This is a genomic window from Erwinia sp. S43 (assembly GCF_016624745.1).
Classification (GTDB): Bacteria; Pseudomonadota; Gammaproteobacteria; order Enterobacterales; family Enterobacteriaceae; genus Erwinia; species Erwinia coffeiphila.
Genome location: NZ_JACVTX010000001.1, coordinates 57,363 through 171,552 on the forward strand (window position 1 = coordinate 57,363; position 114,190 = coordinate 171,552).

Consider the following 114,190-nt stretch of genomic DNA (forward strand, 5'->3'; position numbering starts at 1 on the left):
CCGATGGACATCGAATGGGCGAAAGACGGTCACACCGGCAAGCTGTTTATCGTGCAGGCGCGCCCGGAAACCGTGCGTTCTAACGGCCAGGTGATGGAGCGCTACAACCTGCAGGGCAAAGGCAAAGTTCTGGTTGAGGGCCGCGCAATCGGCCATCGTATCGGTGCCGGTGAAGTGAAGGTGATTCACGATATCAGCGAGATGGGCCGCATTGAGAAAGGCGACGTGCTGGTAACGGATATGACCGACCCGGACTGGGAACCGATCATGAAGAAAGCGTCGGCGATTGTGACCAATCGCGGCGGTCGTACCTGCCATGCGGCAATTATTGCCCGTGAGCTGGGTATTCCGGCGGTAGTGGGCTGCGGTGATGCGACCGACCATCTGAAAGACGGCCAGAAAGTGACCGTGTCCTGTGCGGAAGGTGATACCGGCTATGTGTATAACGATCTGCTCGACTTCGAGGTGAAAAGCTCACAGGTTGACGAAATGCCGTCGCTGCCGCTGAAGGTGATGATGAACGTCGGCAACCCGGATCGTGCGTTCGACTTTGCCTGCCTGCCGAATGAAGGCGTAGGTCTGGCGCGTCTGGAATTTATTATCAACCGTATGATTGGCGTTCACCCAAGAGCGCTGCTGGAGTTCGATCAGCAGACGCCGGAACTGCAGCAGCAGATCCGCGGGATGATGAAAGGGTTTGATGACCCGGTGGAGTTCTACATCGCCCGTCTGACCGAAGGGATTGCAACGCTGGGTGCGGCGTTCTCGCCTAAACGCGTGATCGTTCGTCTGTCTGACTTTAAGACTAACGAATATGCCAACCTGGTTGGCGGCGAGCGCTACGAACCTGAGGAAGAGAACCCGATGCTGGGCTTCCGCGGTGCCGGTCGCTATGTTGCCGACAACTTCCGCGACTGCTTCGCGTTAGAGTGCGCGGCCGTTAAGCGCGTTCGCAACGAGATGGGACTGACTAACGTGGAGATCATGGTGCCGTTCGTGCGTACCGTGGCTCAGGCGAAGGCGGTGGTTGAAGAGCTGGAACGTCAGGGACTGAAGCGCGGCGAAAACGGGCTGAAGATCATCATGATGTGTGAGATCCCGTCCAACGCGCTGCTGGCTGAGCAGTTCCTGGAATACTTTGACGGCTTCTCTATAGGTTCCAACGATATGACCCAGCTGGCGCTTGGCCTTGACCGCGATTCGGGCGTGGTGTCCGAGCTGTTTGACGAGCGTAATGACGCGGTGAAGGCGCTGCTTTCTATGGCGATTCGCGCGGCGAAGAAGAAGGGTAAATACGTTGGTATCTGCGGTCAGGGTCCGTCGGACCATGAGGATTTTGCGGCCTGGCTGATGGAAGAGGGGATCGACAGTCTGTCCCTGAACCCGGATACTGTGGTGCAGACCTGGCTGTCGCTGGCTGAACTTAAGAAGTAATGTCTTTAATAAAGGGGGTGTGATGCTCCCTTTTTTGGATACGCCGTGGTGTGTTTTCAGCCTTCGGTGATTATCTGAGGCACTTATAAAAACCGCTCTCGTTTTCGATGGCGGTTTTTTTGTTTTGCTGCCTGGTGCCAGGTGCCAGGGCCGGTCCGTCTGCACCGATCCGGCAGGCTGACGAGCGAAGTGAAGGAACCACGCTTTGCGTGGCGCGAGGACCCGGGCAATCAAAGGCACGGCCAGGCAGCGTAGAACCCGATGCCGCAGTAGTCCCCACAACATCCCCCACAATCACAACCAGCGGCCACATAATTGCAGCCAGGACCTCCGCAGGGCGGATTTGAAAACATCAATCGCTAAATAGCGAGACTCACTCCGTCAACACGCAGCCAAAAAAAAGCCCATCGCAGAGGATGGGCAAAGACTACACACAGCAATTTTGTACTTCACTCAGGGGAAAGGGCGTTTAAAAATCAGTAGCTTGATTTCAAACATGGATTCAATACTAAGCAACGCGCATTCTGGCGTCATTAAGAATCATCTTATTAGTTTAAAATCAATAATGCATCCACGAGCGGATAGCCGATTATTGTCATTTATTCAGAAGAAAAGGTTAACAAAAGTGCTGGGTTGGGCTGTTTACATGCTGTTTCCAGGTAATACAGTCAAGATTTGCTAATGAAATGGAGGTGGGGGCATGAGGATACTTTTTTATTGCTAATGATTGCGACCAGCGATACTGGCCGCGTTTATCATTCTGAGAGCTGAGAGCTGAGGTATACGATTAGAGATGCCGCGGATTATCGTTTTCGAACTCGACCAGTTCTTCGACTACCATTGTTGGATCGTCACTGGGAACCGGAACCTCGTGGACCCAAACGGAGAGAAGCCGATAGGAAACCGCTAACACCACCGGGCCAATAAATAGCCCAATCATGCCGAAAGCCACCAGGCCTCCGATCACGCCTGAGAGGATCAGCAGCAGCGGCAGGTCGGCACCCATGCGGATTAACATCGGGCGCAGCACGTTATCCAGTGTGCCGACCACGCAGCTCCAAATCACCAGTACGGTTGCCCATGACGTGTCGCCGCTCCAGTACAGCCAGATAATCGCCGGGATAAGCACCGTCAACGGTCCCAGCTGTACCAGACAGGAGAAGATCATGAGTACGGTCAGCAGTGTGGCGTAGGGAATGCCGGAAATCGCCAGTCCAATACCACCAAGCACGCCCTGCACCAGTGCGGTCACCACCACACCCAGCGCAACGGCGCGTATTGCCTGACCGGCAAGCAGTACGGCAGCATCGCCACGGCGGGCGGCAAGGCGGAAGGCAAAATGACGTATCCCGCGGCCAACCTGCTCGCCGCGCCAGTACAGCAGCATACTGAACAACAGCATCAGGCCAAGATGCAGCATAAAGCGGCCAAAATATCCCGCCTGAGCCACAAAGAAGCCGGTTGTCCGGCCGATATAGGGTTGGATTTTTGCCATCAGGGCGGTACCGCCACCGGCAATCAGGGTGTGATAACCAGAATAGAGATTGTCCCCGATCATCGGCACATCGTTCAGCCACTCAAGCTTTGGCATTTCCAGGCGTCCGGAACTGATCATGGCGATAACCGGTGCGCTGGAATCCAGCAGGCTGTTGACCAGCAGTGAAATCGGAATAATAAACACCAGCAGCAGCAGCAACGTCATCGCGATAACCGCCAGGGAGCGGCGTCCCCAAAGCAGCCGTTGGATCTTAATCATCAGTGGCCAGGTGGCGATGACCACCATGCTGGCCCAGGCAAAGCTCAGGATAAAAGGCTGAATTACCCAGAAGCAGGCGATGATCGCAATGCTGATAAACAGCAGCGTAAACACAATCTGCGGCAAGTCCCAACCTTTATAAACATTCTTCATGTGTGAACCATAACCTCGGGTCAGTAAATTCTCTATTCGCGGCGACCGAGTGGGGAGCGCGAATAATTTGTCATTCTGTCTTCAATCATTTTATTTCTGAAAATCCGCGCCAGCGCGACAGTTACGCTAAGGCAGCTGGTTTAATCATGATGTATGAAACGATTTTGTGACATACACAACAGGTTATTCTTTTGTTTCGTTTTTTGAAATAACGGCAGGTCATAAAAAAATGTGATAAAACGGATAGCTGCGTCATTTACGACACGCAGAATGATCCATACAACATTTTGGTCACCCGATAATGATCCCACAGATTTCCCAGGCACCGGGCCTTGTTCAACTGGTGCTGACGTTTTTGGATACACTGAAGCAGGAAGGTTTTACCGGTGATACGGCTACCAGCTATGCCGATCGCCTGATAATGTCGACCGATAACAGTATTTACCAGCTGCTACCCGACGCAGTTGTCTTTCCCCGCTCTACCGCTGATGTTGCGTTGATCGCCCGCCTTGCCGGTGAAGAACGCTTTGAGTCGCTGGTTTTTGCACCGCGTGGCGGCGGCACCGGCACCAACGGTCAGTCTCTGAACCGCGGGATTGTGGTAGATATGTCGCGCCATATGAAGCGCATCCTCGAAATTAATACCGAAGAAGGCTGGGTAAAAGTTGAAGCGGGCGTGATTAAAGATCAGCTCAACGCCTACCTCAAGCCCTACGGCTATTTCTTCTCTCCTGAATTGTCCACCAGTAACCGCGCCACTCTTGGCGGGATGATTAATACGGATGCCTCCGGGCAGGGGTCGCTGGTCTATGGTAAAACCTCCGATCACGTCCTTGGCCTGCGTGCGGTTCTGCTCGGCGGTGATATTCTGGATACCCGAGAAATGCCTGTCGAACTGGCGGAGCAGCTGGCGCAGCAGCAGGGTGCTGAGGGGAATATCTATCGTGTTGTGCTGGACCGCTGCCGTCAGCAGCGCCAGCTGATTCTGGATAAGTTTCCCAAACTTAACCGCTTTCTTACCGGCTACGATCTTCGCCATGTGCTGAGCGACGATCTCCAGCAATTTGACCTGACTCGCCTGCTGTGTGGTGCCGAAGGTACACTGGCGTTTATCACCGAGGCGCGGTTGGATATCACGCCGATCCCTAAAGTGCGGCGGCTGGTCAATATCAAATATGACTCGTTTGATTCCGCGTTGCGTAATGCGCCGTTTATGGTGGAAGCCAAAGCGCTGTCGGTCGAAACCGTTGACTCTAAAGTGCTTAATCTGGCGAAGGAAGATATTGTCTGGCACTCGGTCAGTGAACTGATTTCCGACGTGCCGGATAAAGAGATGCTCGGCCTGAATATGGTCGAGTTTGCCGGGAATGATAAAGCGCTGATTGACGGCCAGGTCGATTCACTCTTTGAACGGCTGGAAACGCTGATGGCGGAAGGCCAGGGCGGCGTGATTGGTTATCAGCTCTGTAACGACGTCGGCGGCATTGAGCGTATCTACGGCATGCGTAAAAAAGCGGTGGGCCTGCTGGGTAATGCTAAAGGCCGGGCCAAACCGCTGCCTTTTGTTGAGGATACGGCAGTACCGCCGGAAAACCTGGCGGACTATATCGTTGAGTTTCGGGCGCTGCTCGACAGCCATAATCTGAGCTACGGGATGTTCGGCCACGTTGACGCCGGGGTTCTGCACGTGCGTCCCGCGCTGGATATGTGCGATCCGCAACAGGAGATCCTGATGAAAAAGGTCTCCGATGAGGTAGTCACACTGACCGCCCGGTATGGCGGCCTGCTGTGGGGAGAGCACGGTAAGGGCTTCCGTGCGGAATACAGTCCGGCGTTCTTTGGCGAAGAGCTGTATAGCGAGCTGCGGCGAATCAAGGCAGCCTTTGACCCGGCTAACCGGTTAAATCCCGGAAAAATCTGCGCGCCGATCGGTGTTGACGATCCTATGTTGAAAGTTGATGCGGTTAAGCGCGGTACCTGGGACAGACAAATCCCCATTTCTGTGCGCAGCGACTGGCGCGGTGCGATGGAGTGTAACGGTAACGGGCTGTGCTTTAACTTTGATGTGAACAGCCCGATGTGCCCATCGATGAAAATCACCAGCAACCGCATGCATTCACCGAAAGGGCGCGCCACGCTGACCCGTGAATGGCTGCGTCTGCTGGCCGAACAGGGTGTCGATCCTCTGGTGCTGGAGAAGCAGCTGCCGTCGAAAGGCATCAGCCTGCGCGGGATGATCCAGCGGACCCGCAATAGCTGGCATGCGCGGCGAGGCGAATATGATTTTTCACATGAGGTGAAGGAGGCGATGTCTGGATGTCTGGCCTGTAAAGCCTGTTCCACCCAGTGCCCGATTAAAATCGATGTGCCGGGCTTCCGTTCGCGCTTCCTGCAGCTTTACCACACCCGTTACCTGCGCCCGGTCAGTGACTACCTGGTGGCTACGGTTGAAAGCTACGCGCCGCTGATGGCCATCGCGCCGAAAACCTTTAACTTCTTCCTTCGCCAGCGCTGGGTTGGCGCGCTAAGTAAACGCCAGTTAGGTATGGTGGATCTGCCGCTGCTCTCCTCGCCGACACTGAAACAGCAGCTATCGAAGCACCGCAGCGCGACGACGACCCTGGAACAGCTTGAGCAGATGAGCGCCGAACAGCGTGCGCAGCACGTGCTGGTGGTGCAGGACCCGTTCACCAGCTATTACGAAGCGCAGCTGATTGGTGATTTTGTGCAGTTGATTGACCGGCTTGGTTTTACGCCGGTGGTGCTGCCGTTCTCACCCAATGGTAAAGCGCAGCACGTGAAAGGCTTCCTGCAGCAGTTTGCCCGTACGGCGCAGAAAACATCCGATTTCCTTAATCGCGTGGCCCAATTGGACCTGCCGATGGTCGGTGTCGACCCGGCGCTGGTACTCTGCTACCGCGATGAATACCGCCAGGTACTGGGGGATAAACGCGGTGACTTCAACGTGCAGCTGGTGCATGAGTGGTTGCAGAATGCACTGGTGGATCGGGATATTCAGCCGGTCAGCGGGGAAGCCTGGTATCTGTTCGGCCACTGTACCGAAGTGACCGCGCTGCCGGGTTCGATCAAGCAGTGGGAAACGATCTTCTCGCGCTTCGGTGCAAAACTGGAAAGTATCAGCGTGGGCTGCTGCGGCATGGCGGGCACCTACGGCCATGAAACTAAAAACCTGGAAAACTCACTGGGTATCTTTGAACTGTCCTGGCAGAAGGCGCTACAAAAGCTGCCCCGTCAGCGCTGTCTGGCTAGCGGTTATTCCTGCCGCAGCCAGGTGAAACGCGTTGAAGGAAGCGGTATGCGCCATCCGCTGCAGGCTTTACTGGAGATTGTCTGATGGCTATCTGGAAACGTGAGGTAACGCTTGAACAGCTGAACCTGCACAGCAAAGGCACCATGGTAGAGCACCTCGGCATCCGTTTCACTGCACTGAATGACGACAGTGTTGAAGCGATAATGCCGGTCGATAATCGTACCCGGCAGCCGTTCGGGCTGCTGCACGGCGGCGCCTCAGTGACACTGGCCGAAACGCTGGGGTCGATGGCAGGGTATCTCTGCACTCAGGGAGATCAGCAGGTGGTCGGTCTGGAAATTAATGCCAATCACGTGCGGTCCGCGCGGGAAGGGGAGGTGCGCGGCGTTTGTCGCGCCACCCATATAGGGCGCACGCATCAGGTATGGCAGATCGAGATTTACGGGCCGGACAGTCGATTATGCTGCAGCTCGCGCTTAACAACGGCGGTGATAAGCTAATAACCCCAAATTATCCGGGGTTTTTAGCTGCTCTGCCACGCGGTATACTGGTAACGGGACTACATAATCCACGAAGCGTGTTTCACAAAATCGCTTTGCAGTACCGTTGCTTTATCCCATTCACCGTTGAGTGCCAGCTGATGACACAGGCGACTGAGGGAATGGCGCGCCAGCTGCCAGGCCTGCATGCGGAACAGTCGTTCGCGGGATGTATTGCTCAGCTCAACAACCAGTCGTTGATGAAGTTTGCCCATTGCGTGCAGATAGCTCTGATCGTCACCGTTCAGCTGGCAAAGCTCAGCCATATCGAGACAGGTATCATTGAACTTGCGTAACTGTTCAATGGTGCATTCCGGGCGGTTCAGCTTTGCCTGTGCCATATAGAAATCGACGGTGATATCACGTACGGAAAACTTATATTCATCAATCTTGTGTTGCAGCCACGCACTCATCGACAGATTCATTGCTGGTCCCAGTCGCGCTAATGATAATCATTATCATATTATAACTGCGTTAATATTCAATCACCCGGTGGGATTTTTTATCGATAAATGCCGCCTTTCAAAAAAATTGGTATTACCGATAAGCGCGATGAGGGATTTAGGTGAATGATTATTATTAAGAAGTGGCTTGAGGTTACAACTTAGAAACATTTTGTTTTCAACAATTTATCTTTTGCGGTTTTGACCTGAAGAGCACGTCACAATCTGTTTCGCAGGGGCTAAACTTACTCAATAAGATTAGAAAAACACCCAAAGGGTAATATCCCTGCAAAACAAGAGGTTGAAGTGATACAGGTTATCACTAACATAGAGGCACTAGCCCGAAGGGCTAACGTATCGCGAGGTAATTTATGCAATCAGCAAATCCAGCATCTTTTTCTCCAGATGACTTTATCTGGAAAGGATTGACGCTCACCGACAGCGCCGCCAAACAAATCAGCAGCCTTGCCGCTGGCGATCCTGAAATCAAAGGTTTGAAGCTGGGCGTGAAGACGTCAGGCTGCGCCGGTTTTGGTTACACCATGGACCTGGTGAAGGAGACGGCGAAGGATGATTTGGAGTTTAGCCATAACGGTGCATCGCTGTTCGTGCCCCTTCAGGCAATGCCCTACATTGACGGTACGGAAGTTGATTTCGTCCGTGAAGGTCTGAACCAGATTTTTAAATTTAATAACCCTAAAGCTCAACACGCCTGTGGCTGTGGTGAAAGCTTTGGCGTTGAGTAAACTCTATGTCTCGTAATACTGACGCATCTGATGATGTACAGGTTTGGGAAGGCAGCCATCAGAAATATAAAGAAGGCTTCTTTACCCAACTGGAAACCGAAGAATTCGCCCACGGCATCAACGAAGATGTGGTGCGTGCGATCTCGGCCAAGCGTAATGAACCTGAGTGGATGCTGGATTTCCGCCTGAAAGCGTTCGCGGCCTGGCTGGAAATGGAAGAGCCGCACTGGCTGAAGGCCAACTATAAAAAACTGGATTACCAGGATTACAGCTATTACTCCGCGCCGTCCTGCGGCAGCTGTGACGATGCCTGTGCCTCAGAGCCGGGTGCTACCCAGACCTCCGGTAGTGAAGCGCCGAACTACCTGACGCAGGAAGTGGAAGAGGCTTTCAAACAGCTGGGTGTTCCGGTACGTGAAGGCCAGGAAGTGGCGGTTGATGCCATCTTTGACTCCGTTTCGGTTTCCACCACCTACCGCGACAAGCTGGCGAAAGAAGGCATCATCTTCTGTTCATTCGGTGAAGCGATTCACGATCACCCAGAGCTGGTTAAACAGTATCTTGGTACTGTGGTGCCGGCCAACGACAACTTCTTTGCCGCGCTGAACTCCGCCGTTGCCTCTGACGGCACCTTTGTGTACATCCCGAAAGGCGTACGCTGCCCGATGGAACTGTCGACCTATTTCCGCATCAACGCGGCGAAAACCGGGCAGTTCGAGCGCACGATCCTGATCGCCGATGAAGGCAGCTACGTGAGCTACATTGAGGGCTGTTCTGCCCCGGTACGCGACACCTATCAGCTGCATGCGGCGGTGGTCGAAGTGATCATCCACAAAGACGCAGAAGTGAAGTACTCCACCGTGCAGAACTGGTTCTCCGGCGGCGACAGCGAAGGTGGCATTTTGAACTTCGTGACCAAGCGTGCACTGTGCGAAGGCGAAAACAGCAAAATGTCCTGGACCCAGTCTGAAACGGGCTCAGCCATTACCTGGAAGTACCCGAGCGTGATCCTGCGCGGCGACAACTCCATCGGTGAATTCTTCTCTGTTGCGCTGACCAGCGGACGTCAGCAGGCCGACACCGGCACCAAGATGATCCACATCGGTAAAAATACCAAGTCGACGATTATCTCGAAGGGTATTTCAGCCGGTAAGAGTGAAAACACCTATCGCGGCCTGGTGAAGATTATGCCGACGGCGACCAATGCGCGTAACTTCACTCAGTGTGACTCGATGCTGATTGGTGCTGACTGCGGCGCGCATACTTTCCCGTATGTGGAAGTGCGCAACAATACTGCCCAGCTGGAGCACGAAGCGACAACGTCACGTATTGGTGAAGATCAGCTGTTCTACTGCCTGCAGCGTGGCATTAGCGAAGACGATGCGATTTCCATGATCGTTAACGGCTTCTGCAAAGACGTCTTCTCTGAGCTGCCGCTGGAGTTTGCGGTAGAAGCGCAAAAACTGCTGGCAATCAGCCTGGAACACAGCGTGGGCTAAGCCCGCGCCAAGAACTTTACCCAAGGGTATTTACAGTGCCGGAAAGCACTGCAAAGGAAACCATATGTTAAGCATTAAAGATTTACAGGTCAGCGTTGAAGATAAAGCTATCCTGCGTGGGTTGAATCTTGAGATTAAACCCGGTGAAGTTCACGCCATTATGGGACCGAATGGCTCAGGGAAAAGTACGCTGTCTGCAACGCTGGCAGGGCGCGAAGATTACGAAGTGACCGGTGGCTCCGTCGAGTTTAAAGGTAAAGATCTGCTGGAACTGGACCCGGAAGAACGCGCTGGTGAAGGCATCTTCATGGCCTTCCAGTACCCGGTTGAGATCCCGGGCGTGAGCAACCAGTTCTTCCTGCAAACTTCCGTGAATGCGGTGCGTAAATACCGCGAACAGGAAGAGCTGGACCGCTTTGATTTCCAGGACTTTATCGAAGATAAAATCCATCTGCTTAAGATGCCTGAAGATCTGCTGACTCGTTCAGTTAACGTGGGTTTCTCCGGCGGTGAGAAAAAACGCAATGACATCCTGCAGATGGCCGCGCTGGAGCCGGATCTGTGCATCCTGGATGAAACTGACTCCGGTCTGGACATTGATGCATTGAAGATTGTGGCGAACGGCGTGAATACACTGCGCGACGGCAAACGTTCTTTCATCATCGTAACTCACTATCAGCGTATCCTTGACTACATCAAGCCTGATTTCGTTCACGTGCTCTATCAGGGCAAAATCGTTAAATCAGGAGATTTCTCGCTGGTGAAACAGCTGGAGGAGCAAGGCTATGGCTGGCTTACCGACGAAGAGTGATAACGCGCTGCAACAGTGGCACCACCTGTTCGAAACCCGCGCCGGGCATCGCTCAATGCAGGCCCAGCAGCACTGGCAGCAGCTGCTGCGCGAAGGTCTGCCTACGCGTAAGCAGGAAAACTGGAAGTATACGCCGCTGGATGCGTTGTTCGATCATCAGTTCGTTCTGCCGCAGCAGGCTGAACTGACAGCAGAAAACATTGATACACTGGCGCTGGCTATTGACGCCGTGCGTCTGGTCTTTGTTGATGGCCGCTTTTCCGCCGCGTTGAGCGATGCTGAACACGACCTGTTCAGCATCCAGGTCACCGGTTCCGGCGAACGCCGCGAGCTGAATGCACCGATACAGCCGGAGGTGTTCCTGCATCTGACCGAAAGCCTGGCCGAAGAGTCTACGCTGATCCATCTGGCTCGGGGTAAGGCTGCGGGGCGTCCGCTGTATCTGTTGCACATCAGTAGCGGCAGCGCGGCAGGCGAGATGAACACTTCGCACTATCGCCATCATCTGCAGCTGGATGAAGCGGCTGAAGCGACGATCATTGAGCACTATGTCACCCTGAATAATGCCACGCACTTTACCGGCGCGCGTTTTACCGCCGACGTGGGTAACGGTGCGGCGCTGACCCACTACAACTTCGCCTTCGAAGATCAGAGCAGTTTCCACTTCTCTCACAACGATTTGGTGCTGGGCCGCGATGTGCACGTTCAGAGCCACAGCTTCCTGCTGGGGGCGGGCCTGACCCGTCATAATACCAGCGGACAGTTGAACGGCGAGGGTAGCGATCTGGTTATCAATACGCTGATGCTGCCGATTGATAAAGATGTGTGCGACAGCCGTACCTATCTGGAACACAACAAAGGCTACTGCCAGAGTCGCCAGCTGCATAAAACCATCGTGCGCGATCGCGCTCGTGCCGTATTCAACGGCATGATCAAAGTGGCGAAGCACGCCCTGAAGACCGACGGTCAGATGTCCAACAATAACCTGCTGCTGGGTCGCCTCGCTGAGGTGGATACTAAGCCGCAGTTGGAAATCTACGCCGACGACGTTAAGTGCGGACACGGCGCGACCATTGGCCGTATCGATGAAGAGCAGATGTTCTATCTGCGTGCCCGTGGTATTTCGCAGGATGCTGCTCAGCGCATGATTATTTATGCGTTTGCTGCCGAGCTGACCGAGGCGATTGGCGATGACACGCTGAGAGAAGCGGTGATGCAGCGTATTGCTCAACGCTTTCCCGGAGGTTTGCAATGAGTTTTGATCTGGCTCGGGTACGGGCGGATTTCCCGCTGCTGACGCGTGAGGTTAACGGGCAACCGCTGGCCTACCTCGACAGCGCTGCCAGCGCACAAAAGCCGCAGGTGGTGATTGATGCAGAGAGCCAGTTCTATGAGCACGGTTACGCTGCCGTTCACCGTGGCATCCATACGCTGAGTGCGGAAGCCACCACTGAGATGGAAAATGTGCGTGTTCAGGCTGCGCGTTTCCTCAATGCGCCGTCGACGGAAGAGATTGTGTTTGTCAAAGGTACCACCGAGGCAATTAACCTCGTGGCCAACAGCTGGGGCAGCAGTCAACTGCAGCCCGGCGACAACATCATCATTACCGAGATGGAACACCACGCCAATATCGTTCCGTGGCAGATGGTGGCCCAGCGTACCGGAGCGGAAGTGCGCTTTATCCCGCTCAACGCTGACGGCGAGCTGGATCTGGCTAAACTCCCTGAGCTGATTGATTCACGTTCCCGACTGCTGGCGGTAACCCAGGTTTCCAACGTGCTGGGCACCGTTAACCCGGTGAAAGCGCTGGTGGCGCAGGCGAAAGCGGCGGGGCTGGTGACGCTGATCGACGGTGCGCAGGCGATCATGCACGGGCAGGTAGACGTGCAGGATATCGGCTGTGATTTTTATGTCTTCTCCGGGCATAAGATCTACGGACCGACCGGCATTGGTATTCTGTATGGCCGCAAGGCGCTGCTGGACCAGATGCCGCCGTGGGAAGGGGGCGGTTCGATGATCGCCACCGTCAGCCTGACCGAAGGCACCACCTATGCTGCCGTACCGGGCCGGTTTGAGGCGGGAACGCCGAATACCGGTGCGATTATCGGCCTGGGGGCGGCACTCAAGTACGTGACCGAACTCGGGCTGGATGCAATCCAGCAGCGTGAACAACAGCTGATGCACTACGCGATGGATAAACTGGCCTCTGTACCGGACCTGGTTATCTACGGTCCTCAGGAGCGCAGCGGGGTGATTGCCTTTAATCTGGGCAAACATCATGCCTATGACGTGGGCAGTTTCCTCGATCAGTACGGTATTGCCATTCGCACCGGCCATCACTGTGCGATGCCGTTAATGCAGCACTACGGCGTTCCGGCGATGTGTCGCGCCTCGTTTGTTCTGTATAATAGCGAAGAAGAAGTCGATCGCCTGGCGGCGGGATTAATTCGTATTCACCGTCTGCTGGGGGGCTGATCGCTCTCTGAGCAGGAGCGATTTGAGCCTTAAAAGGGCGAGGCATGCCTCGCCCTTTCTACGTGTTTACCCGATAGAGTCATGTCGTTAAGAAGCCGATTTAAGTGAGGAAGCAATGGCAACTCTGCCAGATAAAGAAAAACTGGTGCGCAACTTCAACCGTTGCGCAAATCAGGAAGAGAAGTATCTGTATATCATTGAACTGGGATCGCGCCTTGAGGCCGCATCCGAAAATCTTCACCAGCAGGAAAATATCGTTCCGGGCTGTCAGAGCCAGGTTTGGGTGATTGTTGATCTTGATGAGAATGGTCAGGTCCGCCTGCAGGGCGACAGCGATGCCGCACTGGTTAAAGGGCTGATTGCTATTGTCTTTGCCGTTTACCAGAAGATGTCGCCGCAGGAAATTATCGATTTCGATGTTCGCCCTGTGTTTGCCGAACTGTCTCTGACCCAGCAGCTTACTCCATCCCGTTCTCAGGGACTGGAAGCCATGATTCGTGCAATACGTCAGAAAGCGCTGATTCTCACCGGCGCGTGAGTTGCTAAACTACTCGGTCTGCGCCCCGCTGATATACAGTGGGGTTGTTCTCCCTTCATAACCGAGAAAAACGCATGAAACCTTTGTTCCGTTTTGCATTTATGGTCACGCTGCTGACCGGGGCGTACAACGCCAGTGCTACAGAATATCCCCTCCCGCCCGACGACAGCCGTTTGATTGGGGAAAACAGCACGTACATCGTGCCCAATGACGGAAGGCCGCTGGAAGCGGTAGCGAAGGAGTATATGATTGGCCTGCTGGGTATGCTGGAGGCCAATCCGGGAACCGACCCCTGGCTGCCGAAAGCCGGTACGCAGTTAACGATCCCCACCCAGATGCTGCTACCGGACACGAAACGTGAAGGTATCGTGATCAACGTAGCGGAGCTGCGGCTCTACTACTACCCGAAAGATGAAAACAAAGTGATTGTCTACCCGATTGGCATCGGTCAACTGGGTGCCAATACCCCGGCGATGGTCACCAGCATCAGCCAGAAAATCCCCAACCCAACGTGGACCCCCACCCCTAACATCCGCAAGCGCTACGCAGCCAAAGGCGAGATCCTGCCAGTCACCGTGCCTGCCGGGCCTGATAACCCAATGGGGCTGTATGCGATGCGTCTGGCCTACGGTAAGGGCCACTACCTGATCCACGGCACGAATGCTGATTTTGGTATCGGCATGCGCGTCAGCTCCGGCTGCATTCGCCTGCGGCCTGACGATATTGAAGCTCTGTTCAACAGCGTGCCGAAGGGAATGCGCGTTCAGGTGATTAACCAGCCGGTGAAGTATGCCGTAGAGCCGGATGGCAAGCGTTGGATCGAAGTCCACCAGCCGCTGTCGCATAACGAGAATGACGATCCGCAAACCATGCCGATTGCGCTGAGCCCGGCCGCGAAGAAATTCATTAACAGCGCCAGCAGTGATGATGCGGTGATTAAGGCGGCATTAACGCGCCGTTCGGGTATGCCCGTTCTGGTTAGTGAAGGGGAAGCTGTGAAAGATGATTCGACAGTACCCGAATTTCTTCACCAGAAGGGAGCAGAAGGATTTAAATCACAACCGGCGGGGATAACTCAGGTTGGGGGAGAAAGCGCTCAGAATTGATTACAGTGCGTTTGGCGGCGGGGTCACATCCGCCGTCGGCGAAGCTGATATGCAGGCAAAAAAAATGGCGCACAATGTGCGCCATTTTCAGTACCAGAACTCTTACTTACGGTAAGAGTGAGCCTGGTTGTCCAGACGCTGGTTAGCACGAGCTGCGTCATCTTTAGCAGCCTGAACGTCAGAACGAACTGCGTTCACGTCGTTGCTCAGCTGGTCAACTTTAGCGTTCAGAGTCTGAACGTCAGAAGACAGCTGGTCGATTTTAGCGTTGCTTGAGCAACCAGCCAGCAGAGTTGAACCCAGGATTACCGCGCCCAGTACCAGTTTAGTACGATTCATTATTTATACCCTCTAGATTAAGTTAATCTCCATGTAGCGTTACAAGTATTACACAAAGTATTTTCTAATGAGAATAATTTTTTGATGAGAACGTGCTTAAATTTGATCGTTCGCTCAAAGAAGCATCTTCTTTGGGTGTTAAGGCAAAAAATTAAGCGAAAACAGACGATTTTAATCGGACAGGTCTTAGTTTTTAGTGCAGTTGAATAGTTAATTTCGATTGGAAATTTTGTGAAATGAGGTTACGCAAATTGAAAAAAAAGCACCCCTGAGGGTGCCTTATTAGTCGATAGTGTAATCTTAAATTACAGAACGTGGACCGAAGAGGTATTGGTCGTACCGCTTGGCACCAGCGCACCGGAAACCATCACCACAACATCGCCTTTCTGCGCGTAGCCGCTGGCCAGCGCCGCTTCTTTGCCCAGACGGTAGAAATCGTCGGTAGAGGCGATTTCCTGTACCATGCTGGTAATCACGCCTTTGGTCAGCAGCAGCTGACGGCTGGTCAGCTCATTGGTGGTTAGCGCCAGAATGGTGGCGTGAGGGAAGTATTTGCGGATGGATTTCGCTGATTTACCGCCTTCGGTCGCTACGACGATAACCGGGGCTTCCAGATTCTCAGCCGTTTCAACTGCACCACGGCAAACCGCTTCAGTAATGCGCATTTTGCGATCGTCGTTGCGAGGATCGATGCGGCTCTTCATCACGCGGTCAGTACGTTCGCAGATCGTGGCCATAATGGTCACGGACTCCAGCGGATATTTACCTTTGGCGCTCTCGCCAGACAGCATGACCGCATCAGTCCCGTCGAGGATGGCGTTAGCCACGTCGCCGGCTTCTGCACGGGTAGGGCGCGGGTTCTTGATCATTGAATCCAGCATCTGGGTGGCGGTGATCACCACTTTACGCGCGCGATTACACTTCTTGATCATCATCTTCTGAGCGAAGATCACTTCTTCAACCGGGATCTCTACGCCGAGATCGCCGCGAGCAACCATGATGCCGTCAGACGCATCCAGGATCTCGTCGAAGTTGTTCAGGCCTTCCTGGTTCTCGATTTTCGAAATGATCTGGATATTTTCGCCGCCGTGGGCTTTCAGATGCTCACGAATTTCCAGCACGTCTGAACGCTTACGAATAAAGGATGCAGCGATGAAGTCAACGCCCTGCTCGCAGCCGAAGATCAAATCGAGCTTATCTTTTTCCGCCAGTGCAGGCAGTTGGATTGAAACGCCCGGCAGGTTAACGCCTTTGTTTTCGCCCAGTTCGCCGTTGTTACGCACTTTACAGACCACGGTGGTTTCGGTGACTTCGGTGACTTCCATACCGATCAGGCCATCATCAACCAGAATGGTGTTACCCACTTTCAGGTCGGCCGCGAAGCCGGTGTAGGTGACCGCTACGCGCTCATTGTTGCCGATAACGCTCTGGTCAGTAGTAAAGGTGAATGTCTGGCCAGCGGTCAGCGCAACGTCGTTGCCGCCTTCCAGTTTCATGGTGCGGATTTCAGGGCCTTTAGTATCCAGCAGGATAGCTGCCTGATGGCCGGTGTTTTTCACCACGCTACGCAGGTTTGCAATGCGCTTGCCGTGCTCTTCGTAGTTACCGTGTGAGAAGTTCAGACGCATAACGTTCATTCCCGCTTCGAGCAGGTTGGTCAGCATCTCTTCAGATTCAGTTTTTGGACCGATGGTGCAAACAATTTTAGTCTTTTTCATGACGGATTATCTGTAAGTTGTGATGGATGATAAGAATGGGTTCCGCTGACGTGGCCAGCGGAGGAGAAATTAGGTGCCTGAGGCAGATTGCGATACTGGGTAAGGATAGGTGACAGATTAAAGGTATGCAGAAGAAGTTGAGACATGGTTTCGGCGTGAGCGCAGCACGTTGTTGCGCAACAGGTACGGCTTATAAATTGTGTATTTACCATGCGCTGAAACCATTCAAGTGAAACAACGGCTGCATTATAAAGGCTAAGTGCTAGAAAACCAATTAAAAAGCGTTAAGACGTTTAAGTAAGTGCGTCAGAGCGGCGTGTTGCGCAACAAGATTAATTGCTGAAGCGGAATCTGAAAAAAAGGGGAGAACTAAGAGTGGTGCGTTCTAGAGGACTCGAACCTCCGACCCCCACCATGTCAAGGTGGTGCTCTAACCAACTGAGCTAAGAACGCTTTCCTGAAAATCTCTGGTGCGTCCGAGTGGACTCGAACCACCGACCCCCACCATGTCAAGGTGGTGCTCTAACCAACTGAGCTACGGACGCACTGTTGCTATCTGGGTGACAGCGGGGACGAATATTAACGGCAGCCTGTACGCCTGGCAAGGAGAAAAAAGCTTTTTTCTACCTGATTGCTGCGCATCTGTGCGAAGCGCAGCAATTTTAATCATATTTCAGTGAAATCTACCGAAAAATTAGTGTGCTGCGCGCGCCAGAATACGTTCCGATGGCTGCCGCTGCAGGCGGATAATTCGCCAAATCATCATTATCGCCGAACTGGTTAGCCCAATAATAAAACCGCTCCAGAAGCCCGCCGGGCCCATCGGTGCCACAACCCAGTCGGTCATCGCCAGCACGTAGCCGCTGGGCAGGCCGAGCACCCAGTAGGCAATAAAGGTGATAAAGAAGATGGCGCGGGTATCTTTATAGCCGCGCAAAATACCGCTGCCAATCACCTGGATAGAATCCGAGAACTGATACACTGCCGCCAGCAGCATCAACTGTGCTGCCAGAGTCACAACCTCGGGATTGTCGTTATACAACAGGGCTATTTCGTGGCGGAAAGTGACCGTGAACAGCGCGGTCAGGCAGGCCATGCAAACGCCCACACCCTGCGCGGTCCAGGCCGCCACGCGTGCCTGCTCGGTTGAACCCTGGCCGAGGCGGAAACCGACGCGAATGGTCGTGGCTACGCCCAGCGACAGCGGGATAACAAACATCAGCGAACTGAAGTTAAGCGCAATCTGATGACCGGCGACCTTGACGATCCCCATCGGTGAAACCAGCAGGGCTACCACGGCGAACAGGGTGACTTCAAAGAACAGCGCCAGCGCAACCGGCAGTCCAAGGCCAACAAGGCGGCGCAGCACTTTCCAGTCAGGCGGGGAAAATGAACTTTCCAGACGAATATCGTGCATAAAGGCGGCACGGTTCACCCAGAACTTCATGGCAATAAACATCACCCAGTAGACCGAGGCCGTCGCCACGCCGCAGCCAACGCCGCCGAGGGCCGGCATGCCGAAATGTCCGTAAATAAAAATGTAGTTAACCGGAATATTAACCAGCAGACCGATAAAACCCATCACCATGCCGGGTTTGGTTTTCGACAGCCCTTCACACTGATTACGTGCGACCTGGAAGAACAGATATCCCGGTGCACCCCACAGCAAAGCGTGCAGATAGCCGAGTGCCTTGGCTGACAGCTCCGGATCGACATTATGCATCGCGCCAATCAGATAGCCCGCATTGTAGAGCACCACCATAATAATGAGCGATGAGAAACCCGCCAGCCAGTAACCCTGGCGAACCTGCCAGGCAATGCGATCGCGTCGGCCTGAGCCGTTGAGCTGCGCCACCACCGGCGTTAAGGCCAGAATCAGGCCGTGGCCAAAAAGAATGGTAGGCAACCAGATTGAGGTTCCCACTGCAACGGCGGCCATATCCGTGGCGCTAACGGCACCGGCCATCACTGTATCGACAAAACCCATGGACGTTTGCGCAACCTGCGCAAGGATCACGGGAATTGCCAGCATTAATAACTGACGCGCCTCTGTGAGGTACTTCTGCACGTAATACACCTTTATTTTAATTGTGGAGGGGTTTTAGCTGGGGAATACACGGCGTTTGCTCATTGCCACAGCATAGCAGGCCGCTTAGTGTAGTGTCCGTAGACGAATTAGCCAATAAGCTGCCGTAAGAATAGCTCTTCATGTCACGCAAACGGTTCTCAGTTAAGTTGGCTTTAAGTGGCAGCCAGGGCAAACTAGTGCCAGCGACAACACATTAATAGAGGCATAGCTATGTTTACCGGAATTGTGCAGGGCACTGCTGAAGTGCTGGCAATTGAAGAGAAACCCAATTTTCGCACCCATATCATAAAAATGCCGGAAGCTCTGCTGCCCGGACTGGAACTGGGTGCATCGGTTTCCCATAACGGCTGCTGCCTGACGGTGACGGAAGTCAACGGCGATCGCGTAAGTTTCGATCTGGTTAAAGAAACGCTGCGTATTACCAATCTGGGCGATCTGAAAGAAGGGGATACGGTAAACGTTGAGCGCGCAGCCAAATTCAGCGATGAAATCGGCGGCCATCTGATGTCAGGTCATATTATGACCACGGCAGAAATCAGCAAAATTATTGCGTCGGAAAACAACCGGGAAATCTGGTTTAAGGTGCAGGACGCCAGCCAGATGAAATACATTTTGCATAAGGGCTTTGTTGGCATTGACGGTATTAGCCTGACGGTAGGTGAAGTCACAAAAACCCGTTTCTGCGTTCACCTTATTCCTGAAACGCTGGCGCGCACCACGCTGGGCGCGAAACGTCTGGGTCATCGGGTGAATATTGAGATCGATCCGCACACGCAGGCGATTGTTGAAACGGTTGAGCGCGTGCTGGCCCAGCGCGAAGCTGCACTGCTGGCAGCAGCCGCGGCTGAAGAATCCGCTGAGTAAATTCAGCCGGTCCGTCAGCGATCGCATCACGCTGTTGCTACGTTTTTAAATAAGCAGCGTCTGGTTCCAGCCAGAGCGTATTTGCGCAGGGGATACTTCTTTGCGTACAGCATCAGAGGCCTCGTTTTTCTGACGATAAAAAAGCCGCTATCTGATAATGATAGCGGCTTACGTATTATTTCAATGCCGTACAGTGCAAAGACAGCCTGTAATGCTCCCCATTATTGGCTGTCTTTTTCTGCTATAGCGATATCACCGCGCCACGCGCAGTCCACCATCAGCCCCATGAGTGAAGACAACCTGCCACAGTTGAATATCACGTGCGCGGAAGGCTCCTGCACAGGCGTTAAGATAGTAGCTAAACATACGCTTAAACCGTTCCCCATAGTTATCTGCAATCTGTGGCCACGCCGCAAGGAAACGGTGGTACCAGGCCATTAGTGTCAGATCGTAATCTGCGCCGATATTGTGCCAGTCCTCCATCACAAAATGCGGTTCGCTGGCATTGGCAATATGCCTTACCGACGGCAGACAGCCATTGGGGAATATATATTTGTTGATCCAGGGATCAACATTCTCATCGGTTTTATTTGCCCCGATGGTATGCAGCAGGAAAATACCATCAGGTTTTAAATTACGATCGACCACGGAGAAATAGGTCGCGTAATTTTTAGGCCCAACGTGCTCAAACATACCCACTGAAACAATGCGGTCGAACTGCTGGTTCAGATCGCGATAATCCTGCAAAAGGATTGTCACATCCAACCCTTCACAACGCTGCTGAGCCATTTTTTGCTGTTCGGCAGAAATGGTAACCCCAAACACGCTGACGCCGTAATGACGAGCGGCATATTCCGCCAGTCCGCCCCAGCCGCAGCCAATATCCAGCAGCGACATGCCGGGGGCCAGCTCAAGCTTCTCGCAGATCATTTTTAGCTTCGCTTCCTGCGCCTGTTCCAGCGTCTCTGCTTCTTTCCAGTAACCGCAGGAATACTGCATATACGGATCAAGCATCAGCGAAAACAGATCGTTACCTAAATCATAGTGCTCTTTACCGACAATCCAGGCCCTTTTTCGCGACTGGAGGTTGGTCAGGCGAGCGGCGGCAATGCGAAGCGTGTCTTTAAAATGGTGGGGGAGTTGTTGATCGAGTTTTGCCAGCAGCACACGCTGGAAAAAGATATCCAGCCTGTCGCACTGCCACCAGCCGTCCATATAGCTTTCACCCAACCCCAGCGAGCCTTCCTGCAGCACGCGTTTAAAAAAGTTGGGATTACTGATTCGGATATCCCATGGACGGGAACCGTTTATTTCTATGTCAGCCTTGCGCAACATCTCCTGGACAATTCGGTACCACTGGTTGTCTTCCAGGCTCACTTCTTCTATACACGATGAACTCATTAGCTTCTCCATCACCCTGTGTGATTGAAACCTGAGAAAAGGATAGTCAATTTCTACAGATTTATGAGAAAACTCACGGCAGAGCCGCAGTCTGATATCCGACGTTAACAGAGGACTGAATTATAACCGGCAGAGGCTGAAACAGACGTAACATAACAGAACGGTATGACAGCCTTGTCAGTAAAAAAACACCGAACACCGCCAAAGCGATCTCCGGATTTAAATGTTGGTAACTTGTTATTTTATAGTGCCTGACGAGTATATGCTCCCGTCAGACAATATTCAATGCATTATTGTTAGCTTGCTAACCAAGTGATTTTACAGCATATCACCCTGCATTTTCCATCGCTTGCAGAGCCATTTTTCTCGCGGCTTTGCGCTGCATCAGATAGCCAATTGTAGCCAGTAAAATGGTCAGTAACATGACACGCACAGTGGTTTCTAGCGGTGATTCAATCCAGGTTGAAACGGCAAGACTGGCGATAAAGCACAGTCCAAGCTGCAGCATATTTTGCAATGCGGCGGCTTTCCCCGTTGCCTGTGGGAACGGCAGCAGGGCGCTGGACACCACCACCGGATAAATTGCACCACTGGCCATCGACATGACGCAGAACGGCGTGAGCAGACTGTACAAAGATGGCGCCTGCTGCTGCGCGGCGATAAACAGCGCGATAACCCCCAGGCTAAAGCACAGCAGCATCCACGGCAGCAGCTGCCCGCCGGAGAAACGATTTAGCAGTGCGCGACAGCCAAAGCCACCAATCAGAAAGGCAATAGTCTGCGGCACATAGCTCAGACCGATATCTGCAGGAGACAGGCCCAGATTACCGAGGATAAACGGTGATCCAGTCAGCCAGGCAAAGAAGCTGGCGGAACAGGCGGCAAACACCAGCACGTTACCGCTGTATACCGGGGATTTCAGCAGCGTCAGGAAACCAGGTGCCGGGCCCTTAGCTGCCGCTTTCTCTGCGGATGCACGGCCGGACAGGCGCAGTGTGGGGATCAGCAAGATCACGCTAATCAACAGCAGCGCAACAAAGATTGCCCGCCAGGAAAAATGCTCCAGCAGCCAGGCCCCCATCAGCGGTGCCAGCGCCGGTGAAAGCGCAACCAGCGGCATAATAGTGGCGAATACGCGTTTTGCCTGCTCGGCGCTGTAGCGATCGACAACCAGGGCCTGCCAGCTTACGGCGGCGGCACACACACCAACAGCCTGCAGGAAGCGGAAAAATAGCAGCCAGGGAGCGGAGTCAACCCACATCATGGCGGCACAGCCGATAGCGAACATCCCCAGCCCCACCAGCAGCACGGGCTTGCGGCCAAGGCGGTCGGACAGTGTTCCCCAAATCAGCTGTGCGCAGGCAAAGCCGGCAAGGAAGATGCTCAGGCTGGCGCTGATAACGCCAGAACCGGTGGCAAGATCCTGCTGCATCTCACCAAAAGCGGGCAGGTACATATCGGTAGCAAGGAAACCCAGCATGCTCAGCATGGCCAGATAAACGATAAAGAATTTTGAAGGCATATTTTACTCGTACAGGGCAGTTTTTTATCGCAGGGAGTGTAAAGGGATGCACTTACGCTTGTGAAACGCTAATATTCGTCAGTTCCGTTGAAAAAATTTGCAGGCAAAGCGATGTGGTCAGAACATTCTCTGGAAGTGATTGAAGCCGTTGCCAGAACCGGCAGTTTTACCGCCGCAGCGGCTGAGCTTCACCGCGTGCCTTCTGCGGTGAGCTATACCGTACGCCAGCTGGAGCAGTGGCTGGCCGTCAGCCTGTTTGAGCGCCGCCATCGCGATGTGGTGCTAACAGAAGCGGGACGGGTGTTCAGCGAAGAAGGGCGTTTTGTTATCAAAAAAATGCTTGCCACGCGACGCCGCTGTCAGCAGGTGGCTAACGGCTGGCGAGGTCAGATTAATATCGCCGTTGACCGCATCGTCAGGCCGCAGCGTACCCGTCAGCTTATCGTCGATTTCTACCGACACTTCCCCGATATGGAACTGCATATCTTCCCCGAAGTGTTTAACGGCGTATGGGATGCGCTGGCGGATGGCCGCGTTGATGCGGCTATCGGGGCCACACAGGCGGTGCCGGTGGGCGGGCGCTTCGCCTTTCGCGATATGGGCAGCCTTAACTGGCGCTGTGTCGTGCAGGCGGATCATCCCTTATTGCAACAGACGGGACCGCTTAGCGACGATCTGCTGCGTGAATGGCCATCGCTGACGCTGGAGGACACCTCACGCGCGTTGCCGAAGCGTAACACCTGGACGCTGGATAATCAGCGGCGGCTGGTGGTCCCGGACTGGGACAGCGCGTTAGACTGCCTGCGTGCCGGACTGTGCGTCGGCATGATCCCGGGGCACTTTGCTCAGGGTTGGATTGCTGAAGGGGGAATTGCGGAACTGACGCTGGCAAACCCGTTCCCGATCAGCCCATGCTGCCTGAGCTGGTCGGAACAGAGTGCATCACCGGCGCTGAGCTGGCTGCTGGATTATGTTGGCGACAGCGATACGCTAAATGCTGAATGGCTGAGTGAACCGTCCGCCTGAGCGAACGGTAAACGGAGAAGGGATTAGCGGCGATAGTCGCGGAACGGACCGTCGGCAACGGAGCGGCGTTCAATCAGTGACGGATGAACTTCAATGGTCTGCGGTTCTTCACGCTTGCTGGTGATGCGATCGAGCAGCATATCGAACGCGGTTTCTCCCAGTCGCTCTTTTGGCTGATGCACCGTGGTCAGCGCCGGTGTGAAATAGCGCGCGTTGCGCACGTTATCATAGCCGATCACTGAAATATCCTGTGGAACGCGCAGGCCCATCTCGTCCGCGGCGCAAATTGCACCCATTGCCATCACGTCGCCGCCGCAAAAGATGGCGGTCGGGCGCTGTTTCTGCCCCAGAATCTGCTGCATGGCGCGATAGCCTGATTCAGGTTCAAAGTCGCCCTGAACCAGCCACTCTTCACGCAGTGTAATCCCGGCTTCGTTCAGCGCCTTGAGGAACCCCGCATGGCGACCGCCGCCGGTGTTGCGCTCCAGCTGTCCCGGGATGGCACCGATATCACGATGCCCGCGCTCAATCAGATAACGCCCGGCCAGATAGCCGCCTTCAAAAGCGTTATCCAGCACGGTATCGGTGAAATCGCCGCGCGATTCACCCCAGTCCATGACCACCATCGGGATATTGCGGTGGTCTTCCAGCATCGAGATTAATGAATCCGGGTACTCAGAGCACATCACCAGCAGCCCGTCTACGCGCTTTTGCGCCATCATCGACAGGTAGGCCTGCTGTTTGTTCAGGTCGTTATGTGCATTCCCAAGGATCAGGGTATAGCCTTTGGCAAAGCAGCGGTTTTCCACGGCTTCAATAATTTCGGCAAAATAGGGCGCTTCGCTGGAGGTGGCGAGCAGGCCGATGGTTTTGGTGTGGTTGACCTTCAGACTGCGTGCCACGGCGCTGGGGGAATAGTGCAATTCCTTAATTGCTGCCCACACTGCTTCACGAGTCTCTTCGGCTACAAAGCGCGTTTTATTAATTACGTGGGAAACCGTGGTTGTAGACACCCCGGCTCGCTTTGCCACATCCTTAATTGTTGCCATTAAACTTATGCTCCTGGTGTTATCGTAACTATTTGATAACAGGTTGGTTAAACGTTTGCCTGGGTGCAGCCTTTTACCACCAGACCAAAGTGGTTTGGATGCTGTCGCAACGGGTCGTAAAGGGGAAAAAATCGTCCGTAGAGTGACTGCAGAGCTGGCAAAAACCGTTATCCGCTACTGTTGCGCAACGGAAAAGAGGAATTCTAACAAGGCTGCGCAGAGAAAACGAGATTTTTACGGGGAACTGTGGGAAAATCTTTGTGCATACATTTTGCAGGGTTATTAAGGAGAGACGATGAGTACCGATCTGAAATTCTCACTGCTGACCACGGTGGGTGCGCTACTGATGATTATTGCATTTAGCTTTACGGCTATTCTGCACTAAAAAAATCGGGAGGAGCATGGCTCCTCCCGATTAGCAATTCAGCAATCGCTTACCGCGTTGAGCAATCAGCGAATTGTTTTTGGCGTCATCATTCGACGGGCACCAATATAGTGCTCCTGCCAGTAATCATCGCCCAGCGCGCTTACCTGAATGTCTTTGCCGGTTCTCGGTGACTGAATGAATTTTCCACCACCAAGATATACGCCAACGTGATCGGCGGTACCGCGTCCGTTGATGCGGAAGAACACCAGGTCGCCTTTCTCCAGTTTATCGCGTTTGATCGGCGCAGCATCGCGCAGGTGATACATCTCATTTGCCGTACGCGGGATCTTAAACTTCACCAGGTCCTTATAGGCATACCACACCAGTCCGCTACAGTCGAAACCGGTTGACGGTGATGCGCCTCCCCACTGGTAGGGTTTACCCAACTGGCCCATCAGTTTGTTCATCGCCGTTTCACGCGCTTTCTGATAGCGCGCGCGGTGCGCTTTGCTCAACTTCAGCGGTGATTCAGGGGATTCAGCCTCATCGCGCTCGATAGCACGCAGCGGGCCTTTCTTGCCTTTTTTGGTCTGTAAAGAGGCGAGACGCTCGCGGCCGTAGCGTTTTTTCTCCATCTTACCGATGTGGGTGGTTTTTACTTCGCGTGAGGCCGTCGCTTCCTGGCTCTTTTTCAGCTTTGCCTTCTGGGTAGCAGAAACTTTGGTTTTCTTAAGCGCAGGCTCTTTGGTTTTTTTAATGAGGGGTTCTTTGACTTTTTTCGTGGCAGCCGCTTTAACCGGCCGACGCTTGCGGCGTTCATCCTCACGCGCAGAGTTGTGGTCAACTTTATGCTGATTTGCGTTAACGGGAGCATGAGGCGATGCATGCGCCATATTAAAGAACAGCTGGGCAAAGGCCAGCATGCTAAGCGTGATGATTAAACGCAACGTTCCCATTAACAGTTAAACTCAGTGTAATGACTGCATGGCAATCGAAAAAGAATTCTGCAATTTGCAGGGGTTAGGGCAATTCTAATCTAACTTCTTAACAAAAGGTAAGGTGTTTTTTGTTTCAATAAGACAGATTAAGTAAATGATGAATTATTAAGCGCAATCAGCTGCTTAACTCAACAAAAAAAAGTAATCCAACATCGAGAAACGCTGCAACGATGATAGGAAAATGTTATTTTGTTTTCATAATTTTGCATTTTGTTGCGTTCTGTTCATCAGGGCTGCATAAAATGTCGTTTTCAACGGCGGAGCAGAATCGCTACAATAACTAAACACGAAGTATCGTACTGAGGAAGTCATTTATGAGTACTGTTGAAAAAATTCAGCGCCAGATCGCAGAAAACCCAATCCTGCTGTATATGAAAGGTTCTCCAAAGCTGCCAAGCTGCGGATTCTCCGCACAGGCCGTTCAGGCTCTTTCTGCCTGCGGCGAACGTTTTGCCTACGTTGATATCCTGCAGAACCCGGATATTCGTGCTGAACTGCCGCGTTACGCTAACTGGCCAACCTTCCCACAGCTGTGGGTTGACGGCGAGCTGGTCGGTGGCTGCGATATCATTATCGAAATGTTCCAGCGCGGTGAACTGCAGCAGCTGATCAAAGAGACTGCGCAGAAGTACCCAGCCCCCGCTGCTGAATAAGCCGGTGGCAATAAAAAAACCCTGCTAAGCAGGGTTTTTTTTCGTCTTTATATTGTCAGCGCGGTGGTTAATGCACGCCGCAGAGTTAATACGGCTCAGGACTCCGCTTCCGGCACGGCCAGTGGCCAGCCGCCCAGACGCTTCCAGCGGTTGACCAGCTCACAGAATAAATCTGCCGTCTGTGTAGTGTCGTACAGCGCAGAGTGCGCCTGGCTACTGTCAAAGGTGATTCCGGCCGCGATGCAGGCTTTAGCCAGTACGGTCTGCCCAACAACCAGTCCACTGAGCGCGGCGGTATCAAAGGTCACAAACGGATGGAAGGGATTGCGCTTCAGGCTGGCACGTTCCGCCGCCGCATTCATAAAGTTCAGATCGAATGTGGCGTTGTGCGCCACCATAATCGCTCTGCTGCAGCCGGTATCCTTAATCCCTTTACGAACCAGCTTAAAGATGGCGTGCAGCGCTTCATATTCGCTGACGGCACCGCGCAGGGGGTTGCTGGGATCGATGCCGTTAAAGGCCAGCGCTTCCGGCTGTAAAACTGAACCGACAAAAGGCTCTACGTGAAAATGCAGGGTTTCATCTTTCTCCAGCCAGCCATCTTCATTCATTTTTAAGGTGACGGCGGCGATTTCCAGCAGTGCGTTCGTTTTGGCATCAAATCCCGCAGTTTCCACATCGATCACTACCGGATAGAAACCGCGAAAGCGGCTGCTCAGAGTATTCAGTTCATTTAATTCAGACATCAGCTTCTCATTGGCGCAAAAAGGCAGGGCGTATTATGGCAAACTTTGCTACGTGATGCAGCAGGCAGGTGAGAAGGAGGGCCCGCAGGCCCTCAGAGGAACTTAATTGCCCAGGCCGTGTCCGGCGTGTTTATTCTCAATCAGTTCAATCTTGTAGCCATCCGGATCTTCAACAAAGGCGATGATCGTGGTGCCGCCTTTAACCGGGCCGGCTTCGCGGGTGACGTTACCGCCGTCGTTGCGAATGCGATCGCAGGTTGCGGCAACATCATCCACGCCCAGCGCGATATGGCCATAGGCGTTACCGAGATCGTAGCTGTCCACGCCCCAGTTGTAGGTCAGTTCGATAACGGCACCTTCGCTCTCTTCGGTGTAGCCAACGAAGGCGAGGGTGTACTTATATTCGGTATTTTCACTGGTACGCAGCAGACGCATGCCCAGCACTTTGGTGTAGAAATCGATAGAACGTTGCAGGTCGCCAACGCGCAGCATGGTGTGAAGTAAACGCATAACATCCTCTTTTTTTTGGCGTCATCGGCGGATGACGTTAGAAAAACAGTATAGCGATAATCGTTACGACTGCGAGTGTCGTAGCAATTATCGCTATTAAAACAATCTATTATATCACAAATGTGCCGCTTAACTTAGCGCAATTATCCTAAGACAGGATAATCCGTATAGCCTTCTGCGCCGCCGCCGTAGAACGTTTCCGGGCGCGGTTCGTTGAACGGCGCGCCAGCCTGCAGGCGTTCGACCAGGTCCGGGTTAGAGATATAGCTGCGGCCAAAGGCAACCGCATCAATCAGCCCGCGTTCGATCAGGTCTTCTGCTTTTTCAGCACTGTAACCGCCCGCACCGACGATCACGCCGGGATACACGGCGCGAATCGCCTGACGGAAGCTTTCGGTATACGGTTTGCCGCCGGCCCAGTCCGGTTCTGAAATATGCAGATAGGCCAGGTTGCGTTTTGCCAGTTCGGCAATGTAATACAGCGCCGCTTCTTCCTGATCTTCGCCGTTATCCAGGCCGTTAAACGGGCCGAGTGGTGAAATACGGATACCGATACGATCGGCGCTCCAGCCGTCGATGGCGGCATCAACCACTTCCAGTGCGAAACGGGTGCGATTTTCAATACTGCCGCCATACTGGTCCTCGCGCTGGTTAGACGCCGGGGAGAGGAACTGATGAATCAGGTAGCCGTGCGCGGAGTGCAGCTCAACCAGATCGAAATCCGCTTCGCGCGCGTTAATCACCGCCTGGCGGAAGTCGGCAACGATGCCGGCAACCTCGGCAGTGCTTAGCGCGCGTGGGGTAGATGTTGCTTCACGCAGCGGTTTACCTTCAGCATCGCGCAGCGAGGTGCGGGTTTCGGCATTAATCGCCGAGGCGGATACGGGTGCTGCGCCTTCAGGTTGCAGGCTGTTGTGCGATATACGCCCGGTATGCCACAGCTGAACCGCGCTGTGACCGCCATCCTGGTGGATACCCTGGTTAATCGCCTTCCATGCGGCAATCTGTTCCGGACTGTGCAGCCCCGGCGCACCGGCGTAGCCTTTCGCCTGGAAAGTAATTTGAGTGGCTTCGGTAATAATTAATCCAGAGGACGCACGCTGGCGGTAATACTCGCCCATCAGCGGCGTGGGGATATCGCCTGGCTCAATGCTACGCAGGCGGGTTAACGGGGCCATAAAAATGCGGTTTGGCACGGTGATCGCGCCGGTTTTTAATGGGGTAAACAGTTTATTCAAAGCCATAACTTACTCCTGGTAGACCGGTCGACTAGTAAGGGCGTTTTTTTTTAAATCGCCTGAAGAATACGTGTCATTTGCTGCACGGCAATCTGTAAAGGCGCACTGTCGCGGCGAATTTTGCACTGCAGGCTTGCGCCAAGCCACAGCATATAAAGCGTTTCTGCCGTGGAGGAGGCGGAGACGGCAGGTGACAGTTTTTCCTGCTGCTGCGCCTTTTCCAGCGCGGAGGTCAGTTCACCAATCAAAGCCGCTGAACCCGCCGCCAGCGCGTTGCGCATCTCTTCCGACAGGTCGCAAACCTCAGCGGAGAGCTTAACGGAAAGGCAACCAGCAAACTGATGTTCCTGCCACCAGCTGCACGACTGCTGATAATATTCCAGCACCCGCTGACGCGCATCGCCCTGATGTTCCGCAAGGAACGCGCTCAGGTTCTGCACATATCGAGCGAAGTAGCGCTCCAGCATTGCCACTCCAAACGCTTCTTTGGAGGGGAAATAGTAGTAAAACGACCCTTTTGGCACTTCAGCTTTTTTTAGCAGCTCGATCAGCCCCGTGCCGTTAAAGCCGCTCTGCACGCAGAGCTGCTCACCGGTATTGAGGATATGTTCGCGCGTATCAAATCGGGTCGTTTTATTCATCGCAGCAGAGTACCCGACCGAATGGTCGATTTCAACCTGCGCTGATGGGTGGGGCACGATCCGCCTGGCATTTTTCCTCAAGCGCTTTTACGACAGCCCTGGAGCATATCCAGATTTTGCTGATACTCATTCGTTTGTATGTTGAGCATGCCGAGCAGCGTATGGAAGATATTATCCTGCGACACCGGCTGGCTTTCTGCCTGTTGCTGCAGACAGGATGAATTGATGCTAAACGCGCTTTCATAATCCGGTGACAGCCACAGCAGGAACGGAATATGCGTTTGCTGCTCAGGTGCGAACAGATACGGTGCGCCGTGCAGATACATCCCGCGTTCGCCCAGTGATTCACCATGATCGGAGAGATAGACCATCGCGACGTTAAATTTACTGCTGTAACTTTTCAGCAGCGTGATGGTGCTGTCGAGCATCGAATCAGTATACAAAATGCTGTTGTCATAGGTGTTGATCAGCGCCTGACGATCGCAATCCTGGATCTGATTACTGTCGCAGGTCGGCGTGAACTGACGCATTGCAGCAGGATAGCGCTGGTAGTAGGCCGGACCGTGGCTGCCCATCTGGTGCAGCACAATAATCGAATCATCCTTAATGCCGTCGATATAGTTGTTCAGGCGGTGCAGCAGCACATCATCCAGGCAGAAGTCGCTTTTGCACAGTTCATTAACCTGCCATTTGGTCATATCCGTATGCGGTACGCGATCGCAGGCACCTTTACAGCCGCCGTCGTTTTCACGCCACAGTACGTTAACACCGGCATGCGCCATGATATCCAACAGCCCTTCCTGATGACGAGCAAGCCCGGCATCATATTGTGTGCGAGGCATATTGGAGAACATGCACGGAACGGAAATCGCCGTTTCAGTTCCACAGGAAGTGGCGTTCTTATAATAGATAACGTTATCGCCTTTCAGTTTAGGATTCGTTTCCCTTGGATAACCGCCCAGAGAGAAATTCTCCGCTCGGGCCGTTTCACCCAGCACGAATACCACCAGCGTCTTTTTCTTTTCTGCGCTAATGATCGGACCTTTACGGGCATCAAGGCCGATTTTTACCAGCTGCTGACTGCCGGCAAACCAGCGATCGTGCGTGTAGTGACCAATACCGCTGGCAACGTTAGCCGGAGTAATCATCTTCACCAGCCCTTTATTGTTGCGCACCATCGACGCGTAGTCTTTATAGAAGAGCGCCGCCATCATCAGAATCAGCAGGATAGCCGCTAGCGAACTGACCGAACGCCAGATGATCGATGCCCACCATGGGCGTGAAGATTCAATCTTAACCCGCCACATTACCGCGACCGGCAGCAGTCCGAGCAGTGTCAGCCAGATAAGATAACGCGTGCTGAACAGCGAGGTGGCTTCCTGAATGTCGGTTTCAAACACATTCTGGATCATATTGGTGTCAATCACCGTGCCGAAACTGTACATAAAGTAGTTAGCGGCGGCGCTGAACAGGATAAGTAAGGTTAACAGTGGCTTACGTACCCATGGCAGGGCGAACAGATTAAAGATCAACAGAAAGGCGCAGAACAGCACCAGCGGAATAGAGGCCGCAAAAAAATAGTCCTGTAGGCCAACATAAGGAAAGGTCTGCCACGCGCGCAGCAGAAATACACCGTTAAGGGCAAAAGTAAACAGCAGCGCAGCACAAAGATTAAAAGTAAGATCGTTACAACGTAACTTTAAAAAAGATTTCATGGTATTCCAGTCGCAGTGTTATCTGCGTGCAGAATAACGATGAAACCTTAGATGAACCTTAAATGCGATGTGAACCGTCTGGCCTGCCTGAGGCAGGCCGGGGGGATCAGTATGCGGCGGTGAACTGCTGACGAATATGCTGCGGATTTTCAATTTCATCGACAATAGCCTCGGCCAGGTCGGCAACGCTAATCGAAGCCGGATGTTTACCGTTCATCAGCAGTGACGTGGTCCCGAGGCGGAAAGTGCCGGTACGTGGCCCCGGTTCCAGCATCGCGGCGGGTGACAAATAGGTCCAGTCCAGCGCCTGCTCTTCTGACTGGAGACGGTTACGCAGGTCACGAGCGCCCAGCGCACCGGGCTTGATGTTGGCCGGAAAGACTTCGGTATCAACCAGCTCAACGCCGGGTGCCACTTCCAGGCTCCCTGCGCCGCCCACTACAAGCAGGCGCTTCACGCCGCTGGCTTTTACCGCCTGCAGGATAAGGCCGCTTCCACGGGTGAACTTCTCATACAGATCGCTTTCCGCCCAGCCAGGATTGTAGGCGCTGATAACCGCATCCTGGTCTTTCAGGACGCCGCTGAGCCACTGCACGTCGTGAACGTCACCTTGTGCAACGGTCAGGCCGGATTGCGCTGCCAGTTTATCCGCAGAACGAGAGACGGCAATGACCTGATGTCCGCGCGACAGGGCTTCTTTGACGATTTCAGGGCCGACAAATCCGGTTGCGCCAATGATGGTAAGTTTCATGAAGTCATTCCTTATTAACGGGTGTGGATTGCACTTTACAGCTTAACAGTGAAGCTGATAAGTGGCATATTTTGACTTTTATAATGAAGTAAAACTTACGAATAATGGAAAAACTCAACAGAATGGCGGTGTTTGCTATTGTAGTTAGCGAAGGCTCTCTGGCTGCTGCCGCCCGGCGTCTGGGGATGTCGGCCTCGGCCGTGAGCCAGCACCTGCGGGCGCTCGAGCAGGCCGTGGGCGTACCGTTGCTGTACCGATCCACGCGCAAACTGACGCTGACCGATGCCGGCGCGGCTTTTTATCCCGGTTGTGAGGCGATGCTGAACCACGCTCAGGAAGCCGAAAGGCGTCTGGCCGAGATGCGCGATACGCTCACCGGTGAACTGCGCATCAGTGCCACCGTGGGGATTGGCGGACAGCCGCTGTGCAGCGCGATGTCACCGCTGCTGTTACAACACCCCGGACTGCGGCTGCGGATCATCGCCACCGATAACGTGTTGGATATGATTGAACATCGCATCGATATTGCTCTGCGCTTTAGCCGACAGCTGAGCGATGCCAGTATTATTGCCCATCCGCTGGTCGAATGGCCGATGGTGATTTGTGCTGCACCGGCCTATCTGACCCGCCACGGCGTGCCCGAAACGCCGCAGCAGCTGGCAGGGCACCGCTGGATTCAGGGGCACCTTTATCAACGGGTGATTGAGCTGCACCATCCGCGCGAAGAAATGCAAACCCTGCGGCTTAGCGAAGGTCAGGTGCAGAGCGACAGCATGCTGGTGATCCGCGAGTTCACGCTGGCCGGAATGGGTCTGTCGCTGCAGCCGCTGAACGAAATCCGTGCAGAGCTCAACAGCGGGCAGCTGATGGTGCTGTTGCCGGAATGGCGGGCACCTTCACTCAAACTAACCGCGCTGACTCTGGAGAGAGTGCTGCCGGAGAAAAGCCGTCAGGCGTTGCAGGCGCTGCGCGAATATTTTTCCAAATTTCCGTTAAGCGGGCTTGCACAGTAACTGCCGACGAACTTCAATAGAGGCAATACGATCCAGCAGGAGGCGGTGTGGCAGAACAGTTAGAGTTTTTCCCCGTACCCAGTCCCTGTCGCGGGATCTGTCAGGCAGATGCACGCGGCTACTGTCGTGGCTGCCTGCGCAGCCGGGAAGAGCGGTTCAACTGGAACAGCTTCAGCGATGCGCAAAAACGCGACGTCTTGCGTCTTTGCCGCCAGCGTTATCTGCGGCAGCAGCGAACACAGTCTGCCTCGACTGCTGACGAGCCGGATCAACCCACCCTGTTTTAAGTCGAGCCGCGTCAGCGGCGCATATTACGTTATGGAGAGAGTTATGCTGCAAGCCGTGCAAATCGCCCCGCAGGGACCTGAATTTTCGCCGATGGTGATGGGCTACTGGCGTCTGATGGAGTGGCAGATGTCGCCCCAACAGCTCACCGGGTTTATCGAACAGCATGTGGAACTGGGCATCACTACCGTCGATCATGCCGACATTTATGGCGGTTATCAGTGTGAGGCGGCATTTGGCGAGGCGCTGCGGCTTCAGCCGTCGCTTCGCGGGCGTTTGCAGCTGGTCACCAAGTGCGGTATTGCCACCACCGCCAACCCGGAGCATAAACTGGGTCACTACCGTACCGATGCGCAGCATATCCGCCAGAGCGCGGAGAATTCCCTGCGCCATTTTCACACGGACCACCTCGATCTGCTGCTCATCCACCGCCCCGATCCGCTGATGGATGCCGATGAGGTTGCTGAAGCATTTATCCAACTGCATCAGAGCGGCAAAGTGAAACATTTCGGCGTATCCAATTTCACACCGGCACAGTTCTCATTATTACAGTCGCGCCTGCCGTTTACGTTAGCCACTAATCAGGTGGAGATCTCACCGATCCATCAGGAACTGCTGTTGGACGGAACGCTGGATCAGTGCCAGCAGATACGCATCAGGCCGATGGCGTGGTCCTGTCTGGGGCGAGGGGAAATTGTCACTCACCCACAGTATCAGGCCCTGCGCGAAGAGCTGGAGCGCGTGCGCGAGGAAATCGCCGCTGAAAACATCGAACAGGTCATCTACGCCTGGATTCTGGCGCTGCCTTCACGGCCGCTACCGATTATCGGCAGCGGTAAGATTGAGCGGGTCCGCAGTGCCGCCGCCGCCGTCAGCCTCTCTTTAAGCCGCCAGCAGTGGTTCAGAATTCGGAAGGCCGCACTGGGCTACGACGTGCCTTAAGAAAATGATGATCCGACGTGCTATCGGCGTCGGATCGCTACCGTTCAGGCCTTTGTTTCTCGGGGCTGTAGCTGCGAAAGAGAACAGTAAAGACGCCAGACGATCCCCGCCAGTTCGCTTTCCTGCGCATTGCCGCTCCTTATCAGCATATCAATGCGCTGCTGTAACGTTGCCAGCGTATCATTGAGCGAAACATGATGAACGCCGCGTTCGCTGATGATGTTTTGCAGATCGTGCAGCACTGAATCCCGCACCGAAGACAGCGCCGGAAAGGGCGTTTGCCACTCGCGCAGCTGCCAGGCTATTTGCGCGCAGTTCAATAGCACCATTCCCCAGCGCAGCAGCCAGAGCCGCGCATTTTCATCCCGGCTGTTATTTAGCTGATTGATACGATGATAAACCTGTGACTCAAAGCTGTTCTCGCTCAGCCGCGGTCTGCGGCTAAGCTGATCGAGAAACTCCCGACGCAGGGTTCGAATATGACGACGGCTGCGCCGCTTATCGGAGCTGGGACGCAGAATACCGAAGGCGATCCAAACCAAAGTAACGGTACAGACCTTAGCGAGGTTATCGTTAATAAAGCTCTGATAGTCATAAACCGGAGGGTTGCTCACAGAGATGAACGAGCCTAAAAAGACAATCAGCATACCCCACAGTGCCGCATGCTTTTTCTGCTGAAGTTTAAGCAGCTGCATGGTTATCAGTAGGGGGAACAGAACGATCAGAAACTGCCAGAGTACGGTGATCTGAACCATCAGCCCAAACATCATCGCAAAACTGAAAATGGACAGTAGAATCAGCGTCTTAAGCATCAGCAGCGTGCTGCCGGTTGGAGACGGTGCTGATGAATAGAGTACACAGCCAATGGCTGCCAGCGTAATACCGGCAGCGCCAGAATCCCATTGTGTGGCAATCCAGTAGCCGCACCCCAGAAACACAACGCTGAACGTACGAATTGCATTCCAGCCAGCCTCCGCGCCGTCAGCCTGGCGAGCCAGAGCCGGGACCTCGGGGGGAGAGAGCCGGGTATCATTGTCGGCACGTTCAAACTGACGTATCCAGCGAGAATTGTTCAGATACAGCCAGCAAAAATAGCGTAAATGCTTCCAGTAGGCATGATGCTGGTAGCATGATGTATCTCGCGGCGCTGCCGTTTGCAGGATCTGCGCCAGCCGGTACTTGTCACAGTTTTTCAGCGCCAGTTCAGCCAGCAGTTGTTGGGTAGCCTTGTACAGAATTTCAGGCGGGTCCTGCCAGTTCAGCAGCATTCTACGCAGACTGGATATGACGCTGGTCAGGCGTAACTGCTGGTGGAGCACATAGTTCAACACGTTGTTCTGGCGTCGGAAACGATAGTGGCTCCAGAAGGCCTGAATACGCAGCAGATTCATCGTCAGGATCTGGCTGATAACATTTTCGTGTGCGTGACGCATACCGTCCGTGGTTTCACGCTGCAATAGCAGCGTGGCATGTTCAAGCAGCCTGGCGTGCATTTGCTTAAGCGAGTTAATCAACGTTTCGCCGTCGGAGGTGCTCGGCAGCACCATCATCATCAGCCCACCGCAGAGAATACCGGATATCACTTCACATACGCGTGCCTGCGCAATGGTCCACAGTTCGCTGGAATCGGTGACGTTGACACAGCTGAACGCGATAATCGCCGCAGTGTACCCCGACAGTGAAAATGCGTAGGCGACGTTGTTTTGATAGTGATTAGACACCCATGTGCAAAAAGCCAGCCAGGCGGCAATCGTGATGGTAAAAAGCCACGGCTCGTTCAGGGTATGACCGGCAATCAGCAGCGCAGCAAAGGCTCCGATCATACTGCCGACAATACGGCCCAGACTTTTGCTGATCACGCCGCCCACCGTAGGGAAGCTGACGACCGCAGCCGAGGTCATTGCCCAGTAGGGCTGATCGAGCTGCAGACCGTAAGCAATACTCAGCGCAAGACACATAGCGATTGAGTTGCGCAACGCATAGCGCCACTGCGCACTCGTTGCTTTAACCCATGGCAGTTGCTGCCACTCAAGCCAGCTCAGATTCATCGCGACCTCAGTACTGTAACGATATAGTCACCGTGGTACCCGCGACCAGCGGCAGATCTGCCGGAAGATCGGTGAGCCTGATACGAACCGGCACGCGCTGTGCCAGTCTGACCCAGGGAACGTTAGGCTTGATATCGGGCACCAGTCCGCTGTCGGTCTCAACGCTCTGGTCGTAGATTGCCCGTCCGATGCTCTCTACCTCGCCGCCGAGTTCGCGATCGTCGCTGAACAGGCGTAGTCTGGCTTTAGCGCCAGGCCGGATATGGCGCAGTTTGGTCTCTTCGAAATACCCCATAACGTAAAACGAATGACTGTCAACCAGCACAAACAGCGGTGATCCGCTGCTGGCATAGTCGCCTACCCGGGTCACCAGGTTATTTATCCATCCGTCGACGGGAGCATAAACGTTCGTTTGCGACAGTTCCCAGCGTGCCTGATCGAGCTGTGACTGTGCCGTTTTCTCGCTGGCGGCCATCGATTTCACCGCGAGATTTGCCTCATCCAGATCTTCTGCCGAGATAACGTTGCGTGGAAGATCCTGCCGACGGCGGGCCTCATGCTGCGCTTTGACTAAATCAGACTGGGCTTTCGCCAGCTGCGATTCGGCCGTTGTCACGGCGATGCGATAGGGATCGTCGTCAAGACTAAACAGTTTGGTGCCTTTACTGACGAACTGATTATCTTTCACATACAGATGCATGATGCGCCCCGAAACCTGTGGGGTAATGTTAACCAGCTCCGCGCGGACTTTGCCGTCACGAGTCCATGGAGACTGCATGTAGTAGTTCCATAACCACCATGCAGCACACAGCGCCGCAGCGAACACAATCAGAGTTGAAAAATACTTAATCGAATTCAGTTTCATCATTTCATCCAGAAATCATCAACCACAGCCACAGCGAAGCGCTGACGCAAAGTATAAAAATCGACAGGTCAAGCAGCGTTGGGTGCCAAACTTCCCCGGAATACATCCAGTCCCGGAGTAGGGGATGAAGTATCAACCAGAGGAAAAAGCCCAAAAGAACGGCCTTAAAAAGCGGGGGAAAATAGAGCGAAGCACCAAGAACCAGGTCGGTGAATGGGGCCGCTGTCAGTGAGAGAGTCATCATCACATTGTAAATCCTTATCGTCGTCGGCCCTGTGGCGACTAAAAATCTGATACAAGCGCTTTAAGGAGCGATTTGTATTTTGTCCTGTAAACTCGCAGAATAGTCTAAAATGAGGCTTGATAGCTAGCAAGCTAATTATAAGGAGTGGAAATTGGATACCCCGTTGGGAACTGACCTTGCAAGACTGGTGCGCATCTGGCGCGCACTAATCGATCAACGATTGAAACCACTGGAGCTAACCCAGACTCATTGGGTGACGCTGCACAATATTCATCAGCTGCCTCCCGAGCAGTCACAGATACAGCTGGCAAAGGCGATCGGCATCGAACAGCCTTCACTGGTGCGTACTCTGGATCAGTTGGAAGAGAAAGGGCTGATAGTGCGCAGTACCTGCGCTAACGACCGACGCGCCAAGCGAATCCGTCTGACGGAAGCGGCAGAACCGATTATCACTCAGGTAGAAGATGTGATTGATGCCACGCGCGATGACATTCTGGTGGGGATCTCTCAGGCCGAGATTGACAAACTGGTGACGCTGATTGCCCGGCTGGAAAAGAACATTGTGGAACTGCAGCGTAAAGCTGAGTAAACATGTCGGCTATATACCGCAGGGAGCGAAGCTGCGTGAAGTCGTTACGCAGGGGTGATGCATCGTGGAGTCGTGAGTGGGATGAGCATCGCATTGATTGCAATGCTCATAAAAGCCGAGCGGCCTGACTCAGATATCATCAACCGTATGGTCTAAAACGATCTCCAGCGTTTTGCGTACCACATCAGCGCTGACAACATTGTCCGTTAATTCGAGTATTTCTATCAGGCGCGCAATAATCGCCTTATTAGTCAGATGCCCGTCAGTGGCAATAATGCTGCTGATAACCTGCCCGAGCAGGGCTGACTCTTCCGCCAGCGCCTCGCCTGAAGTACGAAAGTACTCAGAGAGGCTGGTACCTGAAACGCCATGAAAAATCTGTGGTTTTTTAGTTGCAATCTGATTCATCGTTCACACCGTTCAGGTTAAAATTCGCCATTGTCAGTTAATGTTTTTTAGCGCTGCCGGAAACTGTCGCAGTGCCAAACAGAGGAAAAACATTGTCGCTGTGTTGTTCAGTATTCAGCGTTGATTCATCACGATGCAGAAAGTGCTCACTGTTACCACTCAATTGCGTAACCAGATAGGCAATATATTGGCATCGTTTGGCATCAGACTCATCAGCGCCCATTTGTTCGAGTTGTTTAATTAAAGAATGCTTATTGATAGGCCCTTTGCGCTGGAGAAGGGCAAAAGCCGCTTCTCCTATAATCTCGGCAGCCAGTCTGTCATGTTCAATTCTGTTCATAGCGACATCTCTTATCGCCGCGAAAATAAAAAAACTCAGCGGCATTAAGTCATTTCATTACAAAGCTTTCAGCCTGGCCTGTTCTTTAATGCCTCGGCCTGGTGCCCTGGCTGAATCTGGCTTAAATGAGTAAAACGCCGCATTTACCGTTCAAACAGCATCGAGATGAGTTCCTGATAATGGCTCTCTTCTGATTCATCTGAAGCAGTTTCAAGGCGGCGCAGTAATTTCGTGCAGATTGCTTTGCGGTTCAGGCTGCGCCCGTCGCTGAGTATCTCAACAACGATTTCACCCAGAGTCACCTGCTGTTCGGATTGAGCTGCTTTTTCAAAATAGCGGGCAATGGCATTTGCTGGGGCCGGGCTGTAACCGTTCTGTTGCATATGTCACTCCTGTAATTTTCTCAGTTATCCACCACCCCTTAAAGTTATACCAATACGTAAAATCTGTACATAAAAACTTGTACATATTTTTATTGATGCAGTTTTTAATCATTTAATGTGTTGTTTTAATTGATTTAAAACTTACCAGCGCTGATGTTAATTGCAGTGTACAGGTTAGTATCTTCACTCTGTGCTGGTCGCTGGAGTTTATCGTTCAAACCTTCTGTTTCCTCTAGTACTCTCTGGTATTAACAAGACGCAATGACGGTCTTCTGCTAAGGTAGCAACTCACACACTTATCCTCTGGAAGTAGCATGCTTACCACCCTTATCTATCGCAGCCATATTTGTGAGCATTTCCCGCCTCATGACCTGAAAGAAATGGTCAACGCTGCTAACTTAAAAAACGGTCAGGCAGATGTGACGGGCATACTACTTTTTAACGGTGTTCACTTCTTCCAGTTGCTGGAAGGCCCGGAAGAGAGCGTTTTTAATATTTACCGCCGGATTTGTGAAGACTCGCGCCATTACAACGTGGTCGAGGTCTTCTGCGATTTCGCACCTCACCGTCGGTTTGGTAAAGCGGGTATGGAGCTTTTTGATCTGCGGGAATATGAAAGGGAAGAGGTGTTACAGAGTGTTCTGAACAGAGGAACCTCTAAATATCAGTTAATTTATGACGACCGGGCGCTGCAGTTCTTCCGCACGTTTGTGGAAGCGACCGAAAAAGAGAATTACTTCGAGATCCCTCCGGCTGATTCATGGGCATTTGTTTCTGATGACAATAGCGTGCAGTCCGCATCTCTCCCCGCTGAAATCACGACCGAATGCAGTTTTGCTTTTCAACCGATTGTCGATCCCCTTGCTCAGAAAACCGTATCGCTAGAGGCATTGATCCGCACATCTTCGGGGGAGGGTTCAGCGGCATTTTTCAGTGGTCTGGAAGGGGATGAAGTCTATAAAGCCGACTTAAAGAGTAAAAAGACCGCCTTCGCCCTGGCCGGAGCGATCAATGTGGGCGCCCGGACGCTCTCCATCAATCTGCTCCCCATGACGCTGGTCAGAATCCCGGAAGCGGTGAATTTCCTGTTGGAGGAGATTGAAGTTAACGGATTGGTCCCGGAACAAATCATCGTTGAGTTTACAGAAAATGAGGTGATCTCTCGCCTTGAAGAGTTCACCAGTGCGGTGAGACAACTCAAGGCTGCCGGTATCCGCGTCGCTATCGATCACTTTGGCGGCGGTTTTGCCGGACTGTCGTTGCTGGCCCAGTTTCAGCCAGAAAGGATCAAGATCAATCGAGAACTGATCCGTGATGTACACAAAAGCGGGCCACGGCAGGCTATTGTCCGGGCGATCATTCAATGCTGTGCTTCGTTGGAAATTATGGTTTCAGCCGTTGGCGTCGAAAAACCCGAAGAGTGGATGTGGCTGGAATCTGCCGGCGTGTCACATTTCCAGGGGCATCTTTTCGCCGCACCTGCCTTCGAAGGGATCCCTGCCGTCTGCTGGCCTGAAATGTTGAGCGCGATGTAATACCGGTGTGGCTGAACCGAAACTGTACAGTGCAGGTGGTAAAAACCTGCACTGTCGGTGATCTCTTCCGATAAATGTAGTGCTGGTGCCTATCCCCTTTATTAACTGTGGCTTACGTCAGTTACATTCTCGTACAGTTAACACACTTTCAGCCTAAAAAATCCAACATCTCTGTATAATTGACAGAACTTTGTACAGCTTTAACGTGTATACTTTTACCATGGTGTATTGGCTGGCTATGAGGAAGTGAATGGCCTTTTACAGTATTGGTGACGTCGCTGAGCGATGTGGAATCAACCCGGTGACCCTTCGGGCATGGCAGCGTCGTTACGAGTTGCTTAAACCGAAGCGTACGGAAGGGGGACATCGTCAGTTTGATGAGGAAGATATCCAGCGGATTGAGGAGATTAAACGCTGGATTGAAAGCGGCGTTTCCGTTGGTAAGGTCAAAGCGCTTTTAGAACAAAGTGACGTGAATTTGCAGGATGGCTGGGAATCCCGCCAGGAAGAGATGATGGCGGTACTCCGTCAGGCCAGACCGGCTAAGCTGCGAGCGATTATCACCGAGCTGGATCGTAAGCATTCGGTGGACGCGGTGATCGACCAGATCATCTTCCCCGTGCGCCAACGTCTGATTCTTGATGTTTCAACAGCGCAGTCTATGAGCAGCCTGTTTGATGGTGCACTGATTGATTACGCCAGTTCATGTCTTGCTGCATCGCGAAAAAAAGCGGGTAGAAATACGCTGTTAATGAGTTGGGGTAACGGGGATCGAACCCGGCTGTGGCTTGAGGCGTGGCGGCTTTCACGGGGAAGCTGGCACGTTGACGTGCTCTCTGAACCGCTGGAAGATCCGCGACCGGAACTTTTCCCAGGCCAGCACATTTTCCTCTGGACCGGAAACGCGCTTACGCAAGAACAGCAGGAACAAATGGCGCACTGGAAGGCTCAGGGGTACGACGTTGCATTTCATGCAGGATAAAAAAATACCGGCCATTTGCGATGGCCGGTATCAGTTATGTCGAGAGTTTTGGTGTGTGGGGTTAGCGAGGTGATACGGTAATCTGGCTGCCGTTTGAGGCCATTGCTACACGTTGACCCACCGAGAAGCGGCTGGCTGCCTGCTTCTGTACCACCATGATGGTATTGCCATCATCCTTACGAATTTCCAGCTCAACACCCTGGCTTTTGTTCATTGCTGACTCAACGCCCTGGCCTGCGACACCACCGGCAATCGCACCCGCTGCTGTCGCAAGACTGCGACCGGTACCGCCGCCAACGGTATTCCCAAGGAAACCACCCAGTACTGCACCGCCGATAGCACCGATAACGTTGTTTTCTTCGCCGCCCTGAATCTGGATAGGACGCACGGAAACCAGGGTGCCGTAAGAGACGCTCTGAACCTGTTTGGCCTCAGACGCGGAATACACATCACCTGACAATGTGTCGTTATTTGCACAACCCGCCAGCGTCATCCCGACAAGAGTCACGGCTAGTAAACGCTTCATCATATTAAGAACTCCTTTATATTGCAGTTGCTGCACATAGTCAGGCAGCCGTAATGGCATCATTATATGTTACCAGCTGTGCATTTCTCACTATTGGATGTGAAAAAAGTAAAAGAAAATATAGCCTGCGATGCTTAAACACCGTGTCAATCACCGCATGAAATGTATTCGCGGTGCAGTTAATGACAGCGAGAATAAAAAAATGTTCACTAAATCATGGTATTGCTAACCATATTTTGCCAGGCTGGCAGCATCATTCTCATGCCCTTTAACGGGGTTAAGGCAGACGCATGAAATCGGGACGCTATATCGGTGTGATGTCGGGCACCAGTCTGGACGGTGTGGACGTGGTGATTGCTGCGATTGACCAGCATATGGTGGCGCAGCAGGCCAGCTATTCGCATCCCATTCCACACGAACTCAAGCTGCAGATTCTGGCTATCTGTCAGGGGCAACCGTTGACACTTTCTCAGCTGGGCCAGCTGGACACCCGGCTGGGCAGACTGTTTGCCGAGGCAATAAATACGCTGCTCAAACGCCAGGGATTGAGCCATGAAGACATCACCGCGATTGGGTGTCACGGACAAACCGTATGGCATGAACCCCACGGAGACGCGCCAAACACCCTGCAGATTGGCGATAACAACCAAATCGCGGCCGCTACCGGTATTACGGTTGTAGGCGATTTCCGCCGCCGGGATATGGCGCTCGGCGGGCAGGGGGCACCGCTGGTTCCTGCTTTCCACCATGCAGTATTGATGCATCCCAGCGAGCGAAGAATGGTGCTCAATATCGGCGGCATAGCTAATCTCTCCCTGCTGATGCCCGGTCATGCACCGCGTGGTTTTGACACCGGACCGGGCAATATGTTGCTTGATGCCTGGATCTGGCGGCAGAAGGGTAAACCCTACGATCTCGACGGTGCCTGGGGAGCGGGCGGTCGCATTATCTATCCGCTGTTGCAGCAAATGCTCAGCGATCCCTATTTCGCACTGAGCGCACCGAAAAGCACCGGCAGGGAATACTTTAATCTCGGCTGGCTGGAACGTCATCTGGCGATGTTCCCGGGACTTGCCGCACAGGATGTTCAGGCCACGCTCATCGAGCTGACCGCCAAGACTATCGCCGATCAGGTATTACTCAGCGGCGGCTGTGACCGGCTGCTGGTGTGCGGCGGCGGCGCTCGCAATCTGCAGCTGATTGCCCGGCTGGTGGCGCTGATTCCGGGTACGGAGGTCACCAGCACCGATAAAGCGGGGATCAGCGGCGACGACATGGAGGCGCTGGCGTTTGCCTGGCTGGCGTGGCGTACGCTGAGCGGGCTGCCGGGCAATTTGCCATCGGTGACCGGTGCGCGCGAGGCCAGTGTGATAGGGGCAATATTCCCGGCAAATCGTCCATTACGCTGATTGCATCTGCGGAAATAGCGTTTTACGCTGGGCTGAACTGACGTAAAAACACAGGAGATAGCGATGAAACAGGGGATTTTTGTGGCAGCGCTGCTGCTTTCTGGCTGCAGCTACTTTCAACATTCCGCTGAGGAACAGCCGAAAACGCTGCATTACACCTGCGGAACGCTGCCGCTAACCGTTCAGCTCAACAACGCGAAAAGTGAAGTCAGCATGATTCTGGACGGCAATCAACTGACGTTGAAACAGCAGGTGGCGGCATCGGGCACCCGTTACAGCGACGGCAACTATGTGTTCTGGTCGAAAGGTGATTCTGCCTTTATTGAGCGCAATGACAAAATCATCATTAACGATTGCCAGTTACAGAGCGCAGGTTAACCCATTGAAATAATGAAGGGTGGGGCGCACAATGCCTTATCCCTTCCCAACCAGAAGTCAGAGCGATGAGCGACAGCGATCACCTGCAACAAATTGCCCACCTGCGGCGCGAATATACCCGTGGCGGCCTGCGCCGCAAGGATCTTCCCGAAGACCCGCTGAAACTGTTTGAACACTGGTTCGAGCAGGCGGTAGCAGCACAGCTGCCCGACCCCTCGGCGATGAGCGTCGCCACCGTTGACGAGCACGGGCAGCCTTACCAGCGAATTGTGTTGTTAAAGCATTTCGACCAGCAGGGTATGGTGTTTTACACCAACCTTGGCAGCCGCAAAGCGCAGCAGCTGGAGAAAAACCCGAAGATCAGCCTGCTGTTTCCCTGGCATATGCTGGAGCGCCAGGTGATGGTGCTGGGCAGCGTTGAGCGCCTTTCCACGCTTGAAGTGATTAAGTATTTCCACAGCCGTCCGCGCGACAGCCAACTTGGTGCCTGGGTTTCAAAACAGTCCAGCCGCATCTCAGCGCGTGGCGTGCTGGAAGGCAAATTCCTCGAACTTAAGCAAAAATTCCAGCAGGGTGAGATCCCACTGCCCAGCTTCTGGGGCGGTTTCCGCATCAAAATCGACTCGATGGAGTTCTGGCAGGGGGGCGCTCACCGCCTGCACGATCGCTTCTTCTATCAGCGCGAAGACGACAATTCCTGGACGATTGACCGCCTGGCTCCCTGAAGCGCGAAATGAAACGTGAAATAATGGCTTAACCGCTGGATTCGAGCGGAGTGGGCCATTATTCTATATCCCTTATTTTTCTCCGCGTGTGAGCGGAAAGCTGTGTACCAGCTTAGGTGCAGACTTTTTTTACATGGAGTCTTAGATGGCCAGCAGTAACCTGATCAAACAATTGCAAGAGCGGGGCCTGGTAGCCCAGGTAACGGATGAGGACGCGTTAGGAGAAAAACTGGCGCAGGGCCAAATCTTCCTTTATTGCGGCTTCGATCCCACCGCAGACAGCTTGCACTTGGGGCATCTGGTACCGTTACTCTGCCTGAAGCGCTTTCAGGATGCCGGTCACCGACCGGTGGCGCTGGTGGGTGGAGCAACCGGTCTGATCGGCGACCCGAGCTTTAAAGCAACTGAGCGTCAGCTGAACACCACCGATACCGTTAACGAGTGGGTAGAGAAAATCCGTCACCAGGTCGCGCCGTTCCTCGACTTCGACTGCGGCGACAACAGCGCGATAGCGGCCAATAACTACGACTGGTTCGGCGGCATGAACGTGCTGACCTTCCTGCGTGATATCGGCAAACACTTCTCCGTTAACCAGATGATTAACCGTGAAGCCGTTAAGCAGCGCCTGAACCGCGACGACCAGGGTATCTCGTTTACCGAGTTCTCCTACAACCTGCTGCAGGGCTATGACTTTGCCGCTCTGAACGAGCGTCACGACGTGGTACTGCAGATTGGCGGCTCCGATCAGTGGGGTAACATCACCTCCGGTATTGATCTGACCCGTCGTCTGCACCAGAACCAGGTCTTTGGCCTGACCGTTCCGCTGATCACCAAGTCTGACGGCACCAAATTCGGCAAAACCGAAGGCGGCGCGGTGTGGCTCGATCCGAAGAAAACCAGCCCGTACAAGTTCTACCAGTTCTGGATCAACACTGCCGATGCGGACGTTTACCGCTTCCTCAAGTTCTTCACCTTTATGAGCATTGAAGAAATCAATGCGCTGGAAGAAGAAGACAAAAACAGCGGCAAAGCCCCGCGCGCGCAGTATGTGCTGGCGGAGCAGGTTACCGGGCTGGTTCACGGTGCTGATGGCCTGGCTGCGGCAAAACGCATCACCGACAGTCTGTTCTCCGGCTCGCTGAGCGATCTGAACGAGCAGGATCTGGCACAGCTGGCGCAGGATGGCATGCCAACGGCTGAACTGGAGGCCGGTCAGGATCTGCAGCAGGCGCTGGTTAACGCCGAACTGGCCCCGTCACGCGGCCAGGCCCGTAAGCTGATCGACGCAAAATCCATCAGCATCAACGGCGCGCTGCAAACCAATGCGGAATATGTTCCGGGCGAGGACGATCGTCTGTTCGGTCGCTACACGCTGCTGCGCCGCGGCAAAAAGAATTACAGCTTAATCTGCTGGAAATAAAAACTCTCGCGGGGTCAGCCTCGCTGCTAAAGCCGGGTAAACCGGCTTTTTTATTGGCAGGAAAGTACAGGTCAGCACGATGAAAAATATTCTCTCCATCCAGTCCCACACGGTTTTTGGTCACGCCGGTAACAGCGCGGCAGAGTTCCCGATGCGTCGCATGGGCGCAAACGTTTGGCCATTAAATACCGTTCAGTTTTCTAACCACACTCAATACGGTCACTGGACCGGTACGGTAATGCCCGCAACGCATCTTACCGATATTGCCCGTGGCATTAACGATATCGATCGTCTGAAAACCTGTGATGCGGTACTGAGTGGCTATCTGGGCTCTGCCGAGCAGGGCGAACAGATTCTGGAAATCGTTCGCATGGTCAAGGCCGCGAACCCCAACGCCTGGTATTTCTGCGATCCGGTAATGGGTCACCCGGAAAAGGGCTGCATTGTTGCTCCCGGCGTAGCAGAGTTTCATCGACTCTACGCGCTGCCCGCCAGCGATATTATTGCGCCAAACCTGCTTGAGCTGGAGATCCTAAGCGGTCGCAGTGTGGCCAGCGTGGACGAAGCGGTTCAGGTTTCACGCGAGCTGATTGCAAAAGGGCCGAAGGTGGTGCTGGTGAAGCATCTGGCGCGCGCCGGATATCGTAGCGACCGCTTCGAAATGCTGTTAATCACCGCTGACGAAGCCTGGCATATCAGCCGCCCGCTCATCGACTTCGGTGTGCGTCAGCCGGTGGGCGTGGGCGATCTGAGCAGTGGCCTGCTGCTGGTGGATCTGTTACACGGACTCTCACTGCAGCAGTCTCTGGAGCACGTCACTGCGGCAGTATATGAAGTGATGTTGAAAACGCATCAGATGGGCGAATACGAACTACAGCTGGTTGCTGCGCAGAATGCTATCGCGGAACCCGTACAGCATTTTGAAGCGGTAAAACTGTAATATCGCAGGTAGATCCCCGCTCAGCGCAGCAATAATACTCGTCGGGCAGGCCATCAGCGCCTGCCCGTTTTCTATCGTTCAGCTCTTTAGAACCGAACGTTTATCAAACCAGGCCTTCTGCCTTCAGCGCTGCTGCAACCGCCGGGCGTTCGGCTACGCGGTCGAACCAGCTGTTCAGTGCATCCAGACCGCTCAGATCTAATTTCAGCGCATGAGCCCAGCGGGTGACGGTAAACAGGTAGGCATCCGCCACGGTAAAGCGCAGACCCATCAGCCACTGCTTATCTTTCAGCTCGCCGTTCACATAGCTGAATTTCTTCTCCAGCAGCTCGCGCGTGCTCGCTTTGAATTCATCCGGGGTATTGGGGCGGAACAGCGGACTAAATCCCTTATGCAGCTCGGTGGCGACATAGTTCAGCCACTCTAGCGTGTGGTAGCGATTCAGGCTGCCGCACGGAGCCAACAGCTGGCGATCGCTCTTCAGGTCGGCCAGATACTGCACAATAGCCACACCTTCTGTCAGCAGCGAACCATCATTTAACAGCAGAGCAGGAACCTGTCCTTTGGGGTTGATCTGCAGATAATCTTCGCCCTGTTCGGTCTTTTTAGTCTGGAGGTCGACCGTTACAAGAGTGAAATCGATGCCGGTTTCGCGCAGCACAATATGGGGGGATAGCGAGCAGGCGCCGGGTTTACAGAACAGCTTCATTGCGTTCTCCTGAGGTTTTTGGGGGGCGTTCGGAGATTATCTTACTGCGCGAGTGGCGAAATGTCAGCGCGACAGATCAATTGATTATGCGGTTTTATGCAGAAGAAGGTCGCGGGAGGGGGGAATCGGCCCGGAGCGAGGGCTCCGGACCGTCAGGCTATCAGGCGGTCACTTTCACCGCTTCAGGCTTATCGTCCTGCGCCATGCGATTCAGGCGCGGTGCCGTCAGCAGCATCAGTACGGCGATAATGCCGGTAGCAATACCAATCTTCATAAACACATCACCATAGATATGCAGTGATTCCAGAGGATTGGTAATGTCAGACGGGATGGCCATCATGCTGGCAACGTTACCGGCAATCATTGCCGCACCGGCGGTGGTCAGGAACCATGAACCCATAATGAAGCCCATTAGGCGCTGTGGTACCAGCTGCGCCACCATCGCCAGACCGAGGCCGGAGATCATCAGCTCGCCCACGCTTTGCAGCGCATAGCTGAGAATTAACCAGCTGACCGGCACAATGCCGTGTTCGTTAGCGAAGGAAACGCCCAGCGGCAGTACGAGGAAGGCGGCGGAACACAGCACCATACCCAGCGCGAACTTGTGTGGCATCGGCAGGCGGTCGCCCATTTTGTTGTAGATCGCGGCCAGCAGCGGACTGAACACCATAATCCACAGTGGATTCAGCGCCTGATACTGCTGAGGCTCAAAGGCAATCCCCAGAATGCTGTGTTCCACGTTACGGATAGCGAAGAAGTTCAGCGAGGTTGGCATCTGCATATACAGCACAAAGAACACCACCGCTTCCAGCATCAGCACGAAGGCGAGGATCATTTTACGGCGGGCTACGCCCTTCAGCGCCAGCGCTTCTTTAGCAAACACCAGCACGATACCGATAGCGATGACGGCCAGAACCATGCGGGCAATGCCCTGGTTGTGTAACAGCCAGTATGCCAGAGTAATCAGCACTGCAACCCCGACCAGCGTGATCAGCAGCTTGCCCATATGCATTGGAGCGAAGTCAGGCTTTGAACCGTAGTCTTTGACCGTCTTACGGAACAGCAGGAAGTTCACCAGGGTGATCAGCATCCCGACAAAGGAGAGAGCGAAAGCCACGCTCCAGCCAAATTTCGCCGCCAGAACCGGCGTAGCGAGCATCGAAAAGAACGAGCCAATGTTGATCGACATGTAGTACATGGTGAATGCGCCATCAAGACGCGGATCGTCTTTCGCATAACAGGTCGACAACAGTGAGGAAGGATTGGCTTTAAACAGGCCGTTACCCACGGCGATGGTCGCCATACCGAGGTAGACCATTGACACATTATGGCCGGACCAGGCGATCAGTCCGTAACCGGCTGCGAGAACAATAGTACCCAGCACGATAACGCGTTTGGTACCCAGCACCTTATCGCCCAGCCAGCCGCCGATGGCTACCATGCCGTAAACCAGCGCGCTGAAGGAAGCAAACAGCGTCACGGACTGTGCTTCGGACATGCCCAGCGTATTGACCAGATAACCGGCCATGATGGCCTGCAGGCCGTAGAAGCCAAAACGCTCCCACAGCTCAACGGAGAAAATCAGATAAAACGCTTTTGGCTGTTTAAAAGCGTTGAGGCTTGCCGCCTCGGGATGTTTGTTTGCAGTAGACACGTGTACCTCTAAATAAGACCTGTTTTGTGGCAGGAATTAAGCTGACGAAACGCGGGACGTACGCTCGCCTTATAGTTATAGAACAAGAAATGCGGCCAACAATTTCGCCGATCGTTCCTCTGAGGGCAAGCATTTTTTGAATGCTGAATTTAGCCATGGATTTGGCGATGACTTCGAAAATGAACATGAAAACCAGAATTAAATTCCGTTAAATATGTTGTTGTTGAATTTTAATTTTTATGATGGAGTGTAATTTAAACAGAAAGAAGAGTCCTCTGCTGAGAAGGGGCTTTATGAAGTCATCTGTCGCTAATGCATATTTTAGTGGTGAATGATGCTGATAATGAAAATGAAAATGGTTTTAAAACAGATGGTTGAGTGCGGCTGGTGGCTGAGTTGACTGTTACAGCGCTTTTTTGTGATTAAAGTCAAAAAAATGCCGATAATTGTCGAAAGAAAAAAACTTTATCAGCGTATCCCTGTGATTTGCAGGGGATCTTCCACATATAACGAATTGGAAAGACGAATATGCGCTCTGCTCTCGAAAAGGATAAAGGATGGATAGCGTATTTTGTACAGGGAGTTCACCAAGGGCTGAAAACGGCAAACGAGGGGGATTCTGCACCGTTCGGTCATGCTTACCTGAACGGCGCAGTGAAGACAGTAGACGAAAAGTTAAATTTCTACCTTTTCAGGAAACTCGCAGAGATCTTCAATCAGGCAGGAGCCGCAGCGCGGTTTGCGCGCCACGCAGGTATAGCGGCCGTGCAGTATCAGCCAGTGATGGCAGTCAACCTTGAACTCTTTCGGAACCACCTTCAGCAGCTTCTCTTCGACCTGCTCAACATTTTTACCGGGTGCAAAGCGGGTCCGGTTGCAGACGCGAAAGATATGGGTATCTACCGCAATAGTCGGCCAGCCAAAGGCCGTGTTTAAAACTACATTCGCGGTTTTACGACCCACGCCGGGCAGTGCCTCCAGCGCTTCGCGGCTTTCCGGCACTTCACCACCGTGCTGCTCAAGCAAAATTCGGCAGGTTTTAATCACGTTCTCTGCCTTGCTGTTAAACAGGCCGATGGTCTTGATGTACTCTTTTACCCCATCCACGCCCAGTGCCAGCATGGCCGCTGGCGTATTGGCCACCGGATAGAGCTTCGCGGTGGCCTTATTGACGCTGACGTCGGTCGCCTGCGCTGAGAGCAGCACGGCGATCAGCAGTTCAAAAGGGGAGTTGAACATCAGCTCGGTGGTAGGATGCGGGTTATTATCCCGCAGGCGGGTCAGAATCTGCTGACGTTTATCTTTGTTCACTGAGCCATTTTTCCATCCGGCAGCACCGCCTGCGCTTCTTTTTCAGCTTTCAGGGCGGCGCGCTGTTTCATTTTATTATCGATCAGATATTTCGCGGCAAGCAGCATCCCAAGGCCGATAAACGCACCCGGTGGCAGCATCGCCAGCAGCATCGGCGAATCAAAATGAATCACCTCAATACGCATCACTTTAGCCCACGGACCCAGCAGCTGATCGGCGCCGTTGAAGATGGTGCCGTTGCCGATGATTTCGCGAATCGAACCCAGCACCACCATCACGCTGGTGGCCCCCAGGCCAATCGCTGCCCCGTCCAGCGCGGAAAGCGGAATGCTGCTTTTCGATGCTACGGCTTCCGCACGGCCCACGACGATACAGTTGGTGACGATCAGCGGGATAAAAATCCCTAACGACTGATACAGGCCATAGGCATAGGCGTTAATCAGCATCTGCACGCAGCTCACCACGGCAGCGATAATCATCACGTAAATCGGAATACGAATTTCCGACGGCACCCAGCGGCGAGACATCGATATGCCGCTGTTGGTCAGAGTCAGTACCAGCGTGGTCGCCAGACCCAGCCCGAGGGCGTTGGTGGCGGTTGAGGTCACGGCCAGCAGCGGGCAAAGTCCCAGCAGCTGAACCAGCGCCGAGTTGTTCTTCCACAGCCCGCCGATCAGCAGGGTTTTAGCTTCACTCATTGGCATCTCCACAGGTTGGCAGCGAGGAAATCTGCCCGGATAAGGTTTCAATATACAACGTCGTGCGCTTCACTGCATTCACCACCGCACGCGGGGTGATGGTCGCACCGGTAAACTGGTCGAAGTCACCGCCGTCTTTTTTCACCGCAAAATGCGTATCATCGGCACCGGTGACCTTTTTGCCATTAAAGCTGTTAATCCAGTCGGAAATACGCAGCTCGATCTTATCACCCAGCCCCGGCGTTTCATGATGCTCAACAACACGGGTGCCGTAAACCGTTCCGCTGAAATCGGCACCGACTACCATCTGAATTGCGCCTGAATAGCCGTCCGGCGCGGTAGTCTCAATTGCCACGGCCACCGGTTTATCATCCTTACGGGCCAGATAGAGGTGGTGCGGTGCGCTGTTACCCAGTGCCGGATTGCTGACGATATAGCACTCTTTCTGTATCGAGTTATTGTACAGCTCCGGTGGCACCACCTGGTCCAGCAGGACCTTCTGCTGCAGCGCCGTTTGATGCGCAATGGTGGGTTTGGTCACCGTATTAATCACTGCGGTCATACCGGTGGTGATGGCGGCAAACACCGCCAGCGTCACGCCGTTTTTACGAATGGCATCCAGCATCATTTATCCTTACGGTGGCCGTAAACGCGCGGCTGCGTGTAGTAGTCAATCAGCGGAACGCAGATATTCGCCAGCAGTACCGCGAAAGCAACACCGTCCGGATAGCCGCCGAAACTGCGGATCAGCCAGACCAGCAGGCCAATCATCACGCCGTAAACCAGCCGTCCTTTATTGGTGGTGGAGGCGGTGACCGGATCGGTAGCAATAAAGAAGGCACCGAGCATGGTGGCACCAGAGAACACGTGGATCATCGGTGACGCCAGGGTTTCCGGCGAGGCCAGCCAGCCGATAGTGGCAAACAGCGCCAGCGAGCCGATAAAGCTGACAGGAATATGCCAGCGAATGCTGTTGGTCCACAGCAGGAAAATACCTCCGGCCAGGTAGCCAATGTTAATCCACTGCCAGCCAAGCCCGGCTAACACGCCGCTGTAAATCGGCTGCGCCAGCAGCTGTTCCGCGGTATGCCCGGCGCGCAGGCCGGTCTTGAAGGTATCCAGCGGCGTTGCCTGGCTGATGCCGTCAATGCCGATCTGCAACTGCTGCATGTTATGACCATCCACAGTGTGGAAATGGAAAATCATGCTCAGCGTGTCGCTGAAGGTCGGAGTGATGCCCTGTAACGAATCCGGCGGCAGCCAGCTGGTCATCTGCACCGGGAAGGAGATCAGCAATACAACATAGCCGACCATCGCCGGGTTGAACGGGTTCTGCCCCAGGCCGCCGTACAGCTGCTTGGAGATCACCACTGCAAAAAGAGTCCCGATCACCACAATCCACCACGGTGCCAGCGGCGGGATACTGATCCCCAGCAGCAGGGCGGTCAGCAGGGCAGAATTGTCCTTGAGCGTCGGTGCCAGCGGCAGCTTGCGCAGACGCAGGATCGCGGCTTCCGCGCCAACACCGGCCACTGCGGCAATCAACACCTGGATAATATTTCCCCAGCCGAAGAAGTACCACTGCGCGGCCATGCCGGGAATAGCGGCAAGCAACACCAGCAGCATAATGGTACTGGTGCTGCGGCGGTTATGGGTATAGGGCGAACTTGCAATACGAAATGCCATTTAATCCTCTTGCGTCGAAGGCTGCTGAGCTTTGCGCGCTTTGACCCGCGCAATCGCCGCAGCCACCGCTGCTTTACGTGCATCATCAGAAGCGACCGCTTCCGGTTCAATTTCTACCGCAGGCGGCTGTGCATCAATGCCACCCGCCTGTGCCGCTTTCTTCGCTTTAGCACGGGCGATAGCAGCTTTGCGTGGATCTTCAGCGGCTGCCGGTTCAGCTGCAACTTCAGCCTGCGCAACGGGTTTGGCTACTGGCTGAGCCACGGGTGCCGCAGGGGTTTCCGCTACGTTTGCCGGAGATGCCGCATCCGTACCCCCCGCCTGCGCGGCTTTCTTCGCCTTAGCGCGGGCGATGGCAGCGGCGATAGCAGCCTTGCGTGGATCTTCAGCGGCTGCCGGTTCAGCAACGACTTCTGTAACGGGCTCTGCTGCTGCTTCAGACTCCACGGCTGGAGCCTCTTCAGCCGCATCACCCGCCTGCGCGGCTTTCTTCGCTTTAGCGCGGGCGATAGCAGCGGCGATTGCGGCCTTGCGTGGATCTTCTACAACTGCCGGTTCAGCAACGACTTCTGTAACGGGCTCTGCTGCTGCTTCAGAACCCACGGCTGGAGCCTCTTCAGCCGTACCACCCGCCTGTGCGGCTTTCTTCGCCTTCGCGCGAGCAATAGCGGCCGCAACCGCCGCTTTACGCGGATCAACATCAGTAGCCGGTTCGGCCGCAGGTTCAGTCTTCACCGCCGGGGCAACTGCCTCTGCAACCGCATCACCAACCTGCGCCGCTTTCTTCGCTTTAGCGCGGGCAATCGCGGCCGCAACCGCAGCTTTGCGTGGATCTTCAATGGCAGCCGGTTCAGCGACAGCTTCAGACTTAGCCGCTGGAGCTTCTGCAACAGATTCACCCGCCTGTGCAGCCTGCTTAGCTTTAGCACGGGCAATCGCAGCCGCAACGGTAGCCTTACGCGGATCTTCCGCCTGGCGGGTCGCCGGTTCCGTCTCAGCCTGCTTCTCGGCCTGGTGCGCTTTCGCTTCGGCAAGTCGGGCTTCACGCAGCGCAGCGCGTGCGGCATCGTCAGCCGGGCGCGTATTCGTTTCTATAGCAGCGACATCCGCTGCCTGGTCCTGCTGCTGTTTCGCCTTCACGCGTTCGCGTGCTGCATTCAGCGCATCGGCATCCGTCGCCGCAACGGTGCGCTTCGCCTGCTGATGCTTCGCTTCACGCGCCTGCTTCTCACGTTCAAGGCGCAGCTGTCGGGCTTCAAAGCGGGCTTTGGCCTGCGCATTGCGCTCCGATTCCAGATCGATAGCCTGGATTTCGGCTTTCTCCTGGCGGTAATACTGCACCAGCGGAATATTGCTTGGGCAGACGTAGGCACAGGCACCGCATTCGATGCAGTCGGCAATATTATGCGCACGGGCTTTATCGTGATCGCCGCCGCGGCTGTACCAGTAAAGCTGCTGAGGCAGCAGACCGGCCGGACAGGCGTCGGCGCAGGCGCTACAGCGGATGCAGCCTTTTTCCGGCTCGCTGGCACCCATCTCACTGGCGGAAGGAGCCAGAATGCAGTTAGTGATTTTCACCACCGGGACATCCAGCGACGGCAGCGTAAAGCCCATCAGCGGGCCGCCCATCACCACCATCTGTTCGTTGCCAGGTTCAAAGTCCGCCTGCTGTAACAGGTGGCTGATCGGCGTACCGATGCGGCCCCAGACGTTGCCTGGGTGCTTTACGGCTTCACCGGTCAGCGTTACAACGCGCTCGGTCAGTGGCTCACCGTCGATCACCGCACGCTTAACCGCAAAAGCGGTGCCGACGTTCTGCATCAGCACGCCAATATCGGTGGAGCGTCCGCCGTGCGGGACTTCCTTACCGGTCAGAATACGGGTCAGCTGTTTGGCACCGCCGGAGGGATATTTGGTCGGGATCACCCGAATTTGCAGATCGCGTTCGTTGCCGAGCGCCGCTTTCAGTGCGGCAATCGCTTCCGGTTTGTTATCTTCAATACCGATAAGTACGCGCTCGGCGTTGAGTATCCACGCCAGTATACGGCTGCCTTCCAGCACTTCGGCAGCACAGTCCTGCATCAGTCGGTCGTCAGCGGTGATATAGGGTTCGCACTCGGCGGCGTTGATAATCAGGGTATTCACCCCGCGCAGACCGCCTCTCAGCTTGGTCGCGGTCGGGAATCCCGCACCGCCCAGACCGGCTACGCCGGCTTTGTGCACGCGCGCCACCACCTCGGTGCGCTCAAGCTGGCGATAGTCGCTGACCGTTTGTTTCTCGCACCAGCGGTCTTCGCCGTCCGGCTCGATAAAAATACACATTTCGGCCAGCGCCGAAGGATGCGCGGTCATGTGAGGGGCGATTTTAGTTACCGTACCGGACGTCGGTGCGTGGATCGGCAGCATCCGGCCGTTACCGAAGGTCAGCGGTTCTCCGCGCAGGACTTTATCGCCCGGGCGCACCCTGATTTCACCTTCGCTACCGATATGCTGCTTCAGCGGCAGAATAAAGCGGGCAGGCAGCGGCAGCTGACGCAGCGGCGTGCCGTTAGACTGGGTCTTCATTTCCGGAGGATGAATACCACCGTCAAAGTCCCAGATTGCGTCTTTTTTGAATCTCTTGAACAGATTAAGCATGACTTTCTACAGGAATAACCCGGACCGGGATGGTTTGCAGATCCCATTTCCAGTTGGCAGTGGTAGTTGCAACCGGACGCATTTCAATGCAGTCGGTCGGGCAGGGGGCAACGCAAAGATCGCAGCCGGTACAGACATCGCTCAGCACGGTGTGCATCGCGCGGGTGGCCCCGACGATGGCATCAACCGGGCAGGCCTGAATGCATTTGGTGCAGCCGATGCAATTAGCTTCATCGATCCAGGCAACTTTGCGCTCCGGCTCCAGTTCGGCTTCATCGCCCAGCGGCTGCGGATCAACGTTAAGCAGCGCGGCCAGCTTGAGCATCGTCTGCTCTCCGCCAGGGGCGCATTTGTTAATCATCTCGCCGCCGTTGGCCACGGCTTCCGCATAGGGGCGGCAGCCAGGATAGGTACACTGGCCGCACTGGCTCTGCGGCAGCAGGGCATCGATCTGTTCAACGATCGGATCTTCTTCAACTTTAAATCGACGTGAGGCGTAACCCAGCAGCCCCCCGAACACCAGACTGAGGGCGCTTAATACTGCAATTGCAATCCAAATCGCCGTCATCAGAATTTAACCAGACCGGTAAAGCCCATAAAGGCCAGCGCCATTAACCCGGCGGTAACCAGTGCAATGGAAGAACCCTTGAACGGCGCAGGCACATCGGCCAGCACCAGACGTTCGCGGATACCGGCAAACAGCACCATCACCAGCGAAAAACCGAGCGAGGCGCTAAAGCCATACAGAGCGGCTTGCAGGAAGGTGTGGTTGAGGTTAACGCTCAGCAGCGGCACACCCAGCACGGCACAGTTGGTGGTGATCAGCGGCAGGAAAATCCCCAGCAGGCGATATAAATCGGGGCTGGTTTTACGCACCACCATCTCGGTGAACTGAACCACCACGGCAATCACCAGGATATAGGCCATGGTACGCAGATAGACCAGATCGAGCGGCAGCAGGATCAGGTGATTCACCAGCCATGCGCAGATCGAAGCCAGAGTGATAACAAAGGTGGTGGCGAGTCCCATGCCAATCGCCGTTTCCAGTTTTTTGGAAACGCCCATAAAGGGACAAAGGCCGAGAAACTTCACCAGAACGAAGTTATTCACCAGCACTGTGCCAATAAAAAGGAGCAGGTAGTCGGTCATTCTTATGCCTGAAAAAAGAAGAAAGAGCAGATTTTAGCGACCCGTAGGTCAGTACTGTTAACCGGCGGCAATACTCACGCGGGTTGTCAGCGCTGCAGCTTAAAATTGCAGGGGTTTATTATCGGATATTGCCCGCCGGACCACAACCGTTGTGCGCTATTCAACGATGTTATAGCGCACTCACGATTAAATTCTTGACGGTTTTTGCATCAGCAATCGGCAGTGAAGGTATTTTTCACCCGCTTTGAACGTTTGAAGTAGGGAACGAGAATACCCGCTGCCAGCAGTGCGATAAGCAGAGTCTGTACTGCGCGGCCATCCGCCACCGGGGCAAATGCGAAGGTTTTTATCGCCAGCACCACGGTAATTAACAACCAGATAATATAGTGTCGAGGCAGGCGGCGGGAGCGTTTGCAGAAAATCCATGTTACCCAGCCAGTGTAAAACCATACCAGCGTCGAGGTGAGCAGCGATAACCCCCAGTTCAGTAGTACCGCACTGTCCTGCGTGAACAGCTGCTGGCGCATGGCAGGATCGAACAGGGCACTGAGGTACAGTGCCATTACCAGGGCGCTGGTCAGTAAGGTCATGATCAGCCAGGCCAGTGGCACCAGCAGCCAGCCTCCGATACGATTTTTGGAATCTACAGCCACGCGAAGTCCTCAATATAGCCAGAATAAATGCGATAACTTCGCATTAGCAGAAGCCAACTATACGGAAAAATACCTGCCGAATCACCAGGCTAAGACAGCTTTAGCGGTTTTATACGACATAGTGCCAGAGCGTTTTCGGTACGCAGCCCGGGTCAAATAGACGACCGCCGGAGGCCAGCTCGGCGCGGCGATGATCGGCTGCACGATACATTAAGATGATTTCACTATCCTCAGTGAGCGTATAATTGAGGTGATCAAAAAGTTTTTCCAAACTTTCAAGGTTGTTAACTTTGCGAAACTTTAAAAGGTAGTCGTGAATGCTCATGAGGCCCATATCGTGCAGCAGTAGAAGAAAATCAGTATATAACGGCTACTTACGGAATCCATCTCCCTGATGTTAAAAAACATCAGTTTCGGATAACTGATTAATTTTGTGAAGAATCAGTGGGAAACGCTGATGAATCGTGAGAAACATCACAGTTCAGGATAATTCCTAATCCACAATTCACACTGCGAAGAATGACAGAACTTCACGCGGTGCTGTAATCGCTTCCAAATGCTCAGTCCGCAACCGCTTCTGTTTATTACACTTATTTAACCTGATTTTCATTTATTGCAGGCGAATTATCCATATTCCAGGTGCTGATTTTTGCGGCGCAATTTACCTAATCTCTTTGATTTGTAGCGTTTTGTGAGCGTTGTCGAATATGTTTTTCCACTAATAGTCCAGGATTTAGGTGCAGTTACCCTATACGGCAAAATCCCATCAGAGGAAAAATGATCATGTGGAAGCGTTTACTCTTACCTGTCCTTATCAGCGCAAGCCTGTCTGCTCCCGTGCTGGCTGAATCAATGACCGTTGGCTTCTCTCAGGTTGGCTCCGAATCGGGCTGGCGTGCAGCTGAAACCAGCGTGGCAAAAACCGAGGCGCAGAAGCGCGGAATTACACTGAAAATTGCTGATGGTCAGCAAAAACAAGAGAACCAGATCAAAGCGGTACGCTCATTTATCGCTCAGGGTGTAGATGCCATCTTTATTGCGCCAGTGGTACAAACCGGCTGGGAACCCGTGCTGGAAGAAGCGAAGGATGCCAAGATCCCGGTATTCCTGCTGGACCGCGCCATTGTGGTGAAGGATAAATCGCTGTATCAGGCGGTGGTCACGGCGGATAACGTCTATGAAGGCAAGCTGATCGGCGACTGGCTGGTGAAAGAGCAGGCTGGCAAACCCTGTAATGTTGTAGAACTGCAGGGCACCGTCGGTGCCAGCGTAGCCATCGATCGTAAAAAAGGCTTTGCCGAAGCGATTGCCAATACCCCGAACATCAAAGTGATCCGCTCGCAGAGCGGTGACTTTACCCGCAGCAAGGGTAAAGAAGTGATGGAGAGCTTTATCAAGGCCGAGAACAACGGCAAAAATATCTGCATGGTTTACGCCCACAACGACGATATGGCTATCGGTGCCATTCAGGCGATTAAAGAAGCCGGACTCAAGCCGGGTAAAGACATTCTGACCGGATCGATTGACGGCGTGCCGGATATCTATAAAGCGATGCTGGCCGGGGAAGCTAACGCCAACGTTGAGCTGACGCCGAACATGGCTGGTCCGGCCTTCGATGCGCTGGAAAAACTGAAAAAAGACGGCACCGTACCGCCAAAAATCATTAAAACCGAAACCAAACTGTTCCTGCCTGCGGACGCACAGGCACAGCTGGATCGTAAAAAAGGTATGGGTTACTGAGCCACGTGCCGCTCCACCCGGAGCGGCTTTTTTCATGGTTTGAGGCGCAGCGTATGACCATCGACACCTCCTCTGCAACGCTTCTGGAAATCAGCGGCGTCAGTAAATCCTTTCCCGGCGTGCGCGCGCTGGATAATGTTTCCTTTGAGATCCGGCCGGGCGAAATTATGGCGCTGCTGGGTGAGAACGGCGCGGGGAAGTCCACGCTGATTAAAGTGCTGACCGGCGTGTATCAGCGCGATACCGGTTCGATTTCACTCTCCGGGCAGGCAATTAACCCGCGTAACACCGCCGAAGCTCAGGAGCTGGGCATCGGCACGGTGTATCAGGAAGTGAACCTGCTGCCGAATATGTCGGTGGCGGACAATCTGTTTATTGGCCGCGAGCCAAAGCGTTTTGGGCTGATCGATCGCAAAACGCTGAACCAGCGCGCGGTAAAACTGCTTAACGATTATGGCTTCGAGCTGGACGTGACCCGGCCGCTGGGCCACTACTCGGTCGCCATGCAGCAGATTATCGCCATCTGCCGCGCGGTGGATCTGTCGGCGAAGGTGCTGATCCTCGACGAACCGACCGCCAGCCTGGATGCCAGCGAAGTAGAAATGCTGTTCACCCTGATGAGCCAGCTGCGGGCGAAAGGCATGAGCCTGATCTTCGTCACCCACTTCCTCGACCAGGTGTATCGCATTACCGACCGCATCACCGTACTGCGCAACGGCCAGTTTATCGCCACCCGCGATACCCGCTCACTGCCGCAGATTGAGCTGATTAAGCTGATGCTCGGCCGCGAGCTGTTGGAAACGGCGCTACAGCGTGCCGGCAGTACGCTGCGAAGCGACACACCGGTGGTGGAATTTAAGGACTACGGCAAAAAAGGCACCATTGAACCGTTCAGTCTGAGTGTACGGCCGGGTGAAGCCGTCGGTCTGGCTGGGCTGCTTGGTTCCGGGCGTACTGAAACCGCCGAACTGCTGTTTGGCATTAAGCGCGCCGACTCCGGCACGGCCGTTATCAAAGGCAAAACGCAGACTATCCGCACCCCGGCTCAGGCCTCCCGCTTAGGGATGGGCTTCTGCCCGGAGGATCGCAAAACCGACGGTATTATCGGGGCCGCTTCGGTGCGTGAAAATATCATTCTGGCCCTGCAGGCGCAGCGCGGCTGGCTGCGGCCCATTAAGCGCCGCGAGCAGCAGGAAATTGCCGAACGCTTTATTAAAAGCCTGGGGATCCGCACGCCGGACGCCGACCAGCCGGTGGAGCTGCTTTCCGGCGGCAACCAGCAGAAGGTGCTGCTCTCCCGCTGGCTGGTGACCCGTCCGCAGTTTTTAATCCTTGATGAGCCGACGCGCGGCATCGATGTGGGTGCGCACGCTGAAATTATTCGCCTGATTGAAACGCTCTGCGCAGACGGCCTGGCGTTGCTGGTGATCTCATCAGAACTGGAAGAGCTGGTCGGCTACGCCGATCGGGTGGTGATCCTGCGCGACAGGCAGCAGGTAGCCGAAATCCCGCTGGAACAGCTGTCGGTTGCCGCCATCGTTAACGCTATTGCGGCAGGGGGAGAACAGCATGCTTGAGAGCCATTTTCTACCGGGGAAAACGCCGATGTTGAAACGTAAATTACCGCCGGGACTGCCGCAGATCGGTGCGTTGATCCTGGTGCTGCTGATCGACAGCATGGTGGCGAACAACTTCTTTGCCATTCATCTGCAGGACGGGCGGCTGTTCGGTAGCCCGATCGATATCCTTAACCGCGCCGCGCCGGTAGCGATTCTGGCTATTGGGATGACGCTGGTCATTGCCACCGGCGGGATCGACTTGTCGGTGGGCGCAGTGATGGCCATCGCCGGGGCAACCGCGGCCACGATGACCGTAGCCGGGCACAGCCTGGCGGTGGTGATTCTGGTGACGCTGGGCAGCGGCCTGCTGTGTGGACTGTGGAACGGCATACTGGTGTCGCTGCTTAAAATCCAGCCCTTTGTTGCCACGCTGATCCTGATGGTTGCCGGGCGCGGTATCGCACAGCTGATCACTCAGGGGCAGATCGTCACGTTTAACAGCGATGCGCTGGCTCGGCTCGGCAGCGGTACGCTGTTCTACCTGCCGGTTCCGCTGTGGATCACTATCGCACTGGCTTTGGTGGTCTGGCTCCTGACCCGTAAAACCGCGCTTGGCATGTTTATCGAGGCCGTCGGTATCAACCTCCGCGCCGCGCGTAACGCCGGGGTTAACGGCTGGCTGGTGGTGATGAGCACCTACGTGCTGAGCGGGCTGTGTGCAGCGGTAGCCGGACTGATCGTGGCGGCGGATATTCGCGGAGCCGACGCCAACAACGCCGGATTATGGCTGGAGCTGGATGCGATCCTTGCGGTGGTTATCGGCGGTGCTTCACTGATGGGTGGCCGCTTTAATCTGCTGCTGTCGCTCATCGGCGCGCTGATTATCCAGGCGATGAACACCGGGATCCTGCTTTCCGGCTTCCCGCCCGAACTGAACCAGGTCGTGAAGGCGGTGGTGGTGATGATTGTGCTGCTGTTGCAGTCACCACGCTTTATTCAATTATTTAAAAGAGGGCCGCGCGGTGGTTAAACGTCATCTTCCGTTAATGATAACCCTGCTGGTATTCGTGGTCGGTTATCTGTTCTGCCTGAGCCAGTTCCCCGGCTTTGCCTCAACCCGGGTGATTGCCAATATTCTGACCGATAACGCTTTTCTTGGCATTATCGCCGTCGGCATGACCTTTGTGATCCTCTCCGGCGGTATCGATCTGTCGGTTGGCGCGGTGATTGCCTTCACCGGAGTGTTCCTCGCCCGCGCCATCGGCGATTTCCACCTGCATCCGTTTGTGGCGTTCGGTCTGGTGATGGTGATGGGATCGGCATTTGGTGCCTTTATGGGATGGCTGATCGATGCTTTAAAAATTCCGGCATTCATCATCACCCTGGCCGGGATGTTCTTTCTACGCGGCTGTAGCTATCTGGTGGCGGAAAGTTCGCTGCCGATCGATCACCCGCTGTATTCCACGCTGTCGTCGATGGCCTGGAAAATTCCGGGAGGAGGGCGTCTCAGCCTGCTGGCGCTGATTATGCTGATGGTGGTCGCGCTGGGAATTATTGTCGCCCACCGCAGCCGCTTCGGTAGCCAGGTGTATGCCATCGGCGGTAACGCCACTTCGGCGCAGCTGATGGGCATCTCCACCCGCAGCACCACGATACGTATTTACATGCTGTCCTCCGGGCTGGCGACGCTGGCAGGAATTGTTTTCTCCATCTATACCTCGGCGGGCTATGCGCTGGCGGGTATGGGCGTGGAGCTCGATGCTATTGCGTCGGTGGTGATCGGTGGCACGCTGCTTTCCGGCGGAGTGGGCACGGTACTGGGAACGCTGTTTGGCGTGCTGATTCAGGGGCTGATTCAGACCTGGATCAACTTCGACGGCACACTGAGTTCCTGGTGGACGAAGATTGCCATCGGCGTGCTGCTGTTTGCCTTTATCGCGCTACAGCGGTTGCTGACGGTGATGTGGGATCGTCAGCAGAATGCGCCGGTTAAGCGGTTGAGTACCTGATAGTTGGGGTGTTTCGGAAGAGCGGTAATCTGATGGTGGAGGATTTTCGCGGCGAGATTGGCGAACGGGGCGACCGTTACGGGCAGAACGCCGGGTCGCCGTGAACCCAATCCCTGGGGGCTTGGCTGCCGCATCCGTGCGGCAGACACCCGGCTAACCTGTCCCGTTACGGTCTCCCTTTTGAATCCTTGCGTTGCTGCCAGATACAATCAGTTGTTCCAGCTGCAACACCAAAATATGCGGGCAATCCGGCCAGCCCCGATACGCCATACGCAAAATCTGAACGCTATCGATATAGCTAATTATATGGTAAAAACAGCATTTATTATTATCATAAATGGGATAGCGAATGCGTCCGGCGCTTGATTTTAATACCCTGAAAGTATTCATTGCTGTGGTTGAAAAAGAGAGTTTTGTTGGGGCATCGAAAGTCCTTGAAATGCCAACCTCAAATGTCAGCCGCTGTATTTCTCAGTTAGAAGAAAAACTGAATCTTCAGCTCATCGAGCGCAGCACCCGACATATGAAACTCACCCAGGCCGGGCATCTGCTCTATAGCCGGGCGAAGCCATTACTGGAAGCGCTCGAGCAAACGGAGACAGAACTCACGCAGCGCCAGATGCAGCTCAGGGGGCCATTACGTCTCTGTATTCCCAATGAGATCGGGCCCGCACTGCTGGGTTCCGCTATCGCCGATTTCGCCTGTCAGTACCCGGATCTGGAGATTAGCTGCGTCACAAACCTCTCGGGTTTGGAATCACTGCGGGACGATCTGGACTTAGCGATCATTGTAAGCCGGGGCCAGATGGATGACAGTGACTATATAGCCCGTCATCTGCTGACTATCCCTTGCACTATTGTTGCCGCGCCCTCCGTTATTCAACGCTATGGCACCCCTGCCAATATCCGGCAACTCGAACAATTACCCTGTATTACCACCGTGAGTGCGCTGAAAGGAGCACCCTGGCAGTTTGTCAATGCAAAGGGGGGATTCGAGACGGTTAAGGTTAACGGGCATTATCGGGTGAACAGCGGGGAGATGGCAGGGCGCGCTGCGCTGGCAGGCGTCGGTTTTGCCATTTTGTCAAAACAGGGCTGCGAACCTTACATTAGCGATGGGCGGTTAATCGAGGTTGAATTTGAACAATCGGTAGCCCCGCTGCAACTGTTCGCACTTTATTCAAACCGGCGTTATCTGCCCACAAAAACCAGAGCGCTGATTGATTTTATCCAGCAGGAATTAAGCAAACTCTCCTGACAACCCAATACGGGGAAGAGATTGCTCAGCTATTTATCGAAAGGAAGTTAAATGCGTTTGCCAGATTCGGGCCTGATAAAAACCCTTCATCGATCATCATTCGCAGAATGAGTCGTCAACTGTTTGTTACGCTGGATGGCCCCAAGGGTGCGGGAAAAACCACGCTGTTAGAAGCCATGGCGAAAGAATTACGCGCGGATAACCACAAGGTGGTCCGTCTTTGCGAGAAAAAAAGCGATCCCTGGCGTGCAGAAACTATGCTCCTCGTTAACCAGTTTGCCAGACATCCCAACCTGGATTTAGAACGGCAGGTTTGTCAGCGCCTGGCTGACAGCCGCGCGTGGATAACACGGGAGGTGCTGACTAAGCAGCCGTCGGACAGCATTATCCTGATGGACCGCTGGTATCCGTCGGATGCCGCGTTTCGGCGGATGGTGCCCTTTGCAGAGATTTTACAGCTTAATATTGAACGCAATGTGCGAACGCCGGACCTGCATGTCGGGGTGGTCACTGCACCTGAAATTTCATGGGCGAGGGCGGCAGCCCGAACGCGTGGGCTGAGCAGTACGGTGATGCATAAGCTGGAAGAGCATGCTGCCTGTACCCGGGCGTTCGAGCGAGAAATCACCGGGAACGGCTGGTTGTTATGCCGTAATGAAGGAAGCCTTGAAGACGCAGCGATGCAGGTGATTTCTGAAATCTATCGTGTGCTTTGAAGGCTCACGAGCCGTATCAACCCAAAATTTTCGCCGTGTGCCGTGGCTGCCAGGCGCTGTGCGGCATTATAGACGCTGAACCCTGTCTGTTTTGAGGATGACGATATGACCCTTTTTCATCAGCTTTCTGCTACCAGCCTGCAAGGCCAGCTTATCCCGATGGCCGACTACGCGGGAAAACTGGTACTGGTAGTGAATACCGCCAGCCGGTGCGGCTTCACGCCTCAATATGCGGGCCTGGAAGCGCTCTACAAAAAGTATGCTGACCAGGGGCTGGTGGTGCTGGGCTTCCCCTGTAACCAGTTCGGCAAGCAGGAGCCCGGCAGCGCCGACGACATCGCGCAGACCTGTCACATCAACTACGGCGTTACCTTCCCGATGTTCGAAAAAGTCGAGGTCAACGGTGCCGCTGCGCATCCGCTGTTTCGTTACCTGAAAGAGGAATTGCCCGGCGTACTGGGTGGGCGGATCAAGTGGAACTTCACTAAGTTCCTTATCGGGCGCGACGGCAAACCGCTTAAGCGTTTTGCGCCAGTCGCCACCCCGGAGAAAATGGAAGCCGCAATTCGGGCGGCACTTGGTATTTAAGCGTTTGGGTGATCTGAATGATTCACTTTTAATGATGCCGAACTTATCGAACGAAGGTTTAAAACTTCAGGGCGTGATCTCATGAATGATGGAAAATATGTATTAGGCATTTCTGGCAGTATTCGCGCTGCTTCAATCAATAGCGCTTTTTTACGGGCAATGTCACTTCTTTGCCCGGCAGGAATAACGTTTGAAATCTATGACGGCCTGGACAAAATCCCGCTCTTTAATGTTGACCATGAATCTGTGCAGAACCCTGCGGTTGATCACTGGAGAAATGCGCTTTCCAGGGCAGACTTGGTCGTAGTAGCCAGCCCGAAATATGCACATGGTGTTACCGGAGTGATGAAAAATGCGCTTGACTGGATTGTAAGCAGTGGAGAATTGCTGGATAAGCCTTTGTCATTGCCTAACCTGTCCGTTCGGGCCCATCTGGCACACTCTCAGCTTTCAGAAACATTAAGCGTTATGGGGGCGGTACTGCGCGAGGAATGCTGCCCTGGAGCAACGCTTGCTGCGCCTTACACACTTCCTGATGCGACAGAATTTGTACTTATTGAAAACGCAGAAATATGCTCAAGAATACATGATTTATGGCGAAACATTGAATCGGCGATCTCGAGAACTAACGAGTTATCAGCTAGTTAATGTAAGTGGAGTATTTGCCAGTCAGGACCGAAGTCGCATGACGCACAAACTGGTTAACAGTGTTAACTAGTTTGTGTATTATCGTGCTCTGACATTCCATTCAGGTCCGGGTTATGAACAAAAACGAAATACGCCAGTTCCGTGCAGCGTTGCGTGAAATGGTCAGAGAACTTGGCATGCTCAGCCGTAGAACCAGCGGAACGGAGCTTTCGCCCCTCCAGAGCCATATTCTGATTGAACTTAACAGCCAGCCCTGCGGTGCAACCGAGCTGGCCACTAAGCTGTGCGTTGATAAAGCGAGCATGAGCCGCACGCTTCGCAGCTTGATGGAGGCGGGATACTTACTGAGGGATCATGATGAGCAGGACGGCCGTGCCTCAACGTTCCGGCTAAGCGAGTCAGGGAACCAGAAGCTCGTATGCCTGGAAGAAAATGCCGACAGGTTTACAGAAGAAGCTCTTGCCTCCTCCTCCAGTGAAGAAATTCAGCAATTCTTTCAAACGATCGAAACATTTTCAGGCAGCCTGCGAAACGCCCGCCGCCAGCGCGAAGCAGAACTGACTTTCCGGCCGATTGAAGCCCGCGACAATGCGGCAATCGCAGAGATCATCCGCACCAGCTTTCGGGAGAATAAAATTGATCACCTGGAAGGGGTAAGCCTGCATGATCCTGAACTTGAACGTTTAAGCGAAGTTTACAGGCAACCCGGTAGTGGATACTGGGTTGCCGAAGCCAATGGCAGAATTGTCGGCGGTGCTGGGTTAGCTCCGTTAGGCGGTGAGAAAGGCACCTGTGAAATGCAGAAACTGTATTTCAGTAGTGAGATAAAAGGCATGGGGATGGGTAGACGGATGATTGCCTTTATCATTGCACAGGCTACCGCCATGGGATATCAGTCCTGCTATCTTGAAACGCTGGACGAACTGAAGGATGCCGTTCGCCTTTATGAAGCTTTTGGCTTCCGGCATTTGTCTGAAAGGCTGGGCAACACCGGCCATGACGGCTGCGGAATTTGTATGCTGAAGACGCTGTAACGAAACAGGGTGCTGCCTCATCATTCAGACCGCGGCATCAGGCATGATTTTTCGCCACCATTCAGGCTTCATATCTTCAAATGAGTGAGATTGTGGCGAAAACAAGGCTTGCTCATTGTGATCAAAAATTCCGCTCAGCAGAGCAATCACCGGACTGTCATCGATGGCACCAACAGAGGTGCCACACCGGCCGCAAAATGCCCTGGAGGAACTCGCAGATGAGCGGAACAGGGAAGGAACACCGCCTTCACCCGTCCATTCAACATCATCCGAGTGGAACTCAAGCCATACTGCGGTCTGGCAGCCAGAATGTTTCTGGCAAATATCGCAGGAGCAGGAATGAGAGGAAGAAGGGTTCAGCGCGGTGAAGCTGATAAACCCACATAAACATCCACCAGACAATTTCATATTTATCTCCGTCGCTCCTTTATCAACGCTCAGAAAGTAATAAAGATAGCATCGCCCGCTTTTCACTCACAGCGACTCTTGCGGGCACATAGGGCTGGCCTGGGTTATAACGGGCCACTTTCTATTAAAAACACCGTCATAGTAGATTCTTCGATTACTTCTGCTGAAAATCAATAGGTCACAATTATTATGATTTCGCCATAAATGCATTCGATATTGAGTCAAAGTCAAAATCGCCAGCACACCCTATGATATTTCTCTCGGTCAAATGGGCATTCAGGTGGTGTCTTTATCATACCTGGTTCTGCGGGAGAGAGCTCTGACCGCTATTCCGGGAACTCATACAGGGGAAAATCATGTCTCGTATCGTTGTGATTGGTGGCAGCGGCCACGTTGGATCTTATCTCGTGCCCATGCTGGTTGAACTGGGTCACCAGGTCGTTAATGTCAGTCGAGGTTCAGCAAAACCCTATCGTCCTCATTATGCATGGTCGAAAATCGAAAACGTTGTTATTGACCGACTGGAAGAAGAAAAAAAGGGGACTTTTGGCCAGCGTATTGCTGAGCTTAACGCCGATATTGTCGTCGACATGATTTCTTTTGACCTCAACAGCACGCAGCAGGTTGTTGCAGCACTGCGTGGCAAGATTGAGCACTATCTTTTTTGTAGTTCCATCTGGGTTTATGGTCGTTTTACGGCCGTACCTTCTCGAGAGAGCGATCCAGTGAGTCCTATCGACCCTTATGGCAAGGGGAAAGCGGAAAGTGAGGCATGGCTCCTGCGTGAAACCCGGCTGTCTGGCTTCCCGGCGACATCGTTTCGCCCTGGCCATATCGTCGGTGAAGGGTGGGTGCCGACAACGCCACAGGGTAACTCGAATCCTGAGGTTTACTCCCGAATCATTCGCGGAGAAACGCTTACCTTGCCAAACCTCGGCCATGAAACGCTACACCACGTACATGCAGTAGATGTGGCTCAATTTATTATTCGTGCGATTGATAACCGGGAAGCATCAATAGGGGAAGTCTTTAACGTAGTTTCGGAACAGGCCATCACCCTGCGCGGTTATGCTGAGTCGGTATTCCGCTGGTTCGGAAAGGAACCCGTCCTGAGTTTCCTGCCTTTTGAGGAATGGCTGAAAACCATCGAAGAGGGCGAGTATGCGCGGAACTCTGAAGGGCATGTGGTAAGAAGTTCGTCACATTCAATTGAAAAAGCTAAATTCCGTCTGGGCTACCAACCCCGCTATAGCAGTCTTGAAGCTATCCATGAATCTGTCCAGGCGTTAATCGCTACAGGCCAGGTTGAATACCCGAAATCCTGAACGGTTTTTAATTGTGTTTTAACCCTCACCGCCTCCTGTTCAGTGTGTAATGGGACAGGAAGAATCTTAACCTTCTGCCAATTACCGTCGGCAGAATCACCACTAATAGTATTCATAATGAACAAACCTAAAAATGTGGGTGGCTTCAGTGCGCTCGAAAATACGTCTGCCTGGAGTGCTGTAATCAGTATGGCACTTTTGTGCTTCGTCCTGGTGTCGTCGGAGTTTATGCCGGTCAGCCTGCTGACACCTATCGCAAATGATCTTTCAGTCACAGAGGGCCAGGCTGGCCAGGCCATTGCTTTTTCCGGCCTGTTTGCGGTCATTACGAGTCTGTTTGGCAATACTTTGCTTGCCAGGTTTGATCGTCGTAATGCCGTCATTGTCTACACCCTTGTAATGGTAATGTCCGGCATTATCGTCACGAATGCTCATAGTTACGGCATATTTATGCTCGGCCGGGCGCTTATTGGAATATCAATTGGTGGCTTCTGGTCATTATCAACGGCAATCCTGGTTCGGATTGTCCGCCCCGCCAGCGTTCCGAAAGCAATCGCGGTGCTACAGGGAGGGACGGCACTCGCATTTGTTGTGGCTCCACCACTGGGAAGCTTTTTGGGCAGTCTGATTGGCTGGCGTGGAGCATTTTTTACTGTGGTGCCAGCGGGAGTGATATGCCTGATATGGCAACTTGTCGTTATTCCAAAGTTGCCGCCACAGCAGGATACCAGTATAGGGCAGATAGCATCACTGCTGCGCAGGCGGACATTTGCGCTTGGAATGATTGCCGTGACGCTTGCGTTCATGGGGCAATTTTCACTTTCAACCTATCTGCGGCCATTCCTTGAGAGCGTAACCGGGCTTGGCATTAATATGATTTCTCTTTTCCTGCTAGGTGTGGGCGTTGCAGGACTTACGGGGACACTTATTTCAGGATTTTTAGTCAGGGATAATCTTTTGCCTGCGCTGACCGGGTTACCGGCAGGTCTGGCAGTTGTCGCCGGTCTGCTTACTGCTCTGGGTCACATTCCCGCTGCGACAGGTGCACTGCTGCTGGTCTGGGGGATCCTCGTCACCCCTATCCCTGTAATCTGGAATACCTGGATGACGCGGGTAATTCCTGACGAACTAGAAGCTGGTGGGGCGTTAATGGTTGCACTCATCCAGTTTGCAATCACCATGGGAGCATTTACTGGCGGTGAATTGTTCGATCATCGGGGCTGGGTTAGCACTTTTATGCTTGCGACCGCATTACTGGTCGCTTCCGCGGCTATTGCTGTATTGCCCGGACGGCGCTCACTTGTAAAGAAATGATTCCCGCATAGGTAACTTACGCAACAGAATTGAGACGTAAGGCATCAATGATCACCTTCAGGGCCGGTGACATCTGTCGCCGGCTGGGATAATAAAGATGGTAGCCTTTAAATACAGGACTCCAGTCTTCCAGCATTCTCACCCAGCGCCCCTGCTTTATACCCGGTTCAGCCAGATCATCCGGAACGTAAGCCAATCCATAGCCTGCTTCAACTGCGGTCAGCATCGGGTAAACGCTGCTGTAAATAAGTTGGCCCTGGACCTTCATATTTAGTTTTTCATTCCCTTTTTCAAACTCCCATGCATATAACTGACCGGCCCCTGAATGCCTGATGTTAATGCAGTTATGGCGAGCAAGTTCTGAAGGGTGCGCAGGCCTACCGGCTTTAGCCAGGTATTCCGGCGAACCGATGACGGCAGGTTGCCAGTCAGCGCCGATCCGGACTGCAATCATATCTTTAACAACGTCATCGCCTAACCTCACCCCTGCATCAAATCGACCTTCAACAATATCAATGAAGCCATTGGCCTGAGAAAGTTCGACCTGAATATCAGGATAGTTTTTTAGCACAAGAGCAAGAGCGGGCCAGATGCATTCATGAAGCATATGATCCGAAACCGTCAGTCTGACTGTGCCAGCCGGTGTGTCACGAAAACGCAGCAGTGCAGAGATGTCTGTTTCTATAGCGTCAAGGCGTGGTTCCAGTGCGAACATCAGCTTTTCACCTATCTCTGTGGGCGCCACCTTGCGAGTGGTGCGCATTAACAGACGCATCCCCAGTCTCTCCTCAAGCCTCCTGATAATATGAGAAAGTGTGGATTGAGAGATATTTAATCGGGCTGCAGCTCGGGTGAAACTCCGTTCCTGCGCGACGGCCAGGAACGCAAGATAATCATTAAAATCTTCGCGCATGAAATTTCCGGGAAACGTAAACAGCCTTTATTTTAAACGCTAAGTAGTTGCAGACAAAGCTTGTATGAATTCAGCTATCAGGCGCGCGAAAGCATTCTGACAACCCCCTTATCATTACTGCGTATTCGCCCGCCATGTAGCATAGCTGATATGTTCCAGCCGCTTGAGCTGTTCCACCAGTTTATCCAGCTCGGCGGCGTCAACTTCCGTACTGATCAGGGTGATTTCGATATCGACATGGTCGCTGTCGGTCACGACCGTTTCAATATCCGCCGCAGGGTAGCGATGCAGCTCCAGAAACTCCTGCAGGGTATCGCGCACCTTGCCGGAATACTGTCGCGGGACCGTGGCGAGAATCACGTATTCCGCCTCAACGCTGTCGGTGTCGGCGCGGTTAATAAAATTCACCAGCGGGCGCAGTAACGTATTGCCGGCCAGGATAAAGACCGTTAAAAGCGCCGCTTCGGGGATGCGATCCACGCCGGTACAGGCCCCGACAGCCGCCGAGCACCAGAGCGTTGCCGCAGTGTTTAACCCGCTGACGTTGGCGCCTTCTTTCATAATCACTCCAGCGCCGAGAAAACCGATGCCGGAAACAACGTAAGAGATGACTCTTACCGCCTCCGTGCTGCCGGCAATAGAATCGGCCAGATCCACAAACCCCGCCGCGCCGATGGCGACCAGCACGTTGGTGCGCAGCCCCGCCGTGCGCTGGCGAAACTGGCGTTCCGCGCCGATCAGCGCACCAAAAAAATAGCTCAAAAACGTGTTGGCGATACCCGAAAAATCAAAGTGTTCAACGAAATTCATGCCGGTCCCTTTGCTGCTGTTGAATGCTGAGACACAGAGTATAAATTTCGTCTGTGAACATATCGTTGTCGGGGCCAGCATTTTATTGAAATCTGACGATCTTTTTTCAACGGACTGGATCAGTCCGGGGAAGGGCCTCGCTCCAGAAACGTGGACAGGGCAATATAGCTGCGAACGGAGCGAACGCCGTCAAGGCTCTGAATTTCCATCAGAAAATTTTCAAGGGACTCCGTGTCATCCGCGCGGACTTTAATTAACACGCAGCCGTCACCGGCAACGGTATGCAGTTCCTCAACCTCGCGTCGGCTGGTGAACTGCAGCAGTGCGCGCGTTGCTTCATAGCTGCTGGTATCAATCACCAGAAACGTTAAAAGCGTTCGGCCCAGCTTGCAGCCATCGAGTACTGCCACGGTGCCTTTAATCACGCCGTCGCGCTTCAACCGCTTCACCCGATCGTGTACCGCTGGGGCAGACAGATGGACGATCTCGCTCAGTTCGCTGTAGCTGCGTCCCGCATCTTCCGCCAGCGCGCCTAATATTTTTCGGTCGATGGCATCGAGTTCGACCGGTTTGTGCCTTGTCTGCCTAATACGATCTTTTTCTTTATCAATCGCGCTCATAAGCGTTTACCTGCTGAATGGAGTTATGAATATACTTTAATCCACCTAATAGTATTAAGCTAAAATTTATACTGGAGTTTACATGCCCATCGCACTACTTGCCCTCGCCGTCGGCGCATTCGGGATAGGCCTGACGGAATTCGTCATTGCCGGTATCCTGCCGCAAATCGCCGTGGCGTTTGACGTCAGCATTCCCTCCGCCGGATACATGGCGACCATTTACGCGCTGGGTGTTTTTATCGGCGCGCCAATCGTGACCGTTCTGGGTGCCAGCATCCCGCGTAAAGCGATGCTGACCGGCCTGGCGGTGATCTTTACCCTGGGCAACGCGATCACCGCCATGGCCCCGACGCTGGAAGTGGCGCTGATCGGAAGAGTGATCACCTCTTTCAATCACGGTGCCTTTTTCGGCATCGGGTCGATTATCGCGGCGTCGCTGGTGGCACCCGGGCGGCAGGCGAGCGCCATTGCCTTTATGTTTTCGGGTTTGACGCTGGCAAACCTGTTTGGTGTGCCGATCGGCACCTGGCTTGCCCAAACCTTTAGCTGGCGGCTGGTTTTTTGGGGGATCGCGGCTATCGGTCTGCTGACTATCGCCAGTATCGCGCTGCTGGTCCCGCATATTGAAAAAGGCAAACCGATTGCCCTGCGAACCGAACTGCGTGCGTTTTTCGATCCCCAGGTTCTACTGGTGATGGGGATTACCGTTTTCGGTCCGGCGGGCTATTTTACCGCCATCACCTATATTGCGCCGATCATGATTGAAGAGGGTGGTTTCTCCGCCGGAGGCGTGACCTGGCTGATGGTCCTCTTTGGCCTCGGGCTGGCTGTTGGTAACTGGGTGGGTGGCCGTTTTGCCGACCGTTCGCTGTTTGGTACGCTTTTCGTCACGCTTATCGCCCAGGGGATCGTGCTGCTGATTTTCTGGTACGGCGTTCACAACCCGGTGATTGCCAGCGCGTCGGTATTCCTGATGGCCGCCTTTGGTTTCGCCACCGTCGCACCGATCCAGAAGCTGGTGATGGATCGTGCCAGCCAGGCCGGTGCGCCAACGATGGCTGCCTCCGTCAACATTGGCATGTTCAATCTGGGCAACGCGCTGGGTGCCTGGGTCGGCGGGGCGACCATCGCTGCCGGTTTTGGCCTGGTGTCACCGGGTTGGGCGGGTGCCATCCTGTCGTTTATTGCTCTGGGGCTGGCTGCCCTTGCCTGGCAAAGCGCGCGCAGAGGCTACGTGCTGAATGCCGGGTCATGCTAACTGACTGAATCAACACGAATGTAAAAGCATCACTGACAGGGGCCGCTATGGGCCCCATTTTTATCGCCTCTCATTGATGCTTCACTATATGAAGCAATTTGATGATTTGTTCTTTGAGTCGCTTCACGCAATCCCCCCTTGCCGACGCAACCCCTCACCAAAAACCCTACGCTGAATCCCAGAACATAACGCGTCTTTTCGGCGCGACGTTTACCTTCTGGAGGTCGTATGGAAAGTTCGGACCGCCGCTATGGCGGTGAATATGTGGCGGAAAGAACAAACAGTCCGCCGAAAAGCACGGCCAGAATCATGATGGCTGCCGGGATTGGACACTTTATCGAGTGGTTCGATTTTGGTCTGTACGGCACCTTAGCGGCGATTATCGCCAGCAATTTTTTTATCAGTGACGATCCGGCCACCGCGCTGCTGAAGTCCTTCGCGGTCTTTGGCTCAGGATTCCTGATGCGCCCGCTGGGTGGACTGTTTTTCGGTTCTATGGGCGATCGGCTGGGGCGACGCAAAGTACTGGTCACGGTGATCGTCATCACCTCGATCTCTACCTTTGTGATGGGCATTCTGCCGACCTGGCATCAGGCCGGGATTATCGCACCGGTACTGCTGGTGATCACCCGCCTGGTGCAGGGCTTTGCCGCAGGTGGTGAAAGCTCCGGCGTGATTACCTATCTGGCGGAAAGTGCGAAGCCGCATCGCCGCGCAACGCTCACCTGTTGGAGTGAGAACTTCAGCTTTATGGCGTTTGTCTGCGGTTCCGGCCTGGTGCTGCTGCTGACTTACTGGCTCGGCGAAGCGGCGATGAACGACTGGGGATGGCGCATTCCGTTCCTGCTGGCCGCTCCGCTCGGGCTGGGTGGGTTATATATGCGCCGCAATATGGAGGACTCGGCGGAATTTCACAAGCTGAAAGCGAGCGGAAAACTGGAGAAGTCGCCGCTGCGCACTGCGGTTAAGACCTCGCTGTCGGCATTGCTGTTCTGTACGGGCTTCGTGGTGATTAAAGCGGTCAGCAGCTGGGTGCTGCAATCGTTTATGCCCGGTTATCTGTCAACGCATCTGCACTACAGCCGCGCTGACTCTTATCTGATAACGACACTGGGCCTGTTAAGCGTGGCGATTTGCATGCCGATCACCGGCTATCTGTCGGACAAATGGGGAAGGCGGCCGCTGATGCTGCTGGGATGCGCCGGTTTCATCCTGCTGACGTATCCCGCCATGCTGCTGATGACGCAGGGTTCGGTGGGCAGTTCGATTGCCGCAATGAGCATGCTGGGCGTATTTGTGGCGCTGTTTAACGGCGGCTGCGGTGCTGCAATGGTGGAGCTGTTTCCCACGGCCATTCGCTATGGCGGCATTGCCATGTCCTACAACCTCACCGTGGCGCTGTTTGGCGGCGTTACGCCGCTGGCTTCCGCAAGCCTGATCGCCTTCACCGGCGACCCGCTGTCTCCTGCGTGGTACGTGATGATCACCGCGCTGATCTCCTTTATTGCCGTGTGGTTTGCCAAAGAAACGGCCGGCAAAGTGCTGGATTAATGAAAACTGGAGCCTTTATGCATATAACGAACGTGGAGTGTTTTCCGCTAAAAATTACCCCGGACCAGGCTTATCTCGGCGGTAAGGCGGACGGGAACGGCCTGGATTACTACTATCGGCCGGAATACCGCTGCGTCTATTCACGCAAGATGGAAACCTGCCTGGTGAAAATTACCAGCAGCGACGGCTATATCGGCTGGGGCGAAGCGCTGGCACCGGTGGTACCGCAGGTGGCCGCCGAACTGATTAAACAGCTGTTTGCGCCGCTGCTGATTGGGGAATCTCCGTTTTCCAGCGGCGTGCTCAACGCCAGAATGTACGACTCAATGCGCGATCGTGGGCATATCAGCGGGTATCACATTGATGCCATCGCGGGTGTGGATATCGCCCTGTGGGACCTTAAAGGCAAAATTCTGGGTCTGCCGGTCCATCAGCTGCTCGGCGGCGCGTTCCGCAAGTCGGTTCCGTGCTATGTCTCCGGTCTGCCCGAACCCGATATCGACAGCCGCTGCCGCCTTGCCAGGCAATGGCAGGAAAAGGGATTCCATGCCGTGAAGTTAGCGCTGGGCTACGGCGTACGGGAAGATGTCAAAAACATCCGGGCGATCCGTGAAACGCTCGGCGACGAGGCGCAGATTTTCATTGATGCGCACTGGAATTACAGCGTTGCCGAGGCCAGCGACTTAGCCGCACAGCTACACGCGCTGGGTGTGGGTTTCCTTGAAGCACCGCTGCTGCCGGAGGATATTGCCGGTCATCGGGAGTTACGCGCCAAAAGCACGGTAGCCATTGCGTTAGGTGAAACCGAACGCACGCGCTACCAGTTCAAAGCCGCGATCGAGCAGCGGGCGGCGGACATCATGCAACCTGACGTCGGCAGAACCGGCATCAGCGAACTGATGCACATCGCCTCGCTGGCCGAAACGTGGAATCTGCGTGTTGCGCCGCATTTAAGCGTCGGGCTGGGGCCGTGTATCGCCGCATCGATCCATGCCGCTGCGGCTATCCCTAATCTGTATATGCTCGAATATCAGCCCCCCGTTTTTACCCTTGCCAATCAGCTGCTGAAACAGCCGCTGATCTGCGAACGCGGTGAGTATCAACTGCCGCAGGGCGCAGGTTTAGGGATTGAAATCGATGAAGATCGCGTTCGCGACGTTGTTATGGAGGCCGCATGTTAAAAGGTAATGTCCCGATTCTCGCCACGGCATTTGATGAGCAGGGTCAGCTGGACCTGGCTTCCGTAGAACGTCTGGTGACGTTCCTGTTGCAGCAGGGTATTGATGGCCTGGCGCTGTTTGGCAATGCCTCCGAAGGCTATGCCCTGACCCAGGATGAAAAGGAGGCGCTGTTTTATTGTGTGAAAAAACGGGTGGGCGATCTGCCGCTGGTGGCTGCGGCGGGCGGAGCGTCATCCGCCGTCGCCATTGAAGAAATTATGCGAGTACAACGCTGGGGCGCGCAGGTGGCGATGGTCAATCCACCTTCGGTGGTGAAGCCCGGACCGGAGGAGATTTATCGCTTCTGGCGCGATATCTGCCAGGCCTGCGATATCGACATCATGATCCAGGATGCGCCGCTGATGACCGGGGTAAACATTCCCGTGCCGACGCTGGTACGTCTGTGCCAGGACTTCCCTGGCATCAAATACATCAAAGTGGAACAGCCACCGACCACGCTGAAAATCACCGCCTTAAAGCAGGCGCTCGGCGATAGCGTCGGTCTGTTTGGCGGCCTGAACGCGGGCTTTCTGTATGAAGAGCTGTGCCGTGGCGTAACCGGAACCATGCCCGCCTGCGAATTCCCCGAGGTGATCAATGCCATCCTGGCGGCCTGGCAACGGGATCGCCGGGAAGCACAGGCGCTGTTTTATCGCTATCTGCCTTTCCTGCGTTACGGCGTGCAGCCAGGAATTGGCGTGGCTATTCATAAAACTGTGCTGCATCAGGCCGGGATTTTTGCCAGCGATTACGTGCGCGAACCGGCGAAAAGCCTGGATGACATCACGCGGCAGGAACTCCGTGAACTGACCGCGTTTCTGCCGCTGGTCGCGCTGGGAGGAGAACGATGAACTACATTGCGGTGGACTGGGGAACCAGCAATTTCCGTGCATTCAGCGTGCGCAACGGCGTGGTGGTGAAAACGATACAGGACAGCTGCGGCGTCGGCCGGTGTCAACGGGCCGAGCTGCCCGGAATACTGCAACAGCAGATGCAGCGGCTGGGTGAGGATTGGGATAAACAGTTGCCCGTACTGCTTTGCGGGATGATCGGTAGCAATATCGGCATTGCCGATGCCGGTTACCTTGATATGCCGCTGAGCTTTTCGCAACTGCTGGGGAAAGGCCGGGCGCTGCCGGGCATCCTGCCCAATCCGCTCACCCTGCGCCCCGGTATTTGTGACCGACGGGTCAATGAAGTCTGCCGGGGGGAAGAGATGCAGCTGGCGGGGGCGCTGAAGCAGTCCGATGTTTCACTGTTTGCCGCCGTGGGTACCCACAGCAAATGGCTCCGCGTGGATCGCACCCGGCAAAGGGTCACGGGCTTGCAGACCATTATGACCGGCGAACTGTACCATCTGCTGCTGAATCATGCCGTCGTGGGGAAAGGCCTGCCGGAGCAGGTTAACTCCGCGTCTGCATTCCAGTCGGGCGTAGAAACGGCGGTGACGGTGGTGCGGGAACACGGTGAACTGGTGACGGAACTGTTTCGCTGCCGGGGCCGCTATATCCTTGATGCACTGGCAAAAGAAGAAGCCGCTTCATGGCTTTCCGGGCTGTTGATGGGATATGAAATATTGCGCGGTCATCCCGGCGGCGATGAAACGGTATGCTTTATCGGCAGCGAGGCACTGCTGCCGCACTACCAGCGCGCCTGCGAAATTTTGCACTGCCGTTATCAGTTAGTTTCTGCGGAAAGCGCCACGCTCGCCGGATTCAATGAGGTGTTTCGCCATGAAGGATAATCCGCAAATTATTGCGATTCTGCGTGGAATAACCCCAGACGAGGCGGTGCCGCATATTGCCTGTTTGCTTGAGCACGGGATCAATCGTGTGGAAATTACCACCAACTCTCCCGAGTGGGAAGCCAGCCTGCATCGGGTGCGGCAGCACTTTGGTGCTGACATCCAGCTCGGGGTGGGAACGGTCACCAGCGGCGATCACCTGCGGCGCAGCGTGGCCGCCGGTGCCGATTTTATTCTCACCCCGAATCTCAATCCGCAGCTGATTACTCGGGCCAAAGAGCAGGGGCTGTTTGTCTGTGCGGGCGTATTTACGCCTGGTGAAATATTTACTGCGGTTGATTCAGGCGCGGATGTGGTGAAAATATTCCCGGCCTGCGCACTGCCGCTCAACTATCCGCAGTTGATCAAAGGCCCGCTTTCCCAACCCGTCAGTTTTTCGGCGGTCGGGGGCGTAGAGATAGACAACGCCGCTGAGTTTCTGCACTACTACGACAGTGTGGGATTAGGGTCGGCGCTGTATAAACCGGGCCAGCGGGTGGCAGATACGGCAGCCCGCTGTGAACGGCTAAGACAGCACCGGCAGTGATTCGCCGCTGATTTTCCTGGCCGCTGCCGTCAGGTACAAACGCAGGCTGACCGTGTCCATTCTTTCACTGTTGATGTTCGACAGTGCAATGGCGGCCTGCATGCCGGGGATATTGCAGGCCAGGCGATAATCACCCGGACCGAAATCTTTGGCAAATACCTGATGTCGGCGCGCCTCGTCAATATCCTGCCTGAGCAACTGATAATCATTGATGCCGATTTGGCCGATGATTTCTTCATCACTCATTGCCGACAGCAGTTTAATACCGATCACGGAATCATGAACCGGAAACGACTGGTAATTACCGATGGCGCGGGCAATGCTTTCCCCGCCGCGCGTATGGATCAGATACACCACGTTCTTACCGCTCAGCGCGCCGATCACAATCGAAATGGCGTGATTGCCACTCTCTTCCAGCAAATCCATCACCGCATTATAAAACGCCGAATTGTGGATCGCGTGGGCCGATAAACGATGGATGCCGATACCCAGGCTGTATTTGCGCCTGGCATCGCGCTGCACCATGTCCAGTGCCAGCAGGGTCTGCATTAACCGCGTGACCTTGGCAGAATCCAGTTCCAGCTCACGGCCCATTTCGCGGATGCCCTTTGGCCGGTTTGCGGTAGCCAGTAAATTCAGGCAGCGAAAGGCATCGTAGACGGTACTGTTCATCAGGGTCCTTGCCGGAGTCGAGGTGATGTAATCATAAATGCTTCGCGTTTATCGTGATATCGGTTTCGCGGCGGAGTGTGAAGCGCGTTGCCGGAACTCGTCAGCAGGAGATATTAGTTGGCATCAATACTTATCGCGCAGCAGCGATCTGCTCTCGCAGCCAGCGGTGGGCAGGATCGCGATGGACGCGTTCGGGCCACAGCATCAGCATGTCGAAGCCCGGCACGTCGACGGGCGGCTCCACAACGCAGAGCGCATCGTTGCCGCAAACCAGCCGGGACGGTGCCATCGCCACCAGATCGGTGTTAGCCAGCACAGTGCCAAGCAACAGAAAGCTCGGCACGGAAAGCGAGACTTTGCGCGCCAGGCCGCGTTCAGCCAGTACCGTATCCGTCGCGCCCAGGAATCCACCGCCGTCGGGCGAAACAATGGCATGCTCAAGCTGGCAGAATTCCGCCAGCGAAGGCGCTGTTTTCAGCTGAGGATGCCCGGCACGACCGGCCAGCACATAGCGTTCCGCAAACAGCCTGTGGTAATGCAAATCCGCCGGGGCTTCAGTGCCGGTCATAAAGGCGAGGTCGATATCTCCGCGTTCCGCTGCTCTTGCCACCTGTGACGGCACGCTCTGCACAATCGCCAGATGTATCGCTGGCGCTGCGGTACGGATCGCACCAAGGGCAGGGACTAACAGGGTTAACGCCGCGTAATCAAATGCAGCAATGCGCCAGCGTTGAGTTGCCTCGGCGGGATCGAACGCATCCGATGGCGCGATCGCCAGCTCCAGCGCTGCCAGAGCCTGGCGGAGCGGTTCACGCAGCTCATCAGCCCGGGCGGTTGGGCGCATTCCCCGGGGGCCGGGCAACAGAAGCGGATCGCCCAGCAGCTCTCGCAGTCTGGCAAGCTGCACGCTTACCGCCGGCTGCGAGAGATGCAGGCGCGCGGCGGCCCGGGTGACGTTGTTTTCAGTTAAAAGTGCATCGAGGGTGACGAGTAAATTCAGGTCGAGACGCTGCAGGGTATTACTCATAACTATACCTGTTATCCGTACAATTAATTTCTATTATACCGCAGATAAAAATACGCTGTCCCCGTCAACTCACGAGGCGCAGATTATGAATATTCTTCTTGTACACGCACAGCCAGAAAGCACGTCGTTAACCCGTCATCTTGTCAACGTTGCCCGGAATTTCCTGGAATCCAGGGGCCATTCAGTCGCGGAATCCGATCTTTATGCGATGGGGTGGAAAGCGGTTTTCGACGGCGAGGACTTCCCTGACCGAAGCGATCCCGAACGTCTGTCCTTTATCGCGGAGTCAGCGCATGCTTTTGCCAGCGGCAGCCAGACGTCAGACGTCGTGCAGGAGCAGAACAAGGTGCTGGCGGCGGATGCGGTGATCTTTGTATTTCCTCTCTGGTGGTTCAGCATGCCCGCCATCATGAAAGGCTGGATAGAGCGCGTCTGGGCCTACGGTCTGGCCTACGGCTATCAGGATAAAGGCAATGCGCATCGCTATGGCGAAGGCAGCTTCCTGGGCAAACGCGCGCTGCTCGCCGTATCGGTCGGCGGCCCGGAAAAAGATTACGCCCCCAGAGGGATTAATGGTTGCCTGGAACAGCTGCTGTTTCCCATTACCCACGGCACGCTGTTTTACACCGGCATGGAGGTTTTACCGACCTTTGCGGTATATGGCAGCGGGCGGCTGGATGCCGATGTTATGCCACAGGTTGAAGCCGCATGGCGAAACCGGCTGGAGGGGCTGTTTGACGACGCGCCGATCCCCTTCCGCTGTCAAAACGATGGCAGCTACCCGGATCGCCATATTCTGGCCGAGCATATTGCGCCGGGGCTGACCGGCCTGGCGGTGCATACTGCAAAAAATGAATAAGAGTGCCCGCCGATCGTTTGCGCACCGACCGCGTTTAAGAGTAAGCGGCAAACAAACGGTACTAGAAATTAACATTCGTATTTTATTCTGCTTTTTATGAAATTTATTTGTTACGCGGAGTTGTGAAGCTGAATCATTCCCCTGCGGGCTTCCCGCCGGGGATGTTTATTTTTAGGGAGGTGATGAGAGTAACGTAAAATAAAAACGGTAATTTTTAAAATAACCTGCAGAAGATTAATTTTTAAATGAATTATGGCCTGTGCTTTTTGTGAATAGAGTCACGACGGCTCAAGCAGAGTTTTTTTATCCATATATATAGCGTTTTCTTACCTGTCACACGTAAAACACCCTGTTTATTCTTTGTTTTAAGCTGACAGGCGGGAGTGGTTTTTTTAGCGGTAAAAGTGTTTTCTTCCCTGTTTTAATGCCGAATGAATATTAATTTCGTGTTTTTCGATCAATCCAGTTTTTTATGCACGTTGCGCCATCCTATCTCTATAACTACAGGCTCGTGAGGCTATATCTATGCAAAATCGTTTGGTTGCTAAACTTGTTTTGCCATTGTTACTCGGGACCGCATTTATTTCTGCGCCGCTGTATGCGGCAGAGAAGACCGTCGTCAATATTTCCAAAATCGACGGCATGCCCTGGTTTAATCGTATGGGTGAAGGGGTGATTCAGGCGGGAAAAGATTTCAATCTGAACGCGACGCAGGTCGGGCCATCCAGCACCGATGCCCCGCAGCAGGTTAAAATCATTGAGGATCTTATCGCGCGTAAAGTGAATGCCATCACCATTGTTCCTAACGATGCTAACGTACTGGAGCCGGTGTTTAAGAAAGCGCGCGATGCGGGCATCGTCGTTCTCACTAATGAATCGCCGGGGCAACCGAGCGCAAACTGGGATGTGGAAATCATCGATAACGAGAAGTTCGCGGCTGAATATGTTGAACATATGGCTAAGCGGATGGGCGGCAAAGGCGGCTACGTCATCTATGTGGGCAACCTGACGGTGCCACAGCACAACCTGTGGGCGGATTTGCTGATTAAGTATCAGAAAGAACATTACCCGGAGATGCATGAAGTCACCACGCGTATGCCGGTGGCGGAAAGCGTTGATGACTCACGCCGTACAACACTGGATCTGATGAAGACCTATCCGGATCTACAGGCCGTGGTGTCCTTTGGCTCCAACGGCCCAATTGGCGCGGGCCGCGCGGTAAAAGAAAAGCGGGCGAAAAGCAAAGTGGCGGTCTACGGCATGATGATCCCGTCACAGGCGGCGTCATTAATTAAGAGCGGAGATATTACCGAGGGTATTACCTACGATCCGGCCACGGCAGGCTATGCCCTGACGGCGGTGGCCAGCACGCTGTTCAACGGTCAGGAGATCAAACCGGGTTTTGAAATTAAAGGTCTGGGCAAGGCGGATGTGGATACGGACAAGCACATTATTCGTTTTCATAAAGTGCTGTTAGTGAATAAAGAGAATATCGATTCCTTATATTAATCCGCTTTACGGGGCGCTCGTCGCCCCGTTTTAATTGACCAGGATACGCTATGGCACCATTCCTTTCTCTCCGTCATGTCAGTAAAACCTTTCATGCAAACAGGGCGCTGAATAATATCAATCTTGATTTTATGCCGGGGGAAGTCCATTGCCTTGCCGGGCAAAACGGCTGCGGTAAATCGACGATGATTAAAATCATCTCCGGCGTCTATCGCCCTGACGAGGGGGGAGAAATTGAACTGGGTGGTAAGGTCTGGTCGAAACTGACCCCGGTGACGTCAGTTGCGCAGGGCATTCAGGTGATTTATCAGGATCTGTCGCTGTTTCCCAATTTGAGCGTTTGGGAAAACATCGCAATTAATCACTATCACCACGCCGTATTAGTGAAGCGCCGCGAGCTGCGCCGCCGCGCGGAGCGGGCGATGGCCAGCATCAACGTCTCGTTGCCGCTGGATGCGCCGGTGGAGTCGCTGTCGATTGCCCGCTGCCAGCTGGTCGCTATTTGCCGCGCGCTGGCGCAGGATGCCCGGTTAATCATTATGGATGAACCCACCGCTTCGCTGACCCACCAGGAAGTGGAAGGTCTGTTGCATGTGGTGCGACAGCTGCGTGAACGGGGGATCTGCGTGGTGTTCGTCAGTCATCGTCTGGAAGAGGTGATGGCGGTTTCAGACAGGATCAGCGTGATCAAAGACGGCAGCCTGGTGGGAACCTGGCCTGCATCGGAGATCACCACCCGCAGGCTGGGTTTCCTGATGACTGGCCAGGAGTTCGACTACAAGATCCGCGAACTCTGGCAGGGTAAAGGCAGCCAGCCGACGCTGGAGGTCCGTGACCTCAGCCGTAAAGGCGAATACCACAATATTTCTCTGAAGGTTGAGGCCGGGGAAGTGGTGTCGATCGTCGGGCTGTTAGGGGCAGGCCGGACGGAACTGTGCCTGAGCCTGTTCGGTATGACGCAGCCGGACAGCGGCGAAATATTGATTAACGGCCATGCCGTTCATCTGCACAGTAACCATGACGCCATCCGCCAGGGGATTGGCTACGTCTCAGAAGACCGCATGTCGCGCGGGCTGGTAATGACCCAGTCCATTGAAAACAACATTATCAGCACCGTGTTCAGAAAAGTCAGGGGCGCGTTTGGCCTGCTGAGTGACAGTAAAAGCCAGCAACTGGTTGAGCGGATGGTGAAAGCGCTGACCATTAAAGCCCCCGATACCGGCCTGCCGGTCAATACGCTGTCGGGCGGTAACGCCCAGCGCGTTTCAATTGCCAAATGGCTGGCTATCGCCCCGAGATTGCTTATCCTCGACAGCCCGACGGTCGGCGTTGATATTGCCAATAAAGCGGGTATATACCAAATTATCAGCGATCTGGCCGCCCATGGCATCGCCGTGCTGATGATTTGCGATGAAATTGAAGAAGCCTGGTACCAGAGCCACCGCATTCTGGTCATGAAACAGGGGCGGCTTACCGATTGTTTCCTGCCGGACCGCAGCAGCCAGGAGCAGATTGCGGAGGTGGTGAATGGCTAACCTGTTCAAACGGCATGAATTCTGGCTGGCGGTGTTAATCATCACGATATGCCTTCTGCTGGGCTGGCGTAGCGATGAGTTTCTGACGCTCAGCAACCTTTACGATCTGCTGAACAATTACGCCATGTTAACCATCCTCGCCTGCGGCCTTTTTGTGGTGCTGATTTCGGGCGGGATCGATATCTCCTTCCCGGCGATAACGATAATTGCGCAGTATGGCATGGTGGTGTTGTTGCAAAAGTTTGGCGGCAACTTTGCGGTCGCCTTCATGCTGGCTGGCGGTATCGGCGTGCTGCTGGGGTTGATCAATGCGCTGCTGGTCAATCGTCTGAACGTCCCCTCAATCATTATCACCATTTCGACGCTGAATATTTTCTACGGTTTACTGCTGTGGCTCAGCAAAGGGGTCTGGCTATACGACTTTCCGCCGTGGTTTGAGCAGGGAGTGATGCTGTTTAAATTCACCGACGCGGAGGGCTACGACTACGGGCTGGGTCTGCCGCTGCTGGCAATGATAGTCGTGGTGTTGCTGACCGCTTTCATCATGAACTTCACCGCGACGGGCCGCAAAATCTACGCGATGGGCGGCAACCGTGAATCTGCCAGTCGTATCGGCTTCAGCGTGTTCGGCCTGCAGCTGTTTGTTTACGGCTACATGGGGCTGCTGTCCGGTGCGGCGGGGGTGATTCAGGCATGGACCGTGATGACGGTGGCCCCGGACGCGCTGCTGGGGTATGAGCTGACGGTGCTGGCCGCCGTGGTGCTGGGGGGAACCAGCCTGATTGGCGGACGCGGCACCCTGACGGGGACACTACTCGGGGTGATCCTGCTGGCGGTGATGCAGAACGGCCTCAACCTGTTGGGGGTGTCTTCATACTGGCAGACCCTGATTACCGGGGCGATTATTGTCGCCAGCATCAGCGCGACGGCATGGAGCCAGTATCAGAACCGGAGTTTGTTATGAAAAAGTCCTGGCGTAATAACATTGAGTTTTACCTGATTGGTCTGCTCGGGTTGACGGTGGTGGCCTTCAGTATTGCCATGCCCGAGATCTTCTGGTCGGTGAGTAATTTTCAGTCCATCGCCTCCCAGATGCCGGTGCTGGGCATTCTGGCGCTGGCGATGGCGATGACCATGCTGTGCGGCGGAATTAATCTGTCGATTATTGCCACCGCTAATTCCTGCTCGCTGGTGATGGCCTGGGTTGCCACCCAGTATCCGCCCGGAGTGGGGACGGCTCTGGCTGCACTGCTGGCGGGAGGGGGGGCCGCGTTAATTATCGGCCTGTGCAACGGCGTACTGATTGCGGGAATACGCGTCTCGCCGATCCTCGCCACGCTTGGGATGATGACGCTGCTCAAAGGCGTGAATATCCTGCTGACGGGGGGAAGTGCGATTGCCAACTATCCGCAGTGGGTGCTGTGGTTGAACCATGCGCAGTGGTTCGGCATACCCCTGCCGCTGTGGCTGTTTGCCGCGGTCGCCCTCGGTTTGTGGGTGATGCTGGAAAAAACCGCGCTGGGGCGCTCAATTTATTTGATTGGCTCCAACGAGCGTGCCACACACTACTCCGGGATCAATACCCGCCGGGTGTTGATTTGGGTGTATGTTATCTCGGCGCTGCTGTGTGCGATTGCCGCCTTCCTGATGATGTCGAAGCTGAATTCGGCGAAAGCGTCGTACGGCGAGTCTTACCTGCTGATATCGATTCTTGCTGCGGTGCTGGGCGGGGTGAATCCTGACGGCGGCAGCGGCCGAATTATCGGTATGGTTCTGGCACTGTTCCTGTTACAGATTATTGAGAGTGGTTTTAATATTCTGGGCATCAGCCCGTATCTGACCATGGCGCTGTGGGGCACATTACTGCTGTGCTTCATTCAGGCGAAAGGGATGCTTGGGCTGGGGCGGGCAGGATAAACAGCAGGGCGGGATTTTCTCCGGGAGCGACGATCCCGCCCTTACTGACAATGTGGCTGACATTCGCCTGCCCGAAGGGAGCAGGCGATGTCAGTCTTCAGCACATCAGAAATCATCCTGTTGTAAATAGCGCCACGCATACTGCGCATACAGCTCCGCACCGTGCACCATCACATCCTCATCGATATTGAAGCAGCCGTGATGATGCGCCCAGTCGGTGCCTTTCGCCTTGTTACCGCAGCCCAGAAGGGCAAAGCAGCCGGGGATATTCTCAATAAAGTAGCTGAAATCCTCACCTCCGGTGGTCGGGCGTTCTGCGTACAGCACCTCTTCACCGAACGCATCACGGATCACCGACTGCGCCAGCAGGGCGCTGCGCTCTTCGTTGATCACCGGCAGCGTGCCGTAGGTGTACTCAACTTCCGCCGTGGCACCGAAGATCCCCGCCGTGTGATGAGCATAGCGCTCGATCGCCGCCTTCAGGCGCTCGCGGGTAGCAACGTCAAAGCAGCGCACCGTGCCGTCCAGTACCGCATTCTCTGCAATCACGTTGAAACGCGTGCCGACTTCCATCCGACCAATGGTCACCACTGCGGATTCCAGCGGCGAGGTTTCGCGCGCGACAATCGCCTGCAGATTCATCACAAACGAAGAGGCCACCACGGCGGCATCAATACAGGCTTCCGGCATCGAGCCGTGGCCGCCGCGCCCTTTGAATCTCACTTTCAGCAGATCGGCCGAGGCAAAGCTGGAGCCGACGTTGCAGGAAATCTTGCCGGAGGCGGTGGTCGTCCAGATATGCATGCCAAAGACGTTATCTACGCCCTCAACCGCACCCTGGCGAACCATCTCACGCGCACCTTCGGCGATCTCTTCCGCTGGCTGGAAAATCAGCCGCACGTTGCCGCGCAGCCCGGCGCGGTTCTCCTGTAGCGCTCTGGCCGCGTTCAGCAGCATGGAAGTATGCGCATCGTGGCCGCAGGCGTGCATTTTACCGTCGGTCAGGGATTTGTAGCTGAGTGTGGTGCTCAGTTCCTGCACCGGCAGCGCATCCATATCGGCACGCAGCGCCACGGTTTTGCCCGGCTGACCGCCTTTGATCTCAGCGATAATGCCGGTTGGCTGAGTCAGACGGTAGCTGATGCCGATCTCATCCAGCGCCTGCGCCACTTTCTGGGTGGTACGGATTTCTTCCCACGGCAGCTCGGGGTGCGCGTGCAGATCGCGGCGGAAGGCGATCATCGCCTCTTTCCAGGCGTGGACGGCCTGCGTAATTGACTGGCTTGTCATAACGGTTGCTTCCCTTATTTTTCGTACCATTGCACTGAATAATGATTTAAACAGCAGGAATAATGTAGCCCACCATGATCCCGGCAAGTACCACCGACACCATAGTGACGGAAATAAAGCCCCCGACCAGCATCGGTGCCAGCATATGCTGGGTCAGCACCTCGCGCTCTTTCTCATCTTTGGTCAGCGCGGTGATGGCTTCGTTAGTAATAATGTAGTCCGCCGGGAAGCCGTACATCGAGGTCAGCGCGATAGCGAACGCCATCTCCATGCTGACGCCCAGCATTTTGCCCACGATCCAGGAGACGATAAACATCCCGACTACGGCGGCGGCAATCAGCACCAGCATCGGCAGCAGCAGGCGCAGCAGCATTTCCGGCGTGGCGCGGTTCAGCGTATCAAAAATAAACAGCATCAGGCCCATCACCGCAAAGCCGAAGCCGTTGGCTTTTTGCAGCGGCTGCCGCTCCAGGAAACCCAGCGAGGCGGCGATCACCCCGAACAGCAAGCACAGCACGAACGGGCTGACCGCAACAACGGGAGCCAGCCAGCCGGAGACCAGATACGCCAGCCAGCCGACGAAGGCGAGGCGCATAAATTTAAAATAGCTGGTGTTGTAGTGGGCGGGCATGCGACCAAACAGGCGCGGCATGGCGTTATCCGCTGCGCCGGAGGATTTATCCGGCAGCGGGGTGCCCGCGACCGTCTCCTGCCACTCGCCGCTGCGGTACTTTTGCAGCACGCGCTTTCCCTCACGCTGCAGCATAATGGCGGTCAGCGGATAGCCGGCAAAGCCCTGCATCACGTAGATCAGAATGGCAAAAACGGATAGATCAACCAGCCCGGCGGACGCCGCGCCCTTGGACATGATGATCGCCGAGACGATGCCGCCGACCAGCGGGGGAATGGTCACAATAGCGGTGTTGCGGTCGAACATCAGCATACAGACCACAAATACCGTCACCATAATACCGGCGATACCGGCCAGAGAGATGATGATGGTTTTCCACTGGCGGATCAGTTCAGGAACCGACAGCAGGGTGCCCATATTGGTGATCAGTAAATACATCAGCATCACCGCAACTACCGGGGTGATACCGGCGCGGCTGACGATATCCTGCGGGAAGAAGGTCCAGTAGCCAAATAAAAACAGTACGGCGCAGACAAATACGGAGGGTATCCAGGCTTTCGTTCTGACAGAAACCAAATCGCCCAGGTATAAAATGACCATGACCAGTAAAAGTGCGAACATTTGTGACATAAGACACATCCATTTGATTATTTTTAGAATAACAGCCCTGTTGGTCAGATAATCTGATTTTTACCTGATGATTATAATTATCAACTAGTTGGTGGTGTTGCTAACGCGAAGTTTTAGAATAAATGCCCAGGGTGTTAAATAAAGTGACCGGTGACAATAATTAACACAGCACAAAACTGATGACCAGAGAAGAATCACTGAAAGTGTGAGGTTATAAGGAAAAACTATGCGAATTTAAGTTTAAGAGAGTATTTCCGGCAGTGTTGAAAGTTTGAAAGGGCTATATTCAGGCGGGTGCTAAAAATCTAATTTTACTTACGGTGCGTAACGATAAAATAACAACCGACAGCGCTGCCAGGCGCTGTCGGTCATATTGTTAACGTGCCAGACGATAATACGCTTCATTCCAGCGCAGCGCATCGCGGAAACCGTGGATGGTGGTGTCGTTATCAATCACCAGCACTTCGATGTTATGCAGTTCGCCGTACAGACGCATATCGTCAACCGTCAGCGCCTGGCTGAACACCGTATGGTGTGCACCGCCGCCGAGTATCCAGGCTTCTGAAGCCGTCGCCAGCGAAGGCTGGGCACGCCACAGCGCGCGGGCAACCGGCAGTTCAGGCAGGGCATGCGGCTGCTCGATGGCATCCACCACGTTAACCAGCAGGCGGAAGCGATCGCCCATATCGATCACGCTGGCGTTGACCGCCGCACCGGCCGGAGAAGAGAAGATTAACCGCGCCGGATCGGCCTTACCGCCAATGCCCAGAGCCTGCACATCCAGCAGCGGGCGCGCTTCACGGGCGATAGACGGGCAGACTTCCAGCATATGCGAACCTAATACCAGATCGTTACCCGGCGAGAAGTGATAGGTGTAATCCTCCATAAACGAGGTGCCGCCCGCCTGATTACCGGCCATCACTTTGAAAATATGCAGCAGCGCGGCGGTTTTCCAGTCACCTTCACCGGCAAACCCGTAACCCTGCTGCATCAGACGCTGCACCGCCAGCCCCGGCAGCTGGGTCATACCGTGCAGAGTCTGGAAGTTAGTGGTAAACGCGCGGCAGCCTTCGCCGTCAAGGAAGCGTTTCATACCCAGTTCGATGCGGGCGGCATCCAGCACGTTCTGGCGTCTTTCCCCGTTAACCGCCGCCGCTGCTGAGAACTCATAGCTACTCTCGTACTCATCAACCAGCGCGCTGACGTCTCCGTCGCTGACCTGATTAATCACCTCCACCAGATCGCCGACGCCCCAGCCGTTAACGGCATAGCCGAACTGGATCTGCGCGGCGACTTTATCGCCTTCCGTGACCGCCACTTCACGCATATTGTCACCGAAGCGCGCCACCTTCAGCTGTTGGCTGGCGAGTTTTGCGGCCGCCCCACGCATCCACTGAGCAATGCGCTGTATCGCCTGCGGGTCCTGCCAGTGCCCGGTGACCACCTGATGCGGCAGGCGCATACGGGCACCGATGAAACCGAACTCACGGCCGCCGTGCGCGGTCTGGTTCAGGTTCATAAAGTCCATATCCATGCTGTCCCACGGAATTTCCGCATTGAACTGGGTATGGAACTGCAGCAGGGGTTTATTCAGCACGGACAGCCCGCCGATCCACATTTTCGCCGGTGAGAAGGTATGCAGCCAGGTAATAATTCCCAGACACTGCTGGTCGTGGTTGGCATCGCGGCACAGCGCCAGCGCCTCGTCCGGGCTTTTGACCAGCGGCTTAAGCTGGAGTTGGAAGGGCAGTTTTCCTTCGCGGTTAAGCTGGTTGACGACCTCTTTGCCGTGCTGTTCAACCTGACGCAGAGTTTCCGCGCCGTACAGATGCTGGGTGCCAATCACAAACCATACGGTTGCGGTGTTTAACAGGGTCATAAAACCACTCCTTCACTGACGGATGACTGTTGTGGCGCAAACTGCGGTTCGGCAACTTCGCACCATTGAAGATAACGCTGATAAAGCTGTTGAAAACGGGCGACGCGGGCAGGATCGGGTTGCAGAGTCTGCTCCAGCGGACTGGCCATCTGCTGCTGCGCGGCCGGAATATCGGCGTAGACGCCTGCGGCAACGGCGGCAAAAATGGCCGCACCCAGCGCGCAGCACTCGTCGGAAGCCACGATGTCCAGCGGGCGGTTCATCACATCGCAGCACACCTGCATGATGGCCGGAGACTTGCGAGCAATGCCGCCGAGCGTCAGGATCTGCTGTACCGGAATATCCTGATTTTCGAAACATTCCATGATGGTTCTGGCCCCGAAGGCGGTGGCGGCGATAAACCCGCCGAACAGCGTAGGGGCATCGGTGCCCAGATTCAGATCGGTAATCACCCCCTTCAGGCGCTGATTGGCAAACGGCGTACGGCGGCCGTTAAACCAGTCCAGCACCACCGGCAGATGATCGAGCTGCGGATCGCTGGCCCAGGCTCTGGTTAACTCCTCCAGCAGGGCGCGGCGGATCGGTTCCAGCTGGGTTTTCAGTTCCGGCTGCTGCTGTATCGCCTGTACCAGTGGCCAGCTGAGCAGGCGGCTGAACCAGGCATACATATCGCCAAACGCCGACTGACCGGCTTCAAAGCCGATCATCCCCGGCACTACGCTGCCGTCCACCTGACCGCAGATGCCTTTAATCGCCCGATCGCCCACGCGCTCGGGATCGGCAATCAGAATGTCGCAGGTGGAGGTGCCGATGACTTTCACCAGCGTGTAGGGCTTCGCACCGGCACCGACCGCGCCCATATGGCAGTCAAAGGCACCGCCGGAAATCACCACGCCGCTCGGCAGGCCAAGGCGTTCAGCCCATTCGGCGGTGAGCTCGCCCACCGGCAGGTCGGCGGTCCAGGTATCGGTAAACAGGGGAGAATCCAGATCGCGGGTCAGCAGCGGATCGAGCGCATCAAGGAATGCCGCCTCAGGCAGACCCTGCCACAGCGGATGCCACAGGGATTTATGCCCGGCGGCGCAGCGCCCACGGCGCAGATCGGCCGGAGCGGTGGTGCCGCTGAGCAAAGCCGGAACCCAGTCGCACAGCTCAACCCACGAGGCAGCGGCGTCACGCACCGCGGCATCCTCACGGCTGACGTGCAGGATCTTGGCCCAGAACCATTCCGAGGAGTAAATCCCGCCGATATAGCGTGAATAATCTTCAAACTCGCCGCTGTGGCACAGGCGGGTGATGGCTTCCGCCTCTTCGATGGCGGTGTGATCCTTCCACAGCACGAACATCGCATTGGGGTTATCGGCAAATTCCGGGCGCAGCGCCAGCACCCGACCTTCACGATCGATGGGCGCGGGGGTAGAGCCGGTTGAGTCGACGCCAATTCCGACCACGTTCTGGCTGTCGCTGCCGAGTTGAGTGACAACGTCACGGATGGCCTGCTCCAGCGCTTCGATGTAGTCCGCAGGATGATGGCGGAACTGATTGCGGTTGGGCTGACAATAGCGGCCCTCCTGCCAGCGCGGATAGGCAACGACCTGCTTCGCCAGTTCACGTCCGCTGGCACATTCCACCGCCAGCGCCCGAACCGAGTCGCTGCCAAAATCCAGACCGAGGGTTATGGCACCCTTGTTCATAGTTGTTCTCCAGAGACGATAGTCAAGTCTCTCTATCCTGGGAACATGGCGCAGAAGCGGTTAGGTGTGAGCGGCTGCAAATATGCACTTTTCTGCCATCAGATGCGGTTATGTGATGCGCTTCAAATGTTACTTTCCGGTTAAATCAGCTGAATGCATGGACAAAACGCCTGTAATTCCAGTGTGTGATAGCGCTCTACAAATTTCCGCCTGTATGCGGGTAAAACTAATTAACCGCCGCCGAAAAAAACACGACGGTTTTATATAAGTGACTGTTTATACGATTTTAATTATTGCATCTTCCGATTGTTACCGTTTACACAACCCCGTCAAAAGCGGGCACTGAGCCGGAGAGCCTCATGCACAAATTTACTAAAGCACTGGCCGCAATCAGCCTTGCTGCCGTTATGTCACAATCCGCTATCGCAGAGACAATGAAACTCGGTTTTCTGGTGAAGCAGCCGGAAGAACCCTGGTTCCAGACCGAATGGAAGTTCGCTGACAAAGCAGGCCAGGAGCTGGGCTTTGAGGTGATCAAAATTGCCGTGCCGGATGGCGAGAAAACCCTTAACGCCATCGACAGTCTGGCAGCCAGTGGTGCTAAAGGCTTCGTTATCTGCACCCCGGACCCGAAACTGGGTTCCGCGATTATGGCGAAGGCACGCAGCTACAACCTGAAAGTGATTGCGGTGGATGACCAGTTCGTGACCGCCAAAGGCAAACCGATGGATACCGTGCCGCTGGTGATGATGGCCGCGACCAAAATCGGCGAGCGTCAGGGGCAGGAGCTGTATAAGGAGATGCAGAAGCGCGGCTGGGATGTGAAAGACACCGCAGTAATGGCGATTACCGCTAACGAGCTTGATACGGCACGTCGCCGCACCGGTGGTTCAATGGACGCGCTGAAAGCGGCCGGATTCCCGGAAAAACAGATTTATCAGGTTCCCACCAAATCTAACGATATCCCCGGTGCGTTTGATGCCGGTAACTCGCTGCTGGTACAGCATCCTGAAGTGAAAAACTGGCTGATCGTCGGCATGAATGACAACACCGTGCTCGGCGGCGTGCGCGCAACAGAAGGCCAGGGCTTCAAGGCACCTAATGTTATCGGCATCGGTATCAACGGCGTGGATGCGGTCAGCGAACTGTCAAAAGGCCAGGCCACCGGCTTCTACGGCTCGCTGCTGCCAAGCCCGGACGTTCACGGCTACCGCAGTATCAAAATGTTGCACGACTGGGTGACCAACGGCGCGGAGCCGGCGAAGTTTACCGAAGTGACCGACGTGGTGCTGATCACCCGCGACAACTTCAAGGCCGAGCTGGCTAAGAAAGGGCTGATGTAATTCGCTTTAAGTGACAATGTCACTTGATGTGGGTCGATCGCTGCAACGGTCGGCCCACGGTCTGATTATTTGTATTACGGGACGTATAACGCCGTTACCGTCCCGCACCGTTTCAGGGGAGTGATATGACCAGAGAACCCGCTTATCTCAGCTTTCACGGCATTGGTAAAACCTTTCCCGGCGTGAAGGCACTGCAGGACATCAGCTTCGACTGCCATGCCGGAGAGGTCCATGGGTTGATGGGGGAAAATGGTGCCGGGAAATCAACGCTGTTGAAAATTCTCAGCGGCAGCTATCGCGCCAGCAGTGGAGAAATTCGCCTTAAGGGCCAGCCTGTCAATTTTCAGCACACCACCGATGCGCTGAACGCCGGAGTGGCGATTATTTATCAGGAACTGCATCTGATCCCGGAAATGACCGTGGCAGAGAATATTTTTCTGGGCCAGCTGCCGCAGCGCGGCGGGCTGGTCAATCACCGTCGCCTGCGTGCGGAGGCGGCAAAACAGTTGGCGGTGCTGGGGATGGATATCGACCCCGATATGCCGCTGAAATATCTCTCGCTGGGTCAGTGGCAGATGGTCGAAATCGCCAAGGCGCTGACCCGCAACGCGCAGGTGATTGCGTTTGATGAACCGACCAGCTCGCTTTCCGCTCGTGAAATCGATCAGCTGTTCCGCGTCATTCGCCAGCTGCGCGCCGATGGCCGCGTGGTGCTGTACGTTTCACACCGCATGGAGGAGATCTTTGCCCTCAGCGATGCGATTACCGTTTTCAAGGACGGTCGTTACGTGCGTACCTTCAGCGATATGAGCACCTGCGACAATGAACAGCTGGTGCAGGCGATGGTCGGGCGCGATATCGGCGATATCTACGGCTACAGCCCGCGTCCGTGCGGCGAGGTGCGCCTGCGTCTGGATAACGTGCAGGCGAAAGGCGTACGCAGCCCGGTCTCATTCAGCGTCCGCGCCGGTGAAATCGTCGGGCTGTTTGGTCTGGTGGGTGCAGGGCGCAGCGAACTGATGAAGGGGCTGTTTGGTGCCACCCGGCTGACCGGCGGCGAGCTGTGGCTGGATGGCGAAAAACTCAACCTGCGCGAACCGGTTGAGGCGATCCGCGCCGGCATCATGCTCTGCCCGGAAGATCGCAAGGCCGACGGCATTATTCCGGTGCACTCGGTTCGCGACAACATCAACATCAGCGCCCGTCGCAATAACCTGACGGCAGGTTTTCTGATTGATAAAGCCTGGGAGTCGAAAAATGCCGGGCTGCATATCCGCTCGCTCAATATCAAAACCCCGACGGCGGACCAGCTGATTATGAATCTTTCCGGCGGCAACCAGCAGAAGGCGATCCTGGGCCGCTGGCTGTCGGAAGAGATGAAAGTGATCATGCTCGACGAGCCGACACGCGGTATTGACGTGGGTGCTAAAAACGAAATTTATCAGCTGATCTATGCGCTGGCCGAGCGCGGCATTGCCGTGCTGTTTGCCTCCAGCGATCTGCCGGAGGTGATGGGCCTGGCCGATCGCATTCTGGTGATGCGCGAAGGAGAGATTGCCGGCGAGCTGGCCCACGACGATGCCACCGAAGCGCTGACCCTCGGTCTGGCGATGCCTAAAACCGCTAAACCTGCCACCGCGGTGGCCTGATATGCAGGAGAAACCTATGTCTTCGACAACTTCAACGACCGCCCCGGCGGCACCGTCGCGCCTGAGCTTCGGGCGTATCTGGGATAACTTCGGCATGCTGGTGGTGTTTGCCGCTCTGTTCCTCGCCTGTATGGTCTTTGTGCCTAATTTCGCCAGTATTATCAATATGAAAGGGCTGGGACTGGCGATTTCGATGTCCGGAATGGTCGCGTGCGGCATGCTGTTCTGCCTGGCCTCCGGCGATTTCGACCTCTCCGTGGCATCGGTCATTGCCTGCGCTGGAGTGACCTGTGCGGTAGTCATCAACCTCAGCGAAAGCCTGTGGATCGGCGTCGGTGCCGGTCTGCTGCTCGGCGTGGCCTGCGGCTTCGTGAACGGTTTCGTCATCGCTAAGCTGAAAATCAACGCGCTGATTACCACCCTCGCGACCATGCAGATCGTGCGCGGTCTGGCCTATATCTTCTCCGATGGTAAAGCGGTAGGCATCGAAGATGAGCGCTTCTTCGCGCTGGGCTATGCCAGCTGGCTGGGCGTACCGGCACCGGTGTGGTTAACCATTATCACTCTTGCGCTGTTTGCCTTCCTGCTGAATAAAACCACCTTTGGCCGCAACACGCTGGCTATCGGCGGTAACGAAGAAGCCGCGCGCTTAGCCGGTGTGCCGGTGGTGCGCACGCGGATTATCATCTTTATCCTCTCCGGCCTGGTGTCCGCCGCGGCGGGGATTATCCTGGCGTCGCGCATGACCAGCGGCCAGCCGATGACCTCAATCGGCTATGAGCTGATCGTGATCTCTGCCTGCGTGCTGGGCGGCGTATCGCTGAAGGGCGGTATCGGTAAAATTTCATATGTGGTGGCGGGGGTTCTGATTCTGGGTACGGTGGAAAACGCCATGAACTTATTGAATATATCGCCTTTCTCACAGTACGTCGTTCGCGGTTTGATATTGTTAGCAGCAGTCATTTTTGACCGCTACAAACAGAAAAATAAAGCAGCCTGATAAGGGGACGCGTTATGTATCATCGCCTGGCACCGGTCACACAATCTAACCCGCTGTTACCTGGTTATCAGTTCGGTGCCTGGCTGGTGGCCGGGCTGACGCCGATTAACGCCGACGGGCCGCTCGATTTCTTCGTCGACCGGCCGCACGGTATGAAAGGCTACATCCTCAACCTGACGGTGAAAGGGCGCGGACGCATTTTCGACGGTGATGCGGCCTTTGACTGTGAAGAGGGCGATCTGCTGCTGTTCCAGCCGAAAACCCCGCACTATTACGGCCGCTCGCCCGACAGCGATGCCTGGCATCACCGCTGGGTCTATTTCCGCCCCCGCGCCTACTGGAGCGACTGGCTGTCGTTTCAGGACGAGGTGCAGGGCGTGGGACGGCTGCACCTACCCGAGGCGCTGCGCGGGGAGTTCGACCGCCTGTTTGCCAGCATTGAAAACACCCACAACTCCGGGAGGCGCTTCGCCGAAGAGCTGGCGATGAACCTGCTGGAGCGCCTGCTGCTGCGGGCGGTAGAAGAAGATCCGCGCAGCCATCAGCAGGTTCGCGACTCGCGGGTGATTGAAGCCTGCCAGTATGTCACCAGCAACCTGGCGGCTGAGGTAAAAATTGAGGAAGTGGCTAAACACGTCTGCCTGTCGCCTTCGCGGCTGGCACACCTGTTCCGCGAGCAGATGGGGGTTAACCTGCTGCGATGGCGGGAAGATCAGCGGGTGATCCGCGCCAGACTGCTGCTGCAAACCACCCAGGAGCCGATTGCCAGCATTGGCCGGGAAGTGGGCTATGACGATCAGCTCTATTTCTCGCGGGTGTTCCGCAAACGGGTCGGCGTCAGCCCCAGCGATTTCCGCCGCCGCAGCCTGGATGCGCACGATGCGCTGGTCGCTCAGGAAACATGGTACGTACCACGGCGTGCTAATGAATAAGAATCAGAATGATTTCACCTTGTTCTCTCTGGGCCGATCGTCTTAAATCAATGGGTAACCAGAAGAGGGAAAGTGATGACTGATAAAATACGTGTAGGGCTGGTGGGCTATGGTTTCGCCAGTAAGACGTTTCATGCGCCGTTAATTGCCGGTACGGCAGAAATGGAGCTGGCCGCTGTTTCCAGCAGCGATGCCACAAAAGTCCACGTCGACTGGCCCTCGGTGCAGGTGGTTGCCGATCCTCAGGCGCTGTTTGACGATCCGACCATCCAGCTGATTGTGATCCCCACGCCGAACGATACCCACTTCCCGCTGGCGAAAGCCGCGCTGGATGCGGGTAAAAACGTGGTGGTGGATAAACCGTTTACCGTGACGCTGTCACAGGCACGCGAGCTGGACGCGCTGGCAAAAGCGAAGGGTCTGCTGCTGTCGGTGTTCCATAACCGCCGCTGGGACAGTGACTTCCTGACCGTCAAGTCGCTGCTGGCCGACGGCACCCTGGGTGAAGTGCGCTATTTTGAGTCGCATTTTGACCGCTTCCGTCTGGAAGTAAAACAGCGCTGGCGCGAGCAGAAAGGCCCGGGCAGCGGCATCTGGTACGATCTGGGACCGCATCTTATCGATCAGGCTCTGCAGCTGTTCGGTTCCCCGGTAGCGATTAACGTCGACACCACCGAGCTGCGCCCGGGTGCGCAAACCACCGACTACTTCCACGCTACGCTGATCTATCCGCAGCGCCGCGTCGTGCTGCATGGCAGCATGCTGGTGGCGGCAGAATCCCCGCGCTATCAAATCCACGGTACGCAGGGCAGCTACGTGAAGTATGGCCTCGATCCGCAGGAAGATGCGCTGAAAGCGGGTGCCCGCCCGCCGCAGGAAGACTGGGGATACGATATGCGTGACGGCGTGGTGACGCTGGTTAACGGAGATGTGCTGGCCGAGAAAACTCTGCTGACCATTCCAGGCAACTATCCCGCGTACTATGCGGCGATCCGTGATGCGCTGAACGGCGTGGGTGAGAACCCGGTGAAAGCCGAAGAGGCGATTCAGGTGATGGAACTGATTGAACTGGGTCTGCAATCCGCAGAGAAGCGCCAGACGCTGTCGCTGAGATAATCTGATCGGCCCAGGTTAGATCCAGTGACGAGGTTATTGTGGGAAGTTAACGTAAGATGTTGTCGCTGAGTTAATCTGTGCGGTCAACGTAAGTTCCTGTTGCTGAGTTAATCCTTACGGTTAGCGTGAGTTTCTGCGGCGGAGTTCATCCGGGCGGTAAACGTAAGACCCTGCCGCAGTAATAATGCGCGTGGTCTTCGCAAGTCACTGTCGCTAAGATAATTCGTACAGCCGGGGATTCCCCGGATTAGAACACCATATCGGCGTCACCCTGCACCTTGCCGTTTTCAAACAGGCGGAAAGCAGAGGCCTCTACCGATAAGTGTCGAACTAATGCCGCCGCCTTTTGGATCGCTATCCGTCATGCGGCGGCAGTTTTTTCTTAATCTACTGTCTTGAACATTAACCCGCGACGCGAGCCCGCACCGCGGCTTTTTCCGCCTCGCTCAGGAAGGCGATTTTCAGGCCGTTATCCTGCGCGGTACGCATCTGCTGCTGGCTCAGACCGGCTGCCGGCGCGGCAACCTCATATTCATGCCCAATTTCGATGCCCTGAACGGCCGGGTCGTCGGTATTGATGGTGGCCAGAATGCCGTGCTCCAGGAAGGCTTTCAGCGGATGGCTCGCCAGCGAGGCGACGGTGCTGGTCTGGATATTGGAGGTGAGGCAGGATTCAATACCGATGCCGTTCGCCGCCAGATAATCCATCAGTGCCCGATCTTCAATGGCCTTCACGCCGTGGCCGATACGCTCCGCACCCAGCTCGCGAATCGCCTGCCAGATGCTTTCAGCACCGGCGGCTTCCCCCGCGTGCACCGTGATGCGCAAACCGGCATCACGCGCGCGGTTGAAGTGGCTGAGGAACTGATTTCCCGGGAAGCCAAGTTCATCACCGGCCAGATCCAGCGCGGTAATGCCGTCGCGGTGTGCCAGCAGGGCATCCAGTTCGCGCAGGCAGGCCTGCTCGCCGAAGGTGCGGCTCATAATTCCGATCAGGCGGACGTCAATGTTGTGTGCGGCACAGCCTGCTTTCACACCGTCGATCACGGCTTCCACTACGCCTGCTACCGGCAGATTATGGGTCATCGCCATATAGCCCGGAGAGAAGCGCAGTTCGGCGTAGTGGATTCCGGCGCGCGCGGCATCTTCAACGTTTTCCTGCGCCACGCGGCGGCAGGCATCCAGCGAGCCGAGTACCTTCACGCCCCAGTCGAGTTTATTCAGGAAGCTGACCAGATTCGGTTCGGTTTCGATGACCTGTACGTGCGGGCGCAGGGTTTCCAGCGTGCTGGCGGGCAGGGTGAGGTTAAATTCACGGCCTAAGTCGAGGATAGTTTGCGCGCGAATGTTGCCATCAAGGTGGCGATGAATATCGGTAAGGGGAAGCTGGCGGTCGATCATGGTCGGCACTCTTGAGGTGATGTAAAAGTGCAGAGCATTATAAAAACTAATTGCGCAACAGTACCAGTTATTTGCGCAAATGGGTGATTGGTTGCTGGTTAATTGGGCGGAATGCCGATAGTTGAGCATTGGCGCTGCGTTGTTTGCAAAGCCGCGAGTTAGCGCTGGCTGGCAGTGCCCCCGTTCGGGCGGTCCTCGCGCCGCTTCGCGGTTCCCTCACTTCGTACGTCAGCCTGTCGGACCGTCACAGACGGGCCGTCCTGGCCCGACCGTGACTTTCGGCCGCGTCCATGCGGCCGAATCCTGGCTTCCTTTCTGCGTTCAGCGCTGCGGATTGCCCGCTCGGGGGCACGGCCAGCCTGCTCTCAGAGTTTGGTGTTGCCTGAAAACCAAAAAGCAAAAAGCGATGAAATTGTCGGAAAGGGACAGCCTCTGCTGCTGCGTAAGGGCATCCGCAGCGCCGAGGTGGAGCCGTTGAGCCAGGAGACGACAGCAGGGACGCTGGCGTCAGGCCGGGTTTGAACAGGGATGTTCAATCCTGGCCGATCCGTCGGCGCAATGGCGTAACCGAGGGCACCGTGCCACGCACGGCGCGAGGACCGCCCCTGGAGCAGCAGCAGAGGCTGTACCCCTGCCTCCATTTCACACCCACTTCTTACTTTAAAAAGCAAAAAACGATGGAATTATCGAAGTGGGACCGCCCTGGAACAGCAGTAGAGGCTGAACCCTATCCACCAGACATAAAAAAAACCGCCATCACAAAGATAGCGGTTCTGGATCTCTACCGAATCACCGACTAAGTCAGTTCTGCGGAACAACCTGCGGCTGAACTTCAGGTGCAACCTGTTGCTGCTCTTCCGGCTGCGCCTGCGGTGCAATCTCATCTCCGCCGCCCAGCATATAGCGCGACAGGAACTGCTCCAGCGGCATCTTCTCACCGTTCATCGTTACCTGGCCGGTAGCGTACTGCAGCGTGGTGAGAATATTATTATCCTTCTGGGTAGTCAGCTTAAACATCTGGCCCATCGCAGCCAGACCCTTAACCTGCTGATCGGCAAGCTTGGCGGCCTGATCCTTATCATACCCCTCGGTCATCGCCACGTGAATCATCATCTCCGTCGCCATATCCATTGAAATCTGCAACTTGCCGTCGAACGACTTCAGCACGTTATCCACCTGCTGGCCCACGGTCTGGGCTGGTGCCGTAGCTGCAGCCGGATCTTTAAACTGTACGGCAAGATTGAAGCTGCTCTCGCCTTTGTCATTGCTCCAGCTCAGTGGGGCAATACTCACCGACGGGTTACCTTTCAGCAGCAGCGGAAGATTCGCCGCCAGCAGCTCGCTGACGCGCTGCTGATAAAGCTCAGGATTGTTCTGGACGGTCGGATCGCCGGTCAGCGCCATCACCTGGTTGTTGTACTGAGTGGAGAACTGTTTCATCGCCTTGCCGTCGAAGTCGGCGAGTTTGATCAGCAGTTTACCGTGGCCGAAGTCCTGGCCCTGAAGCTTCAGGCTGTCCAGCGTGTAGTCGATCTGGCCGGAAACGTGATTATCCTTCGAATCAAAAGTCGACTTGCCGTTAAGATTCTCCAGCGTCAGCGCTTCTTTATCACTCACCGTCGCGCTGAGTTTTTTCAGCGTCAGATCCTGATCGCCGATGCGCAGTCCTTCCGGGCTGAGGCGGCTGTTCGCATCAAGCTTGAGGCCGTTAATGGTAAACAGTACCGGCATTTCCAGCTCATTTTTACTGGCAATGGAAACGCTGTCGATATTGCCGTCAAACTTGACCGCATCACCTTTGTCATCCGCTGAAATCGACAGCGTACCGCCGTTGAAGGCAAAACGCTCACCGGTCTGAGCATTGCTGTAATCAGCCGGCAGCAGACGCACATCGGAATCGGTGCTGCCGCTGTAGCCAACGCGGGTTTCAACCTGAACGATGGACTGTCCCTTAGCAATTTCAAACAGTTTCTTCACTGGATCGGTGTTTTCCAGCTCGCTGTGAACGGAGGCCATGCTGGGTATGAGATTGAATTTTTTCAGCTGGGCAAGCGGGAAGGGACCGTGATCAATGGTCTCCTTCATGACGATGCTCTGGCCGGGTTTCAGAATTGAGTTGTCTTCGGTTTGTGAACTGGACTGAAGGATCAGACGCACGGTGCTGCTGAACAGGCCGCGCTGATAATCCTGATAGCTAAGCTGCAGGCGGCTTTCCGGTGCCGTATCGCGAATCTGCGCGTTCGCTTGCTGTACCAGCTGATCCATGTTTTTTTCCAGCTGCTTACCGGTAAGCCAGGCACCCCCGGTCCAGATAACGCCAAGGGCAACTACTACGCCGACGGCAATCTTGGTTTTTTTCATCTGTAAGTCGTCCTTTTTTGATTCACGAACGCCGGTTAACCTCTTCAAACCCTGCAGGCAACATAATGGCGAATAAAAAACGCCTTACGGCGTTTTTGTGGAATAACTTCAATAATATTAGCAATTATGGCTGGATACGTCAGCCGCAATTAGCCAGATCGTTAAATGCCCGCGCAACGCGACCGCTTCCACTCAGGGTAATTGGCGATTCACTGGCGGCAATAAACGCTGACTCGCCCGGCTTCAGCGTCAACTGCTGTTTGCCGTTGTCCAGTACCGCTTCGCCTTCGATGCAGAAAATAATGGCCGCGCTCTGCTGCTCAACGCTCAGCGGTTCTGCGCTAAGGGTGTGGATGGCGAAAGCAAAATCTTCAACCGGAATAGGGAAGTTCTGCGTATTTCCCTGCTGAACCGGCACCGTCAGCAGCGTATCGGCAGGTTTTTCGACAAACTTCAGGTTGGCCAGCAGCTCGGGAATATCGATGTATTTCGGCGTTAAACCGGCACGAAGAACGTTATCGGAGTTAGCCATAATCTCCAGCGCTACGCCGTTGAGATAGGCGTGCGGCGTTTCAGCGAACAGGAACATCGCCTGGCCCGGCTGCAGTTCAATCACGTTCAACAGCAGCGGGGAAAACAATCCACTATCGTCGGGATACACTTCCGCGATGCTGCTGATGGTTTGCCACGGTTCGCCCGCGTTGGCGTTTAATTGCTCACGCAGAATATCCAGCGCCCGCGCCTTAACTTCACCTTCCATCGACAGCAGGCTGGCAAACAGGTCGGACAGATTAGCGGCGTCCGGTGCGTGGATAAATTTCTCAATTGCCGGGTGCGCAGCAGCGACCGGAAGCAGCAGGGCGGCAATTTCCTTCAGCGGACGGAAGCCGTTGATCGCCTGGAACGGGGTCAGCGCATAAACCAGTTCGGGCTTGTGGTTGTCATCTTTATAGTTGCGGTTTGCAGCATCGATCAGGATACCCGCCGCGTTTTCGCGGGCAAAGCCTTCAATTGCGGCGGATTTGCTTGGATGAACCTGAATGGACAGCGGCTGGTCGGCGCACAGCACCTTAAACAGGAAAGGCAGCTCATTAAAACGCCTGGTAACGGCTTCACCCAGCAGCCCGGTTTTATCCTCGGCGATGACATCGCGCAGCGAACGCGGGGCATTATCAACGATAATCTGTGAAGAACTCTTTGGATGGGCACCCATCCACAGCTCCGCCATCGGCTGCTGCGATGGGTTTTCGATACCGTACAGCTCCGTCAGCGCCGTTTTACTTCCCCAGGCATAATTTTGCAGCGAATTGATTAATTTTTGCATGATGTTTCCCTGTTAAACCCTGTTCAGGTAGCTAATTGCCGATAGTAATACCCAAAGAATACCCTGGAAGACAATCCGAAAAATCCTCTTTAAAACAATCGGAGTGCAATAAACGCGAATGAGTCGCATAATGTTAAATAGTTGTATGTAAATATATGGCCCGCAGTTACTGGCTACCGGTTTCCAAAAACGGGCCATTTAAAATCATATGTTTGTGCTAAAGGAGAGAGAGGAATGGCAGCCCACCGCATTGAAAAAGACTCAATGGGACCTATCGAAGTACCGGCTGATAAACTTTGGGGCGCGCAGACCCAACGTTCGCTGGAACACTTTCGCATTTCAACGGAAAAAATGCCTGTCGAGCTGGTCTATGCTCTGGCGCTCACTAAGCGCGCCGCAGCAAAGGTAAACAGCGATCTCGGCCTGCTGCCGGGTGAACGTGCTGGCGCTATCATCAGCGCTGCTGATGAAGTGCTGGCCGACAAGCACGCGGCTGAATTCCCCCTCGCCATTTGGCAGACCGGTTCCGGTACGCAAACCAACATGAACATGAACGAAGTGCTCGCCAACCGTGCCAGTGAAATTCTTGGCGGTGAGCGCGGCATGTCGCGTCTGGTGCACCCGAACGATGATGTCAATAAGAGCCAAAGCTCTAACGACGTCTTCCCGACGGCGATGCACGTGGCGGCGGTTGTTGCGGTGCAGGAACATCTGCTGCCGCAGCTGAAAGTGCTGCAAAAGACGCTGAATGATAAGGCTGAAGCCTATAAAGACATCGTCAAAATTGGTCGTACGCATTTGCAGGACGCCACGCCGCTGACGCTGGGCCAGGAAATTTCAGGCTGGGTTGCCATGCTGGCACACAGCCTGAAGCATATCGAACAGAGTATCCCTCATGTGGCCGAGCTGGCGCTGGGCGGCACTGCCGTGGGCACCGGCCTGAATACCCACCCGGAATACGCGGTTCGCGTGGCGAAAGAACTGGCTGATTTGACTAAACAGCCGTTTGTGACTGCGCCAAACAAATTTGAATCGCTGGCAACCTGCGATGCGCTGGTACACGCGCACGGCGCGCTGAAGGGCCTGGCGGCTTCCCTGATGAAGATTGCTAACGACGTGCGCTGGCTCTCTTCCGGCCCGCGCTGTGGTATCGGCGAGATCGCTATTCCTGAAAACGAGCCGGGCAGTTCAATCATGCCGGGTAAAGTGAACCCGACCCAGTGTGAAGCGCTGACTATGCTGTGTTGCCAGGTGATGGGCAACGATGTGGCGCTGAATATCGGCGGCGCGTCCGGTAACTTCGAGCTGAACGTTTACCGCCCAATGGTGATCCATAACTTCCTGCAGTCAGTGCGCCTGCTGGCTGACGGCATGGACAGCTTCAATCACCACTGCGCGGTCGGTATCGAGCCGAACCGTGACCGCATTACCCAACTGCTGAATGAGTCGCTGATGCTGGTTACCGCATTAAATACCCATATTGGCTACGATAAAGCGGCTGAAATCGCCAAGAAAGCGCATAAAGAAGGGCTGACGCTGAAAGGCTCTGCGCTGAAACTGGGCTATCTGACCGAGGAAGAGTTCGATGCCTGGGTGCGTCCGGAAGAGATGGTTGGTAGCATGAAAGTCTGATCCTTCCCGTACTACCTGAAGACTAAGCCAGGCTGATGCCTGGCTTTTTTTGTGCTTCTATCTGCTTATGGGTATCAGGCAAGCCGATCGGTATACAGATGCAGCCGTGGGATCAGCATAAACAGCGGCTGCGCCAGCGGTTTGTGGCGATGATTCACGTTATCCGCGTCGTAGTTAAGCAATTCACCCAGCACCGGCACACTGGCCGTATCCTTACACAGCACGATTAAAGGCGAAGGGCAGGCCAGCTGGGTCTGCTTCTGGCTGCTGCTGTTCCAGACTCTGGCGATAGGCTGCACCTTGACCGGTCGTTTTATCTTCAGGCGCGCGCTATCGGGCAGGGATTTGATCGATTCGATCTCCTGTGCCACTTTTTCAGCCCACTGTTCGCGGCTCCACGGTGCCTGCGCCCGGCCGGCATTGAGGCTTTTTTGCAGTTTCTCCAGTATTTCGTCGCGGCCGACGTTTTTAATAATATGCTTGTTGGCCCAGCCGAATCGCACCGAATCAGGATTATCCAGCAGCACCAGCGAGCGATAGGCGTTGAGGGTAATCAATCCGCGCTGGTGGGTGTGAACGAATTCGAATCGCTCTTCGCTCGGCAGCCCGGACTCGACGGTAATGATCTGCTCCAGCTGTTTTTTTAGCGTATTTATTCGTTCAACCTGCTGCTGGAGAAGGGCAGACTGCTCTTTGTCGACCTGCAGGCAGATAGCGCCGGGCAGGCGAACGGCCGATTTGGTACTGATTTTTTCCGACTGGTGCTGCATAAATAGCCGTGAAAAATGCGCCAGAGCAAGTTGTAGTGCGGACTGGCCCACGCGTTGCTCAACGCTAATCTGCGTAAGCGGGTCACTCTCTTTGCCTTTCTCAACAGCAGGCAATTCAAATACCCTGGCTGCCAGCAGCCGCAGGGAGAGGATCTGTTGTTGCAGGATGTCGAGTTCAGACTCCAGCTCAGCGACGCAGTGGTGCAACCGATCTACAGCATGATAAAGGCTCATTCCATCCCCCATTAGTTACAACATACTAATGATAATAATGATTACTGGTGCTCAATTCAACATCAGTGTGCGTTTTATTCAAGCAGGAAGGAGCAAGGTAAATAACGTTTCGCGCTGATTAGTTAAGCGGCCTGTTCGCGCGGTGTCCGGGGCAAAAAAAACGGGCCATGCTGATTGCGTAGGCCCGAGAGGGTGAATAAATCAAAGTTTTTTATTGTGCAGTCGGCTACCTACCAGTATCGACAGCAGCAGCATTGCAGAAATAAATACGGTAATCCCGCTCCAGCCAAAACTATGCCAGAACACGCCGCCTAACGTGCCCGCGACGCTGGAACCAAGGTAGTAGCTGAACAGATAAAGCGATGAGGCCTGGCCCTTGGCACGGCGTGCACGCATGCCAATCCATCCGCTGGCAACGGAGTGTGCCGCAAAGAATCCGGCGGTAAACAACATCATGCCAGGCAAGATCAGCCAGACGCTGCTGAATAATGTGATCAGCAGGCCGCTCAGCATCACCAGCGTTGAAACTAACAGGACCGGTGACCGGCCATACTTCGCTGTCATCGCACCGGCTTTGGGTGAACTCCAGGAACCGGTGAGATACACAACGGATAGCAGACCAACAACCGCCTGGCTAAGTGAATAGGGGGGGGCCAACAGACGATAGCCAATGTAGTTAAACAGCGTGACGAAAGACCCCATCAGCAGAAAACCTTCGGCGAATAACAGCGGCAAACCGCTGTCGCGCCAGTGAAGGCGGAAGTTAATGGCCAGACTGCGTGGTTTGAGCGACGCCGGGCGAAAATGGCGTGAGTCGGGCAGAATTTTCCAGAACATAACGGCGGAAGCCAGCGCAAAACAGCCGATGACGGCAACCGCCACGCGCCAGCTGCTGTAATCAGTGATCACACCGCTTAACAGACGGCCGCTCATGCCGCCGATGGAATTACCGCTGATATACAGGCCCATCGAAAAAGCGACAACCGCCGGGTTCATCTCTTCGCTCAAATAGGTCATCCCTACCGCTGCAACACCGCTTAATGACAGGCCGGTGAGCGCGCGCATCAGCAGAATTCCGTGCCAGCTGGCCATGGTGGACGAAAGCAGAGAGAAGATGGCCGCCAGCATCAGCGACGTGACCATCACTGATTTACGACCCAGCGCATCAGAGAGCGGGCCGGTAAACAACATGCCCAGCGCGAGGAAACCGGTAGAAATGGAGAGCGAAATACTGCTACTGGCAGGGGAAACGCCGAATTCATGCGACAGCACCGGCAGTATCGGCTGTACACAGTAGAGCAGGGCGAAGGTGGCCAGCCCGGCGGAAAACAGGGCCAGCGTGACACGCATAAACTGCGGCGACCCGCGATTAATATACGCACTGGCATTGGAATAATCAGACGGGATGCGGTTAACGGGCTCTTCAAGCGTAACGGCGTGGGTTGAGCGATTCACTTCAGGTTCCTTAGCGGGGATGGCTTAGTCTCTCCATGGAAAAGATAAGAAAAACCTATTATGATGTCTAATATATTAATAATCTCAAATGATATATTTAACATATGAATATCGAGCTTCGTCATCTGCGTTACTTCATTGCCGTTGCTGAAGAACTGCACTTTGGCCGTGCGGCGCAGCGGCTGAATATCTCCCAGCCGCCGCTCAGCCAGCAGATTCAGATCCTGGAGCAGGAAATTGGCGCACGTCTGTTTGCTAGAACCAACCGCAGCGTGCGCCTGACGGCAGCCGGCCAGCAGTTTTTGCTGGATGCCCGCTTAATACTGCAAAACGTTGCTCAGGCCGCTGATAAAGCGGCGCGCTTGCATCGTGGTGATGAGGGTGAGCTGCGTATTGGTTTTACCTCTTCGGCCCCGTTTATCAGCGTGGTGTCCGATGCGTTGTTCACTTTTCGTCAGCGTTTTCCCGCCGTTCACCTGCAAATGCAGGAGATCAACACGCGTCAGCAGCTGGCACCGCTGATCGATGGTCGGCTCGATCTGGGGGTGATGCGCAATACCCCCTTACCGGAAACGCTGGATCATCAGCTGATCCTGGAGGAACCGATGTATGCGCTGGTTCATCGCGACCATCTGCTGGCCGGTAGACAGACCATCAGCGTTCGCGAACTGGCGAATGAGCCATTTGTTTTTTTCGATCCCCAGGTCGGAACGGCCCTCTATACGGAAATTTTAACCCTGCTACATCACTACCAGATTGAGCCGAATATTGCCCAGGAAGTGGGGGAAGCGATGACCATTATCGGGCTGGTTTCCACCGGGCTTGGTGTGTCCATTTTGCCTGCATCTTTCCGCCGCGTTCGGCTGGCGGATGTCGTTTGGATTCCCTTGCAGGAAGTGGATGCTCTGTCACAGGTCTGGCTGGTTTGGTCACGCCTGCGGGAGCGACCGGCCGTCATGTCAGCGATGATGTCGCTGCTGCTTCCCGCGCATTAAATCGTGGAAAACATGAGCGCTATTCTGCTGTTTATGTGCTGCGAATCACATATCGAATCAAATATTTGACCTTGTGTGCGAAGTGTTTCACCATGAGCAGTATGCTTTATTTTGAAGCGTGAAAATAAGCGGGAGCTGGGGTGTGATTGCGGACAATCAGCCTGGTCATATCGACCAGATTAAACAGACCAATGCCGGTGCGGTCTATCGGCTTATCGACCGGTTTGGCCCTATTTCGCGTATCGAACTGTCCAAAAAAGCGCAGTTGGCTCCAGCCAGTATTACCAAGATTGTTCGTGAAATGCTGGAAGCGCACCTGGTTAAAGAAACTGAATTCCAGGAACCCGGTAGCCGGGGGCGTCCCGCCGTTGGCCTGGTGCTGGACACGGAAGCCTGGCATTTTCTCGCCGTTCGTATTGGCAACGGTGAGATAACCATCGCGCTGCGAGATCTAAGCAGCAAAATGGTGGTTGAACAGCAGTTCGCGCTGCCTCCCGCCGATCCCGAGCCGCTTCTTCAGCGCATTATTCAGCTGATCGATCAATTCTTTGTGATCCACCAGAGCCGTCTGGAGCGGCTGACGGCTATTGCTATTACCTTACCAGGCAGAGTTAACGGCCAGGCGGGCATCGTGCATCGCATGCCGTTTTATCAGGTCGATGACATGCCGCTGGGGCCGGAACTGGAGCGTCGAACCGGACTGCCGGTCTACATCCAGCACGATATCTGCGCCTGGACCATGGCTGAGTCACTGTTTGGGGCCTCGCGCGATGCCAGCGATGTTTTGCAAGTGGTGATCGATCATAACGTTGGTGCCGGGGTGATCACCGGCGGCAGACTGCTGCACGGCGGTGGCGCAACGCTCGTTGAGATAGGGCATACCCAGGTCGACCCCTGGGGCAAACTTTGCTACTGCGGCAATCACGGCTGTCTGGAAACCGTGGCCAGTACGGAAAGCATGCTCGAACTGGCCGCGCAGCGTATGCAGGCATCAATGAGCTCTTCGCTGCACAATCAGCCGCTTTCGATTGAAAACCTGTGCGATGCCGCACTGAGCGGCGATCAGCTGGCCTGCGACATTATCACCGGTGTCGGTGGCAGTATTGGGCGTATTCTGGCCATTATGGTCAACCTGTTCCATCCGCAAAAAGTGTTGATAGGTTCGCCGCTCAATCGCGCACACCCGATTTTATTCCCGGCGATTAATGCCTGTATTCAGCAACAGTCGTTACCTGACTATGGCGCAACGCTATCCGTGGAGCCGACCGAGTTCCAGAACCAGGGAACGATGCCCGGTGCGGCACTGGTGAAGGATGCGCTCTACAATGGCTCGCTGCTGATCAAATTACTGCAGGGATAACGAATCCACTAAATATTGCGCCAACGCAATCTTCACCACCAGGTGCTGCCCTACAATTTTCGCTCCATTACTTCCCAAAAGTTTATCTGTGGGCCAGACATGGCCTGCTGGAGCCGTTTATGTATAAACGTTTATTTGTTACCGGAACCGATACTGAAGTCGGTAAAACGGTAGTGTCACGAGGGTTGCTTCAAACGCTGGCGGTGGGCGATAAGCATGCCGTTGGCTACAAGCCGGTAGCCAAAAGTAGTCAGCAAACCGAAGAGGGGCCGAGAAATAAAGATGCCCTGGTATTACAGGCCTCTTCTTCACTTCAGCTGCCTTATCAGGCAATTAACCCGGTAACTCTGCTTGATGATGAAATCAGCACCAGCCTGCAGTCGTTTAGCTATGCCACATTAAGTAGCGGGCTGCATGCGCTGGATGAGCAGGCCGACCATATTGTCATTGAGGGAACCGGCGGCTGGCGCAGTCTGATGAGCGACAGACGTCCGCTCTCGGATTGGGTGGTGCAGGAACAGATGCCCGTCGTTCTGGTGGTTGGCATCAAACTGGGCTGTATCAGCCACGCTTTACTGACCGCACAGGCGATACTGAACGACGGGCTACCTTTGCTGGGCTGGGTGGCTAACCGAATTAATCCAGGCCTTGCGCACTACGCAGAAATTATCAACGTCTTACAGGATAAGATCCCCGCACCGCTGTTGGGTGAGCTTCCTTATTTACCACGTGCAGAAACCCGCGATCTGTCGCGCTATTTCGATCTCTCTCCCCTGAACTTATAAGCCAGATAACGTGGGCGAACCGCTTAAAGAGTTCGCCCCGGCTATACTCTTCTTTGAATCCATGCCGCAAAAAGCCATTGTTTTCGTTTACTATCCTGGCGGGATGTTGTTTTAATTATCGTGATTTCGCGCGCTGAGCTAATCAAAACTCTGGAATTTATGTGACGTTGTCACCAGCTAAAACGCACAATACGAAAACTCCACGACAGGATTTGGTACACACTTAGCAGGGAAGCAACGAAAAGGAATCCCATGTCAGAAAATACAATTAACGCCGTAACCCGGCGCCACTGGGTGCTGATTGCCTGCATGCTGTCGATGTTTATGGCTGCCATTGAGGTCACCATTGTCGCCACGGCGATGCCCACGATCATCACTGAACTGGGTGGTTTTTCGCAGTTTGGCTGGGTTTTCTCTATTTATCTGCTGACCCAGGCGGTCACCGTACCTATCTATGGCCGCCTTGCCGATATGTGGGGCCGCAAGCGCGTGTTTTTTATCGGTGCCGGGCTGTTCCTGCTGGGCTCGATACTCTGCGGGTTTGCCAGCAGCATGGGCTGGCTGATCCTGTTCCGCGCCTTCCAGGGGCTGGGGGCCGGGGCTATTATGCCGCTGACCTCAACGATTATCGCCGACGTTTATCCGCCAAAAGAGCGTGCAGGCGTGCAGGGCTGGCTTTCCAGCGTGTGGGGCGTAGCGGCGATTGTCGGGCCACTGACCGGTGCCTGGCTGGTGCAGCACTTTAACTGGGCGCTGGTTTTCTGGGTTAACGTGCCAATTGGTATCATTTCGATGCTGCTGCTGGTGCGTTTTTTCCCGGAAAGCCGGGAAAAAACCGATCGGCGTATCAATTTCACCGGCAGCTGTTGGTTGATGCTGACCGTTACCGCGCTATTAACCGCACTGTTACAGGCCGAGTCGCTTGGCTACTGGACACTGGTATTAAGCGCCGTTGCGCTGCTGGCCGGATGGGGACTGTTGCGCCACGAACGTTACTCGGGCGAGCCTCTGTTTCCCCTGGCTATCTGGCGCACCAGAACGCTGCTGGCGGGTAACGTAGGCAACCTGCTGATCGGTGCGGCGATGATGGGGATCAGTGCATTCCTTCCCACCTGGATTCAGGGCGTTAACGGCGGTACACCGCTGCAGGCAGGGAGTGCGCTGGCGATGATGTCGATTGGCTGGCCGCTGGCCAGTACGCTAAGCGGCAGGCTGATGCAGCACACCTCTTACCGATTTACCGCTCAGCTGGGTTCGCTGTTGCTGATAGCGGGTACGGCGATGCTACTGATTTTGCATCGCGAAAGCCCGGTATGGTATGCCGGATTATCCGCCTTCGTCATCGGTACGGGAATGGGGGTGACCAGTACCACCTTCCTGATTGCGGTGCAGAACACGGCGCAGTTTGAGATCCGCGGGATTTGTACCGCTTCGGTGATGTTCAGCCGCATGTTAGGCTCTGCGCTGGGCACGGCGCTAATGGGGGCGGTGCTGAACTACAACCTGATGCTGCGCCTGCCGCAATATAGCGATCCGGTGCAGCAGGTGATGTCACCCGCCGGGCGCGAGCAGCTCAAACCTGCGAACCTTGATCTGATGCTGACGGAAATCGCCCACTCGCTGCACTGGGTGTTTGTGGTGTCACTGATTATTGCGTTTGGCAGCCTGCTGATGTCGCGGCTGGTGCCGGTACAAAAGCCACATTAGGAAGGGACCGCTGACCAGGCTAATGCCTCAGGTCAGCGGTAAAGGGATTACTGTGCAGGTGCGTCCTGGGAAGTTCCCGCACTGGCAGGAACATTGTTATCGCTGTCGTTACCGTTGCGCTTATAGACGATTTTTTGCGTATCGCTCTCGCAGTGCCCAACAACCTGACCACCAGCCTGCTCGGCCTGATCGTTAGGGACGATATCCAGCGAGAAACCGGATTCTGGCACGCCGTTATTGATGATCTTCTGACTTATATCAGCCTTGACGCTTTCGCAAGATGCCTGAACGGCCAGCGGGCTGGCAACGAGCAGGGCGGTTAATATCCACTTAGAACCTTTCATCATTTCATCCTTTTGCGTGAGAACAGCGGTAATTATAAGCCAAAAATTGCCCATCAACGTGAAACACCGTCAGCCCCATAGCGATGCACTTTTAATGATGGGGCGTTTCTTACCACATTCAGTTGGCGAACAGAAAAATGACCAGGCTTACGGTGCAACCGGGCGTCCGGTACGACGATCCAGGCAGCGCAGCGTATTAGGTTCCCAGTAGGCGTTCACATTCAGGCTTTTTTCGCAGCCGTCGCGGGTGTCGAAGGCGCGATCGACTTTATCGAACTCTTTCTCAACGCGGTTGTTCACTTTGCCACGCAGGCGATGAGTATCATCCCACTGTTCTTTCTCCTGGCGAGCCTGTTCTTTACTCAACGAGTTATCGCCGTTTTCAATCACCAGACGGTCAGTGCGCGCCATTGCGCTGTGCTGCACGGAAAACAGTGCCGCCAGTAGAACCAGTGGTAGGGTGGTGCGGGTCAGACGTTGTTGTAGTGATTTCATCAAAGGTTTCCTTTCTTTACAGACGCGAAGCGAAGAGAACTGCTGCGCAGATATTGCCAATAAGTATATCATCAGCGCCGAAGTGCTCACCAGCGACCCGGTGTGTTCATTGAGGATTCGGAGAGATTTACACGTATGTTGACCACCACGTTACTGTTTTTTGCCACCGCGCTGGCTGAAATCATTGGCTGTTTCTTACCCTGGCTTTGGTTAAAAAAAGGCGGCTCCCCGTGGCTGCTGCTGCCCGCTGCGCTAAGTTTGATGATTTTCGTCTGGCTGTTAACTCTGCATCCGGAGGCGAGCGGGCGCGTCTATGCTGCCTACGGTGGCGTGTATGTTGTGACCGCGCTGGTCTGGCTGCGGGTGGTGGACGGTGTAAAGCTCAGTACATGGGACTGGGTTGGGGCCGCGGTGGC

109 protein-coding genes, 2 tRNA genes and 1 other RNA gene (2 of these 112 only partly in view) are annotated in these 114,190 nt (G+C 54.7%); 59 read left to right on the forward strand and 53 right to left on the reverse strand.

Annotation, left to right across the window (positions count from 1 at the left end):
• Positions 1-1,434: the 3' portion of a phosphoenolpyruvate synthase gene (ppsA, locus tag IBT47_RS00270; protein WP_200558601.1), read on the forward strand. 945 nt of this gene lie to the left of the window's left edge; the window shows 1,434 of its 2,379 coding nt (coding positions 946-2,379); its start codon lies off the left edge, out of view; the stop codon is at positions 1,432-1,434.
• A 392-nt stretch (positions 1,435-1,826) separates the two neighbouring features.
• On the opposite strand, the gene rprA is transcribed toward ppsA, so the two are convergent.
• An RNA gene (gene rprA / locus IBT47_RS00275) (antisense sRNA RprA) lies at positions 1,827-1,932 on the reverse strand.
• A gap of 289 nt (positions 1,933-2,221) precedes the next feature.
• Entirely contained in the window at positions 2,222-3,343 is a 1,122-nt protein-coding gene (gene ydiK, locus IBT47_RS00280; RefSeq protein WP_200558602.1) for an AI-2E family transporter YdiK, read from the reverse strand.
• A 301-nt stretch (positions 3,344-3,644) separates the two neighbouring features.
• On the opposite strand from ydiK, the gene IBT47_RS00285 reads away from it, so the two are divergent.
• The gene (locus tag IBT47_RS00285) at positions 3,645-6,698 is read left to right on the forward strand and encodes an FAD-binding and (Fe-S)-binding domain-containing protein (protein WP_200558603.1); all 3,054 of its coding nucleotides are present in this window, start codon (positions 3,645-3,647) and stop codon (positions 6,696-6,698) included.
• The gene (locus tag IBT47_RS00290) at positions 6,698-7,114 is read left to right on the forward strand and encodes a hotdog fold thioesterase (RefSeq protein WP_105594978.1); all 417 of its coding nucleotides are present in this window, start codon (positions 6,698-6,700) and stop codon (positions 7,112-7,114) included. The genes IBT47_RS00285 and IBT47_RS00290 overlap by 1 nt, the downstream gene beginning before the upstream one ends.
• 59 nt (positions 7,115-7,173) lie before the next feature.
• Here IBT47_RS00290 and IBT47_RS00295 read toward each other — a convergent pair whose 3' ends face one another.
• Positions 7,174-7,578 carry a hypothetical protein gene (locus IBT47_RS00295; RefSeq protein WP_105594977.1) on the reverse strand — a complete coding sequence of 135 codons (405 nt, stop codon included), beginning with the start codon at positions 7,576-7,578 and terminating at the stop codon, positions 7,174-7,176.
• Between the two features lie 389 nt (positions 7,579-7,967).
• Here IBT47_RS00295 and sufA point away from each other — a divergent pair, with 389 nt between their 5' ends.
• From sufA to IBT47_RS00330, 7 genes are all read left to right on the forward strand, one after another.
• Positions 7,968-8,342 carry a Fe-S cluster assembly scaffold SufA gene (gene sufA, locus IBT47_RS00300; protein WP_105594976.1) on the forward strand — a complete coding sequence of 125 codons (375 nt, stop codon included), beginning with the start codon at positions 7,968-7,970 and terminating at the stop codon, positions 8,340-8,342.
• A 5-nt stretch (positions 8,343-8,347) separates the two neighbouring features.
• Positions 8,348-9,841 carry a Fe-S cluster assembly protein SufB gene (gene sufB / locus IBT47_RS00305; protein WP_200558605.1) on the forward strand — a complete coding sequence of 498 codons (1,494 nt, stop codon included), beginning with the start codon at positions 8,348-8,350 and terminating at the stop codon, positions 9,839-9,841.
• 64 nt (positions 9,842-9,905) lie between these two features.
• Positions 9,906-10,652 carry a Fe-S cluster assembly ATPase SufC gene (sufC, locus tag IBT47_RS00310; protein ID WP_105594974.1) on the forward strand — a complete coding sequence of 249 codons (747 nt, stop codon included), beginning with the start codon at positions 9,906-9,908 and terminating at the stop codon, positions 10,650-10,652.
• Positions 10,627-11,907, forward strand: a complete 1,281-nt coding sequence (gene sufD / locus IBT47_RS00315) for a Fe-S cluster assembly protein SufD (protein ID WP_200558607.1) — start codon at positions 10,627-10,629, stop codon at positions 11,905-11,907. The genes sufC and sufD overlap by 26 nt, the downstream gene beginning before the upstream one ends.
• Positions 11,904-13,127: a cysteine desulfurase SufS gene (gene sufS, locus IBT47_RS00320; protein WP_200558608.1), complete on the forward strand. Its 1,224-nt coding sequence runs from the start codon at positions 11,904-11,906 to the stop codon at positions 13,125-13,127. The genes sufD and sufS overlap by 4 nt, the downstream gene beginning before the upstream one ends.
• Positions 13,128-13,242: 115 nt before the next feature.
• Positions 13,243-13,665: a cysteine desulfuration protein SufE gene (gene sufE / locus IBT47_RS00325; RefSeq protein ID WP_200544636.1), complete on the forward strand. Its 423-nt coding sequence runs from the start codon at positions 13,243-13,245 to the stop codon at positions 13,663-13,665.
• Positions 13,666-13,739: 74 nt separating this feature from the next.
• Positions 13,740-14,771 carry a L,D-transpeptidase family protein gene (locus IBT47_RS00330; protein ID WP_200558609.1) on the forward strand — a complete coding sequence of 344 codons (1,032 nt, stop codon included), beginning with the start codon at positions 13,740-13,742 and terminating at the stop codon, positions 14,769-14,771.
• 102 nt (positions 14,772-14,873) lie between these two features.
• On the opposite strand, the gene IBT47_RS00335 is transcribed toward IBT47_RS00330, so the two are convergent.
• From IBT47_RS00335 to IBT47_RS00355, 5 genes are all read right to left on the reverse strand, one after another.
• Complete coding sequence (locus IBT47_RS00335; RefSeq protein ID WP_006118977.1) at positions 14,874-15,110, reverse strand: major outer membrane lipoprotein; 237 nt, start codon at positions 15,108-15,110, stop codon at positions 14,874-14,876.
• 305 nt (positions 15,111-15,415) lie between these two features.
• Positions 15,416-16,828 carry a pyruvate kinase PykF gene (gene pykF, locus IBT47_RS00340; protein WP_200544640.1) on the reverse strand — a complete coding sequence of 471 codons (1,413 nt, stop codon included), beginning with the start codon at positions 16,826-16,828 and terminating at the stop codon, positions 15,416-15,418.
• A 376-nt stretch (positions 16,829-17,204) separates the two neighbouring features.
• Positions 17,205-17,281 (reverse strand) — tRNA-Val (locus IBT47_RS00345).
• A 15-nt stretch (positions 17,282-17,296) separates the two neighbouring features.
• Positions 17,297-17,373: transfer RNA gene (locus tag IBT47_RS00350), tRNA-Val, on the reverse strand.
• 149 nt (positions 17,374-17,522) lie between these two features.
• Positions 17,523-18,896, reverse strand: a complete 1,374-nt coding sequence (locus IBT47_RS00355) for an MATE family efflux transporter (protein ID WP_200558610.1) — start codon at positions 18,894-18,896, stop codon at positions 17,523-17,525.
• A gap of 231 nt (positions 18,897-19,127) precedes the next feature.
• Here IBT47_RS00355 and IBT47_RS00360 point away from each other — a divergent pair, with 231 nt between their 5' ends.
• Positions 19,128-19,781 carry a riboflavin synthase subunit alpha gene (locus IBT47_RS00360; protein WP_200544642.1) on the forward strand — a complete coding sequence of 218 codons (654 nt, stop codon included), beginning with the start codon at positions 19,128-19,130 and terminating at the stop codon, positions 19,779-19,781.
• 252 nt (positions 19,782-20,033) lie between these two features.
• On the opposite strand, the gene cfa is transcribed toward IBT47_RS00360, so the two are convergent.
• Both cfa and punC read right to left on the reverse strand, forming a co-directional pair.
• Positions 20,034-21,182, reverse strand: coding sequence for a cyclopropane fatty acyl phospholipid synthase (cfa, locus tag IBT47_RS00365; RefSeq protein ID WP_200544644.1), 1,149 nt, complete (start codon positions 21,180-21,182; stop codon positions 20,034-20,036).
• A 328-nt stretch (positions 21,183-21,510) separates the two neighbouring features.
• A complete protein-coding gene (gene punC, locus IBT47_RS00370) occupies positions 21,511-22,704 on the reverse strand; it encodes a purine nucleoside transporter PunC (protein ID WP_200558611.1) in 1,194 nt (397 codons plus the stop codon).
• 111 nt (positions 22,705-22,815) lie between these two features.
• On the opposite strand from punC, the gene punR reads away from it, so the two are divergent.
• On the forward strand, positions 22,816-23,730 hold the full coding sequence (gene punR, locus IBT47_RS00375; protein ID WP_105594964.1) for a DNA-binding transcriptional activator PunR: 915 nt from the start codon (positions 22,816-22,818) through the stop codon (positions 23,728-23,730).
• Positions 23,731-23,753: 23 nt separating this feature from the next.
• Here the strand turns inward: punR and purR are convergent, their stop codons facing one another.
• A complete protein-coding gene (gene purR, locus IBT47_RS00380) occupies positions 23,754-24,779 on the reverse strand; it encodes an HTH-type transcriptional repressor PurR (RefSeq protein ID WP_105594963.1) in 1,026 nt (341 codons plus the stop codon).
• 295 nt (positions 24,780-25,074) lie between these two features.
• Between purR and IBT47_RS00385 the strand changes: the two genes are divergently transcribed.
• Positions 25,075-25,164, forward strand: a complete 90-nt coding sequence (locus IBT47_RS00385; protein ID WP_105594962.1) for a YnhF family membrane protein — start codon at positions 25,075-25,077, stop codon at positions 25,162-25,164.
• A 65-nt stretch (positions 25,165-25,229) separates the two neighbouring features.
• On the opposite strand, the gene IBT47_RS00390 is transcribed toward IBT47_RS00385, so the two are convergent.
• Positions 25,230-26,093, reverse strand: coding sequence for a C40 family peptidase (locus tag IBT47_RS00390; RefSeq protein WP_234471644.1), 864 nt, complete (start codon positions 26,091-26,093; stop codon positions 25,230-25,232).
• A gap of 365 nt (positions 26,094-26,458) precedes the next feature.
• Here IBT47_RS00390 and IBT47_RS00395 point away from each other — a divergent pair, with 365 nt between their 5' ends.
• Positions 26,459-26,797, forward strand: a complete 339-nt coding sequence (locus IBT47_RS00395) for a Grx4 family monothiol glutaredoxin (RefSeq protein WP_105594960.1) — start codon at positions 26,459-26,461, stop codon at positions 26,795-26,797.
• Between the two features lie 95 nt (positions 26,798-26,892).
• Here the strand turns inward: IBT47_RS00395 and rnt are convergent, their stop codons facing one another.
• From rnt to IBT47_RS00425, 6 genes are all read right to left on the reverse strand, one after another.
• The gene (rnt, locus tag IBT47_RS00400) at positions 26,893-27,543 is read right to left on the reverse strand and encodes a ribonuclease T (protein ID WP_105594959.1); all 651 of its coding nucleotides are present in this window, start codon (positions 27,541-27,543) and stop codon (positions 26,893-26,895) included.
• 102 nt (positions 27,544-27,645) lie between these two features.
• Entirely contained in the window at positions 27,646-28,053 is a 408-nt protein-coding gene (gloA, locus tag IBT47_RS00405) for a lactoylglutathione lyase (RefSeq protein WP_105594958.1), read from the reverse strand.
• A 143-nt stretch (positions 28,054-28,196) separates the two neighbouring features.
• Positions 28,197-29,297, reverse strand: a complete 1,101-nt coding sequence (locus IBT47_RS00410) for an alkene reductase (RefSeq protein WP_200558612.1) — start codon at positions 29,295-29,297, stop codon at positions 28,197-28,199.
• 44 nt (positions 29,298-29,341) lie between these two features.
• A complete protein-coding gene (locus tag IBT47_RS00415; RefSeq protein ID WP_200558973.1) occupies positions 29,342-29,932 on the reverse strand; it encodes a TetR/AcrR family transcriptional regulator in 591 nt (196 codons plus the stop codon).
• 77 nt (positions 29,933-30,009) lie between these two features.
• Positions 30,010-31,647, reverse strand: coding sequence for a phosphoethanolamine transferase EptA (gene eptA, locus IBT47_RS00420; RefSeq protein ID WP_200558613.1), 1,638 nt, complete (start codon positions 31,645-31,647; stop codon positions 30,010-30,012).
• A gap of 106 nt (positions 31,648-31,753) precedes the next feature.
• Positions 31,754-32,398 (reverse strand): NAD(P)-dependent oxidoreductase, encoded by a 645-nt coding sequence (locus tag IBT47_RS00425; RefSeq protein ID WP_200558615.1) that lies wholly within the window; start codon positions 32,396-32,398, stop codon positions 31,754-31,756.
• Positions 32,399-32,502: 104 nt separating this feature from the next.
• On the opposite strand from IBT47_RS00425, the gene IBT47_RS00430 reads away from it, so the two are divergent.
• The 3 genes from IBT47_RS00430 to IBT47_RS00440 are packed head-to-tail and all read left to right on the forward strand — an operon-like array spanning position 32,503 to position 34,638.
• Complete coding sequence (locus IBT47_RS00430; protein WP_200558616.1) at positions 32,503-33,411, forward strand: LysR substrate-binding domain-containing protein; 909 nt, start codon at positions 32,503-32,505, stop codon at positions 33,409-33,411.
• A gap of 47 nt (positions 33,412-33,458) precedes the next feature.
• On the forward strand, positions 33,459-33,698 hold the full coding sequence (locus tag IBT47_RS00435) for a DUF1289 domain-containing protein (protein ID WP_200558618.1): 240 nt from the start codon (positions 33,459-33,461) through the stop codon (positions 33,696-33,698).
• A gap of 43 nt (positions 33,699-33,741) precedes the next feature.
• Positions 33,742-34,638: an aldo/keto reductase family oxidoreductase gene (locus tag IBT47_RS00440; RefSeq protein WP_200558620.1), complete on the forward strand. Its 897-nt coding sequence runs from the start codon at positions 33,742-33,744 to the stop codon at positions 34,636-34,638.
• Positions 34,639-34,682: 44 nt separating this feature from the next.
• On the opposite strand, the gene IBT47_RS00445 is transcribed toward IBT47_RS00440, so the two are convergent.
• Genes IBT47_RS00445 through IBT47_RS00455 form a run of 3 tightly spaced genes read right to left on the reverse strand, consistent with a single transcriptional unit; the run spans position 34,683 to position 37,795 of the window.
• Positions 34,683-36,686: an FUSC family protein gene (locus IBT47_RS00445; RefSeq protein WP_200558622.1), complete on the reverse strand. Its 2,004-nt coding sequence runs from the start codon at positions 36,684-36,686 to the stop codon at positions 34,683-34,685.
• 7 nt (positions 36,687-36,693) lie between these two features.
• Positions 36,694-37,551 carry an HlyD family secretion protein gene (locus IBT47_RS00450; protein WP_200558974.1) on the reverse strand — a complete coding sequence of 286 codons (858 nt, stop codon included), beginning with the start codon at positions 37,549-37,551 and terminating at the stop codon, positions 36,694-36,696.
• A gap of 4 nt (positions 37,552-37,555) precedes the next feature.
• Entirely contained in the window at positions 37,556-37,795 is a 240-nt protein-coding gene (locus IBT47_RS00455) for a DUF1656 domain-containing protein (RefSeq protein ID WP_105594949.1), read from the reverse strand.
• Positions 37,796-37,946: 151 nt separating this feature from the next.
• Between IBT47_RS00455 and slyA the strand changes: the two genes are divergently transcribed.
• Entirely contained in the window at positions 37,947-38,384 is a 438-nt protein-coding gene (gene slyA, locus IBT47_RS00460; protein WP_200558631.1) for a transcriptional regulator SlyA, read from the forward strand.
• Positions 38,385-38,513: 129 nt separating this feature from the next.
• On the opposite strand, the gene IBT47_RS00465 is transcribed toward slyA, so the two are convergent.
• The 3 genes from IBT47_RS00465 to ycgZ form a co-directional block, all read right to left on the reverse strand.
• Positions 38,514-38,792 carry a biofilm development regulator YmgB/AriR family protein gene (locus tag IBT47_RS00465; protein WP_200558633.1) on the reverse strand — a complete coding sequence of 93 codons (279 nt, stop codon included), beginning with the start codon at positions 38,790-38,792 and terminating at the stop codon, positions 38,514-38,516.
• A 37-nt stretch (positions 38,793-38,829) separates the two neighbouring features.
• Positions 38,830-39,132: a hypothetical protein gene (locus tag IBT47_RS00470; RefSeq protein WP_200558634.1), complete on the reverse strand. Its 303-nt coding sequence runs from the start codon at positions 39,130-39,132 to the stop codon at positions 38,830-38,832.
• Positions 39,133-39,275: 143 nt separating this feature from the next.
• Positions 39,276-39,515, reverse strand: a complete 240-nt coding sequence (gene ycgZ, locus IBT47_RS00475) for a regulatory protein YcgZ (RefSeq protein ID WP_105594945.1) — start codon at positions 39,513-39,515, stop codon at positions 39,276-39,278.
• A 314-nt stretch (positions 39,516-39,829) separates the two neighbouring features.
• Between ycgZ and IBT47_RS00480 the strand changes: the two genes are divergently transcribed.
• Both IBT47_RS00480 and IBT47_RS00485 read left to right on the forward strand, forming a co-directional pair.
• Positions 39,830-41,050: a diguanylate phosphodiesterase gene (locus tag IBT47_RS00480; protein WP_200558635.1), complete on the forward strand. Its 1,221-nt coding sequence runs from the start codon at positions 39,830-39,832 to the stop codon at positions 41,048-41,050.
• Positions 41,051-41,300: 250 nt separating this feature from the next.
• Positions 41,301-42,032: a MerR family transcriptional regulator gene (locus IBT47_RS00485; protein WP_200558636.1), complete on the forward strand. Its 732-nt coding sequence runs from the start codon at positions 41,301-41,303 to the stop codon at positions 42,030-42,032.
• 61 nt (positions 42,033-42,093) lie between these two features.
• On the opposite strand, the gene slyB is transcribed toward IBT47_RS00485, so the two are convergent.
• Positions 42,094-42,561, reverse strand: a complete 468-nt coding sequence (gene slyB, locus IBT47_RS00490; protein ID WP_200558637.1) for an outer membrane lipoprotein SlyB — start codon at positions 42,559-42,561, stop codon at positions 42,094-42,096.
• Between the two features lie 287 nt (positions 42,562-42,848).
• On the opposite strand from slyB, the gene anmK reads away from it, so the two are divergent.
• From anmK to pdxY, 5 genes are all read left to right on the forward strand, one after another.
• On the forward strand, positions 42,849-43,967 hold the full coding sequence (anmK, locus tag IBT47_RS00495) for an anhydro-N-acetylmuramic acid kinase (protein ID WP_200558638.1): 1,119 nt from the start codon (positions 42,849-42,851) through the stop codon (positions 43,965-43,967).
• A 63-nt stretch (positions 43,968-44,030) separates the two neighbouring features.
• Entirely contained in the window at positions 44,031-44,345 is a 315-nt protein-coding gene (locus tag IBT47_RS00500; RefSeq protein ID WP_200558639.1) for an MliC family protein, read from the forward strand.
• Between the two features lie 65 nt (positions 44,346-44,410).
• The gene (gene pdxH, locus IBT47_RS00505; RefSeq protein ID WP_105594939.1) at positions 44,411-45,070 is read left to right on the forward strand and encodes a pyridoxamine 5'-phosphate oxidase; all 660 of its coding nucleotides are present in this window, start codon (positions 44,411-44,413) and stop codon (positions 45,068-45,070) included.
• Positions 45,071-45,215: 145 nt separating this feature from the next.
• Positions 45,216-46,490, forward strand: a complete 1,275-nt coding sequence (tyrS, locus tag IBT47_RS00510; RefSeq protein WP_200558641.1) for a tyrosine--tRNA ligase — start codon at positions 45,216-45,218, stop codon at positions 46,488-46,490.
• 79 nt (positions 46,491-46,569) lie between these two features.
• Entirely contained in the window at positions 46,570-47,430 is an 861-nt protein-coding gene (gene pdxY / locus IBT47_RS00515) for a pyridoxal kinase PdxY (RefSeq protein ID WP_105594937.1), read from the forward strand.
• Positions 47,431-47,533: 103 nt separating this feature from the next.
• On the opposite strand, the gene gstA is transcribed toward pdxY, so the two are convergent.
• The 11 genes from gstA to ydgT form a co-directional block, all read right to left on the reverse strand.
• The gene (gstA, locus tag IBT47_RS00520) at positions 47,534-48,139 is read right to left on the reverse strand and encodes a glutathione transferase GstA (RefSeq protein ID WP_105594936.1); all 606 of its coding nucleotides are present in this window, start codon (positions 48,137-48,139) and stop codon (positions 47,534-47,536) included.
• A 160-nt stretch (positions 48,140-48,299) separates the two neighbouring features.
• A complete protein-coding gene (gene dtpA, locus IBT47_RS00525) occupies positions 48,300-49,793 on the reverse strand; it encodes a dipeptide/tripeptide permease DtpA (protein WP_200558643.1) in 1,494 nt (497 codons plus the stop codon).
• A gap of 675 nt (positions 49,794-50,468) precedes the next feature.
• Positions 50,469-51,104: an endonuclease III gene (gene nth, locus IBT47_RS00530; RefSeq protein WP_200558644.1), complete on the reverse strand. Its 636-nt coding sequence runs from the start codon at positions 51,102-51,104 to the stop codon at positions 50,469-50,471.
• Complete coding sequence (locus IBT47_RS00535; protein ID WP_105594933.1) at positions 51,101-51,802, reverse strand: electron transport complex subunit E; 702 nt, start codon at positions 51,800-51,802, stop codon at positions 51,101-51,103. Before IBT47_RS00535 ends, nth begins: the two co-directional genes overlap by 4 nt.
• Complete coding sequence (gene rsxG, locus IBT47_RS00540) at positions 51,795-52,427, reverse strand: electron transport complex subunit RsxG (RefSeq protein ID WP_105594932.1); 633 nt, start codon at positions 52,425-52,427, stop codon at positions 51,795-51,797. Before rsxG ends, IBT47_RS00535 begins: the two co-directional genes overlap by 8 nt.
• Positions 52,427-53,488, reverse strand: a complete 1,062-nt coding sequence (gene rsxD, locus IBT47_RS00545; RefSeq protein WP_200558646.1) for an electron transport complex subunit RsxD — start codon at positions 53,486-53,488, stop codon at positions 52,427-52,429. The genes rsxG and rsxD overlap by 1 nt, the downstream gene beginning before the upstream one ends.
• A complete protein-coding gene (gene rsxC, locus IBT47_RS00550) occupies positions 53,489-56,125 on the reverse strand; it encodes an electron transport complex subunit RsxC (RefSeq protein ID WP_200558648.1) in 2,637 nt (878 codons plus the stop codon).
• Positions 56,118-56,693: an electron transport complex subunit RsxB gene (gene rsxB / locus IBT47_RS00555; protein WP_105594929.1), complete on the reverse strand. Its 576-nt coding sequence runs from the start codon at positions 56,691-56,693 to the stop codon at positions 56,118-56,120. Before rsxB ends, rsxC begins: the two co-directional genes overlap by 8 nt.
• Complete coding sequence (gene rsxA, locus IBT47_RS00560; protein ID WP_105594928.1) at positions 56,693-57,274, reverse strand: electron transport complex subunit RsxA; 582 nt, start codon at positions 57,272-57,274, stop codon at positions 56,693-56,695. Before rsxA ends, rsxB begins: the two co-directional genes overlap by 1 nt.
• Positions 57,275-57,483: 209 nt before the next feature.
• Entirely contained in the window at positions 57,484-57,927 is a 444-nt protein-coding gene (locus tag IBT47_RS00565) for a DUF2569 domain-containing protein (protein WP_200558651.1), read from the reverse strand.
• A 109-nt stretch (positions 57,928-58,036) separates the two neighbouring features.
• The gene (gene ydgT / locus IBT47_RS00570) at positions 58,037-58,252 is read right to left on the reverse strand and encodes a transcription modulator YdgT (protein WP_105595011.1); all 216 of its coding nucleotides are present in this window, start codon (positions 58,250-58,252) and stop codon (positions 58,037-58,039) included.
• A gap of 458 nt (positions 58,253-58,710) precedes the next feature.
• On the opposite strand from ydgT, the gene ytfQ reads away from it, so the two are divergent.
• The 9 genes from ytfQ (at position 58,711) to IBT47_RS00615 (ending at position 67,479) form a co-directional block, all read left to right on the forward strand.
• Positions 58,711-59,667 (forward strand): galactofuranose ABC transporter, galactofuranose-binding protein YtfQ, encoded by a 957-nt coding sequence (ytfQ, locus tag IBT47_RS00575; RefSeq protein ID WP_105594926.1) that lies wholly within the window; start codon positions 58,711-58,713, stop codon positions 59,665-59,667.
• Between the two features lie 53 nt (positions 59,668-59,720).
• Positions 59,721-61,244: a galactofuranose ABC transporter, ATP-binding protein YtfR gene (gene ytfR, locus IBT47_RS00580; protein ID WP_200558652.1), complete on the forward strand. Its 1,524-nt coding sequence runs from the start codon at positions 59,721-59,723 to the stop codon at positions 61,242-61,244.
• Positions 61,237-62,256: a galactofuranose ABC transporter, ATP-binding protein YtfT gene (gene ytfT / locus IBT47_RS00585; RefSeq protein ID WP_200558653.1), complete on the forward strand. Its 1,020-nt coding sequence runs from the start codon at positions 61,237-61,239 to the stop codon at positions 62,254-62,256. Before ytfR ends, ytfT begins: the two co-directional genes overlap by 8 nt.
• Complete coding sequence (yjfF, locus tag IBT47_RS00590; protein ID WP_105594923.1) at positions 62,249-63,235, forward strand: galactofuranose ABC transporter, permease protein YjfF; 987 nt, start codon at positions 62,249-62,251, stop codon at positions 63,233-63,235. The genes ytfT and yjfF overlap by 8 nt, the downstream gene beginning before the upstream one ends.
• A gap of 349 nt (positions 63,236-63,584) precedes the next feature.
• A complete protein-coding gene (locus IBT47_RS00595; protein WP_200558654.1) occupies positions 63,585-64,493 on the forward strand; it encodes a LysR family transcriptional regulator in 909 nt (302 codons plus the stop codon).
• Positions 64,494-64,600: 107 nt separating this feature from the next.
• Positions 64,601-65,209, forward strand: a complete 609-nt coding sequence (locus IBT47_RS00600) for a dTMP kinase (RefSeq protein WP_200558655.1) — start codon at positions 64,601-64,603, stop codon at positions 65,207-65,209.
• A 105-nt stretch (positions 65,210-65,314) separates the two neighbouring features.
• Entirely contained in the window at positions 65,315-65,797 is a 483-nt protein-coding gene (locus tag IBT47_RS00605) for a glutathione peroxidase (RefSeq protein WP_105595533.1), read from the forward strand.
• Positions 65,798-65,878: 81 nt separating this feature from the next.
• Positions 65,879-66,445, forward strand: coding sequence for an NADPH-dependent FMN reductase (locus IBT47_RS00610; RefSeq protein WP_200558656.1), 567 nt, complete (start codon positions 65,879-65,881; stop codon positions 66,443-66,445).
• Positions 66,446-66,558: 113 nt separating this feature from the next.
• Positions 66,559-67,479 carry a bifunctional helix-turn-helix transcriptional regulator/GNAT family N-acetyltransferase gene (locus IBT47_RS00615; protein WP_200558658.1) on the forward strand — a complete coding sequence of 307 codons (921 nt, stop codon included), beginning with the start codon at positions 66,559-66,561 and terminating at the stop codon, positions 67,477-67,479.
• 24 nt (positions 67,480-67,503) lie between these two features.
• On the opposite strand, the gene IBT47_RS00620 is transcribed toward IBT47_RS00615, so the two are convergent.
• Positions 67,504-67,887 carry a GFA family protein gene (locus tag IBT47_RS00620; protein ID WP_200558660.1) on the reverse strand — a complete coding sequence of 128 codons (384 nt, stop codon included), beginning with the start codon at positions 67,885-67,887 and terminating at the stop codon, positions 67,504-67,506.
• Between the two features lie 356 nt (positions 67,888-68,243).
• Between IBT47_RS00620 and IBT47_RS00625 the strand changes: the two genes are divergently transcribed.
• Together IBT47_RS00625 and IBT47_RS00630 are read left to right on the forward strand one after the other, a co-directional pair.
• Positions 68,244-69,212, forward strand: a complete 969-nt coding sequence (locus IBT47_RS00625; RefSeq protein WP_200558662.1) for an NAD(P)-dependent oxidoreductase — start codon at positions 68,244-68,246, stop codon at positions 69,210-69,212.
• Between the two features lie 117 nt (positions 69,213-69,329).
• Positions 69,330-70,526 (forward strand): MFS transporter, encoded by a 1,197-nt coding sequence (locus IBT47_RS00630; RefSeq protein WP_200558663.1) that lies wholly within the window; start codon positions 69,330-69,332, stop codon positions 70,524-70,526.
• 16 nt (positions 70,527-70,542) lie between these two features.
• Here IBT47_RS00630 and IBT47_RS00635 read toward each other — a convergent pair whose 3' ends face one another.
• From IBT47_RS00635 to IBT47_RS00645, 3 genes are all read right to left on the reverse strand, one after another.
• Complete coding sequence (locus tag IBT47_RS00635) at positions 70,543-71,439, reverse strand: LysR family transcriptional regulator (protein ID WP_200558665.1); 897 nt, start codon at positions 71,437-71,439, stop codon at positions 70,543-70,545.
• Positions 71,440-71,553: 114 nt separating this feature from the next.
• Positions 71,554-72,249, reverse strand: a complete 696-nt coding sequence (locus IBT47_RS27195) for an MgtC/SapB family protein (protein ID WP_200558667.1) — start codon at positions 72,247-72,249, stop codon at positions 71,554-71,556.
• Between the two features lie 119 nt (positions 72,250-72,368).
• A complete protein-coding gene (locus IBT47_RS00645) occupies positions 72,369-72,869 on the reverse strand; it encodes an Lrp/AsnC family transcriptional regulator (RefSeq protein ID WP_200558669.1) in 501 nt (166 codons plus the stop codon).
• A gap of 82 nt (positions 72,870-72,951) precedes the next feature.
• Between IBT47_RS00645 and IBT47_RS00650 the strand changes: the two genes are divergently transcribed.
• The 6 genes from IBT47_RS00650 to IBT47_RS00675 all read left to right on the forward strand — a co-directional run bounded on the left by IBT47_RS00650 (position 72,952) and on the right by IBT47_RS00675 (position 79,228).
• Positions 72,952-74,127 carry an MFS transporter gene (locus IBT47_RS00650; protein ID WP_200558670.1) on the forward strand — a complete coding sequence of 392 codons (1,176 nt, stop codon included), beginning with the start codon at positions 72,952-72,954 and terminating at the stop codon, positions 74,125-74,127.
• A 228-nt stretch (positions 74,128-74,355) separates the two neighbouring features.
• A complete protein-coding gene (locus IBT47_RS00655; protein WP_370569849.1) occupies positions 74,356-75,678 on the forward strand; it encodes an MFS transporter in 1,323 nt (440 codons plus the stop codon).
• 17 nt (positions 75,679-75,695) lie between these two features.
• Positions 75,696-76,859 (forward strand): mandelate racemase/muconate lactonizing enzyme family protein, encoded by a 1,164-nt coding sequence (locus tag IBT47_RS00660; protein ID WP_200558671.1) that lies wholly within the window; start codon positions 75,696-75,698, stop codon positions 76,857-76,859.
• Positions 76,853-77,749 (forward strand): dihydrodipicolinate synthase family protein, encoded by an 897-nt coding sequence (locus tag IBT47_RS00665; protein WP_200558672.1) that lies wholly within the window; start codon positions 76,853-76,855, stop codon positions 77,747-77,749. Before IBT47_RS00660 ends, IBT47_RS00665 begins: the two co-directional genes overlap by 7 nt.
• Positions 77,746-78,642, forward strand: a complete 897-nt coding sequence (locus IBT47_RS00670; protein ID WP_200558673.1) for a 2-dehydro-3-deoxygalactonokinase — start codon at positions 77,746-77,748, stop codon at positions 78,640-78,642. Before IBT47_RS00665 ends, IBT47_RS00670 begins: the two co-directional genes overlap by 4 nt.
• Entirely contained in the window at positions 78,632-79,228 is a 597-nt protein-coding gene (locus tag IBT47_RS00675; protein ID WP_200558674.1) for a 2-dehydro-3-deoxyphosphogluconate aldolase, read from the forward strand. The genes IBT47_RS00670 and IBT47_RS00675 overlap by 11 nt, the downstream gene beginning before the upstream one ends.
• Here IBT47_RS00675 and IBT47_RS00680 read toward each other — a convergent pair.
• Entirely contained in the window at positions 79,208-79,900 is a 693-nt protein-coding gene (locus IBT47_RS00680; RefSeq protein ID WP_200558676.1) for a helix-turn-helix domain-containing protein, read from the reverse strand. The two genes, IBT47_RS00675 and IBT47_RS00680, sit on opposite strands and share 21 nt — an antisense overlap.
• A 130-nt stretch (positions 79,901-80,030) precedes the next feature.
• On the reverse strand, positions 80,031-80,927 hold the full coding sequence (locus tag IBT47_RS00685) for a LysR substrate-binding domain-containing protein (RefSeq protein ID WP_200558678.1): 897 nt from the start codon (positions 80,925-80,927) through the stop codon (positions 80,031-80,033).
• Positions 80,928-81,012: 85 nt separating this feature from the next.
• Between IBT47_RS00685 and IBT47_RS00690 the strand changes: the two genes are divergently transcribed.
• From IBT47_RS00690 to IBT47_RS00710, 5 genes are all read left to right on the forward strand, one after another.
• Positions 81,013-81,786, forward strand: a complete 774-nt coding sequence (locus IBT47_RS00690) for an NAD(P)H-dependent oxidoreductase (protein WP_200558680.1) — start codon at positions 81,013-81,015, stop codon at positions 81,784-81,786.
• Between the two features lie 525 nt (positions 81,787-82,311).
• Positions 82,312-83,295, forward strand: a complete 984-nt coding sequence (locus tag IBT47_RS00695) for an autoinducer 2 ABC transporter substrate-binding protein (protein WP_200544737.1) — start codon at positions 82,312-82,314, stop codon at positions 83,293-83,295.
• Positions 83,296-83,345: 50 nt separating this feature from the next.
• Positions 83,346-84,830 (forward strand): sugar ABC transporter ATP-binding protein, encoded by a 1,485-nt coding sequence (locus IBT47_RS00700; protein ID WP_200558682.1) that lies wholly within the window; start codon positions 83,346-83,348, stop codon positions 84,828-84,830.
• Entirely contained in the window at positions 84,823-85,794 is a 972-nt protein-coding gene (locus IBT47_RS00705; RefSeq protein WP_200558684.1) for an ABC transporter permease, read from the forward strand. Before IBT47_RS00700 ends, IBT47_RS00705 begins: the two co-directional genes overlap by 8 nt.
• Entirely contained in the window at positions 85,791-86,747 is a 957-nt protein-coding gene (locus IBT47_RS00710; protein ID WP_200558686.1) for an ABC transporter permease, read from the forward strand. Before IBT47_RS00705 ends, IBT47_RS00710 begins: the two co-directional genes overlap by 4 nt.
• A 105-nt stretch (positions 86,748-86,852) precedes the next feature.
• On the opposite strand, the gene IBT47_RS00715 is transcribed toward IBT47_RS00710, so the two are convergent.
• From IBT47_RS00715 to IBT47_RS00730, 4 genes are all read right to left on the reverse strand, one after another.
• Positions 86,853-88,037, reverse strand: a complete 1,185-nt coding sequence (locus IBT47_RS00715) for an amidohydrolase (RefSeq protein WP_200558688.1) — start codon at positions 88,035-88,037, stop codon at positions 86,853-86,855.
• 46 nt (positions 88,038-88,083) lie between these two features.
• Positions 88,084-89,298 (reverse strand): hypothetical protein, encoded by a 1,215-nt coding sequence (locus IBT47_RS00720; RefSeq protein WP_200558690.1) that lies wholly within the window; start codon positions 89,296-89,298, stop codon positions 88,084-88,086.
• A gap of 376 nt (positions 89,299-89,674) precedes the next feature.
• Positions 89,675-91,177, reverse strand: a complete 1,503-nt coding sequence (araA, locus tag IBT47_RS00725) for an L-arabinose isomerase (protein ID WP_200558691.1) — start codon at positions 91,175-91,177, stop codon at positions 89,675-89,677.
• On the reverse strand, positions 91,174-92,871 hold the full coding sequence (locus tag IBT47_RS00730) for a ribulokinase (protein ID WP_200558692.1): 1,698 nt from the start codon (positions 92,869-92,871) through the stop codon (positions 91,174-91,176). The genes araA and IBT47_RS00730 overlap by 4 nt, the downstream gene beginning before the upstream one ends.
• Before the next feature lie 359 nt (positions 92,872-93,230).
• Here IBT47_RS00730 and IBT47_RS00735 point away from each other — a divergent pair, with 359 nt between their 5' ends.
• From IBT47_RS00735 to IBT47_RS00755, 5 genes are all read left to right on the forward strand, one after another.
• Positions 93,231-94,214 (forward strand): arabinose ABC transporter substrate-binding protein, encoded by a 984-nt coding sequence (locus IBT47_RS00735; RefSeq protein ID WP_105595514.1) that lies wholly within the window; start codon positions 93,231-93,233, stop codon positions 94,212-94,214.
• Positions 94,215-94,339: 125 nt separating this feature from the next.
• Positions 94,340-95,863, forward strand: coding sequence for an L-arabinose ABC transporter ATP-binding protein AraG (gene araG, locus IBT47_RS00740; RefSeq protein WP_200558693.1), 1,524 nt, complete (start codon positions 94,340-94,342; stop codon positions 95,861-95,863).
• Positions 95,864-95,879: 16 nt separating this feature from the next.
• Positions 95,880-96,863 carry an L-arabinose ABC transporter permease AraH gene (gene araH, locus IBT47_RS00745; protein ID WP_200544747.1) on the forward strand — a complete coding sequence of 328 codons (984 nt, stop codon included), beginning with the start codon at positions 95,880-95,882 and terminating at the stop codon, positions 96,861-96,863.
• Positions 96,864-96,877: 14 nt separating this feature from the next.
• Positions 96,878-97,795: an arabinose operon transcriptional regulator AraC gene (gene araC / locus IBT47_RS00750; RefSeq protein ID WP_105595511.1), complete on the forward strand. Its 918-nt coding sequence runs from the start codon at positions 96,878-96,880 to the stop codon at positions 97,793-97,795.
• 75 nt (positions 97,796-97,870) lie between these two features.
• A complete protein-coding gene (locus IBT47_RS00755; RefSeq protein ID WP_200558694.1) occupies positions 97,871-98,911 on the forward strand; it encodes an oxidoreductase in 1,041 nt (346 codons plus the stop codon).
• 402 nt (positions 98,912-99,313) lie between these two features.
• Here IBT47_RS00755 and add read toward each other — a convergent pair whose 3' ends face one another.
• Positions 99,314-100,312, reverse strand: a complete 999-nt coding sequence (gene add, locus IBT47_RS00760) for an adenosine deaminase (RefSeq protein ID WP_200558695.1) — start codon at positions 100,310-100,312, stop codon at positions 99,314-99,316.
• Between the two features lie 378 nt (positions 100,313-100,690).
• On the opposite strand from add, the gene IBT47_RS00765 reads away from it, so the two are divergent.
• Positions 100,691-100,834, forward strand: a complete 144-nt coding sequence (locus tag IBT47_RS00765; RefSeq protein WP_200558697.1) for a hypothetical protein — start codon at positions 100,691-100,693, stop codon at positions 100,832-100,834.
• Between the two features lie 279 nt (positions 100,835-101,113).
• On the opposite strand, the gene IBT47_RS00770 is transcribed toward IBT47_RS00765, so the two are convergent.
• Together IBT47_RS00770 and manA are read right to left on the reverse strand one after the other, a co-directional pair.
• Positions 101,114-102,673: a YdgA family protein gene (locus IBT47_RS00770; RefSeq protein ID WP_200558699.1), complete on the reverse strand. Its 1,560-nt coding sequence runs from the start codon at positions 102,671-102,673 to the stop codon at positions 101,114-101,116.
• Between the two features lie 139 nt (positions 102,674-102,812).
• Positions 102,813-103,997 (reverse strand): mannose-6-phosphate isomerase, encoded by a 1,185-nt coding sequence (gene manA, locus IBT47_RS00775; RefSeq protein WP_200558701.1) that lies wholly within the window; start codon positions 103,995-103,997, stop codon positions 102,813-102,815.
• 234 nt (positions 103,998-104,231) lie between these two features.
• Between manA and fumC the strand changes: the two genes are divergently transcribed.
• Positions 104,232-105,629: a class II fumarate hydratase gene (fumC, locus tag IBT47_RS00780; protein ID WP_200558703.1), complete on the forward strand. Its 1,398-nt coding sequence runs from the start codon at positions 104,232-104,234 to the stop codon at positions 105,627-105,629.
• Positions 105,630-105,703: 74 nt separating this feature from the next.
• Here the strand turns inward: fumC and tus are convergent, their stop codons facing one another.
• Together tus and IBT47_RS00790 are read right to left on the reverse strand one after the other, a co-directional pair.
• Entirely contained in the window at positions 105,704-106,633 is a 930-nt protein-coding gene (tus, locus tag IBT47_RS00785; protein WP_200558705.1) for a DNA replication terminus site-binding protein, read from the reverse strand.
• Positions 106,634-106,834: 201 nt separating this feature from the next.
• On the reverse strand, positions 106,835-108,088 hold the full coding sequence (locus tag IBT47_RS00790) for an MFS transporter (RefSeq protein ID WP_200558707.1): 1,254 nt from the start codon (positions 108,086-108,088) through the stop codon (positions 106,835-106,837).
• A 104-nt stretch (positions 108,089-108,192) separates the two neighbouring features.
• Between IBT47_RS00790 and IBT47_RS00795 the strand changes: the two genes are divergently transcribed.
• The 4 genes from IBT47_RS00795 to IBT47_RS00810 all read left to right on the forward strand — a co-directional run bounded on the left by IBT47_RS00795 (position 108,193) and on the right by IBT47_RS00810 (position 112,935).
• Positions 108,193-109,083 carry a LysR family transcriptional regulator gene (locus IBT47_RS00795; protein ID WP_105595502.1) on the forward strand — a complete coding sequence of 297 codons (891 nt, stop codon included), beginning with the start codon at positions 108,193-108,195 and terminating at the stop codon, positions 109,081-109,083.
• A 142-nt stretch (positions 109,084-109,225) separates the two neighbouring features.
• Positions 109,226-110,443 carry an ROK family protein gene (locus IBT47_RS00800; RefSeq protein ID WP_200558708.1) on the forward strand — a complete coding sequence of 406 codons (1,218 nt, stop codon included), beginning with the start codon at positions 109,226-109,228 and terminating at the stop codon, positions 110,441-110,443.
• A gap of 119 nt (positions 110,444-110,562) precedes the next feature.
• On the forward strand, positions 110,563-111,228 hold the full coding sequence (gene bioD, locus IBT47_RS00805; RefSeq protein ID WP_105595500.1) for a dethiobiotin synthase: 666 nt from the start codon (positions 110,563-110,565) through the stop codon (positions 111,226-111,228).
• 252 nt (positions 111,229-111,480) lie between these two features.
• Positions 111,481-112,935 (forward strand): MDR family MFS transporter, encoded by a 1,455-nt coding sequence (locus IBT47_RS00810; protein WP_200558709.1) that lies wholly within the window; start codon positions 111,481-111,483, stop codon positions 112,933-112,935.
• Positions 112,936-112,982: 47 nt separating this feature from the next.
• On the opposite strand, the gene IBT47_RS00815 is transcribed toward IBT47_RS00810, so the two are convergent.
• The gene (locus IBT47_RS00815; protein ID WP_370569394.1) at positions 112,983-113,282 is read right to left on the reverse strand and encodes a DUF1161 domain-containing protein; all 300 of its coding nucleotides are present in this window, start codon (positions 113,280-113,282) and stop codon (positions 112,983-112,985) included.
• Positions 113,283-113,426: 144 nt separating this feature from the next.
• A complete protein-coding gene (locus tag IBT47_RS00820; RefSeq protein WP_105595497.1) occupies positions 113,427-113,774 on the reverse strand; it encodes a DUF1283 family protein in 348 nt (115 codons plus the stop codon).
• Between the two features lie 135 nt (positions 113,775-113,909).
• Here IBT47_RS00820 and IBT47_RS00825 point away from each other — a divergent pair, with 135 nt between their 5' ends.
• Positions 113,910-114,190: the 5' portion of a YnfA family protein gene (locus IBT47_RS00825; protein ID WP_105595496.1), read on the forward strand. It continues 49 nt past the right edge of the window; 281 of the gene's 330 nt are visible here — the first part of the coding sequence; its start codon is at positions 113,910-113,912; its stop codon lies beyond the right edge, outside the window.

Bases quoted from the DNA above. Each gene is read 5' to 3' on its own strand.
- ydiK (WP_200558602.1), bottom strand. From the start codon at position 3,343: ATGAAGAATGTTTATAAAGGTTGGGACTTGCCGCAGATTGTGTTTACG.
- IBT47_RS00285 (WP_200558603.1), top strand. From the start codon at position 3,645: ATGATCCCACAGATTTCCCAGGCACCGGGCCTTGTTCAACTGGTGCTG.
- IBT47_RS00290 (WP_105594978.1), top strand. From the start codon at position 6,698: ATGGCTATCTGGAAACGTGAGGTAACGCTTGAACAGCTGAACCTGCAC.
- IBT47_RS00295 (WP_105594977.1), bottom strand. From the start codon at position 7,578: ATGAATCTGTCGATGAGTGCGTGGCTGCAACACAAGATTGATGAATAT.
- sufA (WP_105594976.1), top strand. From the start codon at position 7,968: ATGCAATCAGCAAATCCAGCATCTTTTTCTCCAGATGACTTTATCTGG.
- sufB (WP_200558605.1), top strand. From the start codon at position 8,348: ATGTCTCGTAATACTGACGCATCTGATGATGTACAGGTTTGGGAAGGC.
- sufC (WP_105594974.1), top strand. From the start codon at position 9,906: ATGTTAAGCATTAAAGATTTACAGGTCAGCGTTGAAGATAAAGCTATC.
- sufD (WP_200558607.1), top strand. From the start codon at position 10,627: ATGGCTGGCTTACCGACGAAGAGTGATAACGCGCTGCAACAGTGGCAC.
- sufS (WP_200558608.1), top strand. From the start codon at position 11,904: ATGAGTTTTGATCTGGCTCGGGTACGGGCGGATTTCCCGCTGCTGACG.
- sufE (WP_200544636.1), top strand. From the start codon at position 13,243: ATGGCAACTCTGCCAGATAAAGAAAAACTGGTGCGCAACTTCAACCGT.
- IBT47_RS00330 (WP_200558609.1), top strand. From the start codon at position 13,740: ATGAAACCTTTGTTCCGTTTTGCATTTATGGTCACGCTGCTGACCGGG.
- IBT47_RS00335 (WP_006118977.1), bottom strand. From the start codon at position 15,110: ATGAATCGTACTAAACTGGTACTGGGCGCGGTAATCCTGGGTTCAACT.
- pykF (WP_200544640.1), bottom strand. From the start codon at position 16,828: ATGAAAAAGACTAAAATTGTTTGCACCATCGGTCCAAAAACTGAATCT.
- IBT47_RS00360 (WP_200544642.1), top strand. From the start codon at position 19,128: ATGTTTACCGGAATTGTGCAGGGCACTGCTGAAGTGCTGGCAATTGAA.
- cfa (WP_200544644.1), bottom strand. From the start codon at position 21,182: ATGAGTTCATCGTGTATAGAAGAAGTGAGCCTGGAAGACAACCAGTGG.
- punC (WP_200558611.1), bottom strand. From the start codon at position 22,704: ATGCCTTCAAAATTCTTTATCGTTTATCTGGCCATGCTGAGCATGCTG.
- punR (WP_105594964.1), top strand. From the start codon at position 22,816: ATGTGGTCAGAACATTCTCTGGAAGTGATTGAAGCCGTTGCCAGAACC.
- purR (WP_105594963.1), bottom strand. From the start codon at position 24,779: ATGGCAACAATTAAGGATGTGGCAAAGCGAGCCGGGGTGTCTACAACC.
- IBT47_RS00385 (WP_105594962.1), top strand. From the start codon at position 25,075: ATGAGTACCGATCTGAAATTCTCACTGCTGACCACGGTGGGTGCGCTA.
- IBT47_RS00395 (WP_105594960.1), top strand. From the start codon at position 26,459: ATGAGTACTGTTGAAAAAATTCAGCGCCAGATCGCAGAAAACCCAATC.
- rnt (WP_105594959.1), bottom strand. From the start codon at position 27,543: ATGTCTGAATTAAATGAACTGAATACTCTGAGCAGCCGCTTTCGCGGT.
- gloA (WP_105594958.1), bottom strand. From the start codon at position 28,053: ATGCGTTTACTTCACACCATGCTGCGCGTTGGCGACCTGCAACGTTCT.
- IBT47_RS00410 (WP_200558612.1), bottom strand. From the start codon at position 29,297: ATGGCTTTGAATAAACTGTTTACCCCATTAAAAACCGGCGCGATCACC.
- IBT47_RS00415 (WP_200558973.1), bottom strand. From the start codon at position 29,932: ATGAATAAAACGACCCGATTTGATACGCGCGAACATATCCTCAATACC.
- eptA (WP_200558613.1), bottom strand. From the start codon at position 31,647: ATGAAATCTTTTTTAAAGTTACGTTGTAACGATCTTACTTTTAATCTT.
- IBT47_RS00425 (WP_200558615.1), bottom strand. From the start codon at position 32,398: ATGAAACTTACCATCATTGGCGCAACCGGATTTGTCGGCCCTGAAATC.
- IBT47_RS00430 (WP_200558616.1), top strand. From the start codon at position 32,503: ATGGAAAAACTCAACAGAATGGCGGTGTTTGCTATTGTAGTTAGCGAA.
- IBT47_RS00440 (WP_200558620.1), top strand. From the start codon at position 33,742: ATGCTGCAAGCCGTGCAAATCGCCCCGCAGGGACCTGAATTTTCGCCG.
- IBT47_RS00445 (WP_200558622.1), bottom strand. From the start codon at position 36,686: ATGAATCTGAGCTGGCTTGAGTGGCAGCAACTGCCATGGGTTAAAGCA.
- IBT47_RS00450 (WP_200558974.1), bottom strand. From the start codon at position 37,551: ATGAAACTGAATTCGATTAAGTATTTTTCAACTCTGATTGTGTTCGCT.
- IBT47_RS00455 (WP_105594949.1), bottom strand. From the start codon at position 37,795: ATGATGACTCTCTCACTGACAGCGGCCCCATTCACCGACCTGGTTCTT.
- IBT47_RS00465 (WP_200558633.1), bottom strand. From the start codon at position 38,792: ATGAATCAGATTGCAACTAAAAAACCACAGATTTTTCATGGCGTTTCA.
- IBT47_RS00470 (WP_200558634.1), bottom strand. From the start codon at position 39,132: ATGAACAGAATTGAACATGACAGACTGGCTGCCGAGATTATAGGAGAA.
- ycgZ (WP_105594945.1), bottom strand. From the start codon at position 39,515: ATGCAACAGAACGGTTACAGCCCGGCCCCAGCAAATGCCATTGCCCGC.
- IBT47_RS00480 (WP_200558635.1), top strand. From the start codon at position 39,830: ATGCTTACCACCCTTATCTATCGCAGCCATATTTGTGAGCATTTCCCG.
- IBT47_RS00485 (WP_200558636.1), top strand. From the start codon at position 41,301: ATGGCCTTTTACAGTATTGGTGACGTCGCTGAGCGATGTGGAATCAAC.
- slyB (WP_200558637.1), bottom strand. From the start codon at position 42,561: ATGATGAAGCGTTTACTAGCCGTGACTCTTGTCGGGATGACGCTGGCG.
- anmK (WP_200558638.1), top strand. From the start codon at position 42,849: ATGAAATCGGGACGCTATATCGGTGTGATGTCGGGCACCAGTCTGGAC.
- IBT47_RS00500 (WP_200558639.1), top strand. From the start codon at position 44,031: ATGAAACAGGGGATTTTTGTGGCAGCGCTGCTGCTTTCTGGCTGCAGC.
- pdxH (WP_105594939.1), top strand. From the start codon at position 44,411: ATGAGCGACAGCGATCACCTGCAACAAATTGCCCACCTGCGGCGCGAA.
- tyrS (WP_200558641.1), top strand. From the start codon at position 45,216: ATGGCCAGCAGTAACCTGATCAAACAATTGCAAGAGCGGGGCCTGGTA.
- pdxY (WP_105594937.1), top strand. From the start codon at position 46,570: ATGAAAAATATTCTCTCCATCCAGTCCCACACGGTTTTTGGTCACGCC.
- gstA (WP_105594936.1), bottom strand. From the start codon at position 48,139: ATGAAGCTGTTCTGTAAACCCGGCGCCTGCTCGCTATCCCCCCATATT.
- IBT47_RS00535 (WP_105594933.1), bottom strand. From the start codon at position 51,802: ATGAGTGAAGCTAAAACCCTGCTGATCGGCGGGCTGTGGAAGAACAAC.
- rsxG (WP_105594932.1), bottom strand. From the start codon at position 52,427: ATGCTGGATGCCATTCGTAAAAACGGCGTGACGCTGGCGGTGTTTGCC.
- rsxD (WP_200558646.1), bottom strand. From the start codon at position 53,488: ATGGCATTTCGTATTGCAAGTTCGCCCTATACCCATAACCGCCGCAGC.
- rsxC (WP_200558648.1), bottom strand. From the start codon at position 56,125: ATGCTTAATCTGTTCAAGAGATTCAAAAAAGACGCAATCTGGGACTTT.
- rsxB (WP_105594929.1), bottom strand. From the start codon at position 56,693: ATGACGGCGATTTGGATTGCAATTGCAGTATTAAGCGCCCTCAGTCTG.
- rsxA (WP_105594928.1), bottom strand. From the start codon at position 57,274: ATGACCGACTACCTGCTCCTTTTTATTGGCACAGTGCTGGTGAATAAC.
- ydgT (WP_105595011.1), bottom strand. From the start codon at position 58,252: ATGAGCATTCACGACTACCTTTTAAAGTTTCGCAAAGTTAACAACCTT.
- ytfQ (WP_105594926.1), top strand. From the start codon at position 58,711: ATGTGGAAGCGTTTACTCTTACCTGTCCTTATCAGCGCAAGCCTGTCT.
- ytfR (WP_200558652.1), top strand. From the start codon at position 59,721: ATGACCATCGACACCTCCTCTGCAACGCTTCTGGAAATCAGCGGCGTC.
- ytfT (WP_200558653.1), top strand. From the start codon at position 61,237: ATGCTTGAGAGCCATTTTCTACCGGGGAAAACGCCGATGTTGAAACGT.
- IBT47_RS00595 (WP_200558654.1), top strand. From the start codon at position 63,585: ATGCGTCCGGCGCTTGATTTTAATACCCTGAAAGTATTCATTGCTGTG.
- IBT47_RS00600 (WP_200558655.1), top strand. From the start codon at position 64,601: ATGAGTCGTCAACTGTTTGTTACGCTGGATGGCCCCAAGGGTGCGGGA.
- IBT47_RS00605 (WP_105595533.1), top strand. From the start codon at position 65,315: ATGACCCTTTTTCATCAGCTTTCTGCTACCAGCCTGCAAGGCCAGCTT.
- IBT47_RS00610 (WP_200558656.1), top strand. From the start codon at position 65,879: ATGAATGATGGAAAATATGTATTAGGCATTTCTGGCAGTATTCGCGCT.
- IBT47_RS00615 (WP_200558658.1), top strand. From the start codon at position 66,559: ATGAACAAAAACGAAATACGCCAGTTCCGTGCAGCGTTGCGTGAAATG.
- IBT47_RS00620 (WP_200558660.1), bottom strand. From the start codon at position 67,887: ATGAAATTGTCTGGTGGATGTTTATGTGGGTTTATCAGCTTCACCGCG.
- IBT47_RS00625 (WP_200558662.1), top strand. From the start codon at position 68,244: ATGTCTCGTATCGTTGTGATTGGTGGCAGCGGCCACGTTGGATCTTAT.
- IBT47_RS00630 (WP_200558663.1), top strand. From the start codon at position 69,330: ATGAACAAACCTAAAAATGTGGGTGGCTTCAGTGCGCTCGAAAATACG.
- IBT47_RS00635 (WP_200558665.1), bottom strand. From the start codon at position 71,439: ATGCGCGAAGATTTTAATGATTATCTTGCGTTCCTGGCCGTCGCGCAG.
- IBT47_RS27195 (WP_200558667.1), bottom strand. From the start codon at position 72,249: ATGAATTTCGTTGAACACTTTGATTTTTCGGGTATCGCCAACACGTTT.
- IBT47_RS00645 (WP_200558669.1), bottom strand. From the start codon at position 72,869: ATGAGCGCGATTGATAAAGAAAAAGATCGTATTAGGCAGACAAGGCAC.
- IBT47_RS00650 (WP_200558670.1), top strand. From the start codon at position 72,952: ATGCCCATCGCACTACTTGCCCTCGCCGTCGGCGCATTCGGGATAGGC.
- IBT47_RS00655 (WP_370569849.1), top strand. From the start codon at position 74,356: ATGGAAAGTTCGGACCGCCGCTATGGCGGTGAATATGTGGCGGAAAGA.
- IBT47_RS00660 (WP_200558671.1), top strand. From the start codon at position 75,696: ATGCATATAACGAACGTGGAGTGTTTTCCGCTAAAAATTACCCCGGAC.
- IBT47_RS00665 (WP_200558672.1), top strand. From the start codon at position 76,853: ATGTTAAAAGGTAATGTCCCGATTCTCGCCACGGCATTTGATGAGCAG.
- IBT47_RS00670 (WP_200558673.1), top strand. From the start codon at position 77,746: ATGAACTACATTGCGGTGGACTGGGGAACCAGCAATTTCCGTGCATTC.
- IBT47_RS00675 (WP_200558674.1), top strand. From the start codon at position 78,632: ATGAAGGATAATCCGCAAATTATTGCGATTCTGCGTGGAATAACCCCA.
- IBT47_RS00680 (WP_200558676.1), bottom strand. From the start codon at position 79,900: ATGAACAGTACCGTCTACGATGCCTTTCGCTGCCTGAATTTACTGGCT.
- IBT47_RS00685 (WP_200558678.1), bottom strand. From the start codon at position 80,927: ATGAGTAATACCCTGCAGCGTCTCGACCTGAATTTACTCGTCACCCTC.
- IBT47_RS00690 (WP_200558680.1), top strand. From the start codon at position 81,013: ATGAATATTCTTCTTGTACACGCACAGCCAGAAAGCACGTCGTTAACC.
- IBT47_RS00695 (WP_200544737.1), top strand. From the start codon at position 82,312: ATGCAAAATCGTTTGGTTGCTAAACTTGTTTTGCCATTGTTACTCGGG.
- IBT47_RS00700 (WP_200558682.1), top strand. From the start codon at position 83,346: ATGGCACCATTCCTTTCTCTCCGTCATGTCAGTAAAACCTTTCATGCA.
- IBT47_RS00705 (WP_200558684.1), top strand. From the start codon at position 84,823: ATGGCTAACCTGTTCAAACGGCATGAATTCTGGCTGGCGGTGTTAATC.
- IBT47_RS00710 (WP_200558686.1), top strand. From the start codon at position 85,791: ATGAAAAAGTCCTGGCGTAATAACATTGAGTTTTACCTGATTGGTCTG.
- IBT47_RS00715 (WP_200558688.1), bottom strand. From the start codon at position 88,037: ATGACAAGCCAGTCAATTACGCAGGCCGTCCACGCCTGGAAAGAGGCG.
- IBT47_RS00720 (WP_200558690.1), bottom strand. From the start codon at position 89,298: ATGTCACAAATGTTCGCACTTTTACTGGTCATGGTCATTTTATACCTG.
- araA (WP_200558691.1), bottom strand. From the start codon at position 91,177: ATGACCCTGTTAAACACCGCAACCGTATGGTTTGTGATTGGCACCCAG.
- IBT47_RS00730 (WP_200558692.1), bottom strand. From the start codon at position 92,871: ATGAACAAGGGTGCCATAACCCTCGGTCTGGATTTTGGCAGCGACTCG.
- IBT47_RS00735 (WP_105595514.1), top strand. From the start codon at position 93,231: ATGCACAAATTTACTAAAGCACTGGCCGCAATCAGCCTTGCTGCCGTT.
- araG (WP_200558693.1), top strand. From the start codon at position 94,340: ATGACCAGAGAACCCGCTTATCTCAGCTTTCACGGCATTGGTAAAACC.
- araH (WP_200544747.1), top strand. From the start codon at position 95,880: ATGTCTTCGACAACTTCAACGACCGCCCCGGCGGCACCGTCGCGCCTG.
- araC (WP_105595511.1), top strand. From the start codon at position 96,878: ATGTATCATCGCCTGGCACCGGTCACACAATCTAACCCGCTGTTACCT.
- IBT47_RS00755 (WP_200558694.1), top strand. From the start codon at position 97,871: ATGACTGATAAAATACGTGTAGGGCTGGTGGGCTATGGTTTCGCCAGT.
- add (WP_200558695.1), bottom strand. From the start codon at position 100,312: ATGATCGACCGCCAGCTTCCCCTTACCGATATTCATCGCCACCTTGAT.
- IBT47_RS00770 (WP_200558699.1), bottom strand. From the start codon at position 102,673: ATGAAAAAAACCAAGATTGCCGTCGGCGTAGTAGTTGCCCTTGGCGTT.
- manA (WP_200558701.1), bottom strand. From the start codon at position 103,997: ATGCAAAAATTAATCAATTCGCTGCAAAATTATGCCTGGGGAAGTAAA.
- fumC (WP_200558703.1), top strand. From the start codon at position 104,232: ATGGCAGCCCACCGCATTGAAAAAGACTCAATGGGACCTATCGAAGTA.
- tus (WP_200558705.1), bottom strand. From the start codon at position 106,633: ATGAGCCTTTATCATGCTGTAGATCGGTTGCACCACTGCGTCGCTGAG.
- IBT47_RS00795 (WP_105595502.1), top strand. From the start codon at position 108,193: ATGAATATCGAGCTTCGTCATCTGCGTTACTTCATTGCCGTTGCTGAA.
- bioD (WP_105595500.1), top strand. From the start codon at position 110,563: ATGTATAAACGTTTATTTGTTACCGGAACCGATACTGAAGTCGGTAAA.
- IBT47_RS00810 (WP_200558709.1), top strand. From the start codon at position 111,481: ATGTCAGAAAATACAATTAACGCCGTAACCCGGCGCCACTGGGTGCTG.
- IBT47_RS00815 (WP_370569394.1), bottom strand. From the start codon at position 113,282: ATGATGAAAGGTTCTAAGTGGATATTAACCGCCCTGCTCGTTGCCAGC.
- IBT47_RS00820 (WP_105595497.1), bottom strand. From the start codon at position 113,774: ATGAAATCACTACAACAACGTCTGACCCGCACCACCCTACCACTGGTT.